This window comes from Pantoea sp. SGAir0184 (genome assembly GCF_043544755.1).
Genome location: NZ_CP028050.1, coordinates 1262553 through 1377895 on the forward strand (window position 1 = coordinate 1262553; position 115343 = coordinate 1377895).

General features: G+C 55.3%; 113 protein-coding genes, 6 tRNA genes, 1 other RNA gene and 2 pseudogenes (2 of these 122 cut by a window edge). 71 read left to right on the forward strand and 51 right to left on the reverse strand.

The features are described from left to right. On the reverse strand, positions 1-781 hold the 5' portion of the coding sequence (locus tag C1N60_RS05725) for a DeoR/GlpR family DNA-binding transcription regulator (protein WP_021508063.1). The gene continues 50 nt to the left of window position 1, outside the view; the window shows 781 of its 831 coding nt (coding positions 1-781); its start codon is at positions 779-781; its stop codon lies off the left edge, out of view. A gap of 236 nt (positions 782-1017) precedes the next feature. Between C1N60_RS05725 and C1N60_RS05730 the strand changes: the two genes are divergently transcribed. Then, positions 1018-1422, forward strand: a complete 405-nt coding sequence (locus C1N60_RS05730) for a hypothetical protein (protein ID WP_262257441.1) — start codon at positions 1018-1020, stop codon at positions 1420-1422. Continuing rightward, positions 1343-2323, forward strand: coding sequence for a DUF1176 domain-containing protein (locus tag C1N60_RS05735; protein ID WP_394521495.1), 981 nt, complete (start codon positions 1343-1345; stop codon positions 2321-2323). Before C1N60_RS05730 ends, C1N60_RS05735 begins: the two co-directional genes overlap by 80 nt. Positions 2324-2503: 180 nt before the next feature. Here the strand turns inward: C1N60_RS05735 and ampH are convergent, their stop codons facing one another. The 3 genes from ampH to tal all read right to left on the reverse strand — a co-directional run bounded on the left by ampH (position 2504) and on the right by tal (position 6847). Continuing rightward, a complete protein-coding gene (gene ampH / locus C1N60_RS05740; protein ID WP_031279806.1) occupies positions 2504-3673 on the reverse strand; it encodes a D-alanyl-D-alanine-carboxypeptidase/endopeptidase AmpH in 1170 nt (389 codons plus the stop codon). A gap of 144 nt (positions 3674-3817) precedes the next feature. After that, positions 3818-5827, reverse strand: coding sequence for a transketolase (tkt, locus tag C1N60_RS05745; RefSeq protein WP_058758343.1), 2010 nt, complete (start codon positions 5825-5827; stop codon positions 3818-3820). 69 nt (positions 5828-5896) lie between these two features. Next, entirely contained in the window at positions 5897-6847 is a 951-nt protein-coding gene (gene tal, locus C1N60_RS05750) for a transaldolase (RefSeq protein WP_021508067.1), read from the reverse strand. Positions 6848-7199: 352 nt separating this feature from the next. Here tal and maeB point away from each other — a divergent pair, with 352 nt between their 5' ends. After that, complete coding sequence (gene maeB / locus C1N60_RS05755) at positions 7200-9479, forward strand: NADP-dependent oxaloacetate-decarboxylating malate dehydrogenase (RefSeq protein WP_058781769.1); 2280 nt, start codon at positions 7200-7202, stop codon at positions 9477-9479. A 72-nt stretch (positions 9480-9551) separates the two neighbouring features. Here the strand turns inward: maeB and hemF are convergent, their stop codons facing one another. Both hemF and amiA read right to left on the reverse strand, forming a co-directional pair. Continuing rightward, complete coding sequence (gene hemF / locus C1N60_RS05760; protein ID WP_394521496.1) at positions 9552-10472, reverse strand: oxygen-dependent coproporphyrinogen oxidase; 921 nt, start codon at positions 10470-10472, stop codon at positions 9552-9554. A 47-nt stretch (positions 10473-10519) separates the two neighbouring features. Then, positions 10520-11377, reverse strand: coding sequence for an N-acetylmuramoyl-L-alanine amidase AmiA (amiA, locus tag C1N60_RS05765; RefSeq protein ID WP_021508070.1), 858 nt, complete (start codon positions 11375-11377; stop codon positions 10520-10522). Positions 11378-11586: 209 nt separating this feature from the next. Here amiA and C1N60_RS05770 point away from each other — a divergent pair, with 209 nt between their 5' ends. From C1N60_RS05770 to C1N60_RS05815, 10 genes are all read left to right on the forward strand, one after another. After that, positions 11587-12012, forward strand: coding sequence for a GNAT family acetyltransferase (locus tag C1N60_RS05770; protein ID WP_021508071.1), 426 nt, complete (start codon positions 11587-11589; stop codon positions 12010-12012). 113 nt (positions 12013-12125) lie between these two features. Continuing rightward, positions 12126-12746 (forward strand): RpoE-regulated lipoprotein, encoded by a 621-nt coding sequence (locus C1N60_RS05775; protein WP_058758347.1) that lies wholly within the window; start codon positions 12126-12128, stop codon positions 12744-12746. Between the two features lie 98 nt (positions 12747-12844). Beyond that, complete coding sequence (locus C1N60_RS05780) at positions 12845-13747, forward strand: Dyp-type peroxidase (RefSeq protein WP_394521497.1); 903 nt, start codon at positions 12845-12847, stop codon at positions 13745-13747. A gap of 220 nt (positions 13748-13967) precedes the next feature. Continuing rightward, a complete protein-coding gene (locus C1N60_RS05785) occupies positions 13968-14984 on the forward strand; it encodes a sulfate ABC transporter substrate-binding protein (protein ID WP_394521498.1) in 1017 nt (338 codons plus the stop codon). After that, positions 14984-15817, forward strand: a complete 834-nt coding sequence (cysT, locus tag C1N60_RS05790; RefSeq protein WP_021508075.1) for a sulfate/thiosulfate ABC transporter permease CysT — start codon at positions 14984-14986, stop codon at positions 15815-15817. The genes C1N60_RS05785 and cysT overlap by 1 nt, the downstream gene beginning before the upstream one ends. Then, the gene (gene cysW / locus C1N60_RS05795) at positions 15817-16689 is read left to right on the forward strand and encodes a sulfate/thiosulfate ABC transporter permease CysW (protein WP_021508076.1); all 873 of its coding nucleotides are present in this window, start codon (positions 15817-15819) and stop codon (positions 16687-16689) included. The genes cysT and cysW overlap by 1 nt, the downstream gene beginning before the upstream one ends. Beyond that, complete coding sequence (gene cysA / locus C1N60_RS05800) at positions 16679-17767, forward strand: sulfate/thiosulfate ABC transporter ATP-binding protein CysA (protein WP_394521499.1); 1089 nt, start codon at positions 16679-16681, stop codon at positions 17765-17767. Before cysW ends, cysA begins: the two co-directional genes overlap by 11 nt. A 72-nt stretch (positions 17768-17839) precedes the next feature. Continuing rightward, positions 17840-18724, forward strand: a complete 885-nt coding sequence (gene cysM / locus C1N60_RS05805) for a cysteine synthase CysM (protein WP_058781775.1) — start codon at positions 17840-17842, stop codon at positions 18722-18724. 172 nt (positions 18725-18896) lie between these two features. After that, positions 18897-19577: a response regulator transcription factor gene (locus tag C1N60_RS05810; RefSeq protein WP_021508079.1), complete on the forward strand. Its 681-nt coding sequence runs from the start codon at positions 18897-18899 to the stop codon at positions 19575-19577. Then, a complete protein-coding gene (locus tag C1N60_RS05815) occupies positions 19574-20935 on the forward strand; it encodes an ATP-binding protein (RefSeq protein WP_021508080.1) in 1362 nt (453 codons plus the stop codon). Before C1N60_RS05810 ends, C1N60_RS05815 begins: the two co-directional genes overlap by 4 nt. 223 nt (positions 20936-21158) lie before the next feature. Here the strand turns inward: C1N60_RS05815 and crr are convergent, their stop codons facing one another. From crr to cysZ, 6 genes are all read right to left on the reverse strand, one after another. After that, a complete protein-coding gene (gene crr / locus C1N60_RS05820; protein WP_010617547.1) occupies positions 21159-21662 on the reverse strand; it encodes a PTS glucose transporter subunit IIA in 504 nt (167 codons plus the stop codon). 42 nt (positions 21663-21704) lie between these two features. Beyond that, positions 21705-23432 (reverse strand): phosphoenolpyruvate-protein phosphotransferase PtsI, encoded by a 1728-nt coding sequence (ptsI, locus tag C1N60_RS05825; RefSeq protein ID WP_021508081.1) that lies wholly within the window; start codon positions 23430-23432, stop codon positions 21705-21707. 159 nt (positions 23433-23591) lie between these two features. Beyond that, positions 23592-23849, reverse strand: coding sequence for a phosphocarrier protein Hpr (ptsH, locus tag C1N60_RS05830; protein ID WP_007889063.1), 258 nt, complete (start codon positions 23847-23849; stop codon positions 23592-23594). 178 nt (positions 23850-24027) lie between these two features. Next, a complete protein-coding gene (locus C1N60_RS05835) occupies positions 24028-24222 on the reverse strand; it encodes a hypothetical protein (RefSeq protein WP_021508082.1) in 195 nt (64 codons plus the stop codon). Between the two features lie 16 nt (positions 24223-24238). Next, entirely contained in the window at positions 24239-25210 is a 972-nt protein-coding gene (gene cysK, locus C1N60_RS05840) for a cysteine synthase A (RefSeq protein WP_021508083.1), read from the reverse strand. Between the two features lie 140 nt (positions 25211-25350). Next, positions 25351-26112 (reverse strand): sulfate transporter CysZ, encoded by a 762-nt coding sequence (cysZ, locus tag C1N60_RS05845; RefSeq protein ID WP_058781776.1) that lies wholly within the window; start codon positions 26110-26112, stop codon positions 25351-25353. A 217-nt stretch (positions 26113-26329) separates the two neighbouring features. On the opposite strand from cysZ, the gene zipA reads away from it, so the two are divergent. From zipA to C1N60_RS05860, 3 genes are all read left to right on the forward strand, one after another. Then, positions 26330-27313, forward strand: coding sequence for a cell division protein ZipA (gene zipA / locus C1N60_RS05850; protein WP_166711942.1), 984 nt, complete (start codon positions 26330-26332; stop codon positions 27311-27313). 72 nt (positions 27314-27385) lie between these two features. Beyond that, positions 27386-29404 (forward strand): NAD-dependent DNA ligase LigA, encoded by a 2019-nt coding sequence (ligA, locus tag C1N60_RS05855; RefSeq protein WP_394521500.1) that lies wholly within the window; start codon positions 27386-27388, stop codon positions 29402-29404. Position 29405: 1 nt separating this feature from the next. Beyond that, entirely contained in the window at positions 29406-29624 is a 219-nt protein-coding gene (locus C1N60_RS05860; RefSeq protein WP_021508087.1) for a DUF3820 family protein, read from the forward strand. Between the two features lie 31 nt (positions 29625-29655). Here C1N60_RS05860 and C1N60_RS05865 read toward each other — a convergent pair whose 3' ends face one another. Further along, positions 29656-30657, reverse strand: a complete 1002-nt coding sequence (locus tag C1N60_RS05865; protein ID WP_021508088.1) for a bile acid:sodium symporter family protein — start codon at positions 30655-30657, stop codon at positions 29656-29658. A gap of 101 nt (positions 30658-30758) precedes the next feature. On the opposite strand from C1N60_RS05865, the gene C1N60_RS05870 reads away from it, so the two are divergent. Then, positions 30759-31679 carry a LysR family transcriptional regulator gene (locus tag C1N60_RS05870; RefSeq protein ID WP_394521501.1) on the forward strand — a complete coding sequence of 307 codons (921 nt, stop codon included), beginning with the start codon at positions 30759-30761 and terminating at the stop codon, positions 31677-31679. Here C1N60_RS05870 and C1N60_RS05875 read toward each other — a convergent pair. From C1N60_RS05875 to C1N60_RS05900, 6 genes are all read right to left on the reverse strand, one after another. Further along, positions 31676-32032 (reverse strand): FlxA-like family protein, encoded by a 357-nt coding sequence (locus C1N60_RS05875; protein ID WP_021508090.1) that lies wholly within the window; start codon positions 32030-32032, stop codon positions 31676-31678. The two genes, C1N60_RS05870 and C1N60_RS05875, sit on opposite strands and share 4 nt — an antisense overlap. Before the next feature lie 709 nt (positions 32033-32741). Then, positions 32742-32878, reverse strand: a non-coding RNA gene (locus C1N60_RS05880) — RtT sRNA. A 44-nt stretch (positions 32879-32922) separates the two neighbouring features. Further along, positions 32923-32998 (reverse strand) — tRNA-Lys (locus C1N60_RS05885). A 4-nt stretch (positions 32999-33002) separates the two neighbouring features. Further along, a tRNA-Val gene (locus C1N60_RS05890) sits at positions 33003-33078 on the reverse strand. A gap of 41 nt (positions 33079-33119) precedes the next feature. Beyond that, positions 33120-33195 (reverse strand) — tRNA-Val (locus tag C1N60_RS05895). A gap of 41 nt (positions 33196-33236) precedes the next feature. Further along, a tRNA-Val gene (locus tag C1N60_RS05900) sits at positions 33237-33312 on the reverse strand. Positions 33313-33585: 273 nt separating this feature from the next. Between C1N60_RS05900 and gltX the strand changes: the two genes are divergently transcribed. After that, positions 33586-35007 carry a glutamate--tRNA ligase gene (gltX, locus tag C1N60_RS05905; protein ID WP_058776541.1) on the forward strand — a complete coding sequence of 474 codons (1422 nt, stop codon included), beginning with the start codon at positions 33586-33588 and terminating at the stop codon, positions 35005-35007. 83 nt (positions 35008-35090) lie between these two features. Here gltX and C1N60_RS05910 read toward each other — a convergent pair whose 3' ends face one another. Both C1N60_RS05910 and C1N60_RS05915 read right to left on the reverse strand, forming a co-directional pair. Continuing rightward, the gene (locus tag C1N60_RS05910; protein ID WP_021508240.1) at positions 35091-35444 is read right to left on the reverse strand and encodes a YfeC-like transcriptional regulator; all 354 of its coding nucleotides are present in this window, start codon (positions 35442-35444) and stop codon (positions 35091-35093) included. A 111-nt stretch (positions 35445-35555) separates the two neighbouring features. Then, positions 35556-36344 carry a formate/nitrite transporter family protein gene (locus C1N60_RS05915; RefSeq protein WP_021508241.1) on the reverse strand — a complete coding sequence of 263 codons (789 nt, stop codon included), beginning with the start codon at positions 36342-36344 and terminating at the stop codon, positions 35556-35558. A 361-nt stretch (positions 36345-36705) separates the two neighbouring features. Here C1N60_RS05915 and C1N60_RS05920 point away from each other — a divergent pair. After that, positions 36706-36781, forward strand: a tRNA-Ala gene (locus tag C1N60_RS05920). Between the two features lie 44 nt (positions 36782-36825). Then, a tRNA-Ala gene (locus C1N60_RS05925) sits at positions 36826-36901 on the forward strand. Between the two features lie 125 nt (positions 36902-37026). Here C1N60_RS05925 and C1N60_RS05930 read toward each other — a convergent pair. The 5 genes from C1N60_RS05930 to C1N60_RS05950 form a co-directional block, all read right to left on the reverse strand. Continuing rightward, positions 37027-38643 carry a rhodanese homology domain-containing protein gene (locus tag C1N60_RS05930; RefSeq protein ID WP_394521502.1) on the reverse strand — a complete coding sequence of 539 codons (1617 nt, stop codon included), beginning with the start codon at positions 38641-38643 and terminating at the stop codon, positions 37027-37029. Continuing rightward, positions 38636-39226, reverse strand: coding sequence for a cysteine dioxygenase family protein (locus C1N60_RS05935; protein WP_159378597.1), 591 nt, complete (start codon positions 39224-39226; stop codon positions 38636-38638). Before C1N60_RS05935 ends, C1N60_RS05930 begins: the two co-directional genes overlap by 8 nt. Further along, positions 39223-40206, reverse strand: coding sequence for an ABC transporter substrate-binding protein (locus C1N60_RS05940; protein WP_394521503.1), 984 nt, complete (start codon positions 40204-40206; stop codon positions 39223-39225). The genes C1N60_RS05935 and C1N60_RS05940 overlap by 4 nt, the downstream gene beginning before the upstream one ends. Beyond that, complete coding sequence (locus C1N60_RS05945; RefSeq protein WP_211727347.1) at positions 40206-41294, reverse strand: LLM class flavin-dependent oxidoreductase; 1089 nt, start codon at positions 41292-41294, stop codon at positions 40206-40208. The genes C1N60_RS05940 and C1N60_RS05945 overlap by 1 nt, the downstream gene beginning before the upstream one ends. A 192-nt stretch (positions 41295-41486) precedes the next feature. After that, complete coding sequence (locus C1N60_RS05950) at positions 41487-42677, reverse strand: NupC/NupG family nucleoside CNT transporter (RefSeq protein ID WP_141496629.1); 1191 nt, start codon at positions 42675-42677, stop codon at positions 41487-41489. 370 nt (positions 42678-43047) lie between these two features. Here C1N60_RS05950 and C1N60_RS05955 point away from each other — a divergent pair, with 370 nt between their 5' ends. Continuing rightward, positions 43048-44289 (forward strand): Nramp family divalent metal transporter, encoded by a 1242-nt coding sequence (locus C1N60_RS05955; RefSeq protein ID WP_394521504.1) that lies wholly within the window; start codon positions 43048-43050, stop codon positions 44287-44289. A gap of 50 nt (positions 44290-44339) precedes the next feature. On the opposite strand, the gene C1N60_RS05960 is transcribed toward C1N60_RS05955, so the two are convergent. Both C1N60_RS05960 and mgrA read right to left on the reverse strand, forming a co-directional pair. After that, a complete protein-coding gene (locus tag C1N60_RS05960; protein ID WP_058758363.1) occupies positions 44340-44693 on the reverse strand; it encodes a DUF2502 domain-containing protein in 354 nt (117 codons plus the stop codon). A gap of 157 nt (positions 44694-44850) precedes the next feature. Beyond that, positions 44851-45840: an L-glyceraldehyde 3-phosphate reductase gene (gene mgrA / locus C1N60_RS05965; protein WP_394521505.1), complete on the reverse strand. Its 990-nt coding sequence runs from the start codon at positions 45838-45840 to the stop codon at positions 44851-44853. Between the two features lie 213 nt (positions 45841-46053). Here mgrA and C1N60_RS05970 point away from each other — a divergent pair, with 213 nt between their 5' ends. Together C1N60_RS05970 and glk are read left to right on the forward strand one after the other, a co-directional pair. After that, the gene (locus C1N60_RS05970; RefSeq protein ID WP_394521506.1) at positions 46054-47715 is read left to right on the forward strand and encodes an alpha-keto acid decarboxylase family protein; all 1662 of its coding nucleotides are present in this window, start codon (positions 46054-46056) and stop codon (positions 47713-47715) included. Positions 47716-47869: 154 nt separating this feature from the next. Beyond that, a complete protein-coding gene (gene glk, locus C1N60_RS05975; protein ID WP_159378593.1) occupies positions 47870-48835 on the forward strand; it encodes a glucokinase in 966 nt (321 codons plus the stop codon). 35 nt (positions 48836-48870) lie between these two features. On the opposite strand, the gene C1N60_RS05980 is transcribed toward glk, so the two are convergent. Then, positions 48871-49599 carry a LytR/AlgR family response regulator transcription factor gene (locus tag C1N60_RS05980; RefSeq protein ID WP_021508252.1) on the reverse strand — a complete coding sequence of 243 codons (729 nt, stop codon included), beginning with the start codon at positions 49597-49599 and terminating at the stop codon, positions 48871-48873. Beyond that, a complete protein-coding gene (locus C1N60_RS05985) occupies positions 49596-51287 on the reverse strand; it encodes a sensor histidine kinase (RefSeq protein ID WP_058781787.1) in 1692 nt (563 codons plus the stop codon). The genes C1N60_RS05980 and C1N60_RS05985 overlap by 4 nt, the downstream gene beginning before the upstream one ends. A gap of 384 nt (positions 51288-51671) precedes the next feature. Here C1N60_RS05985 and C1N60_RS05990 point away from each other — a divergent pair, with 384 nt between their 5' ends. Next, positions 51672-52196, forward strand: coding sequence for a GNAT family N-acetyltransferase (locus tag C1N60_RS05990; RefSeq protein ID WP_394521507.1), 525 nt, complete (start codon positions 51672-51674; stop codon positions 52194-52196). Positions 52197-52315: 119 nt separating this feature from the next. Then, on the forward strand, positions 52316-53551 hold the full coding sequence (alaC, locus tag C1N60_RS05995) for an alanine transaminase (RefSeq protein ID WP_058758368.1): 1236 nt from the start codon (positions 52316-52318) through the stop codon (positions 53549-53551). A gap of 42 nt (positions 53552-53593) precedes the next feature. Here alaC and ypdK read toward each other — a convergent pair whose 3' ends face one another. From ypdK to C1N60_RS06010, 3 genes are all read right to left on the reverse strand, one after another. Beyond that, entirely contained in the window at positions 53594-53665 is a 72-nt protein-coding gene (ypdK, locus tag C1N60_RS06000; protein ID WP_006120362.1) for a membrane protein YpdK, read from the reverse strand. A gap of 202 nt (positions 53666-53867) precedes the next feature. Continuing rightward, positions 53868-54896 carry an HlyD family secretion protein gene (locus tag C1N60_RS06005; protein WP_058758369.1) on the reverse strand — a complete coding sequence of 343 codons (1029 nt, stop codon included), beginning with the start codon at positions 54894-54896 and terminating at the stop codon, positions 53868-53870. A 5-nt stretch (positions 54897-54901) separates the two neighbouring features. Continuing rightward, on the reverse strand, positions 54902-56503 hold the full coding sequence (locus C1N60_RS06010; protein ID WP_394521508.1) for an MFS transporter: 1602 nt from the start codon (positions 56501-56503) through the stop codon (positions 54902-54904). Positions 56504-56652: 149 nt separating this feature from the next. On the opposite strand from C1N60_RS06010, the gene C1N60_RS06015 reads away from it, so the two are divergent. The 4 genes from C1N60_RS06015 (at position 56653) to C1N60_RS06030 (ending at position 59248) form a co-directional block, all read left to right on the forward strand. Continuing rightward, complete coding sequence (locus tag C1N60_RS06015; protein WP_021509102.1) at positions 56653-57438, forward strand: IclR family transcriptional regulator; 786 nt, start codon at positions 56653-56655, stop codon at positions 57436-57438. 7 nt (positions 57439-57445) lie between these two features. Next, entirely contained in the window at positions 57446-57898 is a 453-nt protein-coding gene (locus C1N60_RS06020) for a universal stress protein (protein WP_058758371.1), read from the forward strand. A 9-nt stretch (positions 57899-57907) separates the two neighbouring features. Continuing rightward, the gene (locus C1N60_RS06025; protein WP_021509104.1) at positions 57908-58711 is read left to right on the forward strand and encodes a hypothetical protein; all 804 of its coding nucleotides are present in this window, start codon (positions 57908-57910) and stop codon (positions 58709-58711) included. Positions 58712-58966: 255 nt separating this feature from the next. Beyond that, positions 58967-59248, forward strand: coding sequence for a membrane lipoprotein lipid attachment site-containing protein (locus tag C1N60_RS06030; protein WP_021509105.1), 282 nt, complete (start codon positions 58967-58969; stop codon positions 59246-59248). A 73-nt stretch (positions 59249-59321) separates the two neighbouring features. Here the strand turns inward: C1N60_RS06030 and C1N60_RS06035 are convergent, their stop codons facing one another. Further along, positions 59322-59474, reverse strand: coding sequence for a hypothetical protein (locus tag C1N60_RS06035; protein WP_021509106.1), 153 nt, complete (start codon positions 59472-59474; stop codon positions 59322-59324). A gap of 281 nt (positions 59475-59755) precedes the next feature. Further along, entirely contained in the window at positions 59756-60973 is a 1218-nt protein-coding gene (locus C1N60_RS06040) for an L-lactate MFS transporter (RefSeq protein ID WP_150058718.1), read from the reverse strand. Positions 60974-61253: 280 nt separating this feature from the next. Here C1N60_RS06040 and C1N60_RS06045 point away from each other — a divergent pair, with 280 nt between their 5' ends. Continuing rightward, positions 61254-61493, forward strand: coding sequence for a hypothetical protein (locus C1N60_RS06045; RefSeq protein WP_021313687.1), 240 nt, complete (start codon positions 61254-61256; stop codon positions 61491-61493). 36 nt (positions 61494-61529) lie between these two features. Here the strand turns inward: C1N60_RS06045 and C1N60_RS06050 are convergent, their stop codons facing one another. Then, positions 61530-62429 (reverse strand): DMT family transporter, encoded by a 900-nt coding sequence (locus C1N60_RS06050; RefSeq protein WP_394521510.1) that lies wholly within the window; start codon positions 62427-62429, stop codon positions 61530-61532. 181 nt (positions 62430-62610) lie between these two features. Between C1N60_RS06050 and C1N60_RS06055 the strand changes: the two genes are divergently transcribed. The 30 genes and pseudogenes from C1N60_RS06055 (at position 62611) to C1N60_RS06200 (ending at position 96621) form a co-directional block, all read left to right on the forward strand. Further along, positions 62611-63474: a helix-turn-helix domain-containing protein gene (locus tag C1N60_RS06055; RefSeq protein WP_058770793.1), complete on the forward strand. Its 864-nt coding sequence runs from the start codon at positions 62611-62613 to the stop codon at positions 63472-63474. 863 nt (positions 63475-64337) lie between these two features. Beyond that, on the forward strand, positions 64338-64838 hold the full coding sequence (gene tssB, locus C1N60_RS06060) for a type VI secretion system contractile sheath small subunit (protein WP_394521511.1): 501 nt from the start codon (positions 64338-64340) through the stop codon (positions 64836-64838). Between the two features lie 33 nt (positions 64839-64871). Further along, the gene (gene tssC, locus C1N60_RS06065) at positions 64872-66419 is read left to right on the forward strand and encodes a type VI secretion system contractile sheath large subunit (RefSeq protein ID WP_058781795.1); all 1548 of its coding nucleotides are present in this window, start codon (positions 64872-64874) and stop codon (positions 66417-66419) included. Between the two features lie 17 nt (positions 66420-66436). Beyond that, entirely contained in the window at positions 66437-67777 is a 1341-nt protein-coding gene (gene tssK / locus C1N60_RS06070; RefSeq protein ID WP_058758377.1) for a type VI secretion system baseplate subunit TssK, read from the forward strand. Next, the gene (tssL, locus tag C1N60_RS06075) at positions 67774-68463 is read left to right on the forward strand and encodes a type VI secretion system protein TssL, short form (protein WP_058781797.1); all 690 of its coding nucleotides are present in this window, start codon (positions 67774-67776) and stop codon (positions 68461-68463) included. Before tssK ends, tssL begins: the two co-directional genes overlap by 4 nt. Further along, a complete protein-coding gene (locus C1N60_RS06080; RefSeq protein WP_282954644.1) occupies positions 68460-70166 on the forward strand; it encodes an OmpA family protein in 1707 nt (568 codons plus the stop codon). The genes tssL and C1N60_RS06080 overlap by 4 nt, the downstream gene beginning before the upstream one ends. 3 nt (positions 70167-70169) lie before the next feature. Then, entirely contained in the window at positions 70170-70661 is a 492-nt protein-coding gene (gene hcp / locus C1N60_RS06085) for a type VI secretion system effector Hcp (protein ID WP_021509115.1), read from the forward strand. Between the two features lie 234 nt (positions 70662-70895). After that, complete coding sequence (locus C1N60_RS06090) at positions 70896-71177, forward strand: type II toxin-antitoxin system RelE/ParE family toxin (protein WP_072209960.1); 282 nt, start codon at positions 70896-70898, stop codon at positions 71175-71177. Positions 71178-71350: 173 nt separating this feature from the next. Further along, positions 71351-71581, forward strand: coding sequence for a hypothetical protein (locus C1N60_RS06095; protein ID WP_394521512.1), 231 nt, complete (start codon positions 71351-71353; stop codon positions 71579-71581). 31 nt (positions 71582-71612) lie between these two features. Continuing rightward, positions 71613-74012: a type VI secretion system ATPase TssH gene (gene tssH, locus C1N60_RS06100; RefSeq protein WP_394521513.1), complete on the forward strand. Its 2400-nt coding sequence runs from the start codon at positions 71613-71615 to the stop codon at positions 74010-74012. Then, positions 74009-76387, forward strand: coding sequence for a type VI secretion system Vgr family protein (locus C1N60_RS06105; RefSeq protein WP_394521514.1), 2379 nt, complete (start codon positions 74009-74011; stop codon positions 76385-76387). Before tssH ends, C1N60_RS06105 begins: the two co-directional genes overlap by 4 nt. Further along, the gene (locus tag C1N60_RS06110; protein WP_394521515.1) at positions 76388-77173 is read left to right on the forward strand and encodes a DUF4123 domain-containing protein; all 786 of its coding nucleotides are present in this window, start codon (positions 76388-76390) and stop codon (positions 77171-77173) included. It begins immediately after the preceding gene. Between the two features lie 57 nt (positions 77174-77230). Beyond that, a complete protein-coding gene (locus tag C1N60_RS06115; RefSeq protein ID WP_394517229.1) occupies positions 77231-77764 on the forward strand; it encodes a DUF3304 domain-containing protein in 534 nt (177 codons plus the stop codon). After that, positions 77752-77938, forward strand: a pseudogene (locus C1N60_RS06120) (hypothetical protein); the annotation flags it as partial. The gene C1N60_RS06115 and the pseudogene C1N60_RS06120, both read left to right, overlap by 13 nt. A 101-nt stretch (positions 77939-78039) precedes the next feature. Further along, positions 78040-78570 (forward strand): DUF3304 domain-containing protein, encoded by a 531-nt coding sequence (locus tag C1N60_RS06125; RefSeq protein ID WP_394521516.1) that lies wholly within the window; start codon positions 78040-78042, stop codon positions 78568-78570. Next, a pseudogene (locus C1N60_RS06130) lies at positions 78558-78740 on the forward strand (hypothetical protein); the annotation flags it as partial. The gene C1N60_RS06125 and the pseudogene C1N60_RS06130, both read left to right, overlap by 13 nt. A gap of 104 nt (positions 78741-78844) precedes the next feature. Further along, the gene (locus C1N60_RS06135) at positions 78845-79378 is read left to right on the forward strand and encodes a DUF3304 domain-containing protein (RefSeq protein WP_058775852.1); all 534 of its coding nucleotides are present in this window, start codon (positions 78845-78847) and stop codon (positions 79376-79378) included. 274 nt (positions 79379-79652) lie between these two features. Beyond that, positions 79653-80186 (forward strand): DUF3304 domain-containing protein, encoded by a 534-nt coding sequence (locus C1N60_RS06140; RefSeq protein ID WP_058785602.1) that lies wholly within the window; start codon positions 79653-79655, stop codon positions 80184-80186. After that, positions 80174-82624: a T6SS phospholipase effector Tle1-like catalytic domain-containing protein gene (locus tag C1N60_RS06145; RefSeq protein ID WP_394521517.1), complete on the forward strand. Its 2451-nt coding sequence runs from the start codon at positions 80174-80176 to the stop codon at positions 82622-82624. The genes C1N60_RS06140 and C1N60_RS06145 overlap by 13 nt, the downstream gene beginning before the upstream one ends. A gap of 18 nt (positions 82625-82642) precedes the next feature. Further along, complete coding sequence (locus C1N60_RS06150) at positions 82643-82900, forward strand: PAAR domain-containing protein (RefSeq protein ID WP_058782050.1); 258 nt, start codon at positions 82643-82645, stop codon at positions 82898-82900. A 77-nt stretch (positions 82901-82977) separates the two neighbouring features. After that, positions 82978-84036, forward strand: coding sequence for a hypothetical protein (locus C1N60_RS06155; RefSeq protein WP_081317651.1), 1059 nt, complete (start codon positions 82978-82980; stop codon positions 84034-84036). Next, positions 84020-87460: an ImcF-related family protein gene (locus tag C1N60_RS06160; RefSeq protein WP_394521518.1), complete on the forward strand. Its 3441-nt coding sequence runs from the start codon at positions 84020-84022 to the stop codon at positions 87458-87460. Before C1N60_RS06155 ends, C1N60_RS06160 begins: the two co-directional genes overlap by 17 nt. Beyond that, positions 87457-89058 carry a type VI secretion system protein TssA gene (gene tssA / locus C1N60_RS06165; protein WP_394521519.1) on the forward strand — a complete coding sequence of 534 codons (1602 nt, stop codon included), beginning with the start codon at positions 87457-87459 and terminating at the stop codon, positions 89056-89058. The genes C1N60_RS06160 and tssA overlap by 4 nt, the downstream gene beginning before the upstream one ends. A gap of 41 nt (positions 89059-89099) precedes the next feature. After that, complete coding sequence (tssF, locus tag C1N60_RS06170) at positions 89100-90854, forward strand: type VI secretion system baseplate subunit TssF (RefSeq protein WP_394521520.1); 1755 nt, start codon at positions 89100-89102, stop codon at positions 90852-90854. Then, on the forward strand, positions 90818-91903 hold the full coding sequence (gene tssG / locus C1N60_RS06175; protein WP_394521521.1) for a type VI secretion system baseplate subunit TssG: 1086 nt from the start codon (positions 90818-90820) through the stop codon (positions 91901-91903). Before tssF ends, tssG begins: the two co-directional genes overlap by 37 nt. Further along, positions 91881-92426, forward strand: a complete 546-nt coding sequence (tssJ, locus tag C1N60_RS06180) for a type VI secretion system lipoprotein TssJ (protein ID WP_127834381.1) — start codon at positions 91881-91883, stop codon at positions 92424-92426. Before tssG ends, tssJ begins: the two co-directional genes overlap by 23 nt. Further along, a complete protein-coding gene (gene tssE / locus C1N60_RS06185) occupies positions 92426-92881 on the forward strand; it encodes a type VI secretion system baseplate subunit TssE (protein WP_394521522.1) in 456 nt (151 codons plus the stop codon). The genes tssJ and tssE overlap by 1 nt, the downstream gene beginning before the upstream one ends. A 52-nt stretch (positions 92882-92933) precedes the next feature. Then, positions 92934-93323, forward strand: coding sequence for a YdcA family protein (locus C1N60_RS06190; RefSeq protein ID WP_072217051.1), 390 nt, complete (start codon positions 92934-92936; stop codon positions 93321-93323). Positions 93324-93447: 124 nt separating this feature from the next. Further along, the gene (locus C1N60_RS06195) at positions 93448-94758 is read left to right on the forward strand and encodes a VasL domain-containing protein (protein WP_394521523.1); all 1311 of its coding nucleotides are present in this window, start codon (positions 93448-93450) and stop codon (positions 94756-94758) included. Between the two features lie 306 nt (positions 94759-95064). Continuing rightward, the gene (locus C1N60_RS06200; RefSeq protein ID WP_394521524.1) at positions 95065-96621 is read left to right on the forward strand and encodes an HNH endonuclease family protein; all 1557 of its coding nucleotides are present in this window, start codon (positions 95065-95067) and stop codon (positions 96619-96621) included. Positions 96622-97756: 1135 nt separating this feature from the next. Here C1N60_RS06200 and C1N60_RS06205 read toward each other — a convergent pair. The 13 genes from C1N60_RS06205 to C1N60_RS06265 form a co-directional block, all read right to left on the reverse strand. Further along, complete coding sequence (locus tag C1N60_RS06205; RefSeq protein ID WP_136546037.1) at positions 97757-97954, reverse strand: helix-turn-helix transcriptional regulator; 198 nt, start codon at positions 97952-97954, stop codon at positions 97757-97759. Between the two features lie 255 nt (positions 97955-98209). Further along, positions 98210-98413, reverse strand: a complete 204-nt coding sequence (locus C1N60_RS06210) for a hypothetical protein (RefSeq protein ID WP_394521525.1) — start codon at positions 98411-98413, stop codon at positions 98210-98212. Further along, the gene (locus tag C1N60_RS06215) at positions 98397-98645 is read right to left on the reverse strand and encodes an ANR family transcriptional regulator (RefSeq protein WP_394521526.1); all 249 of its coding nucleotides are present in this window, start codon (positions 98643-98645) and stop codon (positions 98397-98399) included. The genes C1N60_RS06210 and C1N60_RS06215 overlap by 17 nt, the downstream gene beginning before the upstream one ends. Further along, a complete protein-coding gene (gamL, locus tag C1N60_RS06220; RefSeq protein ID WP_394521527.1) occupies positions 98642-99001 on the reverse strand; it encodes a host nuclease inhibitor GamL in 360 nt (119 codons plus the stop codon). Before gamL ends, C1N60_RS06215 begins: the two co-directional genes overlap by 4 nt. Beyond that, positions 98998-99207 carry a hypothetical protein gene (locus C1N60_RS06225; protein WP_238561721.1) on the reverse strand — a complete coding sequence of 70 codons (210 nt, stop codon included), beginning with the start codon at positions 99205-99207 and terminating at the stop codon, positions 98998-99000. The genes gamL and C1N60_RS06225 overlap by 4 nt, the downstream gene beginning before the upstream one ends. A 124-nt stretch (positions 99208-99331) precedes the next feature. Then, positions 99332-99556 carry a hypothetical protein gene (locus tag C1N60_RS06230; protein WP_238561722.1) on the reverse strand — a complete coding sequence of 75 codons (225 nt, stop codon included), beginning with the start codon at positions 99554-99556 and terminating at the stop codon, positions 99332-99334. Positions 99557-99601: 45 nt separating this feature from the next. Then, positions 99602-100207, reverse strand: coding sequence for a pentapeptide repeat-containing protein (locus tag C1N60_RS06235; RefSeq protein WP_136546049.1), 606 nt, complete (start codon positions 100205-100207; stop codon positions 99602-99604). Between the two features lie 52 nt (positions 100208-100259). Further along, positions 100260-100469 (reverse strand): ParE family toxin-like protein, encoded by a 210-nt coding sequence (locus C1N60_RS06240; RefSeq protein ID WP_394521528.1) that lies wholly within the window; start codon positions 100467-100469, stop codon positions 100260-100262. Further along, complete coding sequence (locus tag C1N60_RS06245; RefSeq protein WP_168926254.1) at positions 100466-100615, reverse strand: hypothetical protein; 150 nt, start codon at positions 100613-100615, stop codon at positions 100466-100468. Before C1N60_RS06245 ends, C1N60_RS06240 begins: the two co-directional genes overlap by 4 nt. Positions 100616-100681: 66 nt before the next feature. Further along, the gene (locus tag C1N60_RS06250; protein WP_136546053.1) at positions 100682-100951 is read right to left on the reverse strand and encodes a hypothetical protein; all 270 of its coding nucleotides are present in this window, start codon (positions 100949-100951) and stop codon (positions 100682-100684) included. A 55-nt stretch (positions 100952-101006) separates the two neighbouring features. Beyond that, positions 101007-101225 (reverse strand): hypothetical protein, encoded by a 219-nt coding sequence (locus C1N60_RS06255; RefSeq protein WP_136546055.1) that lies wholly within the window; start codon positions 101223-101225, stop codon positions 101007-101009. 297 nt (positions 101226-101522) lie between these two features. Continuing rightward, complete coding sequence (locus C1N60_RS06260) at positions 101523-101849, reverse strand: four-helix bundle copper-binding protein (RefSeq protein ID WP_241799024.1); 327 nt, start codon at positions 101847-101849, stop codon at positions 101523-101525. A gap of 765 nt (positions 101850-102614) precedes the next feature. After that, complete coding sequence (locus tag C1N60_RS06265) at positions 102615-103295, reverse strand: S24 family peptidase (protein ID WP_394521529.1); 681 nt, start codon at positions 103293-103295, stop codon at positions 102615-102617. 117 nt (positions 103296-103412) lie between these two features. On the opposite strand from C1N60_RS06265, the gene C1N60_RS06270 reads away from it, so the two are divergent. From C1N60_RS06270 to C1N60_RS06310, 9 genes are all read left to right on the forward strand, one after another. Further along, the gene (locus tag C1N60_RS06270) at positions 103413-103634 is read left to right on the forward strand and encodes a transcriptional regulator (RefSeq protein WP_241799022.1); all 222 of its coding nucleotides are present in this window, start codon (positions 103413-103415) and stop codon (positions 103632-103634) included. 37 nt (positions 103635-103671) lie between these two features. Next, on the forward strand, positions 103672-104463 hold the full coding sequence (locus C1N60_RS06275) for a helix-turn-helix domain-containing protein (protein ID WP_394521530.1): 792 nt from the start codon (positions 103672-103674) through the stop codon (positions 104461-104463). Beyond that, the gene (locus tag C1N60_RS06280; RefSeq protein WP_394521531.1) at positions 104460-105179 is read left to right on the forward strand and encodes a replication protein P; all 720 of its coding nucleotides are present in this window, start codon (positions 104460-104462) and stop codon (positions 105177-105179) included. Before C1N60_RS06275 ends, C1N60_RS06280 begins: the two co-directional genes overlap by 4 nt. A gap of 103 nt (positions 105180-105282) precedes the next feature. Continuing rightward, positions 105283-105693, forward strand: coding sequence for an ASCH domain-containing protein (locus C1N60_RS06285; protein WP_394521532.1), 411 nt, complete (start codon positions 105283-105285; stop codon positions 105691-105693). A gap of 683 nt (positions 105694-106376) precedes the next feature. After that, positions 106377-107411, forward strand: coding sequence for a DNA cytosine methyltransferase (locus C1N60_RS06290; RefSeq protein WP_394521736.1), 1035 nt, complete (start codon positions 106377-106379; stop codon positions 107409-107411). 235 nt (positions 107412-107646) lie between these two features. Continuing rightward, positions 107647-108816 (forward strand): DUF262 domain-containing protein, encoded by a 1170-nt coding sequence (locus C1N60_RS06295; protein ID WP_394521533.1) that lies wholly within the window; start codon positions 107647-107649, stop codon positions 108814-108816. Positions 108817-108833: 17 nt separating this feature from the next. Beyond that, positions 108834-109379 carry a HEPN domain-containing protein gene (locus C1N60_RS06300; protein WP_394521534.1) on the forward strand — a complete coding sequence of 182 codons (546 nt, stop codon included), beginning with the start codon at positions 108834-108836 and terminating at the stop codon, positions 109377-109379. 399 nt (positions 109380-109778) lie between these two features. Beyond that, positions 109779-110894: a DNA cytosine methyltransferase gene (locus tag C1N60_RS06305; protein WP_394521535.1), complete on the forward strand. Its 1116-nt coding sequence runs from the start codon at positions 109779-109781 to the stop codon at positions 110892-110894. Between the two features lie 14 nt (positions 110895-110908). Next, complete coding sequence (locus C1N60_RS06310) at positions 110909-111787, forward strand: NgoMIV family type II restriction endonuclease (protein ID WP_394521536.1); 879 nt, start codon at positions 110909-110911, stop codon at positions 111785-111787. Between the two features lie 186 nt (positions 111788-111973). Here C1N60_RS06310 and C1N60_RS06315 read toward each other — a convergent pair whose 3' ends face one another. Next, positions 111974-112669 (reverse strand): hypothetical protein, encoded by a 696-nt coding sequence (locus tag C1N60_RS06315; protein WP_394521537.1) that lies wholly within the window; start codon positions 112667-112669, stop codon positions 111974-111976. Positions 112670-112718: 49 nt separating this feature from the next. On the opposite strand from C1N60_RS06315, the gene C1N60_RS06320 reads away from it, so the two are divergent. Beyond that, a complete protein-coding gene (locus C1N60_RS06320) occupies positions 112719-112934 on the forward strand; it encodes a hypothetical protein (protein ID WP_394521538.1) in 216 nt (71 codons plus the stop codon). Positions 112935-113554: 620 nt separating this feature from the next. Here C1N60_RS06320 and C1N60_RS06325 read toward each other — a convergent pair. After that, positions 113555-114925 carry an AAA family ATPase gene (locus tag C1N60_RS06325; RefSeq protein ID WP_394521539.1) on the reverse strand — a complete coding sequence of 457 codons (1371 nt, stop codon included), beginning with the start codon at positions 114923-114925 and terminating at the stop codon, positions 113555-113557. Positions 114926-115167: 242 nt separating this feature from the next. On the opposite strand from C1N60_RS06325, the gene C1N60_RS06330 reads away from it, so the two are divergent. Continuing rightward, a protein-coding gene (locus tag C1N60_RS06330; protein ID WP_241799010.1) for an antiterminator Q family protein crosses the window boundary here: on the forward strand, positions 115168-115343 show its beginning. 241 nt of this gene lie beyond the right edge of the window; the window shows 176 of its 417 coding nt (coding positions 1-176); the start codon lies at positions 115168-115170; its stop codon lies off the right edge, out of view.

Genomic DNA, 115343 nt, shown 5'->3' on the forward strand with positions numbered 1-115343 from the left:
TATTGACGCCGTTCCACGCCAGTTCTTGTTCCAGCTCTTTGTCTTTTAATTGGTCAGTGATGAGAAAATCCACATCGCGGTAATGACAAATACGCGCGAATGAGGGGCGCAGAAATTTACTGCCGTCCAGCAGCAGATGTTTTCTTTCTGCCGCTAACAACATTTGCTGTTTTAAATGTGCGTTGTTTTCGTTACCTTCGCGTAAATAACCGTCATTTCCCAGACTGCTGCAGGAAAAAAAGATCTTATTGATCTGAAATTCCCGTAGCGGCTGCTCTGCGACGACGCCGTGGAAATCTTCATAACGGTCAGAATATTCTCCACCCAGGCAGATGGTGCGGATACTGCCGCGCGCTGCAAGGGTCTGGACGATTCTGATAGAATTGGTTAACACCGTTAATTCAATATCCGGTAGCTGTCGTGCCAGATACCAGCAGGTGGTACTACTGTCGAGTAATAAACAATCACCGGGGCTGATAAAATCGAGTGCCCGTTTGGCTATCGCCATCTTGGCCTCGACGTTTTCATTCATGCGCTGGCGAAAAGATAATTCATACTCGTTAATACCGCGTGTATTTCCCTGAATGTTGGCGGCCTGTCGTTTGGCTGGTACTGCACCACCGTGACTGCGCTGTAATACGCCACGTTTCTCCAGCTGCGTTAAATCACGGCGAATGGTTTCCTGCGAAACCTGACACAGCGTGACTAATTCAGCGACAATGACCCGACCATTTAAATTAAGCTCGTCAATAATTCGCTGCTGTCTTTCAATCGGCAACATGACTTCCCTCCGATGGCTATAAATTACTGGATGCCGGAATGTGAAAATGTGGGCTGGGCACGAGTCCGCAGCGACCAACTGGCCCGGCGGCATTAAGGTGATTTTCATTGGATTTTTTATGTAAATGAGATCTCTTTATTTCAGATTTGAGTGATCGCATTCACATAAATGCGCGTTATTACGCGAGGGAATGAGAGAGACCATGCACAGCGTTGACGCTCTGTCAGCACCATAGCATGACCGCTTATGACCGTTTGTGTGTATTTGACCGTTTTGTGAAGGGGGTAAAAATTGTCCGACGAATCCGATTGAGCAGAAATCAGCCGCACCGGATGATGGAGCTGTTGCGCTATTCCACACAGATCGCCCATAAGGCGACGGCTTTTTCAGCAGTTAACTTCGCTTTTCAGGCCACTTCACAGTTTCGGCCTGATGACCGCGCATGCATTGCGCTATCATTTTCTTTCCAGGAATCGGGGATCGTTTTTTTTCATGTCGTATTGGATGAAGTCGCTGCTTTTATTGCCCTTTCTGCTGATCGCCAGCGTACAGGCCGAGCCGTTGCAAAAGTCGTTTTCCGACTGGCAGATCACCTGCAACAACGCGGCGTTCTGCGTGGCACGCAGTTTTCCTGGCGATAATGGCCTGGTGATGACGATTTCGCGTCACGCCGGGGTCAACGATCGGCCGCTGCTGCGCATTGATTACGGCAGCGCCTACAGCGGTGCATTGCCGGGCGCGGCGCTAAAAGACAACCTGCTGCTCGACCAGCGCCGCCTTAATCCGGACCTCAAACACTGGACGGTGGAGCCGCATCATCTGGCCACCAGCAACGCCATCGCCATCGACGAATTTCTCGCCCAGACGCTGGATGCCAGCAATTTACAGCTCACCTATAAAGCCAGCGCCAGTATTCCGCTGCGCGGTATGAAAGCGGCGCTACTGCTGATGGATGACGTACAGGGGCGGGTTAACGGTGCCAGCGCCTGGGTAAAGCGCGGTGATCGCGTGCAGTGGGATGTGCCACCGCCGCCCTCAATTCCGCAGCTGCCGGCAGCGCTGCCCGCACCCGCGCCGCTGACGCAGCAGGAAACCACCGGCCTGATCGATTACGGAACCTGGCGCGTCAATACCGATAACTGCTCGCTCGATCCGCTGCGGCGGGAAGTCAGCGTCGCGCCACTCACCGACAGCAAAGCGCTGCTGCTGATAAGCTGCGAAACCGGGGCCTACAACGTGATCGATCTGGCGTTTGAAGTCACGCGCACCCAGCCGTATGTGTCGCGCGGCATCACGCTCAACCTGCCGTTTACCCCGCCGTCGCGCACTGATAATCAGCTGGAGCTGGTGAACGCCGAGTTCGATGCCAGTAACGGCCAGCTGTATACCTTCAGCAAAGGGCGCGGTTTAGGCGATTGCGGTGTGGCCACACGCTGGCAGTTTGATGGTAATGCTTTCGTGCTGGCGGAGTATGCGGAGGAGAAGACTTGTGATGCCTGGCATAGTAGTGATGACTGGCCCACCCTCTGGGTCACTCAGTAATCCCCGTCATCCTTCGTACTGCAGGGGCGTTGGCTGCGGCTGCTCACCCCGGTCACTTACCTGAGTAAGCTCCCGGGGATGCCCATCCTTGCCGCCTTCCTGCAGCACGAATGATTTAGGGGAGGGTTCGCAGTAACTGCTCGCTATTTCTCACTCTTGCTACAATTAATTATCAAAGGCTTAGCGGATATTGCCGATCATCATCGGTGAGCCCGTCTGGTTGCCCACCAGCTCAGCCAGCATGTTGTTAACGCCATCGCTCATCGGGGTGAAGCGGGTCAGCGGCGAGCGCGTCACCACGACAAATACGCCGACGTTGTGCTGTGGCACCATCGCCATGTAGGTGATGAAGCCGCCGCCGCCGCCGGTTTTCTGAATGATGCCCGGATGGCCCGCCTTCGGTGCCATGTAAACCCAGCCCATGCCCAGCGCGTCGGCGCGTCCTGGCACGTCCATGCCTTCCACCTTGGTCAGCTGGTCGCGGCGATAAATCAGCGTTTGCAGCCGATCGATCTGCGGCGTGCGGTGATTCACCGCCGAGTTGAGGAACTGCTGCATCCAGCGCCCCATATCGTCCGGCGTGGAATACACGCCGCCGCTGCCGATGGCTGCCAGCGTGTTATTGCACGGGCTGGCCCCTTTTTCGGCAATCATCAGGCGCTGACACTGATCCGGTGATGGCGTGAAGGTGGTGTCCTTCATGCCGAGCGGACGCGTCACCAGCTGCTGCAGCAGGGCCGGATAAGGCATACCGGCGGCTTTAGCCAGCGCGTCGCCCAGCAGATCGAAGGCGAGGTTGGAGTAAGCCGCCTGCGTGCCTGGCGCGGCTTTTAGCTGCGCACCGCGCAGCCACTGCCAGCGATCCGCTTTGGTTGGCCAGACAAACACCGGACGATGCGGTTTGCCGCCCGGCTGCTCGCGCGGCAGGCTGCTGGTGTGGGTGGCGAGATTGATCAGCCGAATCGGCTGGCCGTTGTAAGTCGGTACGCGGGCACCCGGCGGCGCGTATTTGCTCAGCGGATCGTCAAGACGAATCTGGCCGCGCTCGGCCATCTTCACCATCACTTCGCTGGTCATCAGTTTGCTTAGCGAGGCGATACGGATCAGTGAGTCCTGCTGTGGGCGCACATTATTGCCGGGACGGGTTTCGCCAAAGCTGGCGAACACGCGCTGGTTACCATCAATTGCCACCAGCGCCATGCCGGTCGCACCGCTGCCGTAAAAGATGTGTTCTGCATAGCGATCGACAATCTGCGAGGCCAGCAGCGGATCGGGCGATACCTGCGCCGCGCTGGTAAAGGGCAGCACAGCAACCATTAAGGCCAGTAAAAAAGGAGTACGTTTTTTCAACGGGAAAGCGTCCGCTATAGGAATCGGAGGAAAACCTATAGTAATCAGTTTGCGCAAAGCGGGAAGGGGGCGGGGCGGATTTTTTTCTGTATCAGGCTGTGAAATAAAACGGCCCTCTCCCGGTAGCGGGAAAGGGCCAGACACTCAGGCAGGTTTAAGCAGCGATTCGGCGTGGCTCACCACGTTCTCGACGGTAAAGCCAAAGGCCGGGAACAGCTTGCCGGCTGGCGCGGATTCGCCGAAGGTGGTCATGCCGACAATTTTGCCGTCGATGCCGACGTATTTGTACCAGTAGTCGGCGATACCGGCTTCAACCGCCACGCGCGCGCGCACGGTGGAAGGCAGCACCGATTCACGATAGGCCACGTCCTGTTTATCAAACACGTCAGTGCTCGGCAGCGACACCACGCGCACCTTGTGGCCGTCGGCACTGAGTTTCGCTTCGGCGCCCAGCGTGATCTCCACTTCGGAACCGGTGGCAATCAGGATGACGTCCGGCGTGCCGTCACAATCCTTGAGGATGTAACCACCGCGCGCGATGTTCTCTACCTGTTGCGCGCTACGCTCCGGCTGCAGCAGGTTCTGACGCGACAGAATCAGCGCGGTCGGACCGTGATGGCGCTCAATCGCCGCTTTCCACGCTACGGCGGTCTCGACCTGATCGCACGGTCGCCAGGTGCTGAAGTTTGGCGTCACGCGCAGGCTGGCCAGCTGTTCAACCGGTTGGTGCGTCGGGCCATCTTCGCCCAGACCAATTGAGTCGTGGGTGTAGACCATAATCTGGCGCGCTTTCATCAGGGCGGCCATGCGCGCTGCGTTACGCGCGTATTCGACGAACATCAGGAAGGTGGCGGTATAAGGCACAAAGCCACCGTGATGCGCGATACCGTTGGCAATCGCCGTCATGCCAAATTCGCGTACGCCGTAATGAATGTAGTTACCGGCGTGATCCTCTTTGATCGGCTTCGAGCCGGACCAGATAGTGAGGTTGCTGGGCGCGAGGTCGGCGGAACCGCCGAGGAACTCCGGCAGCAGTTTACCGAAGGCTTCCAGCGTGTTCTGTGAGGCTTTGCGGCTGGCGATTTTCTGCGGGTTAGCCTGCAGATCGCGAATGAACTGGCTGGTTTTGTTTTCCCAGTCAGCCGGCATTTCGCCCTTCAGGCGGCGGCTGAATTCGTCCGCCAGCTGCGGATGCGCTTGCTGATAAGCCGTGAACTTCTCTTCCCAGGATTGCTCCTGCGCGGCCCCGGCTTCTCTGGCATCCCACTGCTGATAAATATCCTGCGGGATCTCGAACGGACCGTAATTCCAGCCGAGCTGTTTACGCGTCAGCGCCACTTCCTCTTCGCCCAGCGCGGCCCCGTGCGACTCCTCTTTGCCGGCTTTGTTTGGCGAGCCAAAGCCGATTACCGTACGGCAGATGATCAGCGAAGGCTTGTCGGTGACGCTTTGCGCTTCTTTGATGGCCGCCGCGATGGCGTCCGGATCGTGGCCGTCGATGCCTTCGGCGCTGCCCACCACGTGCCAGTTATAAGCTTCAAAACGCTTGTGGGTGTCGTCGGTGAACCAGCCTTCGGTTTCGCCGTCTATGGAGATACCGTTGTGATCGTAGAAGCCAATCAATTTGCCGAGGCCCAGCGTGCCGGCCAGCGAACAGACTTCGTGCGAGATGCCTTCCATCAGACAGCCGTCGCCCATAAATACATAGGTAAAGTGGTCGACGATATCGTGGCCCGGCTGGTTGAACTGGGCCGCCAGCGTGCGCTCGGCAATCGCCAGACCGACGGCGTTGGCCAGCCCCTGGCCGAGCGGGCCGGTGGTGGTTTCAACGCCCGGCGTGTAGCCAATTTCCGGGTGGCCCGGCGTTTTTGAGTGCAGCTGGCGGAAGTTTTTCAGCTCTTCCAGCGGCAGATCATAGCCGGTGAGATGCAGCAGGCTATACAGCAGCATCGAGCCATGCCCGTTAGACAGAATGAAGCGATCGCGATCCGCCCAGGCCGGGTTGGTCGGGTTGTGCTTCAGGAAGTCGCGCCACAGCACCTCGGCGATGTCAGCCATGCCCATCGGCATACCTGGGTGGCCGGAATTTGCTTTCTGTACCGCATCCATGCTCAGGGCGCGGATCGCGTTAGCTAACTCTCTGCGTGAAGACATAGGGTTCTCCCTTGTGATTGGGCAAAAGCGGACGGGCCGCGACCCGTCCGGCAGAAGGTGAGGTCAGGATTACAGGCGGGCGGCCAGCACGTCTTCCAGCTTCTGCTGGTCAACGGCAAACTGGCGGATACCGTCGGACAGTTTCTCCACCGCCATCGCATCTTGGTTATGCTCCCAGCGGAACTCCGCTTCGGAGAGCGGTGCCGGCTGGTGGAAGCCCTCGGTTGATGGCTCCAGTTTGCGCTCCACCGGCGCTTCGCTGTTGGCCAGCTCTTCCAGCAGGTTCGGGGAGATGGTCAGGCGATCGCAGCCGGCCAGCGCCACAATCTGCTCCACTTTACGGAAGCTGGCACCCATGATGACGGTGTTGTAACGGTGCTTTTTGTAGTAGTCGTAAATACGACGCACCGATTTAACGCCCGGATCTTCGTCGACCACATACGGATCGAGCGGTTTGCGCGTGTTGTACCAGTCGTAGATTCGGCCGACAAACGGCGAAATCAGGAACACGCCGGCTTCGGCACAGGCGCGCGCCTGGGCGAAGGAGAACAGCAGCGTCAGGTTACAGTTGATGCCGTTCTTCTCCAGCTCTTCCGCCGCTTTGATGCCTTCCCAGGTGGACGCCAGTTTGATCAGAATACGTGAGCGGTCGATGCCGTTCTCTTCATACAGGCGGACCAGTTTCTCCGCTTTGGTCACACACATGCCACGATCGAAAGAGAGGCGCGCATCCACTTCGGTCGAAACACGGCCCGGTACGCTTTTCAGAATTTCCATACCGAGGTTGATCGCCACTTTATCGCTGGCGTTGATGATTTGCGTCTCTTTGCTGCCGCCCTGTTTTTTCGCGTACTCAATGGCGTCATCAATCAGGTGTTTGTAAGCGTCGAGGCCGGCAGCTTTGAGGATCAGGGATGGGTTAGTGGTGGCATCTTCCGGATGGTAATGGCGAATGGATTCGATATCGCCGCTGTCCGCCACCACGGTGGTGAACTGTTTTAATGCATCTAGCTGGTTCATCGCTTAACTCCTTGATTAGCAATAATGTGGGCAAAACAGGCACCCGGGCAGTCATCGTCTTAGGTGCGCCCTTATCGGGGAAGGGAGGTTCCACACAGTGCAACAGACGCCGGATGAAGAAAATGCGTTTTCTCTGATTGTGACGTCGGGGCGCGTTTCTGATAGTCAGGCCTGCCTGATCGGTTCAGCTCAGCGTTTTGCCACCCTTAAGCATAGCAGGCTGTCCCAAAGCCGCAGGCGAAGCCGTGGCAATCCGTGCCCTGGCGACTGTGCGTTCTTTGAGCGCCTTCACCCTCTTTTGCGCCGCGCGTTCTTATACTGAGGGCTTTTCAGCCGTGCAAAAGGATGTCTGATGGACGATCAACTCAAGCAAAGCGCGCTCGATTTTCACCAATATCCCACCCCCGGAAAAATTCAGGTGTCACCCACTAAGCCGCTGGCGACGCAGCGCGATCTGGCACTGGCCTATTCCCCCGGTGTGGCGGCACCCTGTCTGGAAATTGCCGCCGATCCGCTGGCCGCGCACAAATACACCGCGCGCGGCAATCTGGTGGCGGTGATCTCCAACGGCACGGCGGTGCTGGGGCTCGGTAATATTGGCGCGCTGGCCGGCAAGCCAGTGATGGAAGGCAAGGGCGTGCTGTTCAAAAAGTTTGCCGGCATTGATGTGTTCGACATCGAAATCGACGAGCACGATCCGGACAAGCTGATTGAGGTGATCGCCGCGCTGGAGCCGACGTTCGGCGGCATCAACCTTGAGGACATTAAAGCGCCGGAGTGTTTTTACATTGAGCAGCAGCTGCGGCAGCGCATGCAGATCCCAGTGTTTCATGACGATCAGCACGGCACCGCCATCATCTGTACCGCGGCAGTGCTTAACGGCCTGACTATCGTGAATAAGGCGATTGCCGACGTGCGGCTGGTGGTGTCGGGCGCTGGCGCGTCAGCCATTGCCTGCCTCAATCTGCTGGTGGCGCTTGGCATGCAGCAGAAAAATATCGTGGTGTGTGATTCAAAAGGCGTGATTTACCGCGATCGCGAAGCGGACATGACGCCGACCAAAGCCGCCTATGCCGTGGAAGACAGCGGGGCGCGCACGCTGGATGAGGTGATTGGCGGCGCGGATATTTTTCTCGGCTGCTCCGGTCCGAAAGCGCTGACGCCAGCGATGGTGCAGAAGATGGCGCCAAATCCGCTGATTCTGGCGCTGGCCAATCCGGAGCCGGAGATCATGCCGCCGCTGGCGAAGCAGGTGCGGCCGGATGCGATTATCTGCACCGGGCGCTCGGATTTCCCCAACCAGGTGAATAACGTGCTGTGCTTCCCGTTCATCTTCCGCGGCGCGCTGGACGTCGGTGCCACCGCCATCAACGAAGAGATGAAGCTGGCGGCGGTACATGCGATTGCCGCCCTGGCGCAGGCGGAACAGAGCGACGTGGTGGCGTCCGCTTACGACGATCAGGATCTGAGCTTTGGCCCGGAATACCTGATTCCCAAACCGTTCGATCCGCGTTTGATTGTGCAGATAGCTCCGGCCGTTGCCAGAGCGGCGATGGATTCCGGCGTGGCGACGCGACCGATTGCTGACTTTGACGCCTACCGCGAGCAGCTCACCGAGTTCGTGTATAAAACCAATCTGTTCATGAAGCCGATCTTCTCGCAGGCGCGTAAAGCGCCGCAGCGCGTGGTGCTGGCGGAAGGCGAAGAGGTGCGGGTGCTGCACGCCACTCAGGAGCTGGTGTCGCTCGGGCTGGCGAAGCCGATCCTGATTGGTCGTCCCAACGTGATTGCCATGCGTTTGCAAAAGCAGGGGCTGAAAATCGAGGCCGGGCGTGATTTTGAGATCGTGAACAACGAGTCCGACCCGCGCTTTAAGGAGTACTGGAATGAATATTATCAGCTGATGAAGCGGCGCGGCGTCACGCCGGAAACCGCCCAGCGCGCGGTGATTGGCAATCCCACGCTGATCGGCGCCATCATGGTGCATCGCGGCGAAGCGGACGCGATGATTTGCGGTACCATCGGCGACTACCGTGAACATTATGACGTGGTGGAGAAGGTGTTTGGCTTCCGCGATGACGTCAAGGTCGCCGGGGCGATGAACGCGCTGCTGCTGCCGAGCGGCAACACGTTTATTGCCGATACTTATGTGAATGAGGATCCCAGCGCTGAGCAGCTGGCGGATATCACGCTGCTGGCGGCAGAAACCGTGCGGCGTTTCGGCATCGAACCGCGCGTGGCGCTGCTGTCGCACTCCAGTTTCGGCACTTCGAACGCCCCCGGCGCGCGGAAGATGCGTGAGGCGCTGGCGCTGATTCAGCAGCGAGCACCGGAACTGGAAATTGATGGCGAGATGCACGGCGATGCAGCGCTGGTGGAGAGTATTCGTCGCGAGCTGATGCCGGACAGCCCGCTGAAAGGTACCGCCAATCTGCTGATCATGCCGAACGTTGAGGCCGCACGCATCAGCTACAACCTGCTGCGCGTGTCCTGTTCGGAAGGGGTGACGGTGGGGCCGGTGCTGATGGGCATCCGCAAGCCGGTGCATGTGCTGACGCGCATCGCCTCGGTGCGACGCATTGTTAACATGGTGGCGCTGGCGGTGGTGGAGGCGCAGACCGAGCCGTTGTAAGCGGCAGGGCGACCCCACGGGGGCGCGTTTTATCGGGTTATTTAGCAGGGTGCGCATGAATGCGCACCTGGCTTATTTTTCCAGCCCCAGCCAATCCTGCACCGGCAGGAAATCGCGGGTCAGCGCGGCTTCCGGGGAGTCGTCGGCGGGTTGATAATCATATTCCCAGCGCACCAGCGGCGGCATCGACATCAGAATCGATTCGGTGCGACCGCCGGTCTGCAATCCGAACAGCGTGCCGCGATCCCACACCAGATTGAACTCAACGTAGCGGCCCCGGCGGTAAAGCTGGAACTGACGCTCGCGCTCGCCCCATGCCACCTGTTTACGCTTTGCCACAATCGGCTGATAGGCCTGCATGAAACCGTTGCCGACCGCCTGCATGAAATCAAAGCAGTGGTCAAAATCCGGCGTATTCAAATCATCAAAAAACAGGCCGCCAATGCCGCGCTGCTCGTTGCGGTGTTTCAGGTAGAAGTAGTCGTCACACCACTTTTTGTAGCGCGCATAGACGTCGTCGCCAAACGGCTGGCACAGATCGAACGCGGTCTGATGCCAGTGCCGGGCATCTTCTGTGAAACCGTAATAAGGGGTGAGATCGAAACCGCCACCAAACCACCAGACCGGATCGGCGCCCGGCTTTTCGGCAATGAAAAAGCGCACGTTGGCGTGGCTGGTTGGCACATACGGATTTTCCGGGTGTACCACCAGCGACACGCCCATCGCTTCGAAGCTGCGGCCCGCCAGCTCCGGGCGGTGCGCGGTGGCTGAGGCGGGCATCTGCTCGCCATACACATGGGAGAAATTAACCCCAGCCTGCTCGAACACCTTGCCATTACGCAGCACGCGGCTGCGTCCACCGCCGCCGCCGGGGCGTTGCCAGGTGTCTTCGGCAAAGCTGGCGCTGCCGTCTTCCGCCGCCAGACCGGCGCAAATATCATCCTGCTGCGCCAGCAGATAGGCTTTGACGCGCGAAATATCGGGATTGCTCATGGCTCACTCATTGCAAAAATTTGCCGCGATTCTAGCACAAAACGCTATCAGGCCTGGCGACGATCGTACTCATCAAAGTAATTGACGATACCGTCGGCAATCGCCCGGGCAATTTTCTGGCGAAACGCCGTGGTGCCCAACAGCTGTTCTTCACGCGGGTTGGTGATAAACGAGGTTTCCACCAGCACCGACGGAATGGACGGGGATTTTAGCACCGCGAACGCCGCCTGCTCGGTGTGCTGGCTGTGCAGGTGATGCACCGGACGAATCTGGTCCAGCACGTGTTTACCCAGCGTCAGGCTGTTGCGAATGGTATCGGTCTGCACCAGGTCGAACAGGATCTGGTTAAGGTAATTATCTTTTTCCTGTACCGCCGCGCCGCCCACTTTATCGGCGTCGTTTTCGCGCTGCGACATATAGCGCGCCATGGCGCTGCTGGCACCGCGATTGGAGAGGGCAAACACCGACGCACCGTTAGCTTCCGGGCTGGTGTAGCCGTCGGCGTGAATCGACATAAACAGGTTGGCGCCGTGCTGATGCGCAATCTCCACGCGCTGGTAGAGCGGAATGAAGTGGTCGCTGTCGCGCGTCAGCCGCACTTCCACCTTCGGGTGGTTCTGCAGCAGCGTACGCACGGTGTTGGCGATCTCCAGTACGATGTGCTTCTCTTCTGAGCCTTCCTGACCCACCGCGCCAGAATCAATGCCGCCGTGACCGGGATCGATCATCACAATGCGCTTGCCGCTGGTGGCCGGTTTCGGCGGTGTATGGCGTGCGCTGACGGGCACTGCCGCGCGCGTTTCCTGCGCCTGGACCGCGCGCGGCGACAGCACCGCCAGCGCCAGGCCGGAGAGGATCAGCTGGCGGCGATTGGTCAGGCGCCGCAACAGTGAAATCTTGTTCATTAACATGTCCCTGAGAGTAAACCTGCCCCGTGTTATAGCCTAAGCGCCGTCCGGCGGCGACTGCCGAACCATTTCAGGACATTACTTTGTATTTCAGGCCGCGAATCGCTATTTAGCCGTTTTTTTCAGCCGTTGCGCCCTGCGAGGGTTGCGCCTGGCAAAGAATGCGTGATAATCAGCGAATTGTGCCTCATTGCAGGGTAACGCCGATGGAAATCCGCTCCTTCCGCCAGGAAGATTTTGAAGAAGTCATTACGCTCTGGGAGCGTTGCGATCTGTTACGGCCGTGGAACGATCCGGAACTCGACATCGAACGCAAAATGAACCATGACCCGGAGCTGTTTCTGGTGGCTGAGGTAGGCGGCGAGGTCGTGGGCACGCTGATGGGCGGCTACGATGGCCATCGCGGCTCCGCCTACTATCTGGCGGTGCATCCTGATTATCAGGGCCGGGGATTTGCCAATGCGCTGATGAACCGGCTGGAGAAAAAGCTGATTGCGCGCGGCTGCCCGAAAATCCATCTGATGGTGCGCGAAGAGAACGATCAGGTGGTGGCTTTCTACGAGAAGCTGGATTACGAGCCGGTCGACTCGCTGCTGCTGGGCAAACGCCTGATTGAAGACCGTGAATACTGATTCCACGCGTCGCGCGGCCGGGTTTCTGCCCGCCATGCAGCAAAGCGAATAAACTTTTTGCCGGTTTGCGACTCCAACAGGCACGCCAGTCGGCACAAAAGAAAGGAGTTTGCATGAAAGTTGTTCGTCCCGCCCTGCTGGTCAGCGCCCTGGTGCTGGCCGGTTGCGCCAGTTCCGGTTCCTCTTCCCCTGCCAGCACCAGCGAAAGTCACTGGTACAATCCGCTCAGCTATCACTGGTCGGCGCTCAATCCGTTTAGCTGGTTTGGCAGTTCGCTCACTGTCACCGAGCAGGGCGTCGCCGGGCTGAACAGCAACACGGCAATGTCGGAGTCCGCCATTAGCGCCGCGCTGAACAATGATTATCAGCTGCGTCAGGGTATGCGCACGCAGAACGGGCAGGTGGTGGATTTCTGGCAGGCGCTGGATGACGGTAAGGTTAAGCTGGTGATCAATGGCCAGCGCAGCGTCGAGCGCATTGAAGTGCTCGATAGCGACGCGCGCAGCGCCGACGGCAGTAAAATCGGTGATGCGTTCAGCGATAAATTCAGCAAAGCGTTTGATAACTGCAAAATGGTTGCCGGGCTGGATGTGCGCGATGTTGAGTGCCGCGCGCCGGGTAGTCAGCATATCGCCTATATCTACAGCGGCGAGTGGCACGGTCCGACCGGGCTGATGCCGTCAGATGATACGTTAAAAAGCTGGAAAATCAGTAAGATCGTCTGGCAGCGTTAACTGGCGAAAAAATTGCGTTAACGCATCTTCTGCGCAGGGCTTTCCGGTATGATACCGGCGAAAAAACGCCGTTAACTTTTATGCCGGAGAGCATTGTCATGTCTCAGTTTCAGAGCGGGATCCTGCTGGAGCACCGCCGTTTCGCCATTTGGCTGGAAGCCCGCGCCACCGGCGACCTCGCTGCGCTGCGTCAGGGTTGCCACGCCTTTCTGCAACAGCTGGCTGCGCTACAGCAGCAATTCCCGGACGCCGGTCTCGGTGCGGTCATCGCCTTTGGTGATGCGCTGTGGCGCGATCTGCAGGGCACCGACTCAGCTCCCGAACTCAAAGCTTTCACGCCGCTCGGCAAAGGTGCGGCACCGGCGACCCAGCGCGATCTGTTGATCCATATTCAGTCGCTGCGTCACGACGTGAACTTTTCGCTGGCGCAGGCGGCGCTGACGGCGTTTGCCGGCGCGGTCGCCATTGAAGAAGAGACGCACGGTTTCCGCTGGGTCGAGGATCGCGATCTTTCCGGTTTTGTTGATGGCACCGAAAACCCGCAGGGCGAGGCGCGCCAGCAGGTGGCGATCATTGCTGACGGCCCGGATGCCGGCGGCAGCTATGTGTTTACCCAGCGCTGGGAGCATAACCTGCCGCAGTTCAACCGGCTGGCGATTGATAAGCAGGAAGCGATTATTGGCCGCACCAAACAGGACAATGAAGAGCTGCCGGGCGATCAGCGGCCAGCGACGTCGCACCTGAGCCGCGTGGATTTGAAAGAAGCGGGCAAAGGCCTGAAGATTCTGCGCCAGAGCCTGCCGTACGGCACCGTCAGCGGTCGCCATGGCCTCTATTTTATTTCGTACTGTCATCGCCTGTATAACATCGAGCAGCAGCTGCTGAGCATGTTTGGCGAGCGCGACGGTAAGATGGATGCCATGTTACGGTTCACCAAACCGGTGAGCGGCAGCTACTTCTTTGCCCCTTCGCTGACGGCGCTGCAGGCGCTGTCACGTTAATCCATCGTGTTTTACCGGTGCGCCGCCGTGCGCACCTCATCCCCGCTTGACGCGGCTCAGTTAATCCCGCCCTGCGCATAAACTCTGCCGCTGGCTTATGCCTTTTTAGACTTTGAAATCCCTAAACGATATATAAAACCGTTACAGCTTTCGCCAGAGTTATAAATACACTGACAGCATCTAATGGCATAGGCTCGAACTCCATTTCTCAGGGTGCAGCATGACACGTTCGGTTTCGAAAAAATGGCTTGGCGGTATAGCGCTGTCGCTGAGTTTAGCGGGCGCGGCACAGGCAACAGAGCTGCTCAATAGCTCTTACGATGTGTCACGTGAACTGTTTGTTGCCCTGAATGCGCCGTTTGAACAGCAGTGGGACGCGGCGCACCCTGACGACAAGCTGACCATTAAGCAGTCACATGCGGGCTCCTCAAAACAGGCGCTGGCCATTCTGCAGGGGCTGCGTGCTGATGTTGTCACGTACAACCAGGTGACCGATGTGCAGGTGCTGCACGACAAAGGCAACCAGATCCCGGCCGACTGGCAGAGCCGTCTGCCTAACAGCAGCTCACCGTTTTATTCCACCATGGCGTTCCTGGTGCGCAAGGGGAATCCAAAGCAGATTCACGACTGGGCCGATCTGGCGCGCGATAACGTGAAACTGATTTTCCCGAATCCGAAAACCTCCGGTAACGGCCGTTACACCTATCTGGCCGCGTGGGGCGCAGCCGACCAGGCGGACGGCAAAGATCAGGCCAAAACCGAAGCGTTTATGACGAAGTTCCTGAAAAACGTCGAAGTGTTTGATACCGGCGGCCGTGGTGCCACCACCACTTTTGCCGAGCGCGGGCTGGGTGATGTGCTGATCAGCTTTGAATCGGAAGTGAACAATATCCGTAACCAGTACGGTAAAGACCAATACGAAGTGATTGTGCCGAAAACCAACATTCTTGCTGAATTCCCGGTCGCGTGGGTCGATAAAAACGTCGAACACAATGGCACGGCGGAAGCGGCGAAAGCCTATCTTAACTACCTCTACACGCCGCAGGCACAGAAAATCATCACCGGCTTTTACTATCGCGTGAACAACCCGCAGCTGATGGCGGAGCAGAAAGATCGCTTCCCGCAGACTGCGCTGTTCAATGTTAATGACGCGTTTGGCGGCTGGCCACAGGTGATGAAAACCCATTTCGCCAGCGGCGGTGAGCTGGATAAATTACTGGCAGCGGGGCGCGGCTGATGTTGGCTTCTGCACAGAAACGCGTTCTGCCCGGTTTTGGTCTCAGCCTTGGCACCAGCCTGCTGTTTACCTGCCTGATTCTGCTGCTGCCGATCAGCGCGCTGATCATGCAGCTGTCGCAGATGACGCTGGCGCAGTACTGGCAGGTGATCAGCAATCCGCAGCTGGTGGCGGCGTATAAAGTTACGCTGCTGTCAGCGGGCGTGGCCTCGCTGTTTAACGCGGTGTTTGGCATGCTGATGGCGTGGATTCTGACCCGCTATCGCTTTCCCGGCCGTACGCTGCTGGATGGCCTGATGGACCTGCCGTTTGCGCTGCCGACGGCGGTGGCCGGCCTGACGCTGGCCGGGCTGTTTTCGGTTAACGGCTGGTACGGTCAGTGGCTGGCACATTTTGATATCAAAGTGTCTTACACCTGGCTCGGTATCGCGGTGGCGATGGCTTTCACCAGCATTCCGTTTGTGGTGCGTACCGTGCAGCCGGTGCTGGAAGAGTTAGGCCCGGAGTATGAGGAAGCGGCGGAAACCCTCGGTGCCACGCCGTGGCAGAGTTTCCGGCGCGTAGTGCTGCCGGAAGTCGCGCCGGCGCTGCTGGCCGGGACCGCGCTGTCGTTTACCCGCAGCCTCGGTGAATTTGGCGCGGTGATCTTTATCGCCGGTAACATCGCCTGGAAAACTGAAGTGACCTCGCTGATGATTTTTGTTCGCCTGCAGGAGTTTGATTATCCGGCTGCCAGCGCCATCGCTTCGGTGATCCTCGCGGCGTCGTTGCTGCTGCTGTTTGCGATTAACACCCTGCAGAGCCGCTTTGGCCGCCGTCTGGGAGGTCACTGATGGCTGAGATTTCACAGATCAATCATGCCGAGCGTCAGCCGGTGAACTGGGGCAAATGGCTGCTGATCGGCATTGGCGTGCTGGTATCGATTGGCCTGCTGGTGGTGCCGATGGTCTCCATCTTCTGGGAGGCGCTGGGGCAGGGCATCGGCAAGGCCTTTAGCAACCTGCAGGATGGTGACATGCTGCATGCTATCTGGCTGACGGTGCTGGTGGCGCTGATTACCGTGCCGGTTAACCTGGTGTTCGGCACGCTGCTGGCCTGGCTGGTGACGCGCTTCACTTTCCCCGGTCGCCAGCTGCTGCTGACCCTGTTCGATATTCCGTTTGCCGTGTCGCCGGTGGTGGCTGGTCTGATGTATCTGCTGTTCTGGGGCGTGAACGGCCCGGCTGGCGGCTGGCTTGATGCGCACAACATCCAGGTGATGTTTGCCTGGCCGGGTATGGTGCTGGCAACGATTTTCGTCACCTGTCCGTTTGTGGTGCGCGAGCTGGTGCCGGTGATGCTGAGCCAGGGCAGCCATGAAGATGAAGCCGCCGTGCTGCTGGGCGCGTCTGGCTGGCAGATGTTCCGCCGCGTGACGCTGCCAAATATCCGCTGGGCGCTGCTGTACGGCGTGGTGCTTACCAACGCGCGCGCCATCGGCGAATTTGGTGCGGTATCGGTAGTGTCCGGCTCGATTCGCGGCGAAACCTATACCTTACCTTTACAGGTTGAATTACTGCATCAGGATTACAACACCGTGGGCGCTTTTACCGCCGCCGCGCTGCTGACCCTGATGGCAATTGTGACGCTGTTTCTGAAAAGCGTGGTGCAGTGGCGATTAGAGCATCAGCAGAAGCGCCAACAGGAGGAAAATCATGAGCATTGAGATTAAACACATTAATAAAGCATTTGGCGGCACGCCGGTGCTGAACGATATCTCTCTGGATATTCCTTCCGGCAAGATGGTGGCGCTGCTCGGACCGTCCGGTTCCGGTAAAACCACGCTGCTGCGCATTATCGCCGGGCTGGAGCACCAGAACAGCGGGCAGATCCATTTTCATGGCAAAGACGTCAGCCGCACGCACGCGCGCGATCGTCAGGTCGGCTTTGTGTTTCAGCACTATGCGCTGTTCCGCCATATGACGGTGTTCGACAACATCGCCTTTGGCCTGACGGTGCTGCCGCGCCGCGAGCGTCCGAACAGCGCCGAAATTAAGCAGCGCGTTACCCGCCTGCTGGAGATGGTACAGCTGGCACATCTGGCCAACCGCTACCCGGCACAGCTCTCCGGTGGACAGAAACAGCGCGTGGCGCTGGCGCGTGCGCTGGCGGTTGAGCCGCAGATTCTGCTGCTGGACGAACCCTTTGGCGCGCTGGATGCCCAGGTACGTAAAGAGCTGCGCCGCTGGCTGCGTCAGCTGCATGAAGAGCTGAAATTTACCAGCGTGTTTGTGACCCACGACCAGGAAGAAGCGATGGAAGTGGCGGATAGCGTGGTGGTAATGAGTCAGGGCAATATTGAGCAGGTGGGCGCACCGGATGACGTGTGGCGCGAACCCGCGACCCGCTTCGTGCTGGAGTTCCTCGGCGAAGTGAACCGCTTTGACGGCGAAGTGCACGGCTCGCAGTTCCATGTGGGCGCGCATCGCTGGCCGCTGGGCTATACGCCAGCGCATCAGGGCGACGTGGAGCTGTTCCTGCGTCCGTGGGAAGTTGACGTGTCACGCCAGAGTAGCCTGGAGACGCCGTTGCCGGTACAGGTGCTGGAGGTCAGTCCGCGTGGCCACTTCTGGCAGCTAATGGTTCAGCCCGTCGGCTGGCAGAGCGAGCCAATCTCGGTAGTGTTTGCCGGTGAACAGACGGCGCCGATCCGCGGCGAACGGCTGTTTGTTGGTCTGCAACAGGCACGTATCTATCAGGGCACCACGCCGCTGCGCCCGGTTGCCTTTGCCGAAAGCGCCTGATATTTTTGTCACTCCTTCGGGCGGGATTTTCCCGCCCGATTTATTTGTACTCCTTTCGGCTGGAATGACACCGTGACCACTCTGGAAAACACCATCGGCAACACGCCGCTGATTAAGTTGCAGCGCCTGACGCCGGATAACGGCAGCGAAATCTGGCTCAAGCTGGAAGGCAACAATCCGGCAGGTTCGGTAAAAGATCGCGCGGCCTGGTCGATGATCCACCACGCTGAGTTGCGGGGTGAAATCCAGCCCGGCGACACCCTGATCGAGGCCACCAGCGGCAATACCGGCATTGCGCTGGCGATGATTGCCGCGCTGAAAGGCTACCGGTTACGCCTGCTGATGCCGGAGAACATGAGCCAGGAGCGTCAGGATGCGATGCGCGCCTACGGGGCTGAGCTGGTTTTGGTGACCCGCGAGCAGGGCATGGAGGGCGCACGCGATCTGGCGCAGGCCATGGCGCAGCGCGGTGAAGGCAAAGTGCTGGATCAGTTTAATAATCCCGACAACCCGCTCGGTCACTATCTCACCACCGGCCCGGAGATCTGGCAGCAAAGCCACGGTCGTATGACGCATTTTGTCTCCAGCATGGGCACCACCGGCACCATCAGCGGCGTCGGGCGCTATCTGAAAGAGTTTGCCCCGGCGGTGAAAGTGATTGGTTTACAGCCGCAGGAGGGCAGCAGTATTCCCGGTATTCGTCGCTGGCCAGCGGCCTATCTGCCGGGGATTTATCGCCCGGAGCTGGTGGATGAAGTGATAGATATGGCCCAGCAGGAGGCAGAAGAGACCATGCGCGCGCTGGCGCAGCGCGAAGGCATTTTCTGCGGCGTCAGTTCAGGTGGGGCTGTGGCTGGCGCATTGCGCATCGCGACAGCGCAGCCGGGCAGTGTGGTTGTCGCCATTGTCTGCGATCGCGGCGATCGCTATCTTTCCACCGGCGTTTTTCACCGCTAGTTCCCCCGCCTGTTTCTGGCTTCGTGCGCCCTGTGACGCGGCGTACGGGCCATTTTTGTCTATAGTCTCCCTAAGCATGTTCTGACGCGGTCACTGTAAGGATCGCGTAAAACCGGCTGCTTTCCCGCGGCACTCAGGACAAAATAGCGGCAATTTTGTACGAGAGAAAAAGATGAAAATCCTGCTTGTTGATGACGATGTTGAACTTGGCACCATGCTGAGCCAGTACCTGATTGCCGAAGGTTTTGAAACCCAGCTGGTGCTGACCGGCAGCGCCGGGATTGAAGGGGCGTTATCCGGACACTACACCGCGATGATTCTCGACATCATGCTGCCGGATATGAGCGGTATTGATGTGCTGCGTCAGGTGCGGCAGAACAGCCGCCTGCCGGTGATTATGCTGACGGCGAAGGGCGACAATATCGACCGCGTTATCGGCCTGGAGATGGGCGCGGATGACTACGTGCCCAAACCCTGCTATCCGCGCGAGCTGGTGGCGCGTCTGCGCGCGGTGCTGCGTCGCTTTGAAGATCAGGCACCGGTGCCGGATAAGAAAGAGGTCCTGCGCTGGGGCGATCTCAGCCTGAACCCGGCCACGCGTATCACGGAGTGGCAGGGCAAAGCTTTTGATCTCACCGCGTCGGAGTTCAATCTGCTGGATTTGCTGCTGCGCGCACCGGACCGCGTGGTGTCCAAAGATGAGCTGTCGGAAAAGGGGCTGGGCCGTCCGCGTGAAGCTTACGATCGCAGCGTGGATGTGCACATCAGCAACATCCGCCAGAAGCTGGCTGCGCTAACCGCAGACAGCGTGAATATTGAAACCGTGCGCAGCATTGGTTATCGCATTCGATGAAACACAGCTACCGTGGCCGCATGTTCTGGAAGATCCTGCTGGGCTTCTGGATTGTGTTTGTGATTATCAGCCAGCTGCTGTGGCTGGGCTTTACCTTGTCAGGAAACCGTCACGAGCCGCCGGAGATTGTGGCGGTGCGTCGGATCGTTAATCTGCAAATGGCTTCAGCGGTGTCGGTACTGGAGCGCGGCGGCCCCAGCTCGCTCGACGATATGATGGCCGACTGGGAGCCGAACGATCGCCAGTTTTTCTCAGTGATTCAGCACGCCAGACCGGCCACTACGCCGGACAATGCACCGCCGGAGACCTTTAATCAGCCGTTTCACGGGCCGTTTCCGCAGGTGATTGTGCGCTGGGTGAAGGGTGCTGACGGTAAAGAGTATGAACTGCGCTATGACGTCAAAGGGCTGCGCGAAGACAGTTCAATGGGCGGCGGAGGCCCGCGTCGTATTCTGAATATCCCCGAGCCGATGTTTACCTTTGCCGGCGCGCTGGGGCTGCTGTTCAGTCTGCTGCTGGCGTGGAACCTGACGCGGCCAATGCGTCAACTGCGCGAGGGGTTTGCCCGCGTGTCGCGCGGTGATTTGTCGGTGCGGCTCTATCCGGTGATGCGCCGCCGCCATGATGAGCTGTCGATTGTGGCCCAGGATTTTGATGCGATGGTGGAGCGGCTGGATACGCTGGTGAAAGCGCGCGAGGAGCTGCTGCACGATATCTCCCACGAGCTGCGCTCCCCGCTGGCGCGCCTGCAGTTGGCCACCGGTCTGGCGCGCCAGACGCCGGAGTCGGTAGCATCCTCACTCAATCGCATCGACGAGGAGGCGCGCCGCCTGGATAAGATGATCGGCGAACTGCTGACGCTGTCGCGCGCTGAGCATGAGAGCATGCCTGGCGAGCAGTATTTTGATCTGACCGGCCTGCTGCATGCGGTGGTAACCGATGTGCGCTACGAAGCGCAAATCCCCGGTGTGCACGTTGATTTTCTGGTGGATGAGAACGCGGATTACACCGTGCGCGGTAATGCTGAGCTAATCCGCCGCGGCGTGGAGAATGTGCTGCGCAACGCGCTGCGTTTCTCGCATCAGGGGCAGCATATCAGCGTGCAGTTGCAGGCGGAGAATCAGTGGCTGGCGATTCGCGTGCGCGATCAGGGGCCAGGCGTGGATGATGAGAAGCTGTCGAGTATCTTTGATCCGTTCGTTCGGGTGAATTCACCGCTGATGGGCAAAGGCTACGGGCTGGGGCTGTCGATTGTGCGCAAAGTGGTTCTGGCACATCACGGCGAAGTTCAGGCGGTGAATCGTCCGGAAGGCGGGCTGGAAGTGACGCTGCGGCTGCCGCGCTGGAAGCAGGCGTAATCTAACCGCGTACACCGAAGCATCAGGCGGTCGGCGTGGCGGGGCAGAGGAGTAAAGCGTCCCGCGCCATGGACGGCGCGGGCCGAGGCCCAGGGATGGTTTATGCCGTCTTTACGATCTGCCCCGCCACGCTGACCGACCGCAACGAATGGCAGAGCTCGGTTAACAACGGGCAAACAAAAACGGCACCCATTGGGTGCCGTTTTCACGCAATCAGCGCGGTTTACTTCCTGATGCGGATAACCGGCGTTTCGCCCACGGTAACCTGACCGGAGAGTTTCACCAGGTCTTTGATCTCATCCATATTCGAGATCACGACCGGGGTCAGCGTGGATTTGGCTTTCTCTTCCAGCAGCGGCAGATCAAACTCGATTACCACATCGCCTTTTTTCACTTTCTGGCCTTCTTCAGCGATGCGTTTGAAGCCTTCACCTTTCAGTTCTACCGTGTCGATACCGAAGTGCACGAACAGTTCGATGCCGTTATCAGACTCGATAGAAAACGCGTGGTTGGTTTCGAAAATCTTGCCGATAGTACCATCCACTGGTGCAACCATTTTGTTGCCAGTAGGTTTGATGGCGATACCATCACCGACGATTTTCTCTGCGAATACCACATCAGGTACGTCTTCGATATTCACGATTTCGCCTGACAGAGGCGCAACGATATCGATAGTCCCTGACGCGCTCTCTGATTTATCGCCAAAAAGTTTAGAAAACAAACCCATGATCTTCTCCTAAGCAGTAATTTGGGGCCAGCGTCTCGTGGATCAGCAGAGCGTTTTTTCTTTGATGAACTTGTTCACCAGGTTCATCAAATCTTCCGCTGTGGGTTGAGCCAGAGCCTGCTCTGCCAGTGCCTTCGCATCTTCGAAATTGGTATTGCGAATGATCTTCTTGATGCTTGGGATTGAAATGGCACTCATGCTGAATTCGTCCAGCCCCATTCCCAGTAACAGTAGTGTAGCACGTTCATCACCAGCCAGCTCACCACACATGCCGGTCCATTTCCCTTCGGCATGTGATGCGTCGATCACTTGCTTAATGAGGCCCAGTACAGATGGCGTCATTGGGTTATAGAGGTGTGAAATCAAATCATTACCACGATCGACCGCCAGAGTATACTGCGTCAGGTCATTTGTCCCAATACTAAAGAAGTCGACTTCTTTCGCCAGATGGCGGGCAATCACTGCGGAAGCCGGGGTTTCCACCATGATGCCCACTTCAATGGACTCATCAAAGGCTTTACCTTCTTCACGCAGCTGTGCCTTCAGCATCTCCAGTTCAGCCTTCAGGAAGCGCACTTCTTCCACCGAGATGATCATCGGGAACATGATGCGCAGTTTGCCGAAGGAAGACGCACGCAGAATGGCGCGCAGCTGGGCATGCAGAATCTCTTTGCGGTCCATGGCGATACGAATCGCACGCCAGCCGAGGAACGGGTTCTCTTCTTTTGGCAGGTTCATGTACGGCAGATCTTTGTCGCCGCCGATGTCCATAGTACGCACGATCACGGCCTGGGAACCCATCGCTTCCGCCACGGCTTTGTAAGCCTGGAACTGCTCTTCTTCGCTTGGCAGCGAATCGCGGTCCATGAACAGGAATTCAGTACGGTACAGACCAACACCTTCCGCGCCGTTGCGCTCAGCACCGGCGACATCACGCACGGTACCGATGTTGGCGCATACTTCAACCTGATGGCCGTCCAGCGTAATCGCTGGCAGATCTTTCAGTTTCGCCAGCTCGTGCTTCTCAGACAGATACTGCGTCTGAATCGCTTTCAGCTCTTCCTGCACGTCGTCGGTCGGATTGACGTAAATCTTGTTGTTCACGCCATCGATAATCAGGAAATCACCGTTTTTCACGGTAGCGGTCACGTTACCGGTGCCGACAATCGCAGGCAGCTCCAGCGAACGCGCCATGATCGAGGTGTGTGAAGTACGGCCACCCAGATCGGTAATAAAGCCCAGCACCTTTTTCAGGTTCAGCTGTGCGGTTTCGGATGGCGTCAGATCTTTTGCCACCAGAATGGATTCGTCAGCAATGGCGCTCAGGTCAACGATATGCAGACCCAGAATGTTCTGCAGCAGACGCTTGCCGATGTCACGTACGTCAGCCGCGCGCTCTTTCAGATATTCGTCGTCGAGCTCTTCCAGCGCTTTCGCCTGGCCTTCAACCACAGAGTGGGCGGCGGCGTCAGCAGTTACGTGATCTTTTTTAATCAGGTCGATGATTTCCTGCTCAAGCTCTTCGTCTTCGAGCAGCATGATGTGACCTTCAAAGATCGCCGCTTTCTCTTCACCGAAGGTTTCACCGGCTTTCACACGGATGGCTTCAAGCTGCCCGGCTGCTTTGCTGCGACCGTCGAGGAAGCGCTGAACTTCCTGCTCAACCTGGTCGTCAGTAATCTTTTTACGGCTGATGACGATCTCGTCTTCCTTCAGCAGCAGTGCTTTGCCGAAAGCGATACCCGGTGATGCTAAAATGCCTGAAATCATAACCCTACCTTTTAATCACGATGGCTCATTGACCCAATGCGTTGCCACTGTCGCGGAGCAGTACTCTAAGGAAGCAATAACGCGGACAGGTTGTCCGCGATCAACATAATTGCACTCAATGGGGCAAAGGAGTCGGTTTAATGGCTTGCCGGAGCGGAATTACTCCAGTTCAGCCATCAGTTTGACCAGATGCTCAACCGCCTGCTGCTCGTCTTCACCTTCTGCAGAAAGCGTAACAACCGTACCCTGAGTCAGACCCAGAGTCTGCAGTTTGAACAGGCTTTTCGCGCTGGCAGATTTGCCGTTAGAAGTAACAGTGATTTCAGACTGGAAAGCCTTCGCTTCTTTCACGAACTGAGCTGCAGGACGGGTATGGAGGCCGTTAGGTGCGGTAATGGTAACTTCTTGCTGGAACATTCTATTTCCCCAACTTTATCAGGTTTGGTGTTATGGATCTAAAGTCTAGCCTGGAGCCGTAACTTTAGCCTGTGTAGGTGCGCTGGTACGGCATCACGCTGACCAAAAAATGCGCTTGAATGAAAAAGTCATTTTTTCGATGACGGATCAAAACTGCTGCAATACGTCACTCTGCTGATTATGCCGTGATTCGCCGTTTCACCAAATCAGTAAATCGATTCAGCTTGATCCACTTCAAAGGCAGATTAATTTCAGGCACCGAAATAATTGGCTGCTTAAATACCAGAGCCGCATCACTGAAATCAATCTGCCCGGTGGTAAAAGTGAGATCTGCGCCACAAAAAAGCACCCATTTGGGTGCTTTTTTCATCATTTTCAGACTCTGTCGTTTACTGTTGCAGCTCTTTTTCGGTGAACAGATCGGCAAACAGTGCGGTACTGAGATAGCGTTCGCCGGAAGAGGGCAGAATCACCACAATATTTTTATTGGCGAAGGCTTCATCTTCCTGCAGCTTAAGGGCAGCCGCCACTGCTGCACCGGAAGAGATACCGGCCAGAATGCCTTCCTCTTCCATCAGTTGACGCGCGGTGCTGATCGCTTCTTCATTGGTGATGGCCACCACGCGGTCAATCAGTTTCAGGTCAAGGTTGCCCGGAATAAAACCGGCACCGATGCCCTGAATCTTGTGCGGACCCGGTTTGATCTCTTCTCCCGCCAGCGCCTGTGCGATGACCGGGGAATCCGTAGGCTCAACGGCCACGGTGATCAAATCCTGCTTGCCTTTGGTGTTCTTGATGTAGCGGCTCACGCCGGTCAGCGTACCGCCGGTGCCCACGCCGGCAATGAAGACGTCTACGGCGCCGTCAGTGTCTTCCCAGATCTCCGGGCCAGTAGTCTTTTCGTGAATTTCCGGGTTGGCCGGGTTGCTGAACTGCTGCAGCAGCACATATTTGTCCGGATCGCTGGCAACAATCTCTTCTGCTTTAGCGATGGCGCCCTTCATGCCTTTTGGCCCTTCGGTCAGCACCAGATTGGCGCCCAGCGCTTTCAGCAGCTTGCGACGTTCAATCGACATGGTCTCAGGCATGGTCAGCGTCAGCTTGTAGCCGCGCGCAGCGGCGACATAGGCCAGCGCAATGCCGGTGTTGCCGCTGGTTGGCTCTACCAGCTCAACGCCCGGTTTCAGAATACCGCGTTTTTCTGCGTCCCAAATCATATTGGCACCGATACGGCATTTAACGCTGAAGCTCGGGTTACGCGACTCGACCTTAGCCAGAATGCGTCCATTACCGATGCGGTTCAGTCGAACCAGCGGCGTATGACCAATTGTCAGAGAGTTGTCTTCATAGATCTTACTCATAGCCCGTCCTTAACTGTATGAAATATTGGGAACCCTCAGAGCATACCTGTTCTGACCCCCGGCGGAAGGAAAGAAATCGTATATCTATATAGCCTGCAACCATAAGCCTGATGCAAAAATGCATAAGGCTTTTTGATGCATTATAGATGACGCGCATGCTGGCTGCGGTAGCGATCGACCCACATGGCGGTCGCGCCGCATACCGCGACCGGCATGATGGCGAGATTGAGGATCGGAATCATGGTGAACAGACTGACCAGCGCGCCAAACTGCATATTGGCGGTTTTATGCTGACGCAGCGCGTTACGCATCTGAGGAAAACTGACTTTGTGGTTGTCGAACGGATAGTCGCAATATTGTATCGATAGCATCCAGGCGCTAAACAGAAACCACAACACCGGCGCCACGGTCTGGCCAAAGCCGGGGATAAAATAGAGCAGCAGCAGGCCCAGTGCGCGCGGCAAATAGTAGCCGAGCTTCTGTAACTCGCGCTTCATGATGCGCGGGATGTCTTTCATCATGCCGAGCCAGCCACTGTCCGGTAGGGGTTTTCCGGTCAGACGTCCTTCCAGCTGCTCCGCCAGCAGGCCGCAAAACGGCGCGGCAATCCAGTTGGCGATGGTGGAGAAGAAATAGCTGAATACCAGCACAATCGAAATCACCGCCAGCGGCCACAGCAGATAGCTCAGCCACTGCAGCCAGTCCGGCACGTGCGACATCAGCTGTGGAATCCACTGGCCGAGGCGCTGAAACAGCCAGATAAACGCACCGCCCAGCAGCACAATGTTCACCAGCAGCGGGATGATGACGTAGCGGCGGATACCGGGCAGACGCACCAGTTTCCAGCCCTGGGCAAAATAATGAATACCATTCATGGATGAGACCGAATTCTCAGCGGGCATAGCGAGCCTTTCTCCTTTATGTAGCGGCGCCAACATCATAACCTGGCTTTTTATCGGTGACAGGCGCACTTTGCGCGAAAAAACAGCAAAAAAGCGTGGGGCAGCTATCTTATTTGTCAGAAAATACTGCACAGACTTGCACTTGTGTAGCTGGGCAAATACAGTTAGAGGATAAAGTTTGCCGTGGTGGCAAGGTATTGGAACAACAGAGAATACAATGATGCAGGATTTGCGTCTGATATTAATCGTTGTTGGCGCGATCGCCATAATAGCGCTGCTTCTTCACGGACTGTGGACCAGCCGTAAAGAGCGCTCTTCCGTGTTTCGCGATCGCCCGCACAAACGTCTGAAACAGCGTGAAGAAGCGGATGACGATGATCTGCTGAACAGCGAAGACGATGGCGTCGGCGAAGTACGCGTGCGTCGTCAGCGTGATGCCGAAGACGAGCCGCAGTTCGATGCGCCGGTCACCAAACCTGCTGCTCCGCGTGCGCCGGAACCGGTGCGTCAGCCATTCCCACGCCAGGAAACGCCGTTAAGCGGCGATCCGCTGCTGGACGATGAGCCGGTACGTCAGTCTGCACCTGCGCCACAACCGCAGGCGCCGGTAGCGCAGCCCGTGCCGCAGCCACAACCGATTCAGGCCGATCCGCTGCTGGATAATGAACCGCTGTCCGCCACCCAGCCGGCTCCGGAGTTTACCGCCGCCGAGCCGGAGGTTAAACAACCTGAACCTGCGCCTGTGCAGGAAGCTGCACCGCAGCCGCAGCCCGCTGCGCCGGGCAGTAAAAAAGAAGCGGTGCTGGTGTTGCACGTTGCCGCGCATGCCGGTGGCGCACTGAACGGTGAAGCGCTGCTGCAGGGCATTCTGCAGGCCGGCTTCCAGTTTGGTGAAATGAACATTTTCCATCGCCATCTCAGCCCGGCCGGCAGCGGTCCGGTGCTGTTCAGCCTGGCAAACATGGTTAAACCGGGTTCGTTCAATCCGGATGAAATGGGCGATTTCACCACGCCGGGCGTCTCGATCTTTATGATGGTGCCGTCCTACGGTGACGCCAATCAGAACTTTAAGCTGATGCTGCAATCGGCACAGCGCATCGCCGATGATGTCGGTGGCGTGGTGCTGGATGATGAGCGTCGCATGATGACACCACAAAAGCTGGAAACCTATAAAGCACGCATCCGCGAGGTTATTGGCTAAGCGCCGCCAGCAGTATCACCCTTTAACTAAATAACCCCCGCTTGCCGGGGGTTTTTTATCGGACGAGAGAATATGACATCGGTTCAGGAGCAGATCACCGCGCTGCGCACCACGTTACGCCACCACGAATACCTCTATCACGTGATGGATACGCCGGAAATCCCGGATGCAGAATATGACCGATTGATGCGCGAACTGCGTGAGCTGGAGAGCGCGCATCCCGATTTAATCACCCCGGATTCTCCCACCCAGCGCGTGGGCGCGGCACCGCTTGCCACCTTTGAACAGGTGCGCCACGAAGTGCCAATGCTGTCGCTCGATAACACCTTTGATGAAGCCGGATTTCTTGCCTTCAATAAGCGCGTGCAGGATCGCCTGAAAAGCACTGACGATCTCACCTATTGCTGCGAGCTGAAGCTGGATGGTCTGGCAGTAAGTTTACTATATGAAAACGGCCTGCTGGTGCGTGCCGCCACGCGCGGCGATGGCACTACCGGCGAAAACATTACGGCGAACGTGCGCACCATTCACGCCATTCCGCTGCGCCTGCACGGCGACAATATTCCGGCGCGGGTAGAAGTGCGCGGCGAAGTATTCATGACCGAAAGCGGCTTTGAGAAGCTGAATGAGGAAGCGCGACGCACCGGCGGCAAAGTGTTTGCCAACCCGCGTAATGCGGCAGCCGGCTCGCTGCGCCAGCTCGATCCGCGCATCACCGCGAAACGTCCGCTCACCTTCTTCTGCTACGGCTTTGGCCTGCTGGAGGGCGGCGAAATGCCTGCCAGCCACTGGCAGCGTCTGCAACAGTTTAAGGCCTGGGGATTACCGGTCAGCGATCGGATTCGCCTGGTGCACACCGCGGATGAAGTGCTGGCGTTTTATCGTCAGGTTGAGCAGGACCGTCCGTCACTCGGCTTTGATATTGACGGCGTGGTGATCAAAGTCGACTCGCAGGCGCTGCAGGAGCAGCTGGGCTTTGTGGCGCGCGCACCGCGCTGGGCGGTGGCATTCAAGTTCCCGGCGCAGGAGCAGATGACGATCGTGCGCGACGTTGAGTTTCAGGTCGGACGTACCGGCGCGATTACGCCGGTGGCGCGCCTCGAACCGGTGCAGGTCGCGGGCGTGATAGTCAGTAATGCGACGTTGCACAACGCCGATGAAATCGCCCGGCTGGGGCTGCGTATCGGTGACAAAGTGGTGATTCGTCGCGCCGGTGACGTGATTCCGCAGGTGGTCAACGTGGTGGAATCCGAACGTCCGGCGGATGCGCGCGAGATTGTGTTCCCCAGCCACTGTCCGGTGTGCGGCTCTGACGTAGAGCGTGTGGAAGGCGAAGCCGTAACGCGCTGTACCGGCGGGCTGATTTGCGGCGCGCAGCGTAAAGAAGCGCTGAAGCACTTTGTCTCACGCCGTGCGATGGACGTGGACGGCATGGGCGATAAAATCATCGACCAGCTGGTGGAAAAAGAGTACGTCAAAACCCCGGCCGACCTGTTCCGTCTCACCGCCGGCAAGCTGACCGGACTGGACCGCATGGGGCCGAAATCAGCGCAAAACGTGGTGGACGCGCTGGAAAAAGCCAAATTCACTACACTGCCGCGCTTCCTGTATGCGCTCGGCATCCGCGAAGTGGGCGAGGCGACGGCGGCCAACCTGGCGAACCACTTTGGTGAGCTGGAAAAGGTCATGAACGCTGACCTTGATGCGCTGATTGCGGTACAGGACGTCGGCAAAGTGGTGGCAGCGCACGTGCGCAACTTCATGGAAGAGGAGAGCAACCGTGAAGTGATCCGCCAGCTGACGGAGGAGGTGGGCGTGCACTGGCCGGCGGTGGTGGTGGTCAAAGCCGAAGAGATCGACAGCCCGTTCGCCGGAAAAACCGTGGTACTGACTGGCTCGCTGTCGCAGATGAACCGTGACGATGCCAAAGCGCGGCTGACGACGCTGGGGGCCAAAGTCAGCGGCAGCGTATCGAAAAAAACCGATCTGCTGATCGCCGGTGAGGCCGCCGGTTCCAAGCTGGCAAAAGCGCAGGAGCTGGGGATTGCGGTGATCGATGAAGCCGAAATGATTCGCTTACTGGGCGCCTGAGATGGATAAGCAGCAGCTGGTTGAGATTGCCAATACCGCGATGCCGTTTGGCAAATACAAAGGGCGGATGCTGATCGATGTGCCGGAAGAGTATCTGCTGTGGTTTGCGCGTAAAAATGAGTTTCCTGCCGGCAAACTAGGTGAGCTGATGCAGCTGACGCTGGCGATCAAAATCGAAGGCTTACAGGGCTTGGTTAAACCGCTCAAGCGCAGTGAATAAGTGACAGGCCCGCAGTTGCGGGCCTGATGTTTTATGACTTCTGCGCTTCAATCTGCTGCTTCGCCAGCTTCTTCTCATTGCCGGCTTTATAGCGCTGGGCAATGAACGAGCACACCATCAGCTGGACCTGATGGAAGATCATCAGCGGCAGGACAATAATCCCCACTGCGCTGGCCGGGAACAGAATGTTAGCCATCGGCACACCGTTTGCCAGGCTCTTTTTCGAGCCGCAAAACAGCACCACAATCTCATCCGCACGGCTAAAGCCAAACAGCCGGGAAGCGCCAAGGTTGATCGCCAGTGCGACGAACAGAATCAGCAGGCTGCCAGCCAGAATCCACAGCAGGGTATCAACGCCAACGCGATGCCAGATGCCGTTAACCACCGCTTCACTGAACGCCGAATAGACCACCAGCAGAATCGAGGTTTGATCGGTTTTGCCAATCAGGCTGCGATGCTTCTCCACCCAGCCACCAATCCAGCGGCGTGCCAGGTGGCCCAGCACAAAGGGCACCAGCAGCTGCAGCATGATTTTACCAATCTGCTCGAGGCCGTTACCCGGCGCATCGCTGTGCACATTCATCACCAGGTTAACCAGCAGCGGCGAAATAAAGACGCCCAGCAGACTGGAGGCGGAGGCGGCACACACCGCCGCGGCAACGTTACCGCCCGCCATGGAGGTGAAAGCAATCGCGGACTGCACCGTCGCCGGCAGGATACACAGGTAGAGGAAACCGGTGTAAATCTCCGCGCCGACGTTAACCGGATGCCACCACACCAGCAGCAGGCCAAGGATCGGGAAAATCACGAAGGTACTGCACATAATCCACAGATGCAGCCGCCAGTGGCTGCTGCCGGCGATGATCTTCTCACGCGACAGTTTGGCACCGTGCATGAAGAACAGCAGGGCGATGGCCGCGGTGGTCAGGTATTCGAAGAAATCGACAAACCCGCCTTTGGCCGGGAAGAAGCTGGCCAGCAGCACGGTGATGATGAGTTTGACCATCATCGGATCAAGTCGTAAAAAGCCCATTGTTACAATCCGGTTAAATGTAATAAATGATGCTGCTGATTGTGCGTCAGACGCGTTTAGAAATAAAATTGATTTATTGCATTAATCTATGAGCGTAATCGATGAATTACACCTTACGACAGCTGCGCACCTTTGTGGCGGTGGCGCAGCACGGCAGTTTCAGCCAGGCAGGGCAGGCGATTGGGCTGAGCCAGTCGGCGGTCAGTCACAGTATTAAAGAGCTGGAAGCGGAGATGGGCGTACGGCTGCTGGATCGCACCACGCGCGAGGTGTTACTAAGCGAAGCCGGACAGCAACTGGCAACGCGGCTGGAACGACTGCTGGAGGAGCTCAATATCACGCTGCTCGATGTGCGCAGCTATGGCGAGCAGCGCAGCGGCACGGTGCGCGTGGCGGCCAGCCAGACGCCCTCGGCGCATCTGATGCCGCAATGTCTGGCCAGCAGCCAGCTGCGTTACCCCGACATTCGGGTGATTCTGCACGACCGCGTGCAGCAGTGGGTATTGCAGAGCGTGCGCAATGCGGAAGTCGATTTTGGCATCGTCATCGGTCCGCTGCAGGATGCCGATTTTGATAGCGAGGAGATTCTGCAGGAGCCGTTTTTACTGTTGTGTCATCAGGATGATGCGCTGGCGCAGGTGCCGCAGGCCCAGTGGTCAATGCTGGCTGGTCGCGCTATGGTGCTGCAGGATTACGCGTCGGGCAGCCGATTGCTGGTCGATGCCGCATTGCAGCGGCTGGCGCTGAACGTACAGGTGGTGCAGGAGATTGGCCATCCGGCCACGCTTTATCCGATGGTGGAAGCGGGCATTGGCATCAGTATTTTACCGGCACTGGCGCTGCCGCTGCCGTCTGGTCGTAAGCTGACGGTGCGCCGGCTCTATCCGGAGATCAATCGCAGCCTGATGCTGATTAAACGCAAAAACCGGTCACTCACCCCGGCAGCGGAGGCTATCTGGCAGGAAGTGCGTCAGCAGGCGGCGCTGCTGACGCAGGATCGCGCGCTTAATCCGGCGTTTTAAACATAAACGTCAAGTTGGTTGCTGTCGGTTGGGCGGTTGATACCATCCGCTTTCACTGCAGTAACCTCCTGTTTCTCCTGCTTCTGCTCCGCTTTCTCCTTTTCCTGCTTCTGCAACTGCTGGATTTGCGCCTGCAGCAGCTGAATCTGCGCGTTAATCGTCTCCTGCTTATCCTTTCTTTGCTTCTCGGTCAGGCTTTTGTCCTTCGCGATGTCTTTCAGTTCATCGTTCAGGCTGGCGATTTGTTTGGTCAGGCTGGCGATTTTCGAGGCGCTATCGCTACTGCCGGATGCGCTTCCGGATCCCGAAGTACTGCTGCTGCCAATATTGGTATTGGTCGAAATGGTGGTCATAACGTTCTCCTTGCAAATGTGCCCTTTCGTTATCGGAACGCAGCCGCTGCGGCTTGAGGGTGAGAGGTGTTAAATTTGCGAAAAGGTTTCGTCAGGAATGAGGGCGAAAGGGGATAGGGCGGGCACGGCCTCAGGCAGAGCGGGTTCTTTCTTCACAGCTGAAGCAAAAAAGCGCCCTGAGAATGTAAGAGCGGTCAGATAAGGCAACCGCAAGTCGCACACCATTTGTAGCGGCGCGATTCATCGCGCAATAAATTGCGCTGCTACCAAACGTGCAACCGTGGTTGAATGCAGTTTCAGCTTAACTGGCAGCCTTGGGGGTGGGATGTGAAGAAACGAAAAAAGCGCCCTGATGGCGTAAGGGCAACCAGGTAAGGCAACCGCAAGTCGCACCCTATTCGTAGCGGCGCGATTCATCGCGCAATAAATTGCGCCGCTACCACATGTGCAACTTTGATTGAATGCAGTTTCAGCTTAACTGGCAGCCTGGGGGATGCGAAGAAACGAAAAAAGCGCCCTGATGGCGTAAGGGCAACCAGGTAAGGCAACCGCAAATCGCACACCATTTGTAGCGGCGCGATTTATCGCGCAATAAATTGCGCCGCTACCAAACGTGCAACCGTGGTTGAATGCAGTTTCAGCTTAACTGGCAGCCTGGGGGAACGTGAAGAAACGAAAAAAGCGCCCAAAGGGCGCTTTTTCCTGAATTTGGTGGGTCGTGCAGGATATGCCTCGGCCCATCCGGGGCCTCGCCCTGCGGGTGATGCTGGCGCATCAGCCTGAATCGCTCCCGGCGATTCAGTCGAACCTGCAGCAGGTTCTCATCCTGCACGTTGAGCATCGGCGCACAGAAACGAAAAAAGCGCCCTGAGGGCGCTCTTTTCTGAATTTGGTGGGTCGTGCAGGATTCGAACCTGCGACCAATTGATTAAAAGTCAACTGCTCTACCAACTGAGCTAACGACCCGAAGTGGTGGGTGATGACGGGCTCGAACCGCCGACCCCCTCCTTGTAAGGGAGATGCTCTACCAACTGAGCTAATCACCCACTTCGGTACTGCTTAACAAGAGTGTCATCTGACTAAGATATGGTGGGTGATGACGGGCTCGAACCGCCGACCCCCTCCTTGTAAGGGAGATGCTCTACCAACTGAGCTAATCACCCATATCTTATCTCTTGTTCACTGCGGGCCATCTCATTAAGAGTGGTGGGTGATGACGGGCTCGAACCGCCGACCCCCTCCTTGTAAGGGAGATGCTCTACCAACTGAGCTAATCACCCCCGCTGTGTGGAGTCGCATTATAGGGATCCTTCGAAGTGAGTCAACGCTTTTTAAAACATAAATGTGCGTTCGCTTTAAATTTAGACATCATGCAGCGCTTTTAGCCAATGTGCTGGTTTTATTAGCAGAAAAACGCACTTCTGCCCGCGCCGCCAGCGTGACAGTGATTGAGGAATCAGCCTCACCTGCTAGAATATGCGCACTGTTTTTCCGCGTTAACCCGTTTTTTTGTCATCCAGACAACGAAACCTGCGCATTTAAGGCAATGCTGAATGAAAATCAAAACTCGCTTCGCACCCAGCCCGACGGGCTACCTGCACGTCGGTGGTGCGCGTACTGCGCTTTACTCATGGCTTTATGCTCGCCATAACCAGGGCGAATTCGTCCTGCGTATCGAAGATACCGACCTGGAGCGCTCCACGCCGGAAGCGATCGAAGCCATTATGGATGGGATGAACTGGCTGAATCTCGACTGGGATGAGGGCCCGTACTACCAGACCAAACGTTTCGACCGTTATAACGACGTTATCGACGAAATGCTGGAAGCCGGTACTGCTTATAAATGCTATTGCTCGAAAGAGCGTCTGGACGCGCTGCGTGAAGAGCAGATGGAAAAAGGCGAGAAGCCCCGTTATGACGGCCGCTGCCGCGACAGCCATGAACATCATGCTGCCGATGAGCCGTGCGTGGTGCGCTTCCGCAACCCGCAGGACGGTTCGGTAATTTTTGACGATCAGATTCGTGGTCCGATCGAATTCAGCAACCAGGAACTGGATGATCTGATCATCCGCCGTACCGACGGTTCACCGACCTACAACTTCTGTGTGGTGGTCGACGACTGGGATATGGGCATCACGCACGTTATTCGTGGTGAAGACCATATCAACAACACGCCGCGTCAGATCAACATCCTGAAAGCGATTGGTGCGGAAGTGCCAACTTATGCGCACGTATCCATGATCCTCGGCGATGACGGTAAAAAGCTGTCCAAGCGTCACGGCGCGGTGGGCGTCATGCAGTATCGCGACGACGGCTACCTGCCGGAAGCGCTGCTTAATTATCTGGTGCGCCTCGGCTGGTCACATGGCGATCAGGAGATTTTCAGCGTGGCGGAAATGACTGAACTGTTCACCCTCGATGCGGTGAGCAAATCGGCCAGCGCCTTCAACACCGAGAAACTGCAGTGGCTCAACCATCACTACATTAATACGCTGCCGCCGGAATATGTCGCGACCCAGCTGCAGTGGCACATCGAGCAGCAGAACATTGATACCCGCACCGGACCGGAGCTGGCGAAGCTGGTGACGCTGCTGGGCGAGCGCTGCAAAACGCTGGTCGAAATCGCCGCGTCCTGCCGCTACTTCTATGAAGAGTTTGACGCGTTTGATGCGGATGCAGCGAAAAAGCATCTGCGTCCGGTGGCGCGTCAGCCGCTGGAAGTGGTACGCGACAAGCTGGCGGCCATCAGCGACAGCGACTGGAATGCGGAAAACGTGCATCACGCCATCCAGGCTGCTGCGGATGAACTCGAGCTCGGCATGGGCAAAGTCGGTATGCCGCTGCGCGTTGCCGTAACCGGTGCCGGTCAGTCGCCTGGGCTCGACGTGACGGTGGAAGCCATCGGCCGCAGCCGCAGCGTGGCGCGTATCGAAAAAGCACTGGCGTTCATCGCGGAGCGTGAAGCACAGGCCTGATTGAGCTGAACAGCGGCCTGTCAGGCTGCTGTGATGCGGCAGGCAACAAAAAAGCCGGAAGCATCTCACTGCTTCCGGCTTTTCTATTCTTCCTGGATTCCTAACCGCTGTAATACGCCCCTGATCCCTTCCCGCAATAACAGCGCCGCCAGTTGTTCCTGTTCGGTGGGCGTCATTTGCTGGACAGAATTTATTAATAACGCAGGTAACGTATTTTGCTGAGCGCCGTAATTCGCCGCCGGTTCGTTTGCATGGCGGGTGGACTGAATGAAGCTTTTGACACGCTCATCAATGTGGATTAATCGCGCCTTACCGCCCTGTACACCGGGCTTGGGCGTGGTCGTCCAGTTTTCACGCTTGATCCATTTATTCACCGTCTGCCGACTGTAGCCCGTTTCCAGCGCGAGCTCTTCGGGAGTGAGCCATTCCTTTTTCACGATGCTGTCCCTGTTAAATACATTAGCTCTACATATTACAACAAAACGTTACGGGGAAAAGTAATCAAGGCAGAAAATGCCTTTTGCTGTGCGACAAAAGGCAAAATCGGTTTACTGCGCTTCGCTGACCGCCGCCTGTGCCGGACGGAAGGCGAGGAAATAGGTGAGGCCGACAAAGATCGCACCGCCCACACCATTGCCTAAAAATACCGCAACCACGTTAGGTGCAAATTCTGCCCAGCTCATCTGACCGGCAAAAATTGCGGCAGGCACGATAAACATGTTGGCCACCACGTGCTGGAAACCGATTGCCACGAAGGCCATCACCGGGAACCACATGCCGAAGATTTTGCCGACCATATCTTTACTGGCGAAGGCCAGCCACACCGCCAGACACACCAGCCAGTTGCAGCCGATGCCGGAGATGAACGCGTGCATGAAATCGGCGTTCACTTTGGCATGCGCGATCGCCACGGTTTTCTTCAGATAGTCGCCTTCGGTCATGCCGAGCAGATGGCCGAAGAACCATGCTACCGCAACGCTGCCAATAAAATTGGCGATGGTGACCCAAAACCAGTTACGCAGCACGCTGAAACCACTAATGCGGCGCGCGAACCAGGCAATGGGCAGGGTCATCATGTTGCCGGTCAGCAGCTCGCCGCCCGCCAGCACGGTCAGAATCAGTCCGACCGGGAATACCGCCGCACCGAGGAAGCCGGCAAACGAGCCCCATTCAGCAGGCAGCTGGTTAATAACGTGCAGATCGAGCAGGAAGCCGGTCGCGATAAACGCGCCAGCCATAAAGCCAAGAATTAATAAGGTGGAAACCGGCAGACGGCTTTTAGCCACGCCGGCCTGAATCGCCAGTTGCGCGATCTCTTTAGGTGTATGCAGCGACATAGTTCACTTTTCTTTTATTAAACAAGGAGGACGTGCTGGCCGGTTAGCGAGTGAATACCCTGGACGGCTAACCGGTTAATTAGCGCGCTAAGTTTTACACGCACCATTAACGAAAACAAGCCTGACGCTAACATCTTTAACCTAAAGTTAACCTCGGCGTGGTGCACCGTTGAGGCGGCGTTGAGATAACGGCTGAGGGCAGGGATGACGAGTACGCGCTGCGCTGAAAAAAAAGCCACGGCGACACAGGGTTGCCGCCTTTTTCAGCGATCGCACGCAGAACGAGAATTTGCCGTTGACACTCAAACAGCGGTCTCATATTATGCCGTCCGTCGAGGTAACTCGGCGGTTTTTTCGGTACGGGGCTATAGCTCAGCTGGGAGAGCGCTTGCATGGCATGCAAGAGGTCAGCGGTTCGATCCCGCTTAGCTCCACCAAACCGCTCCCAACGGTTTGCACTGAAAAAACGAATTCCAGATGTGGGGGTATAGCTCAGCTGGGAGAGCGCTTGCATGGCATGCAAGAGGTCAGCGGTTCGATCCCGCTTATCTCCACCAATTCTCTGTTCGTTCAGAACAAACGTACTTAAAACCCGATAATAATACTGCCCTTTTGCGCAGTGTGACGTTGCATTCGCCGACTGGCTGCGCGCAATGGCGCTGACCTGCAGCGCCTTTTCGTGTTAAACCGTTACGGCCTGTGGCTGCAGCTGCAGCACGCGAAAACCGTGGGTACCGTCGCGATCCAGTTGCGCCACCAGACCATATTCCCAGTCGAGATAGGCCTGCATCACGTCCGGTTCAATATCGGTGCCTTCGTACGGGCGGCGATAACGATCGATGGGCGGCGAGAGCAGGCGCTGCTCGCCCTGTTCGGCGGGCAGACCGGCGGCACGCCAGGCTGCATTGCCTCCCGCCAGCACCCGCACCGGTTTGCCGGTCAGCGTGGCAATTTGCTCCACGGCATAGCTGGCCAGCAGACTGCTGCCGCAGGTCAGCACATAGCGGCCTGCATCGGGCAGTAGAGCCTTGCCCTGCTGCTGCAGGGTGGAACGCAGCAGCCAGGCCGCCCCGGGAATATGGCTGTTGCGGTAATTGGCGAGCGTGGTGAAATCCAGCACCTGCGTGTCGCCAGCCGCCAGCCACTCGGCCAGCTGCGCGGGGGAGATCGATTCCGGCGCAGCAACCGGCGCGACCTGCGGCTGCCAGCTACCGACAGCGCTGAAATCGCTGGCCTGCAATGCGTCAGGCACCGCCACCTGCCAGCCAAGCTGCGCCAGCCAGGAGCCGGTCATATTGGCGCGGACACCGTCATCATCCACCAGCACGATACGCGCACCGCGCACGCTGGCGTAGTGATCGGTCTCCTGTACCAGCTGGCCGCCCGCCACGTGACGGCTGCCCGGCAGATGACCGGCGGCGTACTCTTCGGCATCACGCACATCAAACAGGTAGGTGGTGCGCGCTTCCTGCTGCCAGCGCGTCAGTGTCGCCAGAGAAATGCGTGTCACGCCGGCGCGATCGGCAATGGCGCGGGCCTGGCTCGCGGCCTGACGTTGCGCGGTTTCGCTGGTGTTGCCATAGCGGCGGCTCTGCCCATGCTCCAGCGCATGACCGGCCAGCGTCCAGCCAATGGTGCCGTTGCGCAGCGCGAATACCGGATTACGAACACCGGCATTGATCAGCGACTGCGTGCCAATAATGCTGCGCGTGCGTCCGGCGCAATTCACAATCACCGTGGTGCGCGGTGAGGGGGCTAAATCGCGCACGCGCAGCACCAGTTCGCCGCCCGGTACGCTGGTGGCGCCCGGAATGCTCATGGTGTGATATTCATCGAAGCGCCGCGCATCCAGCACCACCACGTCGGCATCATCGCTAATCAGCGCCTGTACCTCATCGGCGGAGAGCGAAGGCGTGCGGGCATGATGTTCTACCAGTTCGCCAAACGCTTTGCTGGGTGAATTAACATCGATAAACAGCTCGCCGCCAGCCGCCTGCCAGCCGGCTAAATCATCGGCCAGTAACGTGACCTGCTGATAACCCAGTGCGGCGAGACGTTCAGCAGCGGTCTGCGCCAGGCCTTCGCCGTTGTCATACAGCGTAATGGCGGTGTGACGTTGGGGAATGCGGTCCAGCAGCTCCAGCTCCAGCTTTGACAGCGGAATGTTGACGGCAAACAGCGGATGCCCGGTGGCAAACAGCGCTTCATCGCGCACGTCAATGATCGCCACTTCCTGTTGCTGACGCAGCGCTGCCAGCAGTTCCGCCGCCTGGCGAAACGGGAAAACCGGTTTAGTCATGTGAAAGGTCCCAAATGTTAGGTAGATAACGGTTGCTGTAGCCGGAAATAAAGCGCTTTTCGTGGCCGTCGGCGGTGTAGACCGCGCGCTCAACCGCGCCGATATTCGCGCCATACACGTGGATACTGACAGAGACGCGATCGTCATAGGCGTTGCTGACGCGATGGATATCACCGACCGTTGGCGACACCGCCTCCACGTTGCCGGGTTCAAGCCGCACCGGCGCACCTTCTGCCTGTAAACCGTGCGGGCCCGGCTGCCACGATTGTGAAATCTCGGCGCCGCGCAGCATGCCAATCAGTCCCCAGACGCGGTGATCGTGAATCGGCGTCTGCTGACCCGGCCCCCAGACAAAACTCACCACGGAAAAGCGCTGCTGCGCATCGGCATACAGCAGATATTGCTGATAGTGCTGCGGATGGGGCTGGGTAAACGCCTCATCCAGCCAGTCATCGTGGCGAATCAGTTCGGCCAGCCAGCCGCTGCCCTGCCGCAAAATGGTCGCTTCGTCCGGCTGGCTGTCGAGCAGGGTGGCCAGCCGGGCGACGAAGGTGCGCAGGCGATGGTGCTGATAATCACTCATGATTTGTCTCCCGGCGCGTGCTGGGCGATGCGGTTAGCGGCGGCGGACAGACTGAAGTCAAACGCCTGGCTGACATCGACCTGTTTTGGCAACACCTGATAACGATGGAAAAAGTCGGCGGATTTCTGCAGCGTGGCAATCAGGTGCGTGTCAAACACCAGCGGGCGGATGCGCGCATCGTCAATCCAGCTACGGGTAATGGCGGGGGGCATATTCAGGGTTTTGCTCAGCACGCCGGCGAATTGCTGCGGATGGTGTTGCGCCCAGATTTGCGCCTTCGCCAGTCGCGCCAGCAGGTCGGCAATCGCTTCCCGCTTGCCGGCGTCCTGCAACGCTTCATTGCGGGCCAGCGCGTAGGAGTAACCGGACATAATGCCTTTACCGCCGCCGTCCGGCACGCGCACCGTGCCGTCGATGGCGGTCGAGGTGGCGATATAGGGCTCCCACGGCGCCCAGGCCGCGACCGCACCGGACGTCAGCGCCGCGCGACCATCCACTGGTCCGAGGAAGCGCAGCGTGACATCCTGCGGCGTCAGGCCAGCGCGCTCCAGCAGGCCAAGCAGCAGATAGTGTCCCCAGCCGCCGCGGTTGACCGCGATCTGCTTACCTTTTAAATCCTGCAGCCGGTGAATGCCGGCGTCGGGGCGGGTCAGCAGGGCGATGCTGTCCGGGTTATTCTGCCAGGCACCCACGGCTTTCACCGGCGCGCCTGCCGCATAGACAAACAGAAACGGCAAATCGCCGGTAAAGCCAACGTCGAGCGCCCCGGCATTGAGCGCTTCCTGCACCGGTGCGCCGGAGTCAAAGGCGGTGAGCTTAAGATCGTAAGGCAGATTGTTCAGTTCGCCCGAGGCTTTCAGGGCGGCAAAACGATCGCCTTTCACATCGCCGAGGCGCAGTGTGACTTTATCGGCCGCCAGTAGCGGCTGGAGTGACGCGAGGGCCAGCGCAACACCGGCAAACAGAGCGACGAGACGCATCAGGCGCTCCTTTTTTCAGTTGCGCTGAGCGCAGCCACTTTTTCACGCGTCAGCGGCAGCAGTTCACGGCCGTATTCCACCGCGTCATTCAGCGGGTCAAATCCGCGGATCAGCACGCTATGAATGCCGAGGCGATAGTAATCCAGCAGGGCCTCAGAAACCTGATCCGGCGTGCCGACCAGCGCGGTGGAGTTGTAGCCGCCCTGCACCAGTTTTGCCACGCCGGTCCACAGCACTTTATCGTGGCGATCGCTCTCATGCGCCGCCGCCAGCAGACGCTGCGCACCGACACTCTGCGGCTTCGGCAAACCAAAGGTATAGCCGGTCTCCGCCAGCTGCTTCTCTGCGGTGGCGCGGATATGTTCGGCGCGCTCCCAGGCTTCTTTTTCGGTGTTACCCAGAATAGGCCGGAAGGAGATGTTAAACGCAATCTGGCGCCCCTGCGCGGCCGCCGCCGCACGCACGTTACGTACCGTCTCGGCCGCGCCTTTTAACGGTTCGCCCCACAGCGCGAAGACATCGGCATGCCGCGCCGCCACGTCAATCGCCTCCGGTGACGATCCGCCGAAATAGATCGGCAGCTTATGTTGCAGCGGTTTAATGGCAGAGAAAGCCTGCTCAGCCTGGTAAAACCGGCCCTGATGATCGTAAGGCTGTGGCGACTCAAGGCTCTGTTTCAGCACGCTGAGAAATTCGTCGGTGCGCGCATAGCGTTCAGCCTTGCTGAGAAAATCACCGTCGCGGCGCTGTTCGCTGTCGCTGCCGCCGCTGATAATGTGCACGGCCAGGCGGCCGTCGGTGAGATGGTCGAGCGAAGCCAGCTTGCGGGCCGCCAGCGTGGGCGCGACAAACCCCGGACGGTGCGCCAGCAGGAATTTAATCTTCTGGGTATGCGCCGCTGCGTGAGCGGTGACCAGAAAGCCATCGGGTTGATCGGACCAGTAGCCGACAAGAATGCGGTCGAAGCCGGCCGCTTCATGGGCGCGGGCAAAGCGGGCGATGTAATCTTTATCGAACAACGTGCCGGATGCGGGAATGATTTCTGAGGCAAGCCGGTGGCCAATCATGCCAAGGAACTGAATGCTCATGCGATTCTCCTGAGGTGAGGTCAGAAGGAAAAGCTACGGGCGCAGACGGCAACAACGGAAATTCAATATTGTGCAAAGGGTTTGCGGGAAACGGTGAAGCAGGGCGTGACGCGGCGGCAGGCTGACTGGCGCGGGATATAACGCTTAGGTATATAGAAGAAGAGAAGGGCGAGCCGCAGCCCGCCCTGTACATTAGAAGCCCAGCACCAGACCAGCGATAGCGGCGGAGAGCACGCTCACCAGCGTCGAGCCGTACAGCAGTTTCAGGCCGAAACGTGATACCACGTTACCCTGCTCTTCATGCAGACCTTTGATCGCGCCTGCGACAATGCCGATGGAAGAGAAGTTGGCGAAGGAGACCAGGAACACCGACAGAATGCCTTCCGCATGCGGCGACAGCTGACCGGCGATTTTCTGCAGGTCCATCATTGCAACGAACTCGTTAGAAACCAGCTTGGTCGCCATGATGCTGCCCACCTGCAGCGCTTCGCTGGATGGCACGCCCATTACCCAGGCAAACGGATAGAACACATAGCCCAGCACGCCCTGGAAGCTGATGCCGAAGATGGTATCAAACAGCGCGTTGAGGCCGGAGATCAGCGCGATAAAACCAATCAGCATCGCCGCAACGATAATCGCCACCTTGAAACCGGCCAGAATGTATTCACCCAGCATCTCAAAGAAGCTCTGACCTTTATGCAGATCCTGCAGCTGCAGGTCTTCTTCGCTTTCCACGCGGTACGGGTTAATCAGCGACAGCACGATAAAGGTACTGAACATGTTGAGCACCAGCGCGGCCACCACGTACTTTGGCTGCAGCATCGTCATATAGGCGCCCACAATCGACATCGACACTGTCGACATCGCGGTGGCTGCCATGGTGTACATGCGGCGCTGTGACATTTTGCCGAGGATATCCTTATAGGCGATAAAGTTTTCTGACTGTCCCAGAATCAGAGAGCTGACGGCGTTAAAGGATTCCAGTTTGCCCATGCCGTTGATCTTCGACAGCACGGTACCGATAGCGCGAATCACCCACGGCAGGATGCGGAAATGCTGCAAAATACCGATTAGGGCCGAGATGAAGACGATAGGGCACAAAACATTGAGGAAGAAGAAGGCCAGACCTTTCTCGTTCATGTTACCGAACACGAAATTCGTACCCTCTGCTGCATATTTGAGCAGATGATCAAACAGCCCGGCGAAACCTTTAACAAAGCCAAGGCCTGCTTCGGAGTTAAGGAAGAACCACGCCAGCAGCACTTCAATCACCAGCAGCTGAACGATATAGCGAATCCGGATACTCTTACGATCGTGACTGACGAGTAACGCCAGCACGGCTACCACCACCAATGCTAAAAGGAAGTGCAAAATATGGGACATATCGGCTCCAAATTTGAGGAGGGTTGTATTTTGCTGCGTATTCTATGTAACGCGTTACTTAAAAACGAGATCAAAACCACAATATAAGTATTCGGTATCGCTTTATTTCTCAGATTAGTCTCACCGCTCACAACCTGTTTACAAATCGATCACAAGAAATATCCACAAAGAGATTGTCTATAATTTGACCCGGGAGTAGAGTGAAACCTGTTGCATAATTTTTAGCAAGCGCTAACTTTACCTTGCGGTATAGCAATGGCTATACTTTATAGCAACATCTATCAATGCGATAACTATAACCAAATTTCACTTGCCTTGAATGCCCCGTAAGCTGGATGGGTCAGACAAGCGTTAGGACAGGGTCAAAACTATGTCAGAAAGTCGCACCGCCGAGCGCGCCGCTCGCGGAGCCAGAAAGATCAAGCTCGCGCTGCTGGGACCGGCCTTCATCGCGGCCATTGGTTATATCGATCCCGGCAACTTTGCCACCAACATCCAGGCGGGGGCCGCGTACGGCTACAAACTGCTGTGGGTGGTGGTATGGGCCAACATCATGGCGATGCTGATCCAGCTGATGTCCGCCAAGCTGGGCATTGCCACCAGTAAAAACCTCGCCGAGCATATTCGCGATCGCTTCCCGCGTCCGGCGGTGTGGTTCTACTGGGTACAGGCGGAGATCATCGCCATGGCCACCGATCTGGCGGAATTCATCGGGGCTGCGCTCGGCTTTAAGCTGCTGCTCGGCATCTCGCTGCTGCAGGGCGCGGTGTTAACCGGTATCGCCACGTTCCTGATTCTGATGCTGCAGAACCGTGGACAGAAGCCGCTGGAGCTGGTGATTGGCGGGCTGCTGCTGTTTGTCGCCGCCGCTTATATCGTTGAACTGTTCTTCTCGCAGCCGCGCGTCAGCGATCTGGTGGTGGGCATGGCGCTGCCGAGCCTGCCCACTTCTGACGCGGTATTCCTCGCGGCTGGCGTGCTGGGCGCGACCATTATGCCGCACGTCATTTATCTGCACTCGGCGCTGACGCAGTACGGTAATAAAGGCAGCAAGGCGGAGCGCTACTCCTCCACCAAGCTCGACGTGGCGATCGCCATGACCATCGCCGGTTTCGTTAACCTGGCGATGATGGCCACCGCAGCGGCCGCGTTTCACTTTAGCGGTCACACCAGCATTGTCGATCTCGACCAGGCCTATCTGACGCTGCAGCCGCTGCTGGGTCACGCGGCGGCGATTGTGTTCGGGCTGAGTCTGGTAGCGGCCGGCCTCTCTTCTACCGTGGTGGGCACGCTGGCCGGCCAGGTGGTGATGCAGGGCTTTATCCGCTTCCACATTCCGCTGTGGTTCCGTCGTACCATTACTATGCTGCCGTCCTTTATTGTTATCTGGGCGGGCTGGGATCCGACACGCATTCTGGTGATGAGCCAGGTGCTGCTGAGCTTCGGTATTGCGCTGGCGCTGATTCCGCTGCTGTCGTTCACCGGGAACCGTGACATCATGGGCGATGAACTGGTGAACTCACGCCTGATGCAAAATGCCGGTCGGCTGATTGTGGTGCTGGTGGTGGCGCTGAATATCTATCTGCTGGTGGGCGAAGCGCTCGGCTGGTAAGCAAATGGCTGAATAAAAAAATCCCGGCTGCGTCTGCGCCGGGATTTTTTTTAATGGTGATGATGGTCGTGGCGGTCATGCCGATCGTGCCGGTGATCGTGACGCCAGTGTTCGCGACGTTCGCGCTCGTGCCAGCGGCGCTCACGTTCACGCTCCCAGGCTCGATGGCGTTTCCACTCTTCGTGACGCCACCAGCGATGATCGTTGTACTGATAGCGATCGTGCCACCAGCGCGGTTCACGCCAGCGACCGCCGTCCCAGTAGTAGCCGCGACGATCGCGATCGCCGAGATGCAGCGTGACGCCAGGGGCCAGATTGATGGTAGCGCTACTGGCTTCAGCTGTGTGCAGCGCCAGAGGGGATAACGTTGCCAGCAAAGCGGCAAACAAAATTGCACGTTTCATACTTTCTCCTCATCGATAGCATCGAGGCTACCGTGGCGCTAGTGTGCCATATCGGACCAGACACGCCTTGAGATTTAGTCTGAAAAAGTGCCAGCGAAAGGTTGCGCAGCGTTTTCTGCTAAGGACAGCGCCCGGAAAAGTCCGGGCGGGTAAACGGTTACATCAGAATTTGCTCAATGGCAGCGATCTCGTCCGCCGTTAATTCAGGCTGGCTCAGCATGTCGACGGCATCATCGATCTGCGCGGTTTTACTGGCGCCGATCAGCACTGACGTGACGCGCGTGTCGCGCAGCACCCAGCGCAGCGCCATTTGCGCCAGCTTTTGACCGCGCTGCTGTGCCAGCGCCTGCAGTTGCTGCACCTTTGCCATCTTCTCTGGCGTTAGCTGGTTTTCGTTGAGGAATTTGCTGCCGCTGGCGATGCGCGAATCCTGCGGAATGCCCTGCAGATAGCGGTCGGTCAGCACGCCACCGGCCAGCGGCGAGAAAGCAATACAGCCGACGCCATTGTCACCCAGCACGTCGAGCAGACCCTGTTCCGGCGTGCGTTCGAACATCGAATAGCGCGGCTGGTGGATCAGGCAGGGGGTGCCGAGATCGCGCAGCATGGCGATAGCGGCGGCGGCTTTATCCGCCGGGTAGTTCGAAATCGCCGCGTACAGCGCTTTACCCTGACGCACCACCTGATCGAGCGCGCGCATCGTCTCTTCCAGCGGCGTTTCCGGATCCGGGCGATGGTGATAAAAGATATCCACGTATTCCAGCCCCATGCGCTTCAGGCTTTGATCGAGGCTGGAAATCAGGTACTTGCGTGAGCCCCAGTCGCCGTACGGACCGTCCCACATGGTGTAACCCGCTTTGGTGGAGATCACCAGCTCGTCGCGCAGGCCGTGAAAATCTTCGCGCAGAATGCGGCCAAAGTTGCTCTCCGCAGAACCGGGCGGCGGCCCGTAGTTATTGGCCAGATCAAAATGGGTTATACCGCGATCGAACGCGTGACGCAGCAGCGCGCGGCTGTTGTCGACGCGCGTGCTGTCGCCAAAGTTGTGCCATAGACCCAGCGAAATCGCCGGCAGCTTCAGGCCGCTGCGGCCGCTGCGGCGATACTGCATCTGGTGATAACGTTCGGCGTGGGGAAAAGTACTCATGCAGCATTCCTGTCTCAGGTGGGAGAAAGTGGCATCAGCATAGCAGTGTATGCGTTTACACTGCGCCGTAACGCGGCAAAGATCGCAACTTACAGAATTTTCTGTCGTCGTAACGAATGCTTGCCATGCATGACAGCGCGATGATGGTGAAAATCTCGCCAGTTCAGCCACATCGCTAATACTCCTGATCATTCCCCCTCACAGGAGCGGTCGATGAACACTCTTAACGTTGGCGACTATTTACTGCATCGTTTGCACCAGGCGGGTATCCGCCATCTGTTCGGCGTACCCGGCGACTACAACCTGCAATTTCTCGACAGCGTCATTGACCATCCCGGTATTACCTGGGTCGGCTGCGCTAATGAACTTAATGCCGCCTATGCGGCCGATGGTTACGGTCGCTGCAACGGCGCGGCCGCGCTGCTGACCACTTTTGGCGTCGGTGAACTCAGCGCGATTAACGGCATCGCCGGCAGCTACGCCGAATATGTGCCGGTGATTCACATCGTCGGCGCACCCGCCAGCCACGCGCAGCAGCAGGGCGACTGCGTGCATCACTCGCTCGGCGACGGTGATTTTGGTCATTTTCTGCGTATGGCCCAGGAAGTGAGTGCCGCCAGCGCGGTGCTGAGCGCCGACAACGCCGTGGCTGAAATTGATCGGGTCATCGCTGGCGCGCTGCAGCAGCACCGTCCGGGCTATTTGCTGCTGGCGGTGGATGTCGCCGCCGCCACGGTAACGCTGCCGTCAGCCAGCGCCAGCCCGGCACCGGCTGAAAACCGCGACGTGGCGCAGGCGTTTGCCGCAGCGGCGGAGCGCCTGCTGGCACCGGCGCAGCGCGTGGCGCTGCTGGCCGATTTTCTCGCTGCCCGCTGGCAGCTGCAGGCACCGCTGGCTGAGCTGCGTGCGCTGCGCGCCATTCCGGCTGCCACGCTACTGATGGGCAAGGGCGTGCTGGATGAGCAGCAACCGGGCTTCGTCGGCACCTACGCCGCCAGCGGCAGCCGCGAAATCGTGCGCGCGGCAATTGAAGACACCGATGTCACCCTGTGCGTCGGCGTGCGTTTTACCGACACCCTGACCGCCGGGTTTACCCAGCAGCTGTCGGCGCAGCGGGTGATTGATCTGCAGCCGTTTCATGCCAGCGTCGCCGGGGAAACTTTCGCGCCGCTGACTATGGCGCAGGCGCTGGCGGCGCTGCTGCCGGTTTATCAGCGCCACTGCGCGCACTGGGCCACGGGCGTGGCCGACATGCCGGACGATGCACCGCCCGCTGCTGCCGCCATAATCAGTCAGCAGGCTTTCTGGCAGGCGATGCAGCGTTTCCTGCAGCCCGGTGATATTATCCTTGCCGATCAGGGCACGGCGGCGTTTGGCGCTGCCGCGCTGCGTTTACCGCATGATGCGCAGCTGCTGGTACAACCTTTATGGGGTTCCATTGGCTATACTTTACCCGCCACCTTTGGTGCCCAGACGGCGCAGCCCGACCGGCGCGTCATTCTGATCATCGGCGATGGATCGGCGCAGCTGACCATTCAGGAACTGGGATCGATCCAGCGCGACGGCTTAAGCCCGATCATTTTTCTGCTGAATAATGAGGGATACACTGTCGAACGCGCGATCCATGGAGCGGAACAGCGCTACAACGACATCGCGCAGTGGAACTGGACCGCGCTGCCGCAGGCGATGAGCCTGAATTGTGCGGCTCAGAGCTGGCGCATCAGTGAAACGGCGCAGCTCGACGCCGTGATGGCGCTGCTCAGCCAGGCGCGTTGCCTGTCACTGATTGAAGTGGTGATGGAGAAACAGGATTTGCCGCCGCTGCTGCGCACCGTCACGGCGGCGCTGCACCAGCGCAATAGCCACAAAGTTTAGGACAGTTGCCTCTGTACAGTTGGGCTGGCGACAGTCAGGCTGTGCGTCGCACTGAATGACCAACGCTCATCGTGCAAGGTGAGCGTTGTTGTTTTATTGGCAGGCTTTTATAGTGTCCTGCACTTGTTTATGACCCAAGCGGAGCAGCAGAAGAATGACAAAATACGCCCTGGTCGGCGATGTGGGCGGCACTAACGCTCGTCTCGCCTTGTGTGAGGTGGAGACCGGCGCCATCTCCCAGGCCAAAACATTCTCAACATCAGACTACGACAACCTTGAAGCAGTTATCCGTCACTATCTGGATGAGCAAAAACAGGACATTCGCGACGGCTGCATCGCCATCGCCTGTCCGATCACCGGCGACTGGGTGGAGATGACCAACCATGACTGGGCCTTCTCAACGCGTCAGATGAAGGAAAGTCTGGGCTTTACTACGCTGGAAATCATTAACGATTTCACCGCGGTTTCCATGGCGATTCCAATGCTGACGGCGCAGGACGTCCTGCAGTTCGGCGGCAAATCGCCGGTGCAGGATAAACCGATTGCAATCTACGGTGCCGGCACCGGGCTCGGCGTCAGCCATCTGGTGCACGTTGATAAGCGCTGGGTCAGCCTGCCGGGTGAGGGCGGTCACGTTGACTTCGCGCCAAACAGCGAAGAAGAGGACGCGATTCTCGAAGTGCTGCGCGCCGAACTGGGTCACGTTTCTGCCGAGCGCGTGCTGTCGGGTTCCGGACTGGTTAACCTGTATCGCGCGATTGTGAAATCCGATCAGCGCGAGCCGGAAAACCTCAAGCCAAAAGATGTCACCGAGCGGGCACTGCAGGATAGCTGTATTGACTGCCGCCGCGCGCTGACGCTGTTCTGCGTCATCATGGGACGGTTTGGCGGCAACCTGGCGCTGAACCTCGGCACCTTTGGCGGCGTCTACATTGCCGGTGGCATCGTGCCGCGCTTCCTCGAGTTCTTTAAAGCGTCCGGCTTCCGCGCGGCGTTTGAAGACAAAGGCCGCTTCCGCGATTATCTCGTCGATATTCCTGTCTACATGATCACTCACGACCAGCCGGGCCTGCTTGGCGCCGGTGCCCATCTGCGCCAGGCGCTGGGGCGCGTGCTGTAATCTGACGGGCGAACGGCTTCCCGTGCCGTTCGCCTTCAAAGATGCATCAGCTGGCGAAACGCCTTCACCTTGCTGCGACTCACCGGCACCTGCGCATCCATATCGCGCAGCTTCACCAGATAGGTGTTGTTAAACCACGGTTCGATCTCGCCAATCTTGCTCAGATTAACGCAGTACGAACGGTGGCAGCGAAAGAACATCGACTCAGGCAAACGGCTGCAAAACTCGCTGATCGCCATCGACATCACATAGGCTTCGCGCCGCGTGTAGACAAAGGTCAGCTTTTCATGCGCTTCAACGTAATAGATATCGTTGATATCGGTCACGATAATGCGCTCATCTTTAACTAAATTCACCGTTTGCGGCGCGCTGGCTGCCGGATTGTGCTGCTGCGCCTGCTGCTGTTGTGCACTGGCCTCCAGCTTGTTCAGCATGGTGATGATGCGCGACTCGTGATAAGGCTTGAGGATGTAGTCAAACGCCTGCAGTTCGAAGGCCTCGACCGCGTGCTCTTTCCACGCGGTGATAAACACAATCAGCGGCTTATGGATAAACTGGTTGATGTTCTGCGCCAGCAACATGCCGTCCAGTGACGGGATGTTGATATCGAGAAAAATCACGTCCACCCGATGAGTCTGCAGATACTTCAGCACTTCCAGCCCATCATCAAAGCAGGCTTCGATGCTGATCTGGCTATGCTGCTGGATCATCCAGCTTAGCTCCTGCTGCGCCAGGAATTCGTCTTCGACAATAATGGCTTTCACGCTGAGGTTTCCGCTAACGGGGTGAGCGGGCCGGACAGCCGCTGACCACTTTTGCTGAGGGTAAAGGCGATTTCCGTACCGGGCTGATGACGGGTGATGGTTAAGCCGTGGCCGGACAGCAGTTTCACCCGGTGATGCACATTCAGCAGGCCAATTTTGTTGCCCGGCATTTCGTTGCGCGCTACCCGGCTGACCACCTCTTCGCTGATGCCGGCACCGGTATCGCGCACCGCCACGCGCACGCGATCGCCCAGATCTTTCACGCTTAGCGTGACCACGCCTTTGCCGCGACAGGGCTGAATACCATGCACGATGGCATTCTCCACCAGCGGCTGGATCAGCAGGCTGGGCAGCGAAAAGTGCAGATCCTCATCGATGTCGTAAATCATCGACAGCTTGTCGCCAAACCGCGCCTGTTCAATGGCGATGTAATCTTTCACCTGCCACAGCTCTTTTTTGATGTCGATGGGTTCATCGTCATTGAGTTCCAGGTTGTAACGCAGGTAGCGCGACAGATTAATCACCAGCTGGCGCGCTGTGTCCGGATTGAGGCGAATCGATGAGGAAATGGCATTCAGCGCGTTAAACAGGAAGTGCGGGTTGATTTTGCTTTGCAGCGCGCGCAGTTCCGCTTTATTGGCCATCTCGCGTAACTGCTCGGCACGCGAGACTTCCAGCTGCGTCGAGATGATTTGCGACAGACCGACCGCCATCTCTTTCAGTGAACCAGTAATACGATGGGCGCGGCGATAGTAGATTTTCAGCGTGCCGGTCACTTCCCCTTTTTCCCAAAGGGGAATCACCAGCATTGAGTGAATGTCTTTGGTGCGGTGTGCCTCATCGTTATTCTTAATGATAATTTTTCCGCTGGCGATCGCCTGCGCGGTGGTCGGACTGATGCCGTCGTCGCCGTTGTGGTAGTTCTGCTCGCCGTAGCCGACGTAAGCCAGAATCTGTTTGGTGTTAGTGATCGCCACCGCATCGGCATGGATGTCGCTGCGAATGATGGCGCACACTTTGCGCAGCGAGTCGCTATTAACCTGACGAAACAGCGGCAGGGTTTTGTTGGCAATCTCCAGCGCCAGCTTGGCCTGACGCGCGGCAATCGCCTCTTTTTCCCCTTCGACGCTCTGCACCAGCAGCACAATCAAACCAATGCTCGACGCGCCGAGAATCATCGGCAGCGCAATTTCCGACACGATGGTTAAACCGAGTGACATCGGTTTCGCCCACAGCACGATCAGCAGCATGGTCAGGCTTTCACACAGCATGCCGCCGAGGATGCCAGCGCGCCAGCGCTGCTCTTTGCTGACGAAGCGGTTGATGGCGCCGGCGGCGATACCGGCGACAATGCTGGTAATCAGACAGGGCACCGAGGTGATGCCGTCGATATCAATAAGGAAGCGGTGCACGCCGGCAATCACGCCGGTTGCAATGCCGACCCACGGCCCGAACAGAATGCCGCCTGCCATGACCGCAATCACCCGGACGTTGAGCAGTGAGCCGTCAACGTTGATGCCGGACCAGGTGCTGAACAGCGCAAACAGCGAGAAGATGGCGGTCACCACGGCTTTTTCGCCGATTGAGTGCTCATCTTTTTGCAGTAGCTGACGAAATACGCGGGTGCGGGTCAGGAAGAACAGGCAGATCAGCATCAGCGCGGCGCGGTCAAACACCGCCAGCAGCATGTCGAAATGGGAAGGCACGGTGTTCTCCGGAGCAGGCAAGGTTGCGGACATGATAAAAAATGTGATCGCGATCCGCCAGCGTCCCGGCAAGCTGCAGACGTTTCTCATAGCCTGGATCAATTTTTAAGGTGCGCGCTGCCGGTGCGCATGAATGTCAGCCCTGTAAAATGGGCCGCTGACGCACCGTAGGGGCGCCATTTATGGCGACCAGATCCGCCCGTAACATCCGACCCTGAAGGGAAGCAAGGCAGATTATCCGCTATGAAACCTGAAAAGAGGAAATCCTGAGTGCTAAAAAGAGGATTGCTCAAAGCGTGCAGCGTTCACTGGTTGTCACGGATGCGGTTTGCTATGTTGCCGTAAGCACAACAGCGGAGCGTGGCCATGCAATTACTCACCCCTCGTTTGTCCCTCAGCCGGTTACAGCCGGAAGACTGGCAGATTTTCAAAGCGGTACATGAAGACGCCGCGACCATGACCTGGGTGAGCGAGATCCCCGATGAAAACGACATCCGCCAGCGCTTTAACGAGCGGCTGGCACCGTGGCAACCCAGCAGTTTTCACATGCTATGCCTGGTGGCACGTCTGCGCGACAGCGGTGAAGCGATTGGCCTGTTTGGCTGTAGCGCCGAGTGGCATCCGTATCGTCAGGCCGAAGTGGGTTACATGCTGCGCCACGCCTGTACCGGTCAGGGCTATGGCAGCGAAGCGTTGCAGGGATTGTGCACGTTCCTGCTGCAGGCCGACTTCCACAAACTCAAAGCGCTGGTGATTGAGGGCAACTGGCCGTCGCGGCGCATTCTGGAAAAGAACGGTTTCGCGCTGGAAGGCACGCTACGCGATAATTACCGGCTCAACGGTCAGTGGGTAAACGATTGGGTGTTTGGGCGCTTAAACGAAGCAGGCTAAGAAAATTTGCCGTCCCCCCTCGACAATATTGTTATCAGCGCGTTATGTTCTTGTTTCGGTCACGGCAGTGACCAGCGTCGCTCGGACGGTCCGGGCGCTAACGTAATCCAGAGGACATCATGGCTGATAACAGCACACCCCGTCGTTTCTCGCGTATTGAACGTCTGCCCCCCTATGTATTTAACATCACGGCTGAATTGAAGATGGCTGCGCGCCGGCGCGGCGAAGACATCATCGATTTCTCCATGGGCAACCCCGATGGCGCGACACCGCCGCACATCGTGGAAAAGCTCTGTCAGGTGGCACAGCGTGAAGACACGCACGGCTACTCTACCTCCAAAGGGATTCCGCGCCTGCGCCGCGCCATTTCGCGCTGGTACGCCGAGCGTTACCAGGTGGATATCGATCCGGAATCTGAAGCCATCGTTACCATCGGCTCGAAAGAGGGCCTGGCGCACCTGATGCTGGCGACGCTCGATCACGGCGACACCGTGCTGGTGCCCAATCCCAGCTACCCGATTCACATCTACGGTGCGGTGATCGCCGGCGCGCAGGTGCGCTCGGTGCCGCTGGTCGCGGGCGTCGATTTCTTCAATGAGCTGGAACGCGCCATCCGCGAAAGCTACCCGAAACCGAAGATGATGATCCTCGGCTTTCCGTCCAACCCGACATCGCAGTGCGTGGAGCTGGACTTCTTCGAGCGCGTCATCGCGCTGGCGAAACAGTACAACGTGCTGGTCATCCACGATCTGGCCTACGCCGACATCACCTATGACGGCTGGAAAGCGCCGTCAATCATGCAGGTGCCGGGCGCGCGCGATGTGGCGGTGGAATTCTTTACCCTGTCAAAAAGCTACAACATGGCAGGCTGGCGCATCGGCTTTATGGTCGGCAACAAAGAGCTGGTGGCGGCACTGGCACGCATCAAAAGCTATCACGACTACGGCACCTTCACACCGCTGCAGGTGGCGGCGATTGCGGCACTGGAGGGCGATCAGCAGTGCGTGCGCGATATCGCCGAGCAGTATAAACGCCGGCGCGATGTACTGGTGAAAGGGCTGCATGAAGCGGGCTGGATGGTCGATCTGCCGAAAGCCTCGATGTACGTCTGGGCGAAAATTCCCGATCACTATGCGCATCTGGGATCACTGGAATTTGCCAAATTGCTGCTGCAGGAGGCGAAAGTGTGCGTCTCGCCGGGCATTGGCTTTGGTGACTACGGCGATACCCACGTGCGTTTTGCCCTGATTGAAAACAGCGATCGTATTCGTCAGGCGGTGCGTGGCATTAAAGCGATGTTCCGCGCCGACGGTATTTTGCCGGGAACGGTAAAAGCGGTGGAAGAAGCAGAGTAACTACAAATCGGGGCGACTGAGCGGTCGCCCCGGCTGGCGTCTTTACAGCATCAGCACGAAGGTGCCAACCCAAAGTAAGACGAAGAAAGAGATTCCCATCAAGGCGTATTTCACAAAACAACTCCTCTGAGCGGTTACAATGATGGCGATCCCAAACCAGCGTAACCCGAACAGAATAAGAGAAAGGTGGAGTTCATCATCGCTACACGCTTTCTACTCAGGTCGCTTCGGGCTGCCCCGAAACAGGATCGAGCGCTAATTTACGCGGATTCGATCCGAAAATAAATAGGTCACTTCTGAGAAGTTGCTCACATTTTCATCGGGTCTCAATCTGCGGAATCGCCGACATGCCGACACGTAATTGCGCCAGATCGCTCTGATGCGGATCCAGCACAATTTTCACCGGCAAACGCTGAACCACTTTAGTGTAGTTGCCGGTGGCGTTATCGGGGGCAATCGCGGAAAACGTAGCGCCGGTAGCGGGGGCGATACTGTCAACGTGACCGGTGAAGGTCTTGCCGGGCAATGCATCAATCTTCACCACCACCCTCTGGCCCGGGCGTACATCCGCCAGCTGCGTCTCCAGATAATTGGCGGTGATGTAAGTCTGCTGCAGCGGCACCACGGCCAGCAGACGCGTACCCGCGCTGACCCAGGCTCCCACGCGCACCGAACGCTGACCCACCATGCCATCCACCGGCGCAATAATACGCGTATAAGAGAGATTCAGCCCGGCCTGGTCGACGCTGGCCTGCGCCGCCGCGACATCAGCCTCCGCCTGACGCAGCGCGGCCTCAAGCACCTTCACCTGTTGTTCGGCCGCCGCCAGCGCCGCTGCGCTCTGGCGCACCGTAGCGGCCGCGGAACGCTGGGTTGAGCTGGCTTTCTGCTGATCGTCAGCGGCTATGGTGCCGCTCTTGTACAGCTGGTTATAGCGCGCCGCGCTCTGTCCGGCATACTGCGCCGATGCCTGACTGGCGGCCAGCGTGGCACGGGCCTCGGCAATGGTGGACTGCTGCTGGTCGAGCTGCGCCTGCGCGCTCAGCCGTTTGGCGTCGCTGACCTGCAGATTCGCCCGCGCGGTCTCCAGCGCCACGCGATAGTCGCGGTCGTCGAGCGTCGCCAGCACGTCGCCAGCCCGTACGCGCTGGTTATCCTGCACGTTGACGTGGGCGATATAGCCGGACACCTTCGGGGCCACCAGCGTGTAATCGGCATTCACCCAGGCATCATCAGTGCGATGGTCGTTGCCGGTCATGGCTGACCACAGCCAGAACGCCATCGCCAGCAAAACCAGCAGCAGGGCGCTCAGCAGGATTGTTCGTTTCATAGCAAAAGCGTGCATAACAGTTATTCCGGAGTTTTGGTAACAGGTTGAATCAGGGTTTGCGGTGGCCAGACGCGTTTCGCCAGACACAGCGTCAGCACTAACAGCCCGGCAGCGAAGGCGATCAGCATCAGATAGGCATCGCTCAGGCTCAGTACCATCGCCTGATGCTTCAGCAGGGTGGCGAAGCCGCTGAGATTGGCCGCGCTGCTGGCGCTGCCGTCGGCCAACAGTGGCAGGCTGCTGCTGGCCTGCTGGCTATCCGCTGCGGTCATTAGCCAGCTGCGACTGGCAGCCTGATCGACCAGCACGCTGGAGTGAAACTGCTCGCGATGGCTGATAAACCACTCCACCAGCGTGCTGGCGGCGATGCTGGCAAAGCCGCGAACGGTATTGAACATGGCGGAGGCGAACGGTCCTTCCGGCGGCGCGACCACGCTGGTGGCGCTCATCAGCACCGGCAGAATCACCATCGGCTGACCAAACGCCTGCAAGATTTGCATCAGCCAGAAGTTCTGCCGCGCCCAGTCGGTGGTGATCTGCATGCCCAGCAGGCAGGCGGTCGCCAGCAGCAGCACACCGGCGCTCAGCACCCAGCGGCAGTCAATCCAGCGGATATTCAGCAGGCTGGCGACCAGCGGTGCAATCAGCAACTGCGGCAGGCCGATGGTCAACGCCAGCGGCGCGAACTGCAGCGTGCGAAACCCCTCCACCTGACCAAAATAGGCCGACGGCAGCGCCGAACCGGACAGCGCCAGAATCAGTACACCCGCCAGTGCCAGCAAACCGTGCGACAAATTACGCCGGCGCAGCATCTGCAACTTAAACAGCGGCAGCGGGTGAAACCATTCATTAATAAAGAACACAATCAGCAACGCCAGCGCGCTGAATAATAGGGCGACAAACAGCGGCGAGCTGAGCCAGTCGAGACGCTCACCCTGCGTCAGCGCCAGAATCAGCAGCGCCATGCCCGAGCAGCCGCTCAGCATGCCGAACAGGTCAATCTGTTTAAATCGCTCAGTGCGCAGCGGATCCTGCGGCAGACCCCAGCCGATCAGCAGCATGGCGATCAGCATGGCCGGCACCACCTGCCAGAACACAAACATCCAGCTGACGTCATCGGTCCAGAACGCCGCCAGCGACGCCGCCAGATTCGGGCCAAACGTGGCGGTGAGGGCGTAAGCACTCAGCCCATAAAGTTTGATCGGCGGTGGCAGAAAGCGCAGCGCCACCGTCATCAGCAGCGGCGGTAGGGCGCCGCCAAACAGTCCCTGCACCACGCGCAGCGCAATAAACAGCGGGGCCGTGGGCATAAAGGGCAGCAGGACACCGCACATCATGAAACCGGCCGACACCGCCAGCGCGAAGCGGCGCAGCGAAAAGGTGACGGCGAACCACGGTGCAATCATCATCGCGGCGACTTCCGCTGCCTGATAAGCCGAAATAATCCAGCTGCCGTCATCGTAGCTAATGCCGACTGCGGCACGGATATCGGCCAGCGCGATGTCGGTGACGCGATCGTTTAATCCGGAGGTCAGCGCGGCGATCAGCACCCCCACCAGCCCCAGCGCGAGGCGCAGGGTAAAAGGATGCGGTGCCGGTGCCGCGACGGGCTGGGCATTCATAGCAGGTGTCTCGTTATTAGTTGATGCAGTGTATTGCGATGTGATACAGCTCGCATCTTACATTTCGATATGGTGTATTGCAATGTGATACAGGGTGTAAAAGTGCGATCGTTCGCGCTAAAGTAGGGCAGGCCAAAAAGGAACGTATCATGGTAGAACCTCCCTCAAGCCGTGAGGATGAAAAAGCGGGTGGCATTCAGGTCATTGCGCGTGCGGCAAAAATTTTAAATGCGCTCGGTGAGCATCCGGGCGGCATGAGTCTGGGTGAAATTGCGCAGGTGGTCGATCTGCCGCGCTCGACGGTGCAGCGCATCGTGGCGGCGCTGGATAGCGCGCAGCTGGTGCGCAGCGGCGGGGCAGGCGGGCTGCGCCTCGGTCCGGCGTTGCTGAAGCTGATCTCCAGCGTGCACAGTGACGTGGTGGAAATTGTCCGGCCGTTCCTCGAACAACTCTCGGCGGAAATCAATGAAACAGTATCGCTGGCGCGGGCCAGCGGGACGCAGCTGGCGATTGTCCATTACGTGGTGGCGACGCGTGAGCTGCGCGTGGTGCCCCACATCGGCCTGAATCTGCCGCTCTACAGTACGTCCGGTGGCCGGGCGCTGCTGGCGCTGGAGAGCGACGAAGATGTGCGGGTGATGGTCGGTGAAGCCTATGCGGAACTGACGGAAATGACGGTAAAAACGCTGCCGCAGTTGCTGACGCTGATTGCGGAGGTGCGCGCCAGCGGACTGGCTATCGATCGCGGCGAAACGCTGGAGGGCATTTCCACCATGGCGGTCGCGATTGATACGCTGTTCGGGCGCTTCTCGATCTCACTGCTGGTGCCGACCGCACGTTTTCACCGCCAGGAAGCGCATTACCGGACAGCGCTGATAAAGTGTAAAGAGGCGCTGATTCGCGAAATTGGCAAAATAACTGCTGCGGAAGGATAACCGACTGATGAAAACCTTGCTGATGGCCATTGATAACTCACCGGTGGCGGAAAAAGTGATCGCCCTGACCATTGAACAGGCGCTGGCGCAACAGGCGCAGGTCACCGTGCTGTGCTGTGTCGATCCGGCTTATTCGTCGTGCAATCAGCCGATTGAGATCGACGCCGGGGAAGACCCGGACGATTTTGTCGTGGCGCAGGATGAACAAAACACGGCTGAAATGGTGGTACGCCATGCGCTGGCACCGCTGCTGCGCGCTGGCATTGACGCACGCGGGCTGATTCTGGCCGGTGAAGCGGCGGAAACCATTGTGGCGCAGTCTGAGGCGTTGCACGCCAGTATGATTATAATGGGCCGTCGTCACCTGTCGCCGCTTAACCGCCTGCTGAAAGGCTCGGTAAGCGCAGCAGTGATTGAACGCGCCAGCTGTCCGGTTTTAATTGACGTTCGCAAGGATTAATGTCGCTCCATGTTCTCGCTTTTCCCGCTCACGCTGGCCGCTTTTGTGCTGCTGGCGATCATCATCGTGATACTGCTGCGCACCACCGCGCTGCGCGTCTGGCAGGGTGTCCTGCTGTTTTTGCTGCCTGTGCTGCTGGCCAATCTGCTGTGGTTTAGCTGGCTGCATCCGCGTCAGGAGCGCGAGGCGCTGGCGGCGCAGGTGGCTACCCAACTGAGCGACGCGCCGGGTTATCGCGTGCTGAAAGTGCAGGAGCCGGCGCTGTGGCAACTGCTGAATCGTGAGTTGCAGCACAAGCTGGCAGAGGGCGTACCTGCGGAGCAGGCGCTGGGCGATATGCGCGGCTGGCTGATGGATTTGGTGAATCAGCGCATGGCGCGCGCCAGCGATGCGGCGATCATCAACTATATCCGCGTTTCGGTGCAGGAGATGCAGGCGCTGCAGCAGCAGGATACGCAGCGCTGCTTCCGTTTCCTCTATCCGCAGGTCAGCGGTGGCGTCAATCTGCAACAGGTGCTGTCGCCGGAGCTTAATCAGCGTGATGGTGAAGCGCTCGAGGCACTGCTGCAAAACAGTACCGGCGACGAGCTGGCGGTGGATCAGCCTCAGGCGCAGCGCGATCTGCAGCGCGTGGTGGAAAAACTGTATGGCAAGTGGGGCGATAAGCTGCAGCAGCTGAATATGCCGGCGGATACGGCGGTGGATCGCGGCACGATGTGCGCGATGTCGATTGATCTTTACAGCGGAATTCTCGCATTGCCGGACAAACAAGCGGCCAATCTTTTGCGTAAGATGGTCAGCCTTACCGGATAACGGGCGAAAAAAAAGCCCGCTCAGCACGGGCATAAAGGTCACTTTCAGTATGTCTTTTTGTGGGTATCACCTGGTGTGGTGCAGACTTCGTTTTGTCTGAAGTCATCTTCTCACTGCTGATGTGATAAGGAAAACCGTTTGGTTTTATTGATTTGATTGGCGAAAGCTTTGCATTAATCGGACATTTCGCGTCTTTTTCCTATAGAGGCGTGTGGCGTTGCCTTTTACACTGCAACGTCTGATGAGGACACCCTAATGAATAAAATGCTTATTAGCGCGTTAGCGCTTTTTATGCTGGCCGGTTGTAGTGTCAGCAAACCCGGGGGTTTTGAGCGCGTGGATGAAGATGCCCGTTCAAATACCGTACAGTATCGTTACGATCCACAGAAGCTGGATAAAGATGCGCTGGAACTTGATCTGGCGAATTACTGTAACCAGCGCGGCTTCGATAAAGTCGAATCGCTTCCGGCGCAGGACAGCAATTTGCCTGGCCTGAAGAAAGTCTGGTATCAATGTAATTACGCGGTGAAAAGCTAAAAAATAAGGGCGGGATTGATTCCCGCCCTTTCTATATTCATTTTTTATTATGTGCTGTGTGTGCTTTGCCCAATTACCAGTGACGATAGCCGCCATGGCCGTGATGCCAGCCGCCGCCGTGCCCGTGGCCCCAGCCGGGACCGCGTCCATGGTCGTGCTCGATAATACACCCGCTTAGCATGGTCATCATCGCCACCACCGAAGCGACTTTTATTAACTTCTTCATGGAGAGTCCTCCTCTTTTCCAATGAGGCCAGATTAACCGGGAAAAGTGGAGTGAAGATGCAGTGAATGTAGAGTTATTTCCGTAATTATTACCAGATATGTCAATTACAAGCTAAAAGTGACAGGGCGGGAAATAAACCAATCGGAATAAGCTGAATAGCGCCTGATAATAACCCGATTACTCTGAAATGCAAGGTTAAATAACAGTCATTCTCAATGCGTGATCCATTCTGTGGTTATCAATAAAAAGCCTGCCGTGCATTTACACGGCAGGGTGGTGAGTTAATTATGCAGTACTGGCGCGACCAGGTTTTGACGATTTGGCAGGCGGATACTGAGCGACAGCACCAGCGAGATCACCAGCAGCGTCATAATCAGACTGAAGGTCACGGTGAAGCCGCCGAACACCGAAGCCACCAGCGAGCCAAGCACGCTACCGATGCCGAAGCCGAGATAGATCAGGCCGTAGTTTTTGGTCAGGTTGTTGAGGCCGAAGAAATCGCTGACCAGTGACGGGAAGACGGTGATGGTGCCGCCAAAGCTGAACGCCACGCAGGCCAGCGACAGGAAGAAGGTGGTTTCATTCATGTGGGTGAATAGCAGGATGCTCATGCCGCTTAGCGAAACCAGCTGTGCCAGCGAAATGACCCGGATGCGCGCCATTTTGTCCGACAGCACGCCGAGAATCAGTCGTCCGCTCAGGTTGGCAATGGCAATTACCGTCACCGCATTGGCCGCCGTTTGCGTACTCAGGTGCACCAGGCCTTCACCAATGTCTTTCGCGACGCCAATCACATACAGACCGCTCATGCAGGCCGTCAGAAACATCAGCGCCAGCATCCAGTATTGCGGCAGGCGCACCGACTGCGCCAGCGTAAACTCCTGTGTGGCCTGCTGCTGACGTGAACCGGCCTGCTGCAGCGGCGCATCGCGCATCATCAGGGCACCGGCAATAATCATCGTCATCGCCAGCACACCCCAAATCACAAAGGTATTTTCAAGCCCCTGAGTGCTAAGTAGCGCGCCACAGATAAATTTAAAGCCGAGACTGCCGAGGCCGTAAGCGCCGATCGAACAGGCCGAAATCAGTCCTTTGCGCTCCGGAAACCACTTCACGCAGTTAGAGAGCGTCATCAGATAGCCCGCGCCATCGGCCAGCCCGACCAGAATGCCGGCGCTCAGGTACAGCATCATCAGGTTGTCAGCATGGGCGGTCAGCCAGAAGCCAATGGCCATCAGAATGCCTGCACCGATAGTGACATTGCGCACGCCAAAGCGCTCCTGCAGCTTGCCGGCCAGCGAGGAGGCAATCGCCAGACCAAGACTGAGCAGACCAAAGGAAAAAGCCACCTGGCTGACCGGCGCATCCAGTTTCTGCGCCAGCTGGCCATTAAACAGGCTCCAGGTATAAACCGAGCCGAGCGCGAACTGGGTAATGATGGTGCCTGCGAGGGTAAGGATACGGACACGCTGATGATTAGGGGTAACGGCTGTTGTCATTTTTCTCTCTCCCATCCGGGAATACGGAATCTGCAGCGATAATAAGCCTCACGCGGGCGCGGGTGGTGCGGACGGGCGTGAACGGAGCGGGAGACGGAATGAAATGCTGTGAAAACGGTATGAATGGCATTGCGCCTTTGCTTAAGCGCAGCGCGGATGTCGTCACATGAACAGGCATTGCGACAGGTGAGCATGTGTAACAGGGTGTTTTAAGCGCAGCATCTGCGCGGCAAAACACAGGAACTTTGCCAGGCTTATAGTTCACTCAACAGGAGGAAATATGAAAGACCGGGCATATGAATCCGTATCCAGCGGGGATGAGGTTTGCTGCATCATCGGTCAGGCGGTTATCGAGTTAAGCGATGAACAGCAGCCTGTGACCAGGTCCACCCTGTCGCTGAAATTACTGGCGATGGCCGACCGCGACAGAGATGATGAACGCGTTCTGCTTTACTGGATTGCCAGAAAAGCCATTAACCAACCTCACCAGCTCAACATCGGCGTCGGGGGCTGGCGCTAGAGGAGTGACAGAGCGGGCGCCATGCCCGCTCTTGCTTCAGGCCAGACGTAACCGGCGATGAGCCGGCCAGCGCACGAACATCACCATATTCCCTGCCAGAATCATCACCAGCCCGACGATAGCATTGCTATGCCACTGATAGCCTTCATACAGCGTCGAAAGCGTCAGCGCCACCAGTGGAAACAGCAGGGTGCTGTAAGCCGCCAGGCTGGCACCGATGCGCCCCACCAGCGTGAAGTAGGCACCAAAGCCCAGCACCGAGCCAAACAAAGCCAGATAGCTCATCGCCCCCAGCCACTGCAGATTGAGTGCCGGTGCCAGCGCGTCGCCATTCACCAGCGCCAGCAGGGCCATGATCAGCGCACCGTACAGCATGGCGTAGCTGTTGGTGGTCAGCACGTCGCGCTGACGACGCTGATGGCGGGTAGAAATCATATTGCCAAAGGAGAAACCGAGCGTGCCCAGCGCGCTCAGTCCCACGCCCCACAGCAGCTGCGGCGCAACATGGGCTGACTGAATATCCTGCCAGAACAACGCAACAATCCCGCCGAGGCCCAGCGCGGCGGCGGGCAGCAGGCGGAAAGGCGGGCGCTGGCGGAAAAAAATCCAGCTGTTGAGCGCGTTATACAGCACCGCCATCGAAAAAATCACCGACTCCAGTCCGGTGCTGATCATCGCTGCCGCATGGTAAAAGCAGACAAAATTAAAACCAAATACGCAGCCGCCCTGTAACAGACAAAACAGGTGGTCACGCGCATCCAGCGTACGCAGACGTTTCAGCAGCCGGAGAAGCACCAGCATGGTCAACGAGGCGAACAGGAAGCGCCAGAATACCGCCACCAGTACCGGCGTATCGGCGGCCTGCTGCTGCAGAAAAATCGCAATCCAGGTGGTGCCCCAAATCAGCACCACCGCGAGGTATAACATCAGGTTCATCAGAAACTCTCCGGCGGAATCAGGCTCGCAGTGTGCCTGAGTGACAGGAGCGCGGCTTGCATGGCTTTGCGCAGCACTTGCAAATTCTTGCGCTTTTTCCCGCCTGGTCCGGCATTGGCCTGTTTTCTGTCCGGTCAGTTGCGTAAACTACAGACATCAACCCAGAGAGCGATGTCAGACCATGCCGGAATATCAGACGTTTACTATGCTTCAGCGTCACAAAGCACAGCTGCGCGATAGCGTGCAGCTGAGCGGCGGCATTCGGCTGGCGGCGTGGTTCAACAGTGGCGATCGCGTGACCAACCTCAGCGATCACCATACGCTTAGCCTGTACGTTGCCGATGGTTACGACACCTGGCACAAAACACCGCACGGCTGGCGCAACGGCGGCGCGCCGGATCGCTTTTGCCTGATGCCGTCTGGCACCGAGTCGACCTGGGATCTGCGCGCGGATTTATCCTTCGTGCACCTCTACTGCACCGATGCGCATTTGCGTCACCTCGGTGAGCAGGTGTGGGATCGCAGCCCGGCGCAGCTTAACCTGCATGAGAAGATTTTTGCCGACGATGACCGCATCACCCAGCTGTATCGTCATTTTCTGCTGAGCGCCGACTGGCAGCAACCGGCCAACCAGCTGATGCTGAGCAGCGCCTCAACACTACTGATGACCCATCTGCTGCAGCGCTACAGCGAGGTACAGTGGCAGTTGCCGCAGGTGCGCGGCGGACTGGCGCCGGCGGTATTGCGCCGCGTGCTGGCGCTGATCGATACGCAGCTGGATCAGCCGTTAACGCTGGCCCAACTGGCGGCAGAGGCGGCGCTCAGCGAATACCATTTTGCACGTATGTTCCGCAGCAGCACCGGCGAAGCGCCGCACCAGTATGTGATGCGCCGCCGTATGGAAGCCGCGCAGCAACTGCTGCAATTCAGCGCGCTGTCGCTGACTGAGATTGCCCTGCGCTGCGGTTTCCACTCTTCCAGCCATTTCAGCAACCGCTTCCGCCAGCTGCACGGCATGGCACCCTCGGCATGGCGTCAGCGCTGACGGGGCAGTTGCATTGAATTTTGCGAGAATTGCATTACTGATTACGCTACAGCGGGTAAATGCGGCTGCACATCCCTATGTGCCTGCTTAAACCAGTCAGGTGTTGCCTGGTGAAATATAGCACTTAATACTCAGGATAGTACCAACATTGTCCCGCAGATGGATATTCGCTCAGATACCTGGGAATGATGTAGTACAAGGCTTGCGTCGATCTTTTTAACAGGGAGGTTTAACAGCATCACATTATCGTCCTGTATAAAAATGCACGCTGCTGCTATCCGAAAATTTTATCTTTTTATGTCATTTCATCTGACGAAAATAATTAAACCCCGTTTATTTGAACGAAAAGAAATGTTGGAATTTGAAAAAGTAGTCTGTTTTTCACATGCTCAGTCACGTCCGGCCTCTCATTTTTTAACAAAGTACAAAATCAGATATTTCTCTTGATTGGTGGCATTTTGAACAGAATCACGCCCTAAGCCAAATTGATCTCTCGTTGCATGTCCTTATCCCACAGGGCCTGAAGGGGTAATGCAAGAAAATTCTTATTAATCATGAAGATGATCTGGAGATGTTAAAATCGGGGTTTGTAATATTTTTTTACATTTTCCCGTTTCCGGTCAGACAGGGAACGTTCTTACACTGCGGCTATTGGGTTTTATCCGAAATTTTTTATTTCAGACAAATGCCTAAAAAATAGTGTCGATATGCTGGTGAATGGAATGCACTCGCTTTTTTAATTCCGGAGTTTTTATTCCCGTCGGAGGACGTGAACCGGGACGTTGTTCTGGCTGGGTTTGCCTTTCTTACTAATTTCTCACTGGCATTGACCGTTTCTATCATTCAATAGAACAGGGACAGCCATGTCTAACTCTTCCTTTCAGTCCGAAATCCCCAAGGCACGTATTAACTTAAAACTTGACCTGCATACCGGAGGCGCAAGCAAGAAAACCGAGCTTCCGCTGAAATTATTGGTGGCGGGCGACTTCAGTCATGGTCAGGCGTCCGCACCATTATCAGAGCGAGCCAAAGTTAATCTGAACAAAAATAATTTTGACGCAGTGCTTTCCGAATATTCGCCAAAAGTCACGGTTGCCGTTAAAAATACGCTGGTCGATGACGGCAGCGAAGACAGCATCAGTCTGACTTTCCAGAGCATGAAAGATTTCTCTCCGGAACAGGTCTCCCGGCAAATACCTCAGCTGAAGGCCATGCTTTCCATGCGTAATTTACTGCGTGATTTAAAAGCCAACCTGCTGGATAACCAGGCCTTCCGAAAAGAGCTGGAAAAAATTCTGCTGGACCCGGCGTTAAGTGCAGAGCTGCGCGCTGAGCTCTCAACCCTGGCACCAAAACAGCCATAACCATCACGATGATTTAACGGATTAATAAGGAAGATGCTGATGTCTGTAAATAATGAGAATGCGACGGGTGGCGAGAGCGTGGTGCTGGAACGTCCGGCAGCCGGTGGGGTTTATGCCACCCTGTTTGAAAAGATCAATCTCAACCCGGTTTCTGAGCTGAGCGCGCTGGATATCTGGCAGGATGCGCAGGCGATGTCGGATGCAACGGCGGATGAGCGTTTAACCGCCGGCATGCAGGTATTTCTGGAGTGCCTGAAAAAATCAGGCGCAAAAGTTGAAAAACTCGACAAAAACCTGATTGACCATCATATAGCCGCGCTGGATCACCAGATCAGTCGTCAGCTGGATGCGGTCATGCACAGCGAAGAGTTCCAGGCAGTGGAGAGCCTGTGGCGCGGTGTGAAATCCCTTGTCGACAAAACCGATTTCCGCCAGAACGTGAAAGTCGAACTGCTGGATATGTCAAAAGAAGACCTGCGTCAGGACTTTGAAGACAGCCCGGAAATTATCCAGAGCGGCCTGTATAAACACACCTACATTGATGAGTATGACACACCAGGCGGCGAGCCGATTGCGGCGCTGATTTCCGCTTATGAGTTTGATGCGTCTGCGCAGGATGTTGCCCTGCTGCGCAATATTTCAAAAGTGTCTGCTGCGGCGCATATGCCGTTTATCGGCTCTGCCGGCCCGCAATTCTTCCTCAAGGATTCAATGGAAGACGTGGCGGCCATCAAAGATATCGGTAACTATTTTGACCGCGCTGAATACATCAAGTGGAAATCCTTCCGCGAGACGGACGATTCGCGCTACATCGGTCTGGTGATGCCGCGCGTACTGGGTCGCCTGCCGTATGGCCCGGATACCGTTCCGGTGCGCAGTTTCAACTACGTTGAAGAAGTCAAAGGTCCGGATCACGACAAATATCTGTGGACCAACGCCTCGTTTGCCTTCGCATCCAACATGGTGCGCAGCTTCATTAACAATGGCTGGTGCGTGCAAATCCGTGGTCCACAGGCCGGTGGTGCGGTGCAGGATCTGCCGATTCATCTGTACGATTTGGGCACCGGTAATCAGGTGAAGATCCCGAGTGAGGTAATGATCCCGGAAACCCGCGAATTCGAGTTCGCCAATCTCGGTTTCATTCCGCTGTCCTACTACAAAAACCGCGACTACAGCTGCTTCTTCTCAGCCAACTCCACCCAGAAACCTGCGCTGTATGACACTGCGGATGCCACCGCCAACAGCCGCATTAACGCCCGTCTGCCGTATATCTTCCTGCTGTCGCGTATCGCGCATTATCTGAAGCTGATTCAGCGTGAAAACATCGGCACCACCAAGGATCGGCGTCTGCTGGAACTGGAGTTAAACACCTGGGTGCGCGGTCTGGTGACCGAAATGACCGATCCGGGCGATGAGCTGCAGGCTTCTCACCCGCTGCGCGACGCGAAGGTGGTAGTGGAAGATATCGACGACAACCCGGGCTTCTTCCGCGTCAGGCTGTACGCCATCCCACACTTCCAGGTAGAGGGCATGGACGTCAACCTGTCACTGGTTTCCCAGATGCCGAAGGCGAAATCGTAAGCGAAGGCAGGAAGCCAATGAAAACGGAACAACCGTTATGGGGCAGGGGCGTTATGGTCTCTCCCCAGCACTTCCAGCAACAGGTCGCCTATGCGGCCTGGTCTGCGGAATGCATCGCCCGGCTGGGCCTCTGCCATCCCTGGGGGATGATTACTGCCACCTTCGAACCTGATGCACTGAAGCTGGGCCGCCTGCAGGCCCGTCATCTGCACATCCGTTTTCCTGATGGCACGCTTATCGACACCGAGAACGCCGATGACCTGCCGCCGGTGCTGATGCTTGAGGGCGAATCACAGGACGTGGTGGTGGTTCTGGCACTTCCGCTGCTGCGGGCAAATGGCGGCAACTGTCTTAAACCCGATGAGGTGGCCGAGCGCCCTGTGCGTTATCGCCAGCGCTGGCGGGATGTCCGCAACACCTTTGGCGACGATACCCGGCAGATTGCAGTGATGCAGCCAGAGCTGACGCTGCGTTTTGCCCATCAGAACAACAGTGATTATCTGACCTGTCCGGTCGCCCGTCTGCAGCAGGATTCCCAGGGCAGCTGGGCACTCGATGAAACCTGGCTTCCGCCACTGCTGGCTCTGCAGGGCAGCCGCTGGCTGGTAACCCAGCTGGAACAATTGATGACGCAACTGCGTGCCCGTCTGAGTCGACTGATGTCCATGCGGCGTGAAAGTAACGAGCGCATGGCCGACTTTGCCGTGGCTGATGTGTCGTTGTTCTGGCTGCTCAATGCCCTGAACAGCGCAGAACCGGTGCTCGGCCAGTTTCAGCGTAACCTGCAAAGCCCACCGGAGCGTTTGTACCCGGAACTGGCGCGGCTTGCGGGCAGCCTGCTGACTTTCTCGCTGGAACATCAGGTGAGTGCTATTCCGGTCTGGCAGCATGAACAGCTGAATAGCGTCTTCCCGCCGCTGTTCGACTTACTGGGCGATCTGCTGGAAGCCAGCCTGCCGTCGCGGGTGGTGGCGATTGAGCTTGAGCACGATGCCCGGCTACACGTCTGGCAGGCCCGTCTGCATGACTCCCGTCTGCGCGAAGGGGCGGATTACTACCTTTCCGTGCGTTCACCGATGCCGGTGGCACAACTGCAGGAGCAGTTCCCGCGCCAGTGCAAGATCGGCAGTCCCGATCATGTCAGGAGTATCGTCAATTCCTCACGGGTGGGCGTGCCACTGACGCCACTGCGCCATGTGCCGGCAGCCATTCCGCTGCGTCTGGAAAACCAGTATTTCAGCCTTGATGTCTCGCATCCCCTGGCCAGTGAAATGCTTCAGAGCGGCACCTGTATGTTTTACGTTCCGGGCATGCTCGGCGAGCCTGAACTTGAACTTTTTGCGGTACTGAGAACATGAGTGAGCCTAAACGCAGTACTGCTGCGCCCATTGATATTGATGCTCTGCTGCAGGATACCTGGCTGCAGGTCATCAGCCTGCGTCACGGTCCGACGTTTCAGGATGGAGAAGGGCGCACGTTGTGGGAGCGTTGCATTGCCGATGTTGAACGTGTGCAGCGTGAGCTGAAAGCGAGCGAACTCGATGAAGTCAGCTGTCAGCATATTCTCACCGCACAGTGTGCGCTGCTTGATGAGGCGGTCAAAGGTCGTGGTGTGGAGGATGACGCCTGCGTGCAGTGGTATGACATTCCCCTGCAGGGGCACTTCCTCGGCACCATGGATGCCGGTGATACGCTGTGCGATCGCATGCGTGATGTGCTGCGTGAACCAGCGCCTGACCAGGCTGTCATGACCTGCTTTCAGCGGGTCATGATGCTGGGGTTCCTCGGCAGTTTCCGCTCTCTGAACGATCCGGAGCGCCAGAAGCTTATCAACGCGCTCAGTGAACATGTCACGCCGTTCAGCTATCCACCAACCCATCCGGTTCTGGCGGAAAGCCGTACCGGACGAGAAATGGGCGGCTGGCTGGCGTCATGGCCCGTGCGTATTGGCCTGAGCGTGGTGCTGGTGGCTGCGCTGTGGTGGGGACTGAGCCACTGGCTGGATCAGATGCTGGTGACCCTGCTGCCGGGAGCCGTGAAATGAGTCCTGCACAGCAGCGCGGGCTTGCGCTGTGGGCCGCCCTGCTGAGTGCCGTGGTTTGCCTGAGTTTCCTGCCGGTATCGCGACTGGTTTCGGTGCTCTTTCTGCTTGCGGTGCTGGGGCTTATCCTGGCGTTGTGGATTGTCGCCAGGCGTCGTGCGGAGCATGACGTCGCCCTAAATCTGGATGACCTCCCGGAAGCCACTTACCGTCAGCCTGTGGTGCTGGTCTGTGGCGATCTGCCGCTGGCATGTATGCAGCAGTCACCGGTGCTTACTGTGACACAGGGATGCTGGATCCGCGTGGAGGAACATCAGGATCTGCAACAGGTTGCCCGTCAGATACTGGGGTTGCGTCCTGACTGGGGCCGACAGCTGTCGGTGATGGTCAGCGTCTGTCCGCAAAAACACGCCGACAGCGAGCGACTTACCCGTCGTCTGCTGGCCCTGCGCTGGCAAATCAGCCAGCTGCGTAAAGAAACCGGGCATTCTGTGCCGCTGGTTCTGAATGGTCAGGTTGGCAGTGCGATGACCAATGATCTGCTCTGGCAGGCGGTTATCCCGGGGGAAGGGGTGAGGGTCTGGCGTGCGTCTTCAGCGCCGGGCTCAGTCGCTGCATGGGTCACCACCGGTGGCGCGCCTGCGATGCAGCAACAGGTGCTGATGAACAGCCTGATGAGCTGGTTCCGGTTGCACGTTAAAGCGGTCTTCATTGATGAGAGCCCGGATGTTCCGGTCATTGCACCGGTTGCAGTGCTGTGGGGATTGGGACCGATCCTGGCCGGAAGTCTGGCCACATCGGTGTGGACGGCATGGCTGTCCCGTCATACTGCGATGCAACAGGTAGCGGGCTGGCAGCCGGTGGGAACGGACAGTACGGTTATTGCCGCGTTGCCGGATTTTATCCTGCCGCTGCTTCCGGAAGGGCGAGGCCTGACGCCGCATGGGCAAGCCTTCCGTTATGCGCTCGCGATTTTTACGCTGGCGGCCATGGCTGCACTGCTCAGCAGTGGCTGGAACAATCGCCAGTTGCTGCAGCGTGTCAGCTTCGATATTGCCCGCTATGAACGCATCCCGATGCAGGATTTCGCGCCCAAAGCCGACGCTGTTGCTGTCCTGCGTGACGATGCGGCCGGGCTGGATGACCAGGCGCGCAATGGCGTACCGATGCGGATGGGCTTTGGTCTGTATCAGGGCGAGCGTCTGCGAATGCCTGTGCTGGATGCGATCCGTTCGTATGTGCCCCCGCCACCGCCGCCAAAACCGCAGCCGAAACCGGTGCCGAAAATTGTCCGCCTCGACAGCATGTCGCTGTTCGATTCCGGCAAATCCACGCTGAAAGCCTGGTCCACCAAAATGCTGGTGAACTCACTGGTCGGCATCAAAGCGAAGCCGGGCTGGCTGATTGTCGTGTCCGGCCATACCGATAACACCGGTAACCCGCAACTGAACCAGACGCTGTCACTGAAACGTGCCGAAGCGGTACGCGACTGGATGCGTGACACCGGTGATGTACCGGAAAGCTGTTTTGCGGTGCAGGGTTATGGCGAAAGCCGCCCAATCGCAACCAATGACACGACGGATGGGCGTGCGCTTAACCGTCGCGTCGAAATCAGTCTGGTACCGCAGGCTGATGCCTGCCAGATACCGGGCAACACCCAGACGTCATCGCAGGATGATGACGTATCACAACACAACGGAGAGTAATCCATGGCAATCCCTGTTTATCTTTGGCTGAAAGACGACGGTGGTGCGGACATTAAAGGTTCCGTAGACGTTAAGGACCGTGAAGGCAGCATCGAAGTTGTCGCTCAGGATCACAATATCTACATTCCGACCGACAACAACACGGGCAAACTGACCGGCACCCGTATCCACACGCCGTTTATGTTCACCAAGGAAATCGACTCGTCCAGTCCGTATCTGTACAAGGCAGTGACCACTGGCCAGACCCTGAAATCAGCAGAGTTCAAGTGGTACAAAATCAATGACGCCGGTCAGGAAGTCGAATACTTCAACACCAGACTCGAGAATGTGAAGGTGGTGAAAGTGAATCCATTGATGCATGACGTTAAGAATCCTTCTTACGAAAAGCACAATCACCTCGAACAGCTTGAACTGCGTTACGAAAAAATCACCTGGACCTACAAAGATGGAAACATCATTCATTCCGATAGCTGGAACGAACGTGCCACCGCGTAATGACCTGCCGTGCCAGGTGCTGCAGGGTTGTTGTTTAGAGTAACGCCTGATGCGGATGGGGAAACCTGTCCGCAGCTTTTAGCAAAGCCCCTTTGTGCTGAGGGGACAGTTAAAAAGTGAACATCCAAAAATCTGGCCTAATGCGCTTAGGCTTCCTTACTAAACGGAAAAGCGATGGGCGGTAGCGTGCCTGAATGAATCAGGCTTATTTCTGAGACATAAAAGGAGAAAATTATGCCATTTACTTTTGATGATTCAGCTGCCAGGCAGCGCTGGGAAAGAGGAAAATCAATCAGTGTGCCGTCTGCCGGAATGCGGAAATATCACGACTGGCGTAGATATATTCTGACCGGCCGTTCTCCGTCAGATGCTGCAAGACTTGCAGGAGATATGAATTATGAAAAATTGAAGGGCAACAGTAACCTCTATTCTGTCCGGCTTACACAGCAGGACAGGGTTTTATTCTCGGTGGCAGGAATGTCCATAACGATCCTGGAAATTGGTGGCCATTATTAGACCCGGCCCAAATCAAAAAACACACCATTTAATCGTCGCGTTTCAGATGCTGTAACCCTGCCTGAAAGGACATGAATTGTGTGCGGTGAGGCTCTTCCGGTTGGGGATATCTGTAACCGATAGTCCCCATACGGTAAAACCCGATAGTGCGCGTCAGAATGGAGAAAGTCTTTATGGAGCATCACGCATCAACCTTATTACGCCGCCTTAACCCTTACTGTGCTCGCGCACTGGAAGCCGCCGCCTCCCTGTGTCAGACCCGCGCCCATGCGGAAATTTTGCCGGAGCACTGGCTGCTGAAGCTGCTCGAACAGGGGGAAGGTGACCTGACGGTACTGGCACGCCGCTATGAGTGGGATATGGATATGCTATGGCAGGATTTGCTTGCCTGGCTGGCTGGATAAACTGCCGCGTTCAGTCCGTCAGCGTCCGCAATTGTCTGACACTCTTCAGACGCTGATGCAGGAAGCCTGGCTGATTGCTTCTCTTAACGGTGAGGAACAGATCCGCAGCGTCCATCTGCTGATGGCGCTGGTTGATAAACAGAAACTGGTGCGCTGTGACGGGCTGTGGCCGCTGCTGACGCTGGGCCACAGTCAGCTGGAGCGTCTGCGCCCGCTGCTTGATGGGCAGTCGGAGGAACGCCCGGAACGGCAACAGGCAGCGGAACTTGCGCAGAGTCATGGTGGTGAGGTGGAGTTTGTCGGGCGCCCGGTCGGCGCGGCCATAAAGGAAGGCGAACTCAATCCAGCGCTGCAGAACGCACTCGATAAATTCACACTCGACGTTACTGCCAAAGCCAGAGAAGGCAAAATCGACCCGGTCTTTGGGCGCGATACGGAGATCCGCCAGATGGTGGATATTCTCTCGCGTCGTCGCAAAAACAACCCGATTCTGGTCGGCGAACCGGGCGTCGGCAAAACCGCGCTGGTGGAAGGCCTGGCTTTACGTATCGCTGAAGGCAACGTTCCGGAAAGCCTGAAGCCGGTTGTTCTGCGCACCCTCGACCTTGGTTTGTTGCAGGCGGGCGCAGGCGTGAAGGGCGAATTCGAACAGCGCCTGAAAAACGTGATTGATGCGGTGCAGCAGTCCCCGGTACCGATTCTGCTGTTTATCGATGAAGCGCACACCATCATTGGCGCCGGCAACCAGGCCGGCGGCGCGGATGCCGCCAACCTGCTCAAACCGGCACTCGCCCGTGGCGAACTGCGTACCATCGCCGCCACTACCTGGTCTGAATACAAGCAATACTTCGAACGCGATGCCGCGCTGGAGCGCCGCTTTCAGATGGTAAAAGTAGACGAGCCGGACGACGAGACCGCCTGCCTGATGCTGCGCGGCCTGAAAGCCCGCTACGCCGAACACCACAACGTGCATATCACTGATGATGCAGTACGCGCAGCCGTCACGCTGTCCCGCCGCTATCTGACGGGCCGCCAGCTGCCGGACAAGGCGGTTGCTTTGCTGGATACCGCCGCCGCACGTGTGCGGATGAGTTTCGACACGGTGCCAGAACAAATTGTGCGCCTGAAAGCAAAACTGACCGCGCTGGCACTGGAAGCGCAGGCGCTGCGGGAAGATATCGCCGCCGGCAGCAACCGTCACGATGACCGCCTGGGTGCCATTGAGCAGCAGCGGACTGAACTGGAGACGCGCATCGAAGAGCAGGAAGCACGTTTCAGCCACGAAAAAGCGCTGGCACAGCAACTGACGGCCAGCCGCCAGGACATCAGCCAGCAGGCTGAGATTTCCGACCTGCAACAGCGGCTCGAACAGGCGCAGCAGGGCGATGTGCTGGTTCAGGTGGATGTGGACACCCGCACCGTCGCGAATGTAATCGCCGACTGGACCGGCGTGCCGCTGTCCTCGCTGATGAAAGACGAGCAAACCGAACTGCTGATGCTGGAAAACGAAATCGGCCAGCGTGTGGTCGGGCAGGACGTGGCGCTGACCGCCATCGCCCGGCGCCTGCGCGCGGCGAAGACCGGACTCACGTCAGAGAACGGCCCGCAAGGCGTGTTCCTGCTGGTCGGCCCGAGTGGCGTCGGTAAAACCGAAACCGCGCTGGCGCTGGCGGACGTGCTGTACGGCGGTGAAAAATCGCTGATTACCATCAACCTGTCCGAGTACCAGGAGCCGCACACTGTTTCCCAGTTGAAAGGCTCACCGCCGGGCTACGTGGGTTACGGTCAGGGTGGCATTCTCACCGAAGCGGTACGCAAGCGCCCGTACAGCGTGGTACTTCTCGATGAGGTGGAAAAGGCGCACCGCGACGTCATGAACCTGTTCTACCAGGTGTTTGATCGCGGCTTTATGCGCGACGGCGAAGGGCGTGAAATCGATTTCCGCAACACCGTGATCCTGATGACCTCCAACCTCGGCAGCGACCATCTGATGCAGTTGCTGGACGAACAGCCGGAGGCCAGCGAAGGCAATCTCCACGAGCTGCTGCGCCCGATATTGCGCGACCACTTCCAGCCGGCGCTGCTGGCCCGCTTCCAGACGGTGATTTACCGCCCGCTGGCAGAAGCGGCGATGCGCACCATCGTGGAAATGAAGCTGTCACAGGTCAGCAAACGCTTACATCGTCACTACGGTTTGACCACGCAGATTGATGAGAGCCTGTATGGCGCGCTGACCGCCGCCTGCCTGCTGCCGGATACCGGCGCGCGCAACGTTGACAGCCTGCTCAATCAGCAGATTCTGCCGGTGCTGAGTCAGCAACTGCTGAGCCACATGGCCGCCAGACAGAAACCACAGTCGCTATGGCTGAGCTGGAGCGAGGAAGAGGGGATCGGGCTGGAGTTTGACCGGACTGAAGGAGATAACGCATGAACTCCCGTCTCCCGATCAGATTCAGCCACAGCCATCACCAGTTGTCGGTGAAAGGATGTGAAGCCGGGCTCGATGTACTGGCGTTTGACGGCGATGAGGCGCTCAGCCGGCCGTTCAGCTACCGTATTGAATTCACCAGCTCTGACCATGCCATCAGCAAAGAGATGATGCTGATGAAAGCGGCCTCCCTGACGCTGCAGGCCCCGGTTGACCAGGGTTACGGCATCAAAATGCAGCAGGCGGTGCGCACCCTTCAGGGCGTGGTGAGCGGCTTTGAACGCCTCGGTACATCAAAAGATGAAACTCATTATGCCCTGACGCTGCAGCCACGCCTGGCGCTGCTCGACCGTTCACACCAGAACGCCATTTATCAGGACATGTCGGTGCCGCAGATTGTGGAAAAAATCCTGCGCGAGCGTCACAACCTGCGCGGTCAGGATTTTCTGTTCTCGCTCTCAAAAGAGTACCCGCGCCGTGAGCAGGTGATGCAGTACGGCGAGGATGACCTGCGCTTCATTACCCGCCTGCTGGGTGAGGTGGGTATCTGGTTTCGCTTTACCACGGATACGCGTCTGAACATCGACGTGGTGGAGTTTTACGACGGTCAGCAGGGGTATGAAAAAGGCCTGACGCTACCCTCGGTGCCGCCGTCGGGCCAGCATTCAGACGGAGTGGACGCGGTGTGGGGGATGGAGAGCCACCATAACGTGGTGCAGAAGCAGGTCAGCACCCGCGACTACAACTACCGACAGGCCACGGATGACATGAATACCGAGGTTGATGTGACCCGCGGGGATGCCACCACCTGCGGGGATGCCTACCACTGGGGGGACAACTACCTTACCCAGGGTAATGCGTACGACCGCAATCCGGCTGCGGAGTCGGGGGCGTTCTATGCCCGCATTCGTCATGAGCGCTACCTGAATGGCCAGACCCGGACCCATGCCATCACCAGCTGCCCGACCCTCTCTCCGGGCCAGGTGCTCAACGTCACCGGTGGGTATGAAGTGGCCGAGGTGTTTGCTCAGGGCGTGGTCATCACGGCGATGCGCAGCCATGCGCGGCGTGACCGGGATTTTGAAGTGCATTTTGACGGGATCCCGGACAGCACGGATTTTAGTTTCCGTCCTGAGCCAGGCTCACGCCCGGTGATGGCCGGCACATTACCGGCCCGCGTAACCAGCACCACAGAGAACGACACCTACGGCCACATCGATAAAGACGGCCGCTATCGCGTCAACATGCTGTTTGACCGGGATAACCGGGAAACCGGGTTCGAGAGCCTGTGGGTGCGCCAGTCCCGCCCGTATGCCGGCGACACTTACGGTCTGCACCTGCCGCTGCTGGCGGGCACCGAAGTGGCGATTGGCTTTGAGGACGGTAACCCGGACCGGCCATACATCGCCGGCGTGCTGCACGACTCGGCGCACGGCGACCACGTCACCATCCGCAACTACAAACGCAACGTGCTGCGCACCCCGGCGAACAACAAAATCCGCCTCGACGACGAGCGCGGAAAAGAGCATGTCAAGGTCAGCACCGAGTACGGCGGCAAGAGCCAGCTGAATCTGGGGCACCTGGTCGACGGCGAAAAGCAGAAGCGTGGAGAGGGTTTCGAGCTCAGAACCGACAGCTGGGGCGCCATCCGGGCACAGAAAGGGATGTTCATCAGCGCTGATGGCCAGACGAAAGCACAGGGCCAGGTGCTGGAGATGCAGCCGGCGGTCAGTCTGCTAAAAGGAGCGTTGAATCAGGTAACTGGGTGGGGAACGATTACGCAGACTCACCACAACATAACGCCTGATTCTGAGCCGTTAAGAGCATTTGTTTCCGCTGCCAGTGAGCTTAAAGAGCCTGCGCTGCTGCTGTCTTCACCTAAAGGTATTGCCGCCGTTACGCCGGAAACGACTCTGATGCACAGCGGGAAAGGGTTGTACCTGCAGAGCCTGGGAGAAGTCAATATCACCGCAGCACAGCGCTATTCGGTGAACGCAAGTCAGGCGGTTTCGCTGCTAGCCCTACAGGAAGGAATGCGGCTGGTATCTGCCAAAGGTGCACTGGAGATTGAATCACATAGTGATGTGCTGTCGCTGACTTCCCTGAAGGATGTCACCGTCCAGTCAACGCAGGGACACCTGCAGCTGACGGCAAAGAATGGGATCACGCTCGCCTGCGGTGGCGCTTACATCAAGCTCACGCCACAGGGCGAAATCAACGTGCATGGTCCAGGCCTGTTAAGCCTCAAGGGGCAACATAAATTACAGGGCCCGGCGAGTGAGGATTATCCGCTGCCTGAATTGCCTTCATCAGTATGCAAAGAGTGTCTGAAAAAGGCGCAGCGGCTGGCACAGGGCTTTGTGCCAAGGGAGGCATAAATGAACACGACCCATATCACTGACTGGGTGAATCTGCTTCAGCAAACCTGCGCTGATATAAATCTGACTCACCTTGATTTTATTCTCGACCAGTGCGGTATTGATTTTTCCGTCATTCCGGTACTGCGGGATTTTTCACCACCTTTGGTATGGCAGTCTCTCTATCAGGGCTTGCCGGAAGATGCCCTGCCAGAAGAGTCGCCGCTGTTGATCAGGATCTCTTTGAACGATCCGCTTCAGAAACAGTGGTTGATTGAGCTGGCTCAGAAAGTACAAAAAACTGCTCCACTACTGGTGCTCTGTTCTCCCTGGCCTTTCGCTACACTGGCGGAATGGTTAACAACCTGTACCGATGCGACACATGAAGGACGGGCGGGGCTGTTCAGATACTTTGATGCCCGTATTTTTCCTTATTTGTTCTCTCATATTCTGGAACCTGATCAGCAGGCCCAGTTGCAGCGCCCGGCGCTCTTCTGGAGCTGGCTGGATCCTGACGAGAAGCCGGGGTTGCTGATGGGGCAGGGAGCACAGCCCGCCATCAACGAGAAGTGCCAAAACATCGCTTTGAGCGATAGCCAGTTTGAAGCCCTGATGTGCATCTGCGATGCCAGGCTGATGCTTCGCTATCGGGACGTTCCCGATACGGGATTTGCTTCGCAGGCTGAACGGTTTACGGCCTGTTTCAACGGCATGCTTTCAGCCACCGCCAAAGGGATGCTACTGGATAAAGAGCGCGAGGATTGGGTGATTAAGACCCTGATCGGACGGTCCTCAGCAGAAGTCTGAAAGTGGGTTCATGAGGCAGTTCGCCTTCCGGAGAGGCTGCCATACAAGGAATGTAAAATGAAATTACGACATTACCTCATGGTACTGGGTGCCCTGCTGCTGGCGGGCTGTAGCCAGCCGGTGGCAAAGGCGGAAAACCGGAGCGGCGGCGGTGGGATTATTGTCGCCATCAACCATACCAAATTGGCGATCAACCATTTCAGCGTCGACGGTCAGTCGGGCATCGATGCTATTGGTCCGTATCAGGGCGGCGGCGGGGGGTGCTGCTATGGCGTGCCGGCGAAATGGCGACCGGGTATGACGGTGAGGGTGGACTGGGAAAGTGGCGAAGCATCAACAAAAGGGTTTCCAGGATTCGCTGATTCAAAAAAATACAGAGAATGGCGAGATAAAATTAAGGCCCAGAATAAGCAGCACAGTGCGGTGGTACCAGTTCCGGACTATACGGGACAGGAAATCTGCGGGATCACGGTGCATTTTCTGCCCTGTGATGAGGTGAAAGTGACGACCAGTTGTGCCAACTATGGCCATCCGGAACATCCGATCAAAGAGCCCCTTAAGATGCCGGAGCCAAAAGTATGTCCAAAATAATCACCGATCTGGTGTGGTTCCCGCCGGCGTTTCCGGCTCAGGGGCGTTTACCCACTCAGGCTGCGCTGGTTGGCGCAAACTGCGCGCAGCAGGACAGCTACGAGCTTACCTGGCGGCAGGACTGTGCATATCAGCCTGTTCTTCGATGGCAGCGGCAATAACCTTAATCACGATCTGGCCTTTATTCCTCTTCAGTAATGCTCAGCCATGCCATCCCGAAAAGTCATGGCTGAGTAAGACGGACGTTATCAGTTTCTTCATCAAAGGAATGCAAAATGAAAATACAACATTACCTCGTGGTACTGGGCGCCCTGCTGCTGGCGGGCTGTAGCCAGCCGGTGGCAAAGGCGGAAAACCGGAGCGGCGGCGGAACCATAGAGGCAATCAATCACACCAGATGGGCAATCAACCATTTCAGCGTCGACGGTCAGTCGGGGATAGACATTATCGGGCCGTACCAGGGCGGCGGCGGTGGCTGCTGCTATGGCGTACCGGCGAAGTGGCGGCCGGGTATGACGGTCAAAATCGACTGGGAAACTGGAGTAGGAGATATGGATGGGTTTCCAGGCTTTGGTGATGACGCCAGGTATCTTGCCTGGGAAAAAAAAATGAAGGCTCAGAATCGTCAGCACAGCATCGTGGTACCAGTTCCAGATTATACGGGGCAGGAAATCTGCGGGATCACGGTGCATTTTCTGCCCTGTGATGAGGTGAAAGTGACGACCAGTTGTGCCAACTATGGCCATCCGGAACATCCGATCAAAGAGCCCCTTAAGATGCCGGAGCCAAAAGTATGTCCAAAATAATCACCGATCTGGCGTGGTTCCCGCCAGCGTTTCCGGCTCAGGGCGTTTACCCACCAGGGCTGCGCTGATGGGCGCAAACTGCGCGCTGCAGGACAGCCACGAGCTTACCTGGTGGCAGGACTGTGCATATCAGCCTGTTCTTCGACGGCACCGGCAATAACCTTAATCACCATCTGGCTTTTATTCCCCTTCATTAATGCTCAGCCATGCCATCCCGAAAAGTCATGGCTGAGCAAGACGGACACCATCCGTTTATTCATCAAAGGAATGCAAAATGAAAATACGACATTATCTCGTGGTACTGGGTGCCCTGCTGCTGGCGGGCTGTAGCCAGCCGGTGGCAAAGGCGGAAAACCGGAGCGGCGGCGGTGGGATTATTGTCGCCATCAACCACACCAAATGGGCGATCAACCATTTCAGCGTCGACGGTCAGTCTGGCATCGATGCTATTGGTCCGTATCAGGGCGGCGGCGGGGGGTGCTGCTATGGCGTGCCGGCGAATTGGCGGCCGGGTATGACGGTCAAAATCGACTGGGAAACAGGAGTGGGATACTCAATGGATTTTCCGGGTTATGCCGATGAACAAAAATTTTTATCCTGGGCCCAAAAAATAAAAGCCCAGAATAAGCAGCACAGTGCGGTGGTACCAGTACCGGATTATACGGGGCAAAAAACCTGCGGGATAACGGTGCACTTTATGCCCTGTGATGAGGTGAAGGTGACCACCAGCTGCGTGAGCCCCGGCCGGCTGGGCTACCCGATCAACGAGCCCCTTAAGATGCCGGAGCCGAAAGTATGTCCAAAATAATTACCGATCTGGCATGGTTCCCGCCAGCATTTCCGGCTCAGGGGCGTCTACCCACCAGGGCTGCGCTGGTTGGCGCAAACTGCGCGCTGCAGGACAGCCACGAGCTTACCTGGCGGCAGGACTGTGCATATCAGCCTTTTTTCGACAGAACCGGCAATAACCTTAATCACGATCTGGTTTTTATTCCTCTTCAGTAATGCTCAGCCATGCCATCCCGAAAAGTCATGGCTGAGCAAGACGCACGTCATCCGTTTCTTCATCAAAGGAATGCAAAATGAAAATACGACATTACCTCGTGGTACTGGGTGCCCTGCTGCTGGCGGGCTGTAGCCAGCCGGTGGCAAAGGCGGAAAACCGGAACGGCGGCGGTGGGATTATTGTCGCCATCAACCACACCAAATGGGCGATCAACCATTTCAGCGTCGACGGTCAGTCTGGCATCGATGCTATTGGTCCGTATCAGGGCGGCGGCGGGGGGTGCTGCTATGGCGTGCCGGCGAAATGGCGACCGGGTATGACGGTGAAGGTCGACTGGGAAACGGGGGTGGGCGGCTCAAAGGGTTTTCCCGGCTTTGCAGATAGAGAGAAGTTCAAAAAATGGAAAAAAAATATGCAGGCCCAGAATAAGCAGCACAGCGCGGTGGTACCAGTACCGGATTATACGGGGCAAAAAACCTGCGGGATCACGGTGCACTTTCTGCCCTGTGATGAGGTGAAAGTGACGACCAGCTGTGTAAGCCCCGGCCGGCCGGGGTACCCAATCAACGAGCCATTGCAAATGCCGGAGCCGAAAGTATGTCCAAAATAATTACCGATTTGGCATGGTTCCCGCCAGCGTTTCCGGCTCAGGGGCGTTTGCCCACCAAGTCTGCGCTGGTTGGTGCAAACTGCGCGCTGCAGGACAGCGATGAACTGGCCTGGCGGCAGAAGCTGTGCCTGGCCGCCAGGCGGCGCGTGGAGCCTCCCTGCTGTAAAACTTTACACATCAGCCTGTTTTTTGACGGCACCGGCAATAACCTCAATCACGACTTATATATTGCTGACCCAAAGCACCCCACTAATATTGCCCGCCTGTTCCGCGCCACTATCGGCCAGGGCTATGCCGGAGGGCTGGCAGATAAAACAGCGGAGCTGCTGGATGCCAGCGGCAGCGGCGATGACAAATACTACAAATATTATATTCCCGGCGTCGGGACACCTTTCCCCGAGGTGAACGACCTGGATTTCAGCATGATGGGGCTGGCGGCGGCGACGCACGGGGAAGACAGAATCAACTGGGGCCTGCTGCGGATTATCGATGCCCTGAAGCGGACAATGGGCCTGGATACGCTGTCGGACGACGAAAGCTGGAAGGCGGTGGAAAAAATGGCCACCTCTATGGCGTCCTTTGGGCTGACCGGCGCTGCCAACCGTTTTGAGACCTTCCATAGCCTGCTGAAAGATATGGCACCAGAGCTGCAAAAGGCTCTGGTACCCACCGAGCCCGGAAAGCCAAAGCTGTTGGGAATCAAGCTGTACGTGTACGGCTTTTCCCGCGGCACAGCGGCAGCACGAGCTTTTGTCCGCTGGCTTAGCGAACTGCTGCCAAAGCCTGAGGAGGGAAAAGACAAACCCGAGCAGTGCCTGGCAGTGGGCGATCTGAAAATTTCGCTCAGTGTGGAGTTCCTGGGCCTGCTGGACACGGTGGCCTCGGTGGGCGTGGCGCATATCGCCCCGGTGGCGGAAGGGCATATGGGCTGGGCAGACGAGACCCAGGAACTGCCGGCAGAGAAGATCTACGGCGGCTTGATTAAAAAGTGTGTCCATCTGGTCTCTTCCCACGAGCAGCGGCTGTGTTTCCCGCTGGATTCGATCCGCCGTCCGGATGGTACGTATCCGGCGAACAGCCAGGAGGTGGTTTATCCGGGAATGCACTCGGATTTAGGCGGGGGATATCCACCGGGAGATCAGGGAAAGGCCAATGGTGATGGCGATAGTTTGCTGTTGTCACAAATTGCTTTAAATGAAATGTACGCCGCTGCTTTTGAATCAGGTGCCCCTCTAAAAGTTCCAGAGGATAGTTTACCTGAGGATCTTAAAACTCAGCGCTGGAGGGTAATGGATGCCGATAGAGTCTTAGAATTCGATATTGATACTGCTTTAGTCAATCGTTTCAACGCCTGGCGCGAGCTTACCCTCGGTCTGAGTTCGTCCACAGTCCCGATTCTCCCCGAACAAGCCGCAATATACGATCCACCGCGCGCGCCGGTCAGCCTGGAGAAAGCCCTTGAAGATCAGATGGGCTGGATCACCGCCTGGCGTATTAACCGCTATGCCGGGGGAACCTACAAGACCCAGCGCTTCTATGTCGATTCGGCGGCAAATGGGCTGGATAAAGACAGCGATCCGCTGGTCAGAAAGCAGTCTGAGGATGACTGGAAAGAAGCACAGAAAAAAGTTGACGATGCTCGTAAGGAAATAATTGCCGAACATAAACCTGAAGATGGCTTCCTGATGCTCCCGCCGGGGCCAAAGGATTTCGACGCCGCGCTGGGGCAAACCCAGCTGCGTCAGGCCGCAGAGGAGTTCAGAGAGGATTACCACGGCCTCTCCCGGTCGGGTACCGGTAACTGGATTTTTACTGCGGTTGATTCAATGAGTAACGCCATCTTCCTGCTGAATAACGATAATGAGTATGGCGAATGGCTCAGCATGAAAACCGCCGGAGACGATCGTATAAAAATGCTTTTCCCGGCGGCCGGCGAAGCGAGTAACGCCACTGAACCAGGCGGGCTGGTGCGGGCACTGTTTGACGATCAGATCCACGATTCCCGCGCGTGGTTTATGCACAACGCCTTCGGCTCCCGCGAACCCTGGGGCAGCTATTTCCTTTACCGGATGATCTATTTCGGCAGCTGCAGCAGTAAGCCAATGACGCCGTTGATGATTGCCGGAGCGGTGGTGGGCGTCGCGACCCTTGCCGCAGGCGCGGCCGTTATCATCAGACAGAAAAGCGCGAAGGGCAAACTCGCGGGGCTTGCCGGTACCGCGGGTGCCGTTTACCTCGAAACGCAGGCCATCGATCTGCTTTCCGGCAAACCGCTGCCAATGCTGCCCAACGCTGCACAGCTGCAGGCGCCAACGATGGAGCCAGGCACAGTGGTGGCTCAGCAAACGCAGCTCATCAGCGATCAGCGGCTGGCACTGGCAAAAACGATGATTGAGTCCAGCTGGGCGGAAAATCTTAAGGCGACCGTAACGGCCTGATTCAGGGAAGGATGAAGGATGAAAACAGTGATACGCGAGGGCGATACCCTGCGGGAGTACGGTGGGAAAGTGCTGGGCGGGCATTATCTGTGCTTCGGGAAAGGGATCGCCTGTAAAGGCGATGCAGTGAAGTGCAATAAACATGGCATCACGGTCATCAGTGAAGGCAGTTCGTTATCGGAAGTGGACGGACAGCCGGTGGCGCTGCATGGTCATCGTTGTGCCTGTGGCTGCACGCTGGTGAGCTCTTTTCCCGATTGCGGCATTGAGCTGTGAGACCATTCCCGGAGTATCCACCCTACCGGGTGGCGCGCGCCCCTGACGGCAAGCGATGGCTGTCAGCGGGGGCGCTGATGGTGTTGCTGTGCGGGGGAGGCGGCGCGCTGCTTCATCCTGCCGGGAGCGGTGCCGGACTGGTGATAAAAGGAATGACAAGCGCGGTGATTCTGATGGGCGTGCTCTGGTTAATACGCCTGCTGTATTACCGGACGTCGGCCCATAACGCCCGGTATTACCAACAACTGGTTGAGCAGCAGCAGCAGGCCTGGTGGCAGCGGCATCAGCACCGTTTCGCGCTTAGTGAAATGGTGCTGCTGGGCCCGGCCGGGACCGATTCGCCACACTGGTTGCGGCTGCTAAAGCGGGAGCATCGGGTTCCTGAGATAAAAAATGAGTCGAGCGGGAAAGCGCTGCGTATCGGTCGAACGCTGGTCGATACGGTGGCTGAACGCGAGGCTTTGCTGGCAAAAATGCTGGTGCTGCAATGGCGGACGCAGCGTGCAGATTCCTCTCTGCCACGCTTATGGCACTGCTACTGGCAGGGTTCTCTGGATGCCTGGCGTGCATTCTGTAGCCAGATGCAGGTTTCATTTCCGGACGTGGCGCTTCCTGAAAAACCGGAGACATGGCAAGGCGAAGAGACGTTGTCTGCACTTGCCGCAACGGCTCAAACGCTCCCTGAAACAGAGGCCATTCTGGTCGCCGGGTGTCATTCAATAGCTGCCTCGTTTAATTCTGCGCAGCCTGCCGGTGAGTCCGCTGCACTGTGTCTGGTCGCGCATAAAGGGCTGATCAGTCTCACCCGGGGGGAAGTTTACGATATCGCCGGGAAAGAGGTTTTAACCGCAGTCTGCGAACGAGCGGAGCAGCAAAGCGACCTCGAAACGCCGCATGACACCTGCATCCTGTTCTCACAGCCGGCGCTGCCCGCCCTGGCGCAAAGCGGCTGGAATGTGACCCATCACGTTCAGGACCTCAACTGGGGGAACCCCGGTGATATGGAAATGCTTATCGTGCTGATTCTGGCGGCTCTTTACGCAAAAAATTATCAACAACCCTGCGGCTGGATAGCCAAAGATCCTCTACATACTCTCGCTCTTGGAATTATTAAACCTTATGGTGAAGGAAAATAAACCCGCTGAATTTTCGGTGTTTGCCACGGCGGTGTTGTTTGTTGCTACTGTCACGCTACTTGTGCTGGCAGGTGGGTTACTGTGGTGGTATTGGGGGGAAGATCTCTCCACGGAATGGGACGTGATACGTCGAATCATGACGGCCTGTTTTGTTGTCTGGGGAGTGTCGCTCTGCGTACTGGTGCTGGGGTTTATCGCTTTTCATTTAATGATTCGGGAAAAAGTGATGGGAGAGGCTTCTTCCAGACCGGTCAAAAATAAAAGAACGCTCCGTCTGCCGCTCAGGGCGGACATCAGCAACCATCTCCGTCGTCGTTATAGCCTCTTCTGGCGAAGTAAAGTCCGCCTGCTGTTAGTCACAGGCGATGAAAACGCCATTGCTCAGTTGGTGCCCAACCTGCAAGCCCGCCAGTGGCTGGAAGGCAACCGCACGGTCTTGATTTACGGCGGCAGCCTGACTGCTGAATCCGATAAGGAAAAATACACCGCGCTGCGTAAACTGCGCCGCGGGCGCCCGCTGGACGGGATTGTCCGCGTCATGCCGCCGTCGTTTAATCTGACTCCGCAAATCAGTGACAACGATTTACGCGGTCTGGAAAAAATCAGCGAACTGCTGCGCTATTCCGCTCCGGTTTATTTGTGGCAGCTGTGCGACAGCGCCTGGTCGCAGGCAAAACGCACTGAACAGACGGTAGGGGCGACTTTTCCCCTGCGTGCTGAGCCTGACGATATTTGTCGTCAGCTTGAACGGATGCTGTCGGACCTGCGGACGCAGGGGGTGAGTCAGGTCGCTGAGAACAACGGCCACGACTTCCTGCTGCGCCTGGGCCAGCACCTCAAACACGGCGGTATCGCCCGCTGGGCTCAGCAACTGGTGCCATGGCTGACAGCCTCCCAGCAGCGCGTTCCGCTGCGAGGTCTGATGTTCAGCCTGCCGGACAGTCACTCTATTCATCCGACAGAGGGAACAGCCGACGCTGAGAAATATATCCCACAATCACAACGCCATGCGCTGACTTTGCCGGAGACCTGGCAGGGTATCGTGGACGACTGTATCCGTGTTCGTGGCCGCCGAGTCGGTATGGCGTGGGAACAGACGCTTGCCTGGACGCTGATGGCCATCATGGGTATCTGGGGCGCGGGAACGCTGCTGTCGTTCGCGGTCAACCGTCAGCAGATCGTTTCTGTTGCTGAGCAGGCCCATGCCCTGGTGGAGCATCCTGCGGTATCGGATGAGCAGCTGACGGCGCTGCATACGCTGCGTAATCATGCCGGCCGCCTGCAGCATCGTATTCAGGAAGGCGCTCCCTGGTATCAGCGCTTTGGCCTGGACCATAACCCGCAGCTGCTCGAGGCATTGCTGCCCTGGTATGGCGTGGCGAACAACCGCCTGATCCGCGATCCGGCCAGTGCTGCGCTGACTAAAAAACTCAATGCGCTGGCGAATTCCGAACCGAACAGCGATCGGCGCGCTCAGCTGGCGACGCTGGGCTATGACCAGCTGAAGGTCTGGCTGATGATGGCGCGTCCGGATAAAGCCGACGGCGCGTATTACGCCCAGACCATGAAAGCTGTGCAGCCGACGCGAAAGGGCATTTCAACCGGTCTGTGGCAAAGCCTGGCGCCGGATTTGTGGGCTTTCTACATCAACGAACTGCCCGGGCAACCACAGTGGAAAATTACCCCGGATGCGCAGCTGGTGAGCCAGAGCCGCCAGGTGCTGTTGCAGCAAATTGGCCGGCGTAACGCCGAAAGCACGCTGTATGAAAACATGCTCATATCGGTGCGCCGTAACTTTGCCGATGTGTCGCTGGAAGACATGACCAGCGGTACTGATGCCCGCCGCCTGTTCACCACTGATGAAGTAGTACCGGGCATGTTCACCCGTCAGGCGTGGGAGGGCGGTATTCAGCAGGCTATCGAAAAGGCCGCCAACTCCCGCCGGGATGAAATTGACTGGGTGCTGAGTGACAGCCGGAAAGCGGTCTCTTCAGATCTGTCGCCGGAGGCCCTGCAAGCACGCCTGACGCAACGTTACTTCACCGACTTTGCCGGTAGCTGGCTGAGCTTCCTTAATAGTCTGCGACTTAATCCTGCGAACAACATCGCAGACGTTACCGACCAGCTGACGCTGATGAGCGATGTCCGCCAGTCGCCACTGATTGCCCTGATGAATACCATTGCCTGGCAGGGGCAGACCGGCCAGCACAGCGAAAGTTTTTCGGATTCCATTATCAAATCGGCTAAAGATCTCGTAAGCGGACAGGACAAGCCAGCGATTGACCAGTCTGCATCAGGGCCGCAGGGCCCGCTGGATGACACCTTTGGCCCGCTGCTTCAGCTTTTAGGTAAAAACAAAGGCAGCAACGTTATGTCGGCGGATACGTCACTGAGCCTGCAGACGTATCTGACCCGCATCACCCGCGTGCGCCTGCGCCTGCAGCAGGTGGCCAGCGCCTCTGATCCGCAGGCAATGATGCAGACTCTGGCGCAGACCGTGTTCCAGGGCAAAAGTGTGGATCTGACCGACACTCAGCAGTACGGCAGTCTGATTTCGGCAAGCCTGGGCGAAGAGTGGAGTGGTTTTGGCAGCACGATGTTTGTGCAGCCTCTGACTCAGGCCTGGGAGACCGTGCTTCAGCCGTCGGCGGCGAGCCTGAATGATAAATGGAGCCGCTCGGTTGTCGCCAACTGGCAAACTGCCTTTGACGGACGTTTCCCGTTTGCCGCCAGCAAAAGTGATGCCTCTTTACCCATGCTGGCTGAATTTGTGCGTAAGGACAGCGGGCGTATCGAGCGCTTCCTGACGACAGAGCTCAACGGAGTGCTGCACAAAGAGGGCAGCCAGTGGGTGCCGGATAAGGTCAACAGCCAGGGGCTGAGCTTTAACCCGGCGTTGCTGCGGGCGATTAATCAGCTGAGCCAGCTGTCAGACATTCTGTTCACCGATGGCAGCCAGGGCATCAGCTTTGAGCTGCAGGCGCGTCCTGTACCGCAGGTAGTGGAAACCCAGTTGATTATTGATGGACAAAAGCTGCATTACTTCAACCAGATGGCCGACTGGCAGAGCTTCCGCTGGCCGGGTGACACTTACAAACCGGGGACGATGCTGACCTGGACCTCAGTCAACGCCGGTGCGCGTCTGTTCGGGGATTACAGCGGAACCTGGGGCTTTATTCGCTGGCTGGACCAGGGCAAACGCCAGCAGCTTGACCGCAGCCAGTGGATGATGAGCTTTACTGCCCCGGACGGTCGCACTTTGCAGTGGGTGCTGCGCTCACAACTCGGGAAAGGTCCGCTGGCGTTGCTGGATCTGCGCGGTTTCACGCTGCCGGATCAGATATTCAGTGTCGACAGCGCGGCCACCGCGCAGGCGCTGATGGCTAACATCGCAAACAGTGACATGGATGAGGTTGAGGAATGAGCACACTGCAGAATCTGGTCACCGCCTGTCAGGCTGACGAAACTCAGCTGCGGCAGCAGGCCCAGGCACGCACGGAAAACTGGCAGCCCTGGCTTGCGCCGTTAAGTGATACCCCTCCGACCGGTGAAGACCCGGGCTATGATGATGATTTTCAGCGTATCCGCGAAGAGGTCAATAAACTCTCCGGCATTGATACCGGGTTGATTTGTACGCTTGCCGAAAAACTGCTGACCACTGCGGCCAAAGATATCCGCATTGCAACTTATTATTGCTGGGCGCGCCTGCACCAGGACGGCGAAGCCGGTTTTGCCGAAGGACTTGAGCTGCTGGCGGGATTGCTGCAGCGCTATGGCACGCAGCTTCATCCTCAGCGCGAGCGGAGCCGTAAACCGGCGCTGGAGTGGCTCGCAGGCTCCCGCGTTCTGGACAGCCTGTCACTCTGGCCGGAAGTGATTCGCGACCATGCACTGCGCACTGCCGGTGCGCTGCTGCTGTTGCGCGACAGCCTGGATACAGAGCCGGAAGCATCGCGGCCAGAGCTGAATGCCTTGTACAGCGCGCTGGAATCCCGCCTGATGAAGGCCGGTGGTGTGGATGCCGTGGTACCGCAGAACGCAGGTGATAAGGCTCCGTCACAGATCTCCACGCCTGTGACGGAGCCAGATGCGCCAGTGCTGAGCCGCATCACCTCCGGTCAGGATTTACTGGCCCAGGCCCGCACCCTGACCGGATATCTGCGTGAGCAACCCGATGGCTGGCTTGCCGCACACCGGCTGATGAAAAGCCTGCGTCATGACACGTTGCACAGTATTCCTGCGCCGGATGCACAAGGGAAAACCCGTATAGATCCGCCTCGCGCAGACCAGCGTGCCATGCTCAAACGTCTGTATCTGCAGCAGAGCTGGGGCGAAATACTGGAGCAGGCAGACAGCGCCTTTTCGCGTGGCGCTAATCACCTCTGGCTGGATTTGCAATGGTATATCCACCAGGCGCTGATGAAATCGGGGCATGAGGTGCTTGCCGGGATCATCGCAGCCGACCTGAAAGGGTTGCTGCGTCGCCTTACCGGGCTTGAAACCCTGGCCTTTAATGACGGTACGCCGTTTGCCGATGAAGTGACGCTGAACTGGATAAATCAGAACGTACTGGACGATATGTCCGGCTGGCGGGATGAGCCGGTCAGCGCCGCCAGCACGGATGACAACGATATTCTGGCGCTTGAGCCGGAAGCGCTGGATAAAGCGGACACCGACGGTCTGGATGCCACGCTTCACTGGCTACAGACACGCCCGGGCACCGACTCGACAAAAGACAGATGGTTGCTGCGTTTGCTGATGGCCCGCGTGGCCGAGCAGAAGGGCAAAAATGAACTGGCCCTGCATCTGCTGGGAGAGCTCGACAGTGCCGCACAGTCAATTACCCTCACGCAGTGGACACCGGCATTGCTGTTTGAAGTGAAATCGCGCCGCCTCAGACTGCTGCGCATGAAAGCTACACGCAGTGAAACTGATAAATCACGGTTACAGCCAGAGATGGACCAGCTTCTGGCGGGTCTGATTGCGCTCGATCCGGCCAGCAGCGCAGTGCTTTGCGGTTAAAACGCCAGGCATACCTTTAAAACACACATATTCAGGTTTTTATGGATGATTTAACCCTGCGTTACTACGACGCTGAAATGCGCTACCTGCTGGAAGCAGGTGAAGAGTTTGCCCGTGCTCACCCCGAGCAGGCGGCAATGCTCAATCTCGATAAAGCAGGAGCGCGCGACCCGTACGTGGAGCGACTGTTCGAGGGCTTTGCCTTCCTGATGGGCCGGCTGCGCGAGAAGCTCGACGACGACCTGCCTGAACTGACCGAAGGGCTGGTCAGCCTGCTGTGGCCACATTACCTGCGTACCATTCCGTCAATGTCGGTGGTCGAGTTCACCCCTGACTGGCGCGAGATGAAAGAGCCGATGCGCATCGTCAAAGGTTTTGAGGTGAACTCGCGGCCGATCGGCGAGAAGGGCACGCGCTGCCGGTATACCACCACCAGAGAGATGACGCTTCAGCCGTTGTCGCTGGAACATGCCCGTCTGTCGACTGACCCTGACGGGCGTTCGGTTATTACTCTGCGTTTTCACTGCAGTGACCTCGCTGACTGGACGCGCATCGATCTGAGCTGTATTGCGCTGTATTTCAACGCCGACGCGCCGCTGGCCTGTGCCATGCATGAAGCCTTCACCATGAATGTCGACCGCCTGTGGCTGCGCCTGCCGGGTGACATCGACACAAGGCCGCTCAACGGGTATTTCACCGCGCTGGGCTTTGGCGATAACGACGACCTGTGGCCGAAGGGCAGCAGCAGCTTCAGCGGCTATCAGCTGTTGCTGGAGTATTTCACCTTCCGCGAGAAATTCATGTTCACGGGCCTGCGTGGGCTGGAGACCGTGGTCTTTCCGGCTGAACTCCCCTGGTTTGAAATCGACGTGGTGCTGGCGGAGCGCTGGGAACATGACTTCAGCTTTACCGAAAAGCATCTGCGCCTGAACTGTGTGCCGGTGATTAATCTGTTCCCGCTGGAATCTGACCCGCTGACGCTCAACTCCCTGCAGACCGAATACATGCTGCGCCCGATGCGCGTGCAGGATGGTCATACCGAGATTTATGCGGTGGATTCGGTGATGTCATCCAGCCAGCATAGCTATGTGCCGTTTTCGAGCTTTCGCCATAAAGGCGGCATGATGCGCCATCAGGCCCCCGAATATTACTACCACACGCGCGTACGTCGCGGTCCGTCCGGTCTGCATAACACCTGGCTTATCCTCGGCGGTGAAGCGTTTGATAACCACACGGTGCCGGAAGACGAGAGCCTGTCGCTGACGCTCACCGGCACCAACGGCCAGCTGCCACGACGAGCTCTGCAGAGCACGGTGCTTGATACGGTGATGAAAACCACCTCAGCCAGTATCGCCGTGCGTAACCTATGTGCGCCGACACTACCCTGTTATCCACCGGCGCAGGACCGTTTCCACTGGCGCGTGCTGAGCCATCTCGGCAGCGGATTCCTGTCGATGATGGACAATGCCGACGTGCTACGCGGGACGCTGGCGCTGTACGAATGGACCGACAGTGAGATGAACCGCCGTCGGCTGGAAGCCATCATTGACGTTAAGCACCGCGAAACCGAGCGTTTCGAGCAGGGCTATCTGGTACGCGGTGTGCAGATTGAGGTGACGCTGGACAGTCACGGCTTTGCCGGGCGCGGCGACATCTGTCTGTTCGGCGAGATGCTGAGCCGCTTCTTTGCGCTGTATACCGATATCTATCTGTTCAACCGCCTGATTATCATCCTGCAACCGACTGGAGAGCGCCTGGAATGGGAAGAGAAGCACAACCGCCGCATTCCCGGCTGACCCCGCGGCTGGAAGCCGACCTTCACCGCATCAACTTTTACCGCTTATGCCAGCTGCTGGAGAAGCGTAATCCTGGCAGGCCGCTGATGGGTTCGACCAGCCACCCGGCGGATGACCCGGTGCGGTTTGCGCCACATCCGGGGATGGGATTTCCGGCCAGCGAAATAAAGGCTGTCGAATATGACGAGGAGGATGACAGCAAGCCACCGCTCATCCGCACGACCTTTATGGGGATGTACGGGGTTGATTCCCCCTTGCCGACCGCCTATCTCGACGACATCACTCAGCGTCGCGAAGGTCACGAAGCGCTGCAGGGTTTTCTGGATATCTTCAGCCACCGTATCCTGACGCAGTTTTACCGTATCTGGCGTAAATACTCCTACCCGGCCACATTTGAGCCCGGCGGTACTGATACTATCTCGCAGTCACTGCTGGGTCTGGTGGGACTTGGGATACCGGGCACCGCAGAGCACATCGCCACCCCGGTGTCCCGATTTCTGGCGCTGCTGGGTGTGCTGCAGCAGCCAGGTAAAACCCAGGAGGGGATGCAGGCCCTGGTGAGCCTGCTGGCACCCGACACGACGGTGCAGGTGAGCCCGTATTGCCTGCGACCAGTGGCAGTCAGCCAGCCGCTGGGCTTTTACGGCGATGACGATTTTCTGCTGGATGGCAATACACCGCTGGGCGAAGATGCGATGGATGCCAACAGCCAGTTGCTGATTGCTCTGTTCACCGATAACGAGCAGGAATCACAGGGCTGGAAACCGGACGGCCTGCTGTATCAGGACTTTCTGGTGATGCTGCGGGTGTATCTCGGCTGGCGCTTTAAAGCAAAAATCACCCTGACCACCCGAACCCGCCTGCTGGTCGCGCCGCCGCTCGGTGAAGGCCCATTCTGGCTGGGGATGAATGGCGTTCTGGGCGCGCAAGACGAATATCTCCCGGAGGATTTTCCGCAGACCTTTACCACGGAACTGGGTTATTACGCCGGGCTGGAGCCTGCATCATCACAACAAGGAAACCGACGTGTTACGTACAAGTTTGATTAAATCCGCATGCTGGCTACCTGCGCTACTGGCATTCAGCCTGACGGGCTGTGGGGTGACGCAGGGTATCACCGATGGCACCAAATCGGCATTTAACGCCGTGTTTTACAAAAAGATTAAGGTGCTGCACCTGGATTTCACCGCCCGTGAGGCGCTGAACACCGATTCCCGTGAAAGTAATTCGCTGTCTGAGCCGGTGGTTATTCGGGTCTGGCAGCTGAAAGACCGTAAAACCTTCGACAAAACGGTCTATCAGCAGCTACTCCGGGATGGCGACACGATCCTGAAAGCCGATCTGCTGGCAACCCGGGATGTAGTGGTAAAACCTGGCGGTGATGCGAACCTCGATATGCCAATGGAAGAAGATGCGCAGTTTGTCGCCGTGGCAGGGCTGTTCCGCCATCCGGATAGAGTTAACAACACCTGGAAGCTGGTGATAGGGCGTGAAGACCTTGACCCGGATAAGCCGCGCATTCTGGAAGCCGGTAACAACCATTTGACGCTACAACCGCTCAAGGACGACTGATGCCCCAGGGACATAACACACCTTCGCTGTATGAAATGCTCACCGGCAACTTCACCGGCGGCCTCGACCTGCATCAGGTCAGCGAACAGAATCAGGTGATTTTGTCCGTGCTCGATAACATGCAGCGCATCCTCAACTGCCGCGCCGGCACGCTGGCGCATCTGCCGGACTATGGTCTGCCCGATATGACCAAAATCCTGCAGGGCATGCCGGGTACTGCCCATGAGCTGATTGGCACCCTATCTGCTGTTCTGCTCAGGTATGAGCCACGCCTGAAGAGCATCAGAGTGGTGCTGCTGGAGCAGGCGCAGCCCGGCGAACTGCGCTACGCGATTGATGCGGAACTGAAGGGATTCGGTCTGTTGCGGTACGGCACTGAGTTTATGCCGGAGGGGCGCGTTCTGTTGCGGCATCTCAGGCAGCAGCAATATCTTGATGGTAAAGCGCAAATCTAAGCGGCATTATTACGAACGAGGCTGAATAATAAAATAACACATGGATTTGAATATGAAAAAATTGATACCACTGTTGGTTTTTAGCTTATTAGTGACTCTGCAGGCTGAAGCAGCCAGAGGCAGAAAACCCTGTTCTGGTGCAAAGGGTGGTATTGCACACTGTACCTCAGATGGACGTTTTGTCTGTAATGACGGAAGCCTGAGCCAGTCGAAGAAAATTTGCTCCAGGTATGATTCGTCAGAAAGCACGCAGCAGGCAAAATCACCGCTTAACAGCGGAAAAACGCAGACCAAAAAGATCGCCACATCAAAGAAACAGCCACAGCCAGTGGCTCAGGATCAGAACGATTTGCTACCACGAAAACCAACCTGCGCCCCGCTTTATATGGCCAGCAAACCCGGCTATACGAATTTACCTATTTGCACCGGTAATCAATATTAATTAAGGCGGGAAGGGGGGCGGTAAAGAAATATTTGCATCGTTCATCGCTCAGAACAGGCAGAAAACCAAACTGCATAATTAATTATCCTCCCACGCTGTACATACCTCACAGAGACAATAAGTCATGAATGACATGCTTGCCCGTCGGATTAAAACCGGCAGCGACCCGCGTAAGCTGCCGGATTATGCTGCTCTGCGTGAAGAGCTGAGCAAATTGACCCATCCGGCACGGCCGGATATAGACTGGCTTTACGTTGAACAACGCTGCCTTTCTCTGTTCGAACAAAATGGAGTGGAGTTGCAGACCGCGGCCTGGTACACGCTTGCCCGCCTGCAGCTGGCTGGTTTGGTCGGATTGAATGAAGGTCTGGCGCTAGTGGAAGCGTTGGTGAGCCATCAGTGGGGGGCGCTGTGGCCGCAACCGATTCACGCGCGCATGGATATTCTCACCAGCCTGAGCCAGCGCGTGCAGCAGCAGATGCGCCCCCTTTCCCTGAATTATGACGATCTGAGTCAGCTTTATCGTGCTGAACAACTGCTTACCCGCCTGGGGACCGTGTTACAGCGGCTGGAGCTTAAACATCTTAGCCAGCTTGATACATTGCGTGCTCTGATGCACAACAGTGCCGCCAGGCTGGAAAGCCGTGACGGTGCGACCAGCGACATCTTGCCCGGTACCACGATAGATAGCGGGGCGATATCTGCACACCCGCATGAAACGAAAACTTCGCATAGCGCCAGATGGGTGTATGTCGCGCAGCAGCAACATCAGCCAAAGATTAAGGTGCAGACAGCGGCAACGGCCCGCGGTAATCATTGGCAATTTTTCAGTGCTGGGATGTTTACCATGCTGCTTATCAGCGTAGTCGCGGTGGGCGGCTGGCAATATCTGCACCGGCCCGATCCACTGCAGGCTCAGCTCGTGGCATCGCTGGCTCCTGTGCCCGCCACACTCACGTCACAGCAGCAGGATGTGCTGCGGCAGCGGACGTCCATACCATCAGCCTTGATCGCCGACACGCAGCAGCAGTTATCTCGTCTGGAACAACTCGCGCCCGACTGGAATATTGCGTATGGCCAGCAGCTGGTGGAGCAGGCGCAGGCGCTGTGGCCCGAACAGACGGGTTCGTTATCTGCGCGGTGGCAGTATCAGCTTGAGGCCAGCACGTTGCCAGCGCAAAACCTTGCGGCCTGGCATCAGGGGATGATGAAGCTGGCACAGTTAAGCGAGCGGCTGAATGGACTGGATGAGCAAAAAGGCAAATACATCACAGTGAGTGAACTGAAGTCCTCAGTATTTGGCATGATGACCCGTTTTCAGCAGGCTGAGCCCATCGAGGAACAATTGCGGCAAATTCACTCGCTACCAGCCAGTGCGCCCCAGCGGCAACAGCTTATCCGCCAGCTCGAACAGCACCTGCGATCGCAGATTTAGACCTTGTGGCAGATGAAAAACAGCATTGAGGTTGCAGAGCTACCGGTCAAATGATCCAAGCGTAGACCCGCACAGCGACTTCTTAATCCGCAACCTGCGCCGTAAATCCACTGGAGGCTCGGGTGGAGATAGTGAATTGAAGAAAGGTGAAACTGAAATAATTTCTTGATTAGTAAACCGGAGGGAGTGTGTAAAACCGTTTTTGTCAGTTATGCTTAAGTTATTCTCACTAGCTACAACTCATTGAGAGTTTTGTTAATCAGTTACTATCTTTCAACAAGTTTTTCTTATTAGCATGGAGAGGTTATGGCAAGTAGAGCAATATTGGTTAATTTAGATGCGATGATTAAGCGTGCGGATTTTGCAACGGAAACTGAAGATGAAACAACTTTTGATACCATAAATAGCATTTCGGTTAGAGATTTAAATGATTTTACTGCTATTCTAAGAAAGCCTGACTTCCAAAGAGAGACTAACCACTGGTCACCAAATCAAGTGGTATCAATGCTAGAAAGTTATGTGACAGGTGACCTTATTCCAGCTGTTATCTTATGGAAAAGCTCATATATATTTGTAATTGATGGCGGACATAGGTTGAGTGTCCTTAAAGCCTGGATTGAGGACGATTATGGTGATGGCCCTTTGTCAATTAAATATTTTGGAAACGAAATATCAAAAGAGCAAAAAAACATTGCTGAAAAAACTAGGCGTCTCATTAATGAAAAGGTAGGGAGTTGGGCGCATTTTAAGCAGAGACTTTCTGATGAGGAAATCTCGCCAGCAGAGCGAAATAAAATCACAAATATTTTAACTCGTGGTCTAACTATACAATGGGTTAAAGGAAATGCAGACAAGGCTGAGAGTTCATTCTTTAATATAAACATGCAAGGGACGCCATTAGATGAAGTAGAAGAGTTATTATTAAAAAATAGGCATAAACCTACTTCTATCTCAGCACGAGCGGTTATTCGAGCAGGTAAAGGGCATCGTTATTGGTCCGCTTTCAGTAAAGAGTATTCTGATAAAATTGAAAACGAAGCTTACAAGTTGCATTCAATACTTTTCGACCCGGATCTTAACACGCCTGTTAAAACTTTAGACCTGCCATTAGGCGGAGCTAGAGGTGTCAGAGTAGCCATACAACTATTAATAGATTTTATCTTAATCGCCAATCGTGATGTTCACGGTAATCCTAAATCATTAGACAAACAATCTGATGATAATGCTGGTGATAAAACGGTACAATCTCTTAAACTTGCAATAGATTTGGCCGATAGAATAACAGGGAATGGAAATGGTAGTTTAGGTCTACATCCGGCTGTATATTTTTATGGTCCAACAGGTAGGCATACTAGCCCAATGTTTCTAGGGACTGCTTCATTAATTGCTGATAAAATAAAGTGTAATGATAAAGATTTCTTTAAAAAATTCACATCAGTAAGGTCTAAGTTAGAGCACGTTTTAGTGAAGGACAAAGAACTAATTTCGATGATTATACAAAAGAATAGTTCGAAGGTAAGGGATGTTAAATATAAAGATTTTTTAGATAATCTAATTAAGAAACTGCATGATGAAGAAGATATTACAGAATCAGAGTTAATTAAGATTGCTGGATTGCAGGGTAAAATTGTGGCAGGTGACTTCAATACTGCTAATAAGAAATTTTCAGATGACCAAAAGAGTAAGGTCTTTATCAATGCGGCTCTCTCATCTGCAATTAGATGTTCTATTTGTAATGGTTACTTGGATTCGGCAAAATCTGTTTCTTACGACCATATAGTAAGAGTTAGGGAAGGTGGTATTGGAAGTGGAAGCAACTGTCAACTTACTCATCCATATTGCAATCAATCCGTTAAAAATTAAAATTAGCCCTTTAATTAGGGCTGTTAATTATTACATATGTACTCCAATGAAATATTTTTAGCCTTCAATTATTGCGCATCATTATAAACTCACCTTGCGGGATTCTTATTAATATACGCAAGTTGCATTTCATTCTAAGTGCTTTCAAAATCGTGTTCATTATATGATGCAAATTGTTCCCCGTTAGCCATCCATGATAGTCAAACCTCTTTATCATTTTATTGATACTGGCATCACTCATTGGCTCTCTAACGTAGTTCATGCCATAAAAACATGTTCGTATTTGCCTGGTAACTCCTTCAATTCATTCAAATGCTATACTGCCTGAGACGAAAGCAGTACCAAATGAGAGTTGTGCTTATTCATTCGCCATTTCGCGATTTCCCACAGATCGTTAACCAAATCAAACTCACACCACGAAACCTTACTAAATTCAACGCTGCGAACACCAGTAAGCATAAGTAACTGTGTAGCGTATTTAGTCAGTGAGCTTCCCTGATACCCTTTAAGCGCTTCAACGAAAGCTGGAATCTCTGTCTGTGTCAGGAAAAAAGTAGTTCTGATGGGGCCTGTTTAATGTGATAGCTATATCGGGCGCAAAATTATATTTAGCTCTGCCCGTTACCCCAGAAAAGTTAAAAACTCCATCGCATTGGCGGCGGATCTTGCTCTAACGTAACACTGTCCTCAATTTTTTACAGGACGGTCAATCATTCAAGTGGCTGTTCGCTTGATAAGCCATTTCTGAATCGCCAGCCCTTAGGTCATTGGGTTCTATTAGCAGTGATAAGCATGCGCCATTATTGAAGGGGCATAGCTTTAGTACGCGTAGTCTGGGTTTGGGTATCGATGGCAACATATGTGAATAGAAAAAAGAACGAACCGGGTTTTACGCAAAACTATACATATCCGCGTAAGGATTCTATTAGACGTTAGCAGGCAAAATATGATAACGAAAAATGATTATCTTCTTGAAATGCAAGGCTTTTTAGATGCGGCAGGATGATATGAAATAAAAGATGGTGTCCCCTGCAGACATCATTTCTGCTGGACAGTTATATGATATGTAAGCGGTTTTCGAGTTCAGAAAATGGGCTGTGCCCGCAATTATGCCCACAATGAAACAGGTGTACGTTCAGGCGTCTGATTTTCGCGAAAATGACGCCTTCCAGCGCCGATATTCCTGGTATTCCCACCGGGACACCCGACCATACTTACGGGGCGGTGGCAGTCTGCCTTTCTCGATTTGCTTGTAGAAGTAGCGGTCGGTAAAGCCAGAATCCTGCATCATAAATTTCATGTCAATCAGTGAATCGTCACGAAGTTCCATCATTTTTCTCCTGGTATTAAGTCTGCCGGTCTGTTCACGATCCCCCGGAGCAGGACTGCCGGATACAGGGGCCGTCAGAAACGGTGCCCGGCATTAAAACCGGGCACCGGCTTCAGCGGCTGATGAGCATGGCCATTACGGATGAGGCCACTGCCACACTGACCAGACCGGTCATCAGACCGGCCCCGATCGCTAGCGCGACCATGTAGATGTACCCTAACTGGCGCATCGATTTAAACCTCCGTTCATGATCGCTTTTCAATGGAATTCCTCCTCTTTGCAGATGCCATCACCTCTCCCTGGCGTTACATCGTCGGCACGGTGGGTCAGTGCCGGATAAAACGCGAAAACGGTGATGCAAATCTGAAATAAAAGCCCTGACGCAATAAGCAGGGTGATGGTCAGAAAGCTCCCGTCAGCGACAGCTGGCTGCTCACAAAGGGGATCAGGAAACCACGTCATGTCTTTCCTCCGCCTGGCTATCAATGCGCCCCCAGTCACGCATCAGCGCGTTATTGCAGAGCGCTGAGCGTTCATTTGCCCACCGGCGATTAGCGTCACGTCGTGCCAGTCCGGCAGCCGCCGTCCATGCCGCTGCGGCAAATCCGTAAGCGCCGGCGTTCTCAGCTTCTGCAGCAATACTGGCCAGCCATACATAAGGCGCGGGCTTCTGCCGGGAAGTGTCTTTATTCATGGTGTCCCCCTTAATGGGCTGGCGGCAACTGGCCTGTTAAGCCGGATGAGACGCCCGGCCGACAGGCCCGGCTGGTGGATGCGTTCAACAGCGCTGAGAGGCGGGTAATTGCGCTGCGCCTGGCCATAAGCCAGTTGCCAGATGAAATACTGATACGCCTCCTCCGCATCGGCCTGTTCACAGCACGCCTTCACTTCGGCGTCCTGCCGCCAGTGACGAAAGCCGGAAAGGTAAGGAGGAAAGCGCTGCAGCAGGCGTGCAGTTTCATCATCAATCCACTGCTCTTTTTTAATAATTTGCTGCTCTTCCTCGCTGAGTTCATGTCGGCGATGTTCCAGCTGGACAAACGGCATCATGGTTTGCCCTCCTGCACCCAAATACGCACAACATGTTTCAGCCCTTTCTTCAGCGCCGGCAGAGGGGGCAGGGGAGGCAATGCGGGGGGCGCGGAAGAGGAAAAGCTTGCGCTGGTCAGAATGTTCTTACGGTCAAACTCAATATCGCGTATGGCGTCAAAAGGGCGAGCAAAAGCGGCATCGCCCCTGATGTGTTGATGCATCATGGGAAATGTTCCTTTGAACAGTCAGTTAACGGTAATGGGTGTCGATACGTCCGGCAGTAAAAAGAAGAGGCAGGGGTGACGCAGGCGTTAAGACTTCGGGAAAAGCCGGTATCTGAGCCCGCCGTTATCCTTCTTCTTCACGACGGGCAGCGCGGGTCGCGTTGAGAATTTGTGCCGGATCGCCGGAGATGCGCGTATGAATCACAAACGTGCCCGTGTGGGTGACGCGGGCATCCGGCGCGGCCATCAGTGCTGCCCTTATCACGCGATCATGCAACCACGCCCGAAAAACACTGGTTTTGATCAGGAGCGTGGCGTGCGTGGGCGTCGCGCTGTATTGAATCTTCATGGCTGTCATTCCTCTGGATGAATAAAAATACCGAAAAGCTGTCAGTCACGGCTGGCAGACCCAGTCAGGCCGTTCACCCACACCGAGATAACAATCGAGAATATCCAGCAAGCGCGGGTAAAAGCTGAGCGCACGTTCCCCATCCATTTTAAGGATGTCCCCGCGGCTGAATGCGCGCCATTGCGCTGGCGTATGCATCTGGCAGCCTGCTTTTACCCAGTCACCGTGGGTGATCTGGATGTCGTAGGTCTCGCCCAGGATTAACCAGGTTTTCTCCGGCAACCTCGTGGTCAGCGTTATCACGCCGCGCAGATCGGTCCCGTTCAGACGGGCATCCCGCAGGTCAGCCACACGCAGATCGGTCGACAGAAACGTTGCATGATTCATCGACGCATGATTGAGCTTTGCGTGAAACAGTGAGGCAAAGGAGAGATTGCACCTGTCCAGGGCTGCATATCGCAGGTTTGCCATTCGCAGTTGGGCGCGCTCGAAATCGGCCCCGTAGAAGAGGGCATGTTCTAGATTGGCCCGGGTCAGATCGGCACCTGCCAGGCACTGACCGCTCAGGTTGAGCCGTTTACCTTCCGCGCCCGCAGTTACAAGCCAGCGTTTATGTTCTTCAAGATGATGGTGTAGTTTGTCCGGTTCCATAATGCGTTTCCTCTCTGGCCGGTATAGCCGGTTGACGAATGACAATGCCGGTTCAGATTTGTTTGTCATAATCGGCGTGGCTGAGTAATTCCCAGCTCCGACCGTTGTTGCGTGAAAGCAGGCGCCATTGCGGGTTAACGCGCAGCGACAGATACTTTTCACGGTAAGTGCGTCTCGCATGGATCTGTCCGGCACGCCACTTTTCGAGCTGCTGTTTTGCGCGCCGGGATATCCTGTCGGGTACATGAGGCTTGGACATCACGGAAACCTCATCTCAGCGGCGCAGGCGGCGGCCAGCCTCTGCACAAACACCCAGGCAACGCCTTCCCCGAAACTGACAATCTGCCGGCTTCTGTTCAAAACGCTGGCGGTGAAGGTGTACCGGCCAGTGCGGATCTGAATAACCATAGAGAACCTCCTTCAGGCATAAAAAAACCGCCACAGCGGGCGGTCTTTAACGTTGTGCTCAGGTGTTCAGCTGCCATGCTGTCCCTTACCTTCATGGGCGATTGCGCAGGAACTGGCAGGACGCAGCTCTGGATAGCGTTCAAAAACGGAGGTTAAGGTGGATACCAGCATCTTATCCAGCGGGCCCATCACGCTTTGACGATACAGGTCTGCTTCCGCCGAACTGACTTTCCCTTCCTGCACCAGGGCATTGATTTGCTGGACTGACGTCGTAAGAGTGTTAAAAACGGCGAGCATGGTCTCTGTCACGTATTGTGCTGCTTCACGGTTCTGCATGATGACCTCCGGGTCAAATGATTACCCTGACGGGCGGGGTTAACGTGGTGACGCATCAGAACTCATGGTGACCCTGATCATCTATCACGATGATACGTGTGGTCCTGATAAACTCAGCCAGATTAGCGCCGGTATGTTGCCAGTGCTCCAGCGCCAGAAGCACATCGCTGCGGGTCTGGCAATGGCAGGCATTCACATATGCCTGAATGTGGGTGAGGGTGAGGCGTTGCATCTCTTCCTGAGACAGTACTTCAGAGGATTTGTTTTTATGCATGGTGTTCTCCGGGTCTGGACGAAAAAAAAGCCGCGTATGCGGCTGTCTTAGCTGTTTACTGGTTCAATCTGAGAAAGGGGCAGGGTTAGCTAATACTGACTAAAAAAATCACTCCGCTTTGTGCTGCGATAATGTTCCGTCTGCCTCCTTTACTGTCCTCTGTTATTTTTATTTACGTGCCTGTGATTTTTATCTGTGAATGTCTACGCAAATGCTTCTGACATGGCACAGAACAGGCGTCAGCTGCTCGCATTAAAAACTCGCCGAAGCGGGTTATATTAAGTGAGCGGTTTTCCTTTAAGCGGCCATCTGACGGCACTGTTCAGCACAGTGGTGGCAGGCTTTTGAGCACGCCTGACAATGGTCATGCTGATGCTTACCGCACTCGTCACCGCATTTCTGGCAAATTTCAGCGCATAACTGACATAGCTGTTTAGCTGACTCACTTTTAAGAGCCATAAACTGCGCGGCGAGCCGACAGGTATTCGCACATTGCATGTCCATCCTGATGCACTCACGCATCATTTCCAGATTTTTTTCTTCCAGGCATGATGCCGCACAGTTATCACAGGCCGCAGCACACAGATAACAGGCTTCGATGCATTTTTTATACTGCTCTGACATATTTCCTCCTGGTCTTGGACTATCTGTTAAGCCTGGAAAAAATCCCTGATTATGCAAATGTGGAATTAATTAATAACTTTTTCAGCACTTTGTTTATCTGACAATGTGTGTAGCATCCTTTCGGACTCTGCGATGGCCGGCACGGTAAAAAGCCACACCTGACAGGCATATGCCCCTGTCAACTTCACCAAGGTTGTACCTGGAAGCGCCGGCCAGGATCTGTTTGTGGTACTCCGTTTCCGTCTCCACTGCCTTCCTGATGCGATCGGTGAATGCTCGCCTGCAATTGTTTTCAGCACAGCTGAGTTCCGTATTCCTTGCTGGTGGTTCCCATCCCAGCTCTGCAGCCAGAATCATTTCAATCCTTCGGCACTCAATGGCTTCAACCATACGACGCCTATGTCGGCGTGTTCTGGCGTTGTCTTTCATTACAGGTTTAACAGATCTGCCATAGCTGATATTTGCCATACATCCCCCCGTTAAGTTACTGGCTGCACAGTCGCAACAATGCACTCAGTAACCTTATGTTCGGTGCGTTCTCGGCACCTGCCGTAGAGCTTCCCGCTCGTTGTTAAAGATCACTTAGCTTAAAGCTGTAAAGCTAAAGTGAACCAACCTTATCGCTAAGATAAATATCTGTCAATATCAAATTGATAAATATGAATTGTAATGTTTATCATTTTGAAGTCATTGGTTTTTTTGACAAAAAACCCGCTCAGTGCGGGTTAGGAATGAAACTATTAGTTAGGCGGGACGGTCAGGAAGTCAGCAGGATGGATCCAAATGCTCAAAAAAACGCGTGTGCTTTAAAATGGCAGCAACATACTGCACCTGCTCAATTTCACTCGCATCTAGCGTTATTGGGCGGTGCTCATTATTGATGCTTGTTAAGAGATAAGAGCCATCTCTGGTTTTATTGTATATTTTTATCATGTTGCGGCCGTCTTTGGTTCTTACAAACACCTCGTCCCCGACTTGTACAGGCGTGTTTGGCTCTATAACGACAAACTCACCCGATTGAATTCTCGGCCACATACTGTCGCCTTTTACCCTCAAACCAAAAGCCTCTTTATCCTGACTGCAGATGCATAACCATCCACCTGGTTGCTCGATCATATCGACAGAACCATCAGTGCCAAGCCACGCTTCGCCAGCAACTTTGACAAAACCATTCACGGGTCTGCCTGCAATCTCCAGTTCATCCACTTCAGCGCTTTTGGAATGAAGACTGTCCAGCCATCCTGTTGGAAGCTCGAGGCCAGTCTCTATTCGCCGTGCAAGCCTGTCGCCAATTTTTCTGAAAGCATCGTTTCCTAGCACCTGACTGAGTTGAGCGGGATTGAGACCGCACATCTCTGCAAAGGATGCTTTAGTAGCTTCTGGCTGCTTCATATGCTCTTCAAGAAGCTGCGACAGGTTCAGTTTTCTGATTTCTTTATTTTCCATCCCGGAATTCTCACATGATTTATCCATATGATAAATGCTCATAATGATAAATCGCATTGCATGTTATTTATCTATTTGATAACGTCTGGTTGCTCATTTACTCAGGAGGGACAAGTTATGAGTAACGACCTTTTGCGCTGGCGTAAAGAGGCCAGCAAAGAAGAATGGGCTTTACTGGCCGAAAAAGCCAACACAACAGTGGGGTATTTGGATCTGCTTGCGTATGGCTTTCGAAGGGCTTCGCCTATGAAAGCCCAAAAGATAGAGAATGCTTCCTTAGAGTTTGTACCTCGTAAACCTGTAACCAAAGAAAGTCTGGTTTTCTATTCACGCGATTAATCGTGAACATCGAGACACCATTCGAAACGGAGCTGTTATGAGCATGACACTTATGGCTCAAGCGATGAGCATCAAAGTCGGAAATCCCATCCGAAAACTGGTGTTGATTAAGCTTGCAGACAATGCAAATGACAAAGGTGAATGCTGGCCTTCCTATCAACATATCGCTGATCAGTGTGAGATTGGCCGATCCACGGTTAAAAGCCATATCAAAGCGCTGGAAGATATGGGCCTGGTTCGCCGGGAGTTCCGTAAAAATGGTGTGTTAAACCAGTCTAACCTGTTTCACATCACCCTGGATAAACCGGTGGAAATCGTTTCAAAGGGAAATTCAGTCAGGGAAAAACGGAAAGAAACTGGTGGGTCAGATGCTGACCGGGGTGGGGCAGGAGATGCCCGGGGGGTAGGTCAGGAGATGACCGGGGGTGGGTCAGGAGCTGCCCGGGGGGGTGGGGCAGCTCCTGACCCCATAACCAGTCACTCTTTTGAACCAGTCAATGAACCTAAATACATAACACCCGTTGCTGACGCAACGAATGCGGAATTTATACCGCGATCGCGATACGCCTTCGAAGGCAACATCGTGAAGCTCAACCACGCGGATTTCACATCGTGGCAGAAGCTCTATGCAAACGTGGATCTGGTTTACGAGCTGCGGAAACTTGATATCGAGTTCACGCATGAAAAACCCAGGAACTGGTTTATCACAGCCAGCCAGAAACTCAGCTACCAGAACAAACAGGGCGCCTGGCGCGGCCAGCCATTGGCGGGCGTTGTAAACCAGCCCCACTGGAACGATCTCAGCGAGTGGGAGAATAATTTCATATGACGCATCGTGAAGCCGTTTTCGATGATCTGCTGCAAAGCAAAGTGCCAGGAACGGAGGGGAGCAGCGCGCAGCCTGACAATCGCGGTTTTAGCTCAGCCATTGAGCAGCTGGTGGACATGCTCTTCAGCGCGCTTAAGCTGGTCTTCCCTGCGTCCATCAGCACAACGCTGAAAGCCCCTCGTGACGAAGCCGCAGCGAAGCGTCAGTGGGTGGCAGCATTCGCCGAAAACGGCATCACATCCAGACAGCAAATATCGGCTGGCATGAAACGAGCGCGTGCCAGCGGTTCCCCGTTCTGGCCATCCCCAGGACAGTTCATCAGCTGGTGCAAAGAGGGTGAAAGTGGCGCTGCAGGCTTACCGGATGAAAATGCGCTGTATGACATGGTCATGCGCTACAGTGCACGACGCGGCTTGTATCGCTCCCCGGAAGTCTATCCATGGCAGGCTAATGCGCACTACTGGATGGTGACGAACCTGTACAGCCAGATGCGCTTAAAAGGTCTCAGCGAATCAGAGTTGCGTGGAAAATGCCGCACCGAACTCCATAAGATGGCCAAACGGATTTTGGCAGGCGAATACATCCCGCCGCCACGCCCTCAGGTTGAAAAGCTACATGTGCCCGTAAACAGCGAAACTGCGCTTGCACATATTGGGCAGATGAAGGCGCTGCTTAAAGCAAATGCTACAAAGCAAAAAGGTGACATGTCGGCATGATTGGGCAGCAAATCCACTTTCAATGAGCACGCATCGCTGATACTGTCCGAACAGTTCATGTAAAACCCATTTAGCATTCATCTACGGTCAGGAAGGACCCTTAATGGTTACGGTTGAAGAATTGAAAGTTAAGTATCCAGGTGCTGAGGCTAGCCAAATGGGTGACAGTCCGGCGTTGGCGAGCGAGCTCGCAGCACTGATTAAAAACGGGATGAAAACGGTCTCCTGCGGAGCGTTTACCTCATACCAGAACGAAAAGTCTGCGCCAAAGATTGGGAGCTATACCATTATCCTTAATGGTCAGAACGTTCCGGTCTGCGTCACACGGCTGATATCAATGCGACTGGTGCGTTTTTGTGATGTTACTGTCGAACTCGCCCGCAAGGAAGGAGAGGGAGACTTAAGCCTGGAATACTGGCAAAAAGAACATAAGCGGTTTTTTTCTAATGAAGGAAATTTTTCTAACGATATGGAGCTAATTGCAGAAGAGTTTCATCTGATTGAAGTTTTATAAGTCACAGTGAATAATTTTGCTTTTGGATTCCCGGCCTTATGAGTAACCCCCTTTATAAATAGGTTGTCTGAAGAAAGTCAATATTTTTAGAACTTACATCAAATGTCTAGTTTGGCTTTGAGTTAAAAATGAAGAAAATAATGACTATCAAACAGCTATGGCAGTTACAAATAACATAATCGGTCAGTAGCCATTAGCCATCACCCGCGCTAAACAAAATTGAAAATGCATTTCGCCTATACGCCGGACCTATAGGTAAAGGCGCGTGCAACTAATAAGCAGATAGCTTCTGATGATAATTAAAGACCTATGCGGAGTGGGATAATGCACGCCTGATCATGCTGAGTGCCAACACGTGACTGAGAGTTAAAGGAGGGTTACTGAATCATTACAAAGCCAGCGAGCTTACTGGCCAAGGGCCCATGGACCGACTAACGATTGATGATAATATGTATGGCGATTTTGACTGATAGAACTACAGCTTTAAGATGAGTCTTGTATGCATCATCAAGTGATGCAATGATAGTTGGATCACAACTGAAAACCTCGAAACGGTGGAGTGTGAGTAGTGGTAAATCATAATCAAATCATGTGCTTGTTAACTTATTGAATCAGTGTTATTCATTCGTTCAGTTCTGACTGAACAACTGTTATTATATTCAGTAATTTGTGATTTGAGTAAAGTGACAATGCGTACAATTGAAATGTGTGCCGGAGCAGGTGGCCAAGCTTTAGGGTTGCATAATGCAGGATTTGAACATAGCGTACTTATCGAAATCGATAAGTATGCTTGTGCTACTTTAAGACATAATAATGAAGCTTTAGGCTTGAACTGGGGACCGGTCTTACACGAAGACCTAAAAAAATTCGCAGAAGAAGAAGCATATAAATATGCAGGAAAAATAGACTTAGTTGCTGGTGGAGTTCCTTGTCCTCCTTTCAGCAAAGCTGGCCTTCAACTGGGTGAAGACGATGAAAGAGACCTTTTTCCTGCAGCATTGCAAATTGTCTCAAATGTTATGCCTACAGCGGTAATGATTGAAAATGTAGCAGGACTTCTTGATCAAAAGTTTACAAGTTACAGAGAATCCATCATATCAAAACTTAAAGAAATGGGTTACAAGTCTGAATGGCGAATATTACAAGCTAGTGATTTTGGAGTGCCTCAACTTCGACCTAGAGCAATACTTATAGCTTTTAAAGAGTCAGTCTTTGATCTGTTTAAATGGCCAACACCTACAGTTTTAAAACCACTTACTGTAGGTGAAGCTTTGCATGATTTGATGTCTTCTAAGGGATGGCAAGGAGCAGATGTATGGAAAACTCTTGCTAATACAGTTGCGCCAACTTTAGTTGGTGGGTCAAAAAAACATGGTGGGCCTGATTTAGGGCCTACCCGGGCAAAAAAACAATGGCAAACCATCAATATTTATGCTCATCGAGTAGGCAACGATGATGAAATTCCCGGTCCGGAATTTCAGGGAGTTCTGCTACGGGACGGTACTGTTAAGCCGGGGTTTGAAGGTATGCCTCTGCTCAACGTACGAATGGCCGCTCGAATTCAAGGGTTCCCTGATGAGTGGACATTTGTTGGGTCAAAAACTCATGCATATCGTCAGGTAGGCAATGCTTTTCCTCCACCGGTCGCTCAGGCAGTTGGCGAAAGTATTAGAAAAGTAATTTTGTCATTAAATAGTAATGAAGATATTGCTTTGTAATAGAAGTTTTTTATTCTGTATGGCATAGTTAGTCACCGGCTTTTCAAAGCCGGTGGCTGACTTAATTCCGATGACCAAATTTAGGGAAGCTGATTATATTGGTTGTCATTTCTTCTAATTTCGGAATGTTGTATAAAAATCATAAGTGTAATTTAGGATGAATATTTAATCTGTGTGCTATTCGATATTGCTTAAATACCTAATGGCTTTTTTTTAGATAATAAAGAGGTGTTGAATGTCAAATGTAGAAAAAAACTGGTTCTTTGATGATTTCGATGAAGATGATGAGCTTCAAATCGATGAATATGACATTAGTTCTGCCCCTAATGACTTCAATGTTATGACATTATTCAATTTCATTCAGTCAGGTTCTATCAAAATTCCAGGCTTTCAAAGAAATTTTGTTTGGGACATAAAAAAATCCTCAAAGCTGATTGAGTCTTTGATTCTTGGTTTGCCAGTGCCCCAGCTTTTTATTTATGAGCAAGGGAGAAATAACTTTCTTGTTATAGATGGCCAGCAACGCCTCATGTCTGTTTATTATTTTATTAAACAAAGATTCCCAAAAAAAGAAAAGAGGGCAGAGTTAAGGCAAATATTCGAGGCGAATAACGGTATACCTGAAGATATACTTTATAATGATGATTACTTCCAGCGATTTAATCTGTCTCTTCCCACAGGTTTGGTTGATCGTGTGAACCCTTTTCATGGGAAAAATTATGCAACTTTAGCTGACTATAAGACGCAATTTGATCTTAGGCCATTAAGAATTATAATAATAAAACAAAATACTCCAGAGGGTGATGACTCCTCTATGTACGAAATATTTAATAGGCTAAATAGTGGTGGTGCAAATCTTAAGCCGCAGGAAATTAGAACTAGCATGTATCATTCATATTTCTATGAGGTAATACAAGATATCAATAAATTGCCTGAATGGCGTTCAATCTTGGGGTTGCCAACATTAGATATTAACATGAAAGATAACGAAATTCTTCTGCGTTGTATCGCTATGCTTATTGATTTTCAATCATATCGTTCCTCGATGACGAAGTTCCTTAATCAGTTTTCGAATAAAATGAAAAAAGCGGATAAAGGTAGTGTCGACTTCGTTAAAGAGATTTTTTATAGCTTTTTAGAAGCCTGTTCAGAATTACCTGATAAGATTTTTTACTCAAGAGGTGGTAACAGATTTAACATTGCTCTTTTTGAGTCAGTTTTTCGTTCAGTATGCCTGCCATATTTCGAATCGAAATCGTTAGTTGATTATAAAATTGATAATGAAAAAATTGAGAGGCTGAAAATCGATGAGTCATTCGTTGATGCTTCGTCGGAAGGTACAGCCAAAAAGAGTAATATTGAAAGAAGATTTGAAGTAGCTGACTCTATCTTTGGTAAAGAATAAAGCCTGAGGGACTTGTTATGAGTGAAACTATTGTTGACACTTTACATGCCGAGTTCTCGACTTTAATAGGGTTTCTCAATGAAAGTAATGAAATATCGTTCCAAAACCTAGTAAATGATAATTTTAGAAAATCTCTTTTATTATCTTCTGCAAGCTATTTTGAGACCGTGCTGAGTGAGTGCGTTTATCAATTTGTAGTAGATTGCACATATGAGAAACATGTTATTGCATTTATGATAAGGCGTAACGTTATTGAGAGAAAATATCATACATGGTTTAATTGGGGTAAGGCAAATAATGCCAACTCTTTTTTTGCTCTTTTTGGGGATGAATTTTCGACATATGCGCAAAAATTTGTTAAGGAGAATGAGTATATATCAGATTCAATAAGAGCATTTCTTGATATAGGTACTAATAGAAATAGGTTGGTTCATCAAAATTTCGCAAGCTTTTCACTAGATCAGACTGCCGAAGAAATCTATGATAATTATAAGTCTGCGAAACATTTTGTTGAATGGTTTCCCGGTTTCTTAAAGCAATTCAATGATGCAGATAGAAATTAGCGATTTACCACGTCTTGTTTGAATGCTTGGCTCGGATTGTTATACCAAGAGTTGTTTTTAAAAGAACAGCTCTTTTTCAAATGTAACTCCTTAATTGACTTGCTGAAGATTTACTTAAGGTACTGCTGACTGAAGAATGAATGAATATTATATCATTTTGTCTTGATGGTGTCGGGTGTATTTGTGTGGTTAATTTGAATTGGTATTTATTGGTTAGGGGCTTTGATTTGTAATTTTTTAACCTTCTAATATGGTTTTATTGCAAGTTGTTTTTTTTGTGGCATGCAAACTACAAATGATTTTTGCATCTATTTGCGCTCAAGTATTGATTAATAAAGTCTATTCAAAAAAATCTTGATTTGTGATAAGTTAGTTCATGGTTATGAGAACGGTTAAAAAATGTCAATAAAATATAAGATTATAGATTTATTTTGTGGTGCAGGAGGGTTATCTGCCGGTTTTTGTCATGGGGAGATGTCAGAGCATTTCGAAAGCATTCTCGCCATAGATAATGATGCTGCTGCCATCAAGACTTATAACGCAAACTTCAACTCACATGGCATTAAAGCCAATATTGAGGAATGGAATGCTTTTTATGAGGTTCCGTTTGCCGATATCGTGATCGGAGGACCACCATGCCAGGGATTCAGCCTCCTCAACAAAAACAGGAAAGGGGATCACCGCCGAGCCCTCTGGGAACCCTACATGGACATCATTCAACTCTCCGGCGCTAGTATGTTTGTAATGGAGAATGTTCCAGGCCTCCTTAAAAGCGATGAGTTTGCAGATATTACTTCCAGAGCTGAGTCAATGGGATTCATACTTCTGAATCCGCAAGTGCTTAACACCGCTGATTATGGTGTGCCTCAAACCAGGAAAAGAATCATAGTTGTGGGCATCAAACGAGTAATGTTCGACTTGGATAACATTCCGGCCTTCCCGCCAGTACCTACCCATCAAGCACCTGAGAAAGCTGGGGTGCTTCCTCAGTGGATTTCTACCCGAGAGGCAATTGGTGATCTCCCCGAGCCAGTTGGAACTGAAATTCGTGACGAAATGCCGCCACTAAATCTTCATTTTGGCCGCAATCCTACCGAGATCTCTAAAGAGCGTTATCAGGCTGTCCCGCCTGGTGGCAATCGTTTCGATCTGCAGAAAAACCGTCCCGATTTGACTCCTGCCTGCTGGGTTAAAAAAACATCAGGTGGAACTGATTTGTTCGGGCGTCTCTGGTGGGAAAGACCCTCTGTGACTATACGTACAGAATTCTTCAAGCCCGAAAAAGGGCGTTATCTACATCCTGACCAGCATCGTCCCATTACGCACCGTGAAGCAGCAAGGTTAATGTCTTTCCCTGATGATTTTGTGTTTTTAGGCTCGAAAACTGAAGTGGCACGCCAGATTGGGAATGCTGTTCCTCCACTTTTTGCTAAGAAAATTGCGGAATACGTTCTTGATGTGATGCGCGTAAAGAAAGAAAATGAGTCATCCGCCAAGAAAAAAAGCGCTGCTTAAGAAGGTAAACGTTTATGGACGAACTCAACGCAGAAAGTGCTGCAGCTTTCGCTGAAGCTCGCAGAGAATTTCATGCAGAACTGCTCCTGGCTACATTGACCACTAATGCAGCAGGTGTAGTAAGCAATGCCGACGGTAACAACAACACCAGTAAGGCGATAGCGCGTGAAATTGCAAGGCTACTACGGGCTGAGACCATTGGTGAAAGGATTGCTGGTCAAACCTCAGGTAATCAGTTCGAAAGCATTTGCGCGCAGTTTGTTGAAAAAACCTTCCTGAAACTTGGCCACCTGCGTCCAGGCAAATGGAAGGTACAGCAAGTATCCGGACGTAATCGCCTGGAAATAGCGAAATATGAGCAATATGCCCATCTTATAGCTTTAGATAAAGCTGCCCGAAGTGATGCTCAACTTGCCGCTGCGTTGGGAAGCGACTATACAATTACACCTGATATCGTTGTTGCTCGTGAGCCTGAGCATGATAGTGTCATCAACAAGCCTGAACTTATCGTAGATAATTCAGTGACTCTGATGTCAGGCCTTCGCAATTCAAATGGCGGTAAACCGTTATTACATGCAAGCATTTCATGTAAATGGACAATAAGAAGCGATCGCGCACAGAACGCGCGCTCTGAAGCGCTCAATCTGATGAGAAACAGGAAGGGCACTCTTCCACATATCATGGTAGTGACCGCAGAACCGACCCCAAGCAGGCTCGCCTCTATTGCCTTGGGTACTGGTGATATAGATTGTGTCTACCACTTCGCTCTTTATGAACTTCAAAAAGCTGTTGAGCTTCTAGGTTTGCATGACGCCGCAGATATGTTGGCAGTCATGGTCGATGGGAAGAGGCTCAAAGATATTTCTGATTTGCCCCTTGATTTAGCAATTTGAGCATATAGAAGCAAATCAAGCCGTTATATCTATTTAAGATTTTTAAAATATATCTTCAGCCCCTGTAAGCACAAATAAGCCTCTTCGAGGGACATGCATTATGGAAACTTTCATTCCCATAATTCATGCCTTCTTATCTTTACGACTGGGACAAACGGGAGCTCTTGCGCTTAATGTGGCGCATTGTCAGGAGTAAAAGTTTGCTCTTGCACGCACGAATGCCAGAAATTGCTCAATGTCAGTATGCTGGTAGCCCAGCAGGCGGCCGACCAGTCTGATGCGATGCTCATTGAAAGGGTCTGCATCCTTACTGAGTTCATATTTGAGTTCTGTGGCGCTGATTTCAAAGCCGGGCAAATAATAAATTCGGCCCAGTCCGTCTTTGTAATCAACATGTTTCATCTCCAGACCTAACGGGTTTGTGATGAATTCGACAGGAACGAAGTACTCAAAGTATGCCACGCTCTTCAGTTTCTTCTGCATCAGTGCGTACTCAATGCCTTCATGCGGATCGATTCCCGTGGGGACAGAATAGCCGGTACATTTTTGCGGACTGATCGTACCGACCGCTTTTTCACTGGAAGTCTTCTCATCAACCCCGCGCCAGCCTGCCGCCAGAAAGCTCACGTAATTGCGGTCGAAGTCGTCGAAGATATTGCTAATTTTTTGCGCCTCCTCCTCAGCGCCGGGGCGAAAGAAAATCATGCCATAACCAGAGGCTATCGGTATGGCGCGCAAATCAATTCCTTTGGGGTTAACAAGGAATATCAGAGGTATCGCGCCGGTGTATACCACACAGTTGATTTTCCTCTCGGCTATACTCGCATATTTGATCTCCTCAATGGTGGGGAAATCAGAACTGCCGGTAACATGATTATTCATGGCTATCACCTTAGTGCAAGGGCAGACGACACGCGTCCGCCAAAAGTAAATGGATTTATTCTTCCCCAAAAAGGGTGTCAAGGATGAGGTTATTCATCGCAATGTTAATAAATATTCCCATGACCATAATGAAGTTGGTGCCGCCAGGATAGAGATGGCACAAACGCAAAGTGACATCAAATATCGTGTAAAAGGTCGAGGCAATTATCCAGGCCCGGATGAAAAAATCGCACGGCTCCTCCTGTCTTTTTGTCGGCGTTATTGACGCAACAGCCTAAAAAAACTCCCTCACAAACACTGTGAGGGAGGCACAGGCTAAGTGTTTAAGGCGCTGTCTCTTTTCCCGGACATTGGCCTGACGTTTGCCATTAAGGCGGGGCCTATCTTATCCATCTCGCGATTAATTAAAAGTCCTGTGAGGTATTTTCCGTGTAACTTTAGATATTAGGTTGTTTCATGGTGTGAAATAGTCAAAAGTAAATCCGAAAAATACATCTTTCAGATTAATTTTTTTATAAAGCACTCCAAAAAAACTAAAAATACTGATTTGATAAACTTATCTGAAAAATGGTGAATAAAATTGAGCCCTGTCAATCCGGAATAAGTGAGGAGGAGTGATATCAGGAGGAAGGGGGTTAACTACGGCGCTGGGAATTAGAGCTGCGATTTAAACGTGTACAGGCTAATTCGTGCACTGCAGGCGATAAAGGGTGCGCTGTCAGTTTGCTTATTCAGCCCGGATGCCCTACATCTGGCTGACCCGGATTTGAATAAGGGAGTGACTGTTCTCTATTTATGGTGGCATTTGGGGGATGTTTTGACCGGGTTCAGCCTGATTATGCCTGAACCCCTGCTGGCCCGGAACGACAAACAACTGGCGTAATCTCAGGACCGGTTTTTCAGCTGTCTTTGCTCACGACGGTACAACGTATTTTCTACAGGTGTCAGCGGTTGGTAAGACGCCGTACGGTAAGAGACGGCCTGCGCAGAGGGCTCGTTTGCGGTGAACCGACGGTCAAAATCCAGTGTTACACCATTAAGTTCAGCCATCATCCTGACGTAACCCCTCAACATATTTTCTTTAAATCGAAAACAGCCTTTTCTTCCCTTAAGGGCAGGGATAATGACCCGCCCGAACGCCTGCGTTTTCAGCTTTGAAAACTGTCTGTCAAACTGCTTACTCTCAAGCTGGCTGTAGCCACGTGCCTCACAGATATGATGGTATGAGTTAAAGATGGTTTTCTTTTCCCGCTGCAGATCGCCAGTGTCAGCCATCGCCCACAGCATATGGTGAAAATACTCTGCACGACAGTGAGTTGCCTGAACATAATCGTATTTCAGTGTTTCTGCCACTGAGCTCACTGCGTCCCTCAGTCCCTCCAGAAACAACGTCTGATCAATCTGCTTTACCTCTTCCTCTCTGGAGAAAGCGCACTTGAGTATTTTTTCGCAAAGCAGATGAACATAGTGCGGATAACCGTCACTGAGACCGGAAATTTTGAATTTCACATCCTGACTGAGAGTGAGGCCAAATTCACCAAATGCTCTGTCGATAATTTCATCCCTTCCACTCAAGGACAATGCCTCAAGTGGCGTCTGGTGGATCTGGCGTTCACTGGACAGGTGTCCGCCAATCAGTGAGTGTAGAGAATCACTGATGCCCGTAAAGATAAGCTTAAGACTCAGGTTCTGATCGCCCAGGGCTTTTATAAGCCGCCCGAAATTCTGCCTTTCCTCAATACTTGCTATCTGGTCGAATTCGTCAATCACAATGTGCGGCACGGGTGAGTGCTTGCCTGACAGTCCGGACAGCGCCATCACCGCAGACGAGACAGAATTCACCTCATGCACGACGGGCTTTTCTGTTTTCTTCTGCTGTGCGGACAGGCCTGTCTCCATCAGGTTGACACTGGCACCCCATGTGGTTTCAGACACCAGCTCTGCGGAGACTTTTGCTTTGAGCAAAATGTCTTTCACAATGGAGCTGAGCGTAGAGCCAGACTCGCAGCCGACAATTATGGGGTCATTATGCGTCTGAAGCTTTACTGCCACCGTCTGTGCCAGCGAAGTTTTCCCCACGCCACGGTCACCATAGATGAATACGTGGCGACCATCGACATAAAGGGCTGCTTCGATTTCATGGACCTGTTTTTCACGACCGAAAAGCATTTCGTAAGAGGAAATGGGGGCCGAGGGACGGATGACTTTATTGAGTTTCTCGTAAAATTCCTGACAAGATAAATTCTGTATAGACATCAGTATTCCTTCAGAGAAATCAGGGGTTAACACAATTCATAATATTTTCAGGTAACCGGACAACACCGGAGTCTGTTAACAAGGCGCACATCAGAGTTCGATGCATTGTATCCCTGACGCGCTTTTTTAAAAGGACTTTGCTGTTGTACGTTGTGTGAGATAATTCAGGCCTTTAAGTAAGGATTAAATCACGCGGTAATCTGGCGTCCATTTTTACCCTCCATTTCAATCCGGGAGATAACATGCGCGATATTCAGCAAGTGCTTGAACACTGGGGAGCCTGGGTTACAAATAACCCGGAAAAAATATCTTGGTACAGGGTTGCAGCCGGATTTACCGGGCTCTTTCCAGATAAGGTGATCTCACGCCCTCAATGTTGTGATGAGGATGGGCTGATAATCAGTCGTTGTGTCGCTAA

Coding starts and splice junctions, on each gene's coding strand:
- tal (WP_021508067.1), bottom strand. CDS start 6,847: ATGAACCAGCTAGATGCATTAAAACAGTTCACCACCGTGGTGGCGGAC.
- hemF (WP_394521496.1), bottom strand. CDS start 10,472: ATGAGCAATCCCGATATTTCGCGCGTCAAAGCCTATCTGCTGGCGCAG.
- tssF (WP_394521520.1), top strand. CDS start 89,100: ATGGATGATTTAACCCTGCGTTACTACGACGCTGAAATGCGCTACCTG.
- C1N60_RS06205 (WP_136546037.1), bottom strand. CDS start 97,954: ATGATGGAACTTCGTGACGATTCACTGATTGACATGAAATTTATGATG.
- C1N60_RS05950 (WP_141496629.1), bottom strand. CDS start 42,677: ATGTCCCATATTTTGCACTTCCTTTTAGCATTGGTGGTGGTAGCCGTG.
- C1N60_RS06245 (WP_168926254.1), bottom strand. CDS start 100,615: ATGGTTATTCAGATCCGCACTGGCCGGTACACCTTCACCGCCAGCGTT.
- C1N60_RS06140 (WP_058785602.1), top strand. CDS start 79,653: ATGAAAATACGACATTACCTCGTGGTACTGGGTGCCCTGCTGCTGGCG.
- C1N60_RS06040 (WP_150058718.1), bottom strand. CDS start 60,973: ATGACAACAGCCGTTACCCCTAATCATCAGCGTGTCCGTATCCTTACC.
- C1N60_RS06115 (WP_394517229.1), top strand. CDS start 77,231: ATGAAATTACGACATTACCTCATGGTACTGGGTGCCCTGCTGCTGGCG.
- C1N60_RS06035 (WP_021509106.1), bottom strand. CDS start 59,474: ATGAAGAAGTTAATAAAAGTCGCTTCGGTGGTGGCGATGATGACCATG.
- C1N60_RS06050 (WP_394521510.1), bottom strand. CDS start 62,429: ATGAACCTGATGTTATACCTCGCGGTGGTGCTGATTTGGGGCACCACC.
- C1N60_RS05940 (WP_394521503.1), bottom strand. CDS start 40,206: ATGCGTCTCGTCGCTCTGTTTGCCGGTGTTGCGCTGGCCCTCGCGTCA.
- C1N60_RS06295 (WP_394521533.1), top strand. CDS start 107,647: ATGTCAAATGTAGAAAAAAACTGGTTCTTTGATGATTTCGATGAAGAT.
- C1N60_RS05990 (WP_394521507.1), top strand. CDS start 51,672: ATGCAATTACTCACCCCTCGTTTGTCCCTCAGCCGGTTACAGCCGGAA.
- tkt (WP_058758343.1), bottom strand. CDS start 5,827: ATGTCTTCACGCAGAGAGTTAGCTAACGCGATCCGCGCCCTGAGCATG.
- C1N60_RS06230 (WP_238561722.1), bottom strand. CDS start 99,556: ATGAAGATTCAATACAGCGCGACGCCCACGCACGCCACGCTCCTGATC.
- tssB (WP_394521511.1), top strand. CDS start 64,338: ATGTCTAACTCTTCCTTTCAGTCCGAAATCCCCAAGGCACGTATTAAC.
- C1N60_RS05835 (WP_021508082.1), bottom strand. CDS start 24,222: ATGATGAAAAAAGCACCCAAATGGGTGCTTTTTTGTGGCGCAGATCTC.
- C1N60_RS06010 (WP_394521508.1), bottom strand. CDS start 56,503: ATGAATGCCCAGCCCGTCGCGGCACCGGCACCGCATCCTTTTACCCTG.
- C1N60_RS05960 (WP_058758363.1), bottom strand. CDS start 44,693: ATGAAACGTGCAATTTTGTTTGCCGCTTTGCTGGCAACGTTATCCCCT.
- C1N60_RS06105 (WP_394521514.1), top strand. CDS start 74,009: ATGAACTCCCGTCTCCCGATCAGATTCAGCCACAGCCATCACCAGTTG.
- C1N60_RS06025 (WP_021509104.1), top strand. CDS start 57,908: ATGTTCTCGCTTTTCCCGCTCACGCTGGCCGCTTTTGTGCTGCTGGCG.
- C1N60_RS06135 (WP_058775852.1), top strand. CDS start 78,845: ATGAAAATACGACATTATCTCGTGGTACTGGGTGCCCTGCTGCTGGCG.
- C1N60_RS06280 (WP_394521531.1), top strand. CDS start 104,460: ATGACGCATCGTGAAGCCGTTTTCGATGATCTGCTGCAAAGCAAAGTG.
- C1N60_RS06210 (WP_394521525.1), bottom strand. CDS start 98,413: ATGACGTGGTTTCCTGATCCCCTTTGTGAGCAGCCAGCTGTCGCTGAC.
- C1N60_RS06080 (WP_282954644.1), top strand. CDS start 68,460: ATGAGTCCTGCACAGCAGCGCGGGCTTGCGCTGTGGGCCGCCCTGCTG.
- cysZ (WP_058781776.1), bottom strand. CDS start 26,112: ATGCCCGCTGAGAATTCGGTCTCATCCATGAATGGTATTCATTATTTT.
- C1N60_RS06095 (WP_394521512.1), top strand. CDS start 71,351: ATGGAGCATCACGCATCAACCTTATTACGCCGCCTTAACCCTTACTGT.
- C1N60_RS06155 (WP_081317651.1), top strand. CDS start 82,978: ATGGTGTTGCTGTGCGGGGGAGGCGGCGCGCTGCTTCATCCTGCCGGG.
- C1N60_RS06225 (WP_238561721.1), bottom strand. CDS start 99,207: ATGATGCATCAACACATCAGGGGCGATGCCGCTTTTGCTCGCCCTTTT.
- C1N60_RS06030 (WP_021509105.1), top strand. CDS start 58,967: ATGAATAAAATGCTTATTAGCGCGTTAGCGCTTTTTATGCTGGCCGGT.
- tssK (WP_058758377.1), top strand. CDS start 66,437: ATGAAAACGGAACAACCGTTATGGGGCAGGGGCGTTATGGTCTCTCCC.
- cysT (WP_021508075.1), top strand. CDS start 14,984: ATGTTGGCTTCTGCACAGAAACGCGTTCTGCCCGGTTTTGGTCTCAGC.
- C1N60_RS06090 (WP_072209960.1), top strand. CDS start 70,896: ATGCCATTTACTTTTGATGATTCAGCTGCCAGGCAGCGCTGGGAAAGA.
- amiA (WP_021508070.1), bottom strand. CDS start 11,377: ATGAACAAGATTTCACTGTTGCGGCGCCTGACCAATCGCCGCCAGCTG.
- C1N60_RS05985 (WP_058781787.1), bottom strand. CDS start 51,287: ATGCTGCTGGCGGTGTTTGACCGCGCCGCGCTGATGCTGATCTGCCTG.
- C1N60_RS06055 (WP_058770793.1), top strand. CDS start 62,611: ATGCCGGAATATCAGACGTTTACTATGCTTCAGCGTCACAAAGCACAG.
- zipA (WP_166711942.1), top strand. CDS start 26,330: ATGATGCAGGATTTGCGTCTGATATTAATCGTTGTTGGCGCGATCGCC.
- C1N60_RS06015 (WP_021509102.1), top strand. CDS start 56,653: ATGGTAGAACCTCCCTCAAGCCGTGAGGATGAAAAAGCGGGTGGCATT.
- C1N60_RS05785 (WP_394521498.1), top strand. CDS start 13,968: ATGACACGTTCGGTTTCGAAAAAATGGCTTGGCGGTATAGCGCTGTCG.
- C1N60_RS06020 (WP_058758371.1), top strand. CDS start 57,446: ATGAAAACCTTGCTGATGGCCATTGATAACTCACCGGTGGCGGAAAAA.
- C1N60_RS06310 (WP_394521536.1), top strand. CDS start 110,909: ATGGACGAACTCAACGCAGAAAGTGCTGCAGCTTTCGCTGAAGCTCGC.
- C1N60_RS06320 (WP_394521538.1), top strand. CDS start 112,719: ATGGATTTATTCTTCCCCAAAAAGGGTGTCAAGGATGAGGTTATTCAT.
- crr (WP_010617547.1), bottom strand. CDS start 21,662: ATGGGTTTGTTTTCTAAACTTTTTGGCGATAAATCAGAGAGCGCGTCA.
- C1N60_RS06145 (WP_394521517.1), top strand. CDS start 80,174: ATGTCCAAAATAATTACCGATTTGGCATGGTTCCCGCCAGCGTTTCCG.
- gamL (WP_394521527.1), bottom strand. CDS start 99,001: ATGATGCCGTTTGTCCAGCTGGAACATCGCCGACATGAACTCAGCGAG.
- C1N60_RS06275 (WP_394521530.1), top strand. CDS start 103,672: ATGAGCATGACACTTATGGCTCAAGCGATGAGCATCAAAGTCGGAAAT.
- C1N60_RS05955 (WP_394521504.1), top strand. CDS start 43,048: ATGTCAGAAAGTCGCACCGCCGAGCGCGCCGCTCGCGGAGCCAGAAAG.
- C1N60_RS06215 (WP_394521526.1), bottom strand. CDS start 98,645: ATGAATAAAGACACTTCCCGGCAGAAGCCCGCGCCTTATGTATGGCTG.
- C1N60_RS05870 (WP_394521501.1), top strand. CDS start 30,759: ATGAATTACACCTTACGACAGCTGCGCACCTTTGTGGCGGTGGCGCAG.
- C1N60_RS05810 (WP_021508079.1), top strand. CDS start 18,897: ATGAAAATCCTGCTTGTTGATGACGATGTTGAACTTGGCACCATGCTG.
- C1N60_RS05770 (WP_021508071.1), top strand. CDS start 11,587: ATGGAAATCCGCTCCTTCCGCCAGGAAGATTTTGAAGAAGTCATTACG.
- tssA (WP_394521519.1), top strand. CDS start 87,457: ATGAGCACACTGCAGAATCTGGTCACCGCCTGTCAGGCTGACGAAACT.
- ligA (WP_394521500.1), top strand. CDS start 27,386: ATGACATCGGTTCAGGAGCAGATCACCGCGCTGCGCACCACGTTACGC.
- glk (WP_159378593.1), top strand. CDS start 47,870: ATGACAAAATACGCCCTGGTCGGCGATGTGGGCGGCACTAACGCTCGT.
- cysK (WP_021508083.1), bottom strand. CDS start 25,210: ATGAGTAAGATCTATGAAGACAACTCTCTGACAATTGGTCATACGCCG.
- tssL (WP_058781797.1), top strand. CDS start 67,774: ATGAGTGAGCCTAAACGCAGTACTGCTGCGCCCATTGATATTGATGCT.
- C1N60_RS06265 (WP_394521529.1), bottom strand. CDS start 103,295: ATGGAAAATAAAGAAATCAGAAAACTGAACCTGTCGCAGCTTCTTGAA.
- C1N60_RS06250 (WP_136546053.1), bottom strand. CDS start 100,951: ATGCAGAACCGTGAAGCAGCACAATACGTGACAGAGACCATGCTCGCC.
- C1N60_RS05815 (WP_021508080.1), top strand. CDS start 19,574: ATGAAACACAGCTACCGTGGCCGCATGTTCTGGAAGATCCTGCTGGGC.
- mgrA (WP_394521505.1), bottom strand. CDS start 45,840: ATGAGTACTTTTCCCCACGCCGAACGTTATCACCAGATGCAGTATCGC.
- C1N60_RS05865 (WP_021508088.1), bottom strand. CDS start 30,657: ATGGGCTTTTTACGACTTGATCCGATGATGGTCAAACTCATCATCACC.
- C1N60_RS06005 (WP_058758369.1), bottom strand. CDS start 54,896: ATGCACGCTTTTGCTATGAAACGAACAATCCTGCTGAGCGCCCTGCTG.
- C1N60_RS06195 (WP_394521523.1), top strand. CDS start 93,448: ATGAATGACATGCTTGCCCGTCGGATTAAAACCGGCAGCGACCCGCGT.
- C1N60_RS05935 (WP_159378597.1), bottom strand. CDS start 39,226: ATGAGTGATTATCAGCACCATCGCCTGCGCACCTTCGTCGCCCGGCTG.
- tssC (WP_058781795.1), top strand. CDS start 64,872: ATGCTGATGTCTGTAAATAATGAGAATGCGACGGGTGGCGAGAGCGTG.
- C1N60_RS05915 (WP_021508241.1), bottom strand. CDS start 36,344: ATGTCGCTGCATACACCTAAAGAGATCGCGCAACTGGCGATTCAGGCC.
- C1N60_RS05970 (WP_394521506.1), top strand. CDS start 46,054: ATGAACACTCTTAACGTTGGCGACTATTTACTGCATCGTTTGCACCAG.
- hcp (WP_021509115.1), top strand. CDS start 70,170: ATGGCAATCCCTGTTTATCTTTGGCTGAAAGACGACGGTGGTGCGGAC.
- C1N60_RS05930 (WP_394521502.1), bottom strand. CDS start 38,643: ATGACTAAACCGGTTTTCCCGTTTCGCCAGGCGGCGGAACTGCTGGCA.
- C1N60_RS05780 (WP_394521497.1), top strand. CDS start 12,845: ATGTCTCAGTTTCAGAGCGGGATCCTGCTGGAGCACCGCCGTTTCGCC.
- cysA (WP_394521499.1), top strand. CDS start 16,679: ATGAGCATTGAGATTAAACACATTAATAAAGCATTTGGCGGCACGCCG.
- C1N60_RS06110 (WP_394521515.1), top strand. CDS start 76,388: ATGAACACGACCCATATCACTGACTGGGTGAATCTGCTTCAGCAAACC.
- alaC (WP_058758368.1), top strand. CDS start 52,316: ATGGCTGATAACAGCACACCCCGTCGTTTCTCGCGTATTGAACGTCTG.
- C1N60_RS06235 (WP_136546049.1), bottom strand. CDS start 100,207: ATGGAACCGGACAAACTACACCATCATCTTGAAGAACATAAACGCTGG.
- maeB (WP_058781769.1), top strand. CDS start 7,200: ATGGACGATCAACTCAAGCAAAGCGCGCTCGATTTTCACCAATATCCC.
- C1N60_RS06315 (WP_394521537.1), bottom strand. CDS start 112,669: ATGAATAATCATGTTACCGGCAGTTCTGATTTCCCCACCATTGAGGAG.
- C1N60_RS06270 (WP_241799022.1), top strand. CDS start 103,413: ATGAGTAACGACCTTTTGCGCTGGCGTAAAGAGGCCAGCAAAGAAGAA.
- C1N60_RS06285 (WP_394521532.1), top strand. CDS start 105,283: ATGGTTACGGTTGAAGAATTGAAAGTTAAGTATCCAGGTGCTGAGGCT.
- gltX (WP_058776541.1), top strand. CDS start 33,586: ATGAAAATCAAAACTCGCTTCGCACCCAGCCCGACGGGCTACCTGCAC.
- C1N60_RS06300 (WP_394521534.1), top strand. CDS start 108,834: ATGAGTGAAACTATTGTTGACACTTTACATGCCGAGTTCTCGACTTTA.
- tssE (WP_394521522.1), top strand. CDS start 92,426: ATGCCCCAGGGACATAACACACCTTCGCTGTATGAAATGCTCACCGGC.
- cysW (WP_021508076.1), top strand. CDS start 15,817: ATGGCTGAGATTTCACAGATCAATCATGCCGAGCGTCAGCCGGTGAAC.
- C1N60_RS06150 (WP_058782050.1), top strand. CDS start 82,643: ATGAAAACAGTGATACGCGAGGGCGATACCCTGCGGGAGTACGGTGGG.
- tssG (WP_394521521.1), top strand. CDS start 90,818: ATGGGAAGAGAAGCACAACCGCCGCATTCCCGGCTGACCCCGCGGCTG.
- C1N60_RS06260 (WP_241799024.1), bottom strand. CDS start 101,849: ATGTCAGAGCAGTATAAAAAATGCATCGAAGCCTGTTATCTGTGTGCT.
- C1N60_RS06200 (WP_394521524.1), top strand. CDS start 95,065: ATGGCAAGTAGAGCAATATTGGTTAATTTAGATGCGATGATTAAGCGT.
- C1N60_RS06255 (WP_136546055.1), bottom strand. CDS start 101,225: ATGCATAAAAACAAATCCTCTGAAGTACTGTCTCAGGAAGAGATGCAA.
- C1N60_RS06125 (WP_394521516.1), top strand. CDS start 78,040: ATGAAAATACAACATTACCTCGTGGTACTGGGCGCCCTGCTGCTGGCG.
- C1N60_RS06160 (WP_394521518.1), top strand. CDS start 84,020: ATGGTGAAGGAAAATAAACCCGCTGAATTTTCGGTGTTTGCCACGGCG.
- C1N60_RS05730 (WP_262257441.1), top strand. CDS start 1,018: ATGACCGCTTATGACCGTTTGTGTGTATTTGACCGTTTTGTGAAGGGG.
- C1N60_RS05875 (WP_021508090.1), bottom strand. CDS start 32,032: ATGACCACCATTTCGACCAATACCAATATTGGCAGCAGCAGTACTTCG.
- C1N60_RS06325 (WP_394521539.1), bottom strand. CDS start 114,925: ATGTCTATACAGAATTTATCTTGTCAGGAATTTTACGAGAAACTCAAT.
- C1N60_RS06045 (WP_021313687.1), top strand. CDS start 61,254: ATGAAAGACCGGGCATATGAATCCGTATCCAGCGGGGATGAGGTTTGC.
- C1N60_RS05775 (WP_058758347.1), top strand. CDS start 12,126: ATGAAAGTTGTTCGTCCCGCCCTGCTGGTCAGCGCCCTGGTGCTGGCC.
- C1N60_RS05860 (WP_021508087.1), top strand. CDS start 29,406: ATGGATAAGCAGCAGCTGGTTGAGATTGCCAATACCGCGATGCCGTTT.
- C1N60_RS06190 (WP_072217051.1), top strand. CDS start 92,934: ATGAAAAAATTGATACCACTGTTGGTTTTTAGCTTATTAGTGACTCTG.
- C1N60_RS05945 (WP_211727347.1), bottom strand. CDS start 41,294: ATGAGCATTCAGTTCCTTGGCATGATTGGCCACCGGCTTGCCTCAGAA.
- ptsI (WP_021508081.1), bottom strand. CDS start 23,432: ATGATTTCAGGCATTTTAGCATCACCGGGTATCGCTTTCGGCAAAGCA.
- C1N60_RS06305 (WP_394521535.1), top strand. CDS start 109,779: ATGTCAATAAAATATAAGATTATAGATTTATTTTGTGGTGCAGGAGGG.
- ptsH (WP_007889063.1), bottom strand. CDS start 23,849: ATGTTCCAGCAAGAAGTTACCATTACCGCACCTAACGGCCTCCATACC.